This window comes from Sinorhizobium sp. CB7, assembly GCF_041357635.1.
Classification (GTDB): domain Bacteria; phylum Pseudomonadota; class Alphaproteobacteria; order Rhizobiales; family Rhizobiaceae; genus Rhizobium.
Genome location: NZ_JAULLL010000002.1, coordinates 57,192 through 171,348, shown reverse-complemented (window position 1 = coordinate 171,348; position 114,157 = coordinate 57,192). Strand labels below are relative to the sequence as shown.

The following is a 114,157-nucleotide window of genomic DNA, read 5'->3' as shown; positions in this document are numbered from 1 at the left end:
CTTTTTGAGACCACCTCATCCGAGGCGGCAACACCAGAGGAAGACCATGAGCCATAGCATTCTCGTTACCGGCGCCGCCGGCCAGCTCGGACAAAGGGTGATCCATCACCTGCTGGAGACCTACAAGGTTTCGCCATCCGATATCGTCGCGGCAACCCGCAATCCGGACAAGCTCACTGATATCGCGGCAAGAGGCGTCCGGGTCCGCAAGGCAGACTTCGATGATGCCGCCGGCCTTGAGACCGCCTTTGCCGGGATCGACCGCTTGCTGATTATCAGCACCGATACGCTCGATAGACCCGGTGCCCGCATCGCTCAGCACAAGACGGCCGTTGCCGCCGCCGCAAAAGCCGGCGTCAAGCACCTGTTTTATACGTCGATGCCAGCTCCGGACAATTCGCTCGTAAGCTTTGCGCCCGATCATCTCGGAACGGAACAGGCGATCAAGGCAAGCGGGCTGCCCTACACCATTTTCCGCAATGCTTGGTACATGGACAATTTCCTGCACTCCATGCCGCACAACCTTCAGGTCGGCAGCTGGTATACCGCGACCGGCGAAGGCCGCGTGGCCAATATTTCGCGCGATGACTGCGCTATCGCCATTGCCGCCGCACTTGCTTCGAATGCGGCGGAAAACGCTGTCTACACGCTGACCGGTTCGCAATCACTGACCAATGACGAGATTGCAGCCACCGTTTCAGAAGCCTCCGGCAAGCCGCTGAAGGCTGTCCATGTCAATGACGAACAGCTCGCTGCAGGCCTGACCGGGGCGGGCCTGCCGTCATTTGTGGTCGATATGCTGGTTTCGGCCGACGCCAATACACGCGCCGGCAACTTCGATATCATCACGGTGGACTTCAAGAAGCTGACCGGCAAGGAGCCGCAATTGCTGAAGGATTTCTTCGTGCAGCATAAGGCCGAACTGACGGCCTGATCTTCAAGGCAAAATTGCCTGCGAGAGGCCAGCGTCGCGGGCCTTTCGAAATCAGACCTTTTCGCCACATGCACGGCGGAAGCGGCGGACAGTCTCTGCCATACCGTATTCCAACGCATCCGCCGTCAGCCCATGACCGATCGATACTTCCGCAAGCTGCGGAATGCGTTTTATCAGCGGTGGCAGGTTGGCGACGGTGAGATCGTGTCCGGCATTGACGGCAAGACCGACAGCAATCGCCGCATCCGCGGTCCTGCCGAGCGCCTCAAGGATCGGCGCCGCCCGTTCGGGCGCATCGAAACAGCCACCATAGGGACCGGTGTAGAGCTCGATCCGGTCCGCGCCCGTCGCCTTGGCGGCCGCCGCCGCATCGACATCGCCGTCCCCGTCTGCAAACAGCGACACACGGCATCCCATCTTCTTCAGCTTCGCGACGATATCCGCCAGGAAGGCCTGATGCTTGCGGAAATCCCAGCCGTGATCGGACGTCGCCTGCGACGGGTCATCCGGGACAAGCGTCACCTGCTCCGGCTCGGCGCCCGCGCACAGATCGAGAAATTCCTCCGTAGGGTAGCCTTCGATATTGAATTCCGCCTGCGGGAATTCATCATCGATAAGGTTCCGGATCGTCGGAAGATCGGAAAAACGGATATGCCGCTGATCGGGACGCGGATGGACCGTCAGGCCGCTTGCACCAGCCTGTAGCGCGATACGTCCGATCCCTTCCACGCTCGGCCATGGCAGGTCACGCCGGTTGCGCAGCATAGCGACCGCATTGAGGTTCACGGAGAGTTTGGTTGGCATGATGGAGATCCAATTGGCGACCGAGGCATGTTTGCTTTTATGCCAAACCCACCGCCTGTCGCCAACGAGATTCCTGCATGGATCGATGCAAAAGTTTGATGGAAATACGACCTTCCCTGTATCCCGACGATCGGATGATAAGGATCGCTCGCCTTCGCCCCGCATTTGCTATCCCATTTGAAAACGATTACTTTTAGCACTTACAATTATAAGAATTCGGCTTAGCTTGTCGGGAGTTCAGTAACGCCGCCACACCGCTGCTTCCCGAAAAAGAAAAGGCCAACAGTAACCCCAGCGCGCCGAAAGAGAAGCAGCGCGTAAAACCAGATGAGGTGATCAGACAGCATTCTACGATCCAAGGAGGAGTTCATGCCTGACGGTTCCAAACGCCAGTTTGATGCCGCCAGCCTCGCGTCAGAGGCCCGATCGAAATATCGTTTCCTGCCCGCAGCCGCATTGCCGCCAGACTTGCCGGACGATCCTGTGCCGATCGCCGATATGGCAAATGCGTTCGGCGTCACCCACCGGACACTGCATTTTTATGAGGAGAAAGGCCTGATCTCGGCCGGCCGTATTGGCCTCATGCGGGTCTACAGCCAGGAGGATGTGTTACGCATGGCCGTGATCAACGTCTGCCGCGAGACAGGCATGCCGATCGCAGTCATTCAGGAATTGATGCAGGATCTGCGCGAGGCGGAATCTCAGGAGGATGCGGAAGCGACTTTCCGAGAAGCGCTGACCGTTCGTAAGCGTGAACTGACGGCCGAAATGTCGACGCTGCATCGACAGCTTCAGCAGGTGGGGGACCTGCTTGACGATGAGGCGGGAAGCGACATTCCCCCGCTCAATGACAATGAGGACAGGTCGAGCCTGACCGAACAGGAAAAGCACTGCCTCAAACTGATGGCCGAAGGCTACTCCACGCAGAGGATCGCTCGCGCACTTGAACTGACGCATGAAGAAACGGTCGCGCTCGAGGCCGAGATCATCCGGAAGTTCCGCGCAAACAACCGCTTTCAGGCTGTCGCCAAGGCCGTTTTGCTCGGCATCGTGAAAACGTGAATTCTAGCCGGAATGATGCGGCCGCCACCGCATTTTTCCGACTGCCTAGCGAACGATCGTCAGTGTTTCCGCCGCCCGCGTAATCGCGGTATAAAGCCACCGCTCGCGCGTATCCCGGAATGCCCAGCTCTCATCGAACAGCACGACATTGTTCCATTGCGAACCTTGCGCCTTGTGCACCGTCAGAGCATAGCCGTAATCGAACTCGTCATAGCGCTTACGCGTCGACCAGGGGATTTCCCCTTCCACATCCTCGAAAGCTTGCTTCAGGAGCTTGATCTTCGCCGCACCCCGGTCCATGTCGTCGTCTTCCGGCCGGACCAGGAGATTGATGCCGGGTTTGGTCGTCTCCTTCGACGAAGTCATCACCTGCCACAGCGAACCGTTGAGCAATCCCTTCGCCGGATCGTTGCGCAGACATACCAGCTTGTCGCCTGTCTGCGGATATTCGGCGGAAAATCCTTTAAGCTCACGCAGGCGCTGATTGTAGCGCCGCCGCGTCCGGTTCGTTCCCACCAGCACCTGATCGGCATCGAGCACCAGAGGCTGCGTAACCTCGTTCTTTGAGATTACCTGCGCAGTTCCGTAGTCGCCATGCATGATCTCCTTGCCCTCGCGCACGTGCATTGCCAGCTGGATGATCGGATTGTCCCGCGCCTGCCGGTGAATGTCCGTCAATAGATAGTCCGGCTCCTGATTGGTGAAGTATCCGCCCCCGCTCACCGGCGGCAACTGTCCCGGATCGCCAAGGACGAGGATCGGCGTGCCGAAGCTCATCAGGTCCTTGCCCAGCGCTTCGTCCACCATCGAGCATTCATCGACGATAATGAGTGCCGCCTTCGCGACCGGGCTCTGTCGATTGATCGAGAACATCGGCGCGATTGAGGTCTTGCCGGTTTCCTCATCCTCGACCGCCTCTTCACCGCGTGGCCGGTAGATCAGGGAATGGATGGTCTTGGCGTTGCTCGCGCCGCGCGAGCGCAGCACTTGAGCGGCCTTCCCCGTGAAGGCCGCAAACAACACGTCCCCGTCCACATGCTCGGCAAAATGGCGCGCAAGCGTCGTCTTTCCCGTTCCGGCGTAGCCGAAAAGGCGAAAGATTGGCGACGTCCCAGCCTTCAGCCAATCCGACACGGCCTTGAGAGCTTCGTCTTGTTGGGGCGCAAATTGCATGGTGGGACTTGGCAGGATTCGCAGGCGATAGGCAACCCTGAAAAAATACAGCAAAAGCCGGGAATAAAACATGGCCTTTGCGCATCTCATGGCCGGCACGCAAGACTGCATGCCGCAACACGTGAGGAGAGAATAATGAAAGCCGCGAAATTTCTGCCGATCCTGATCGGCGCAACCCTTGCAGCGACATTCGCCTTCGCCGCCGAACCGATAAAGACGGTCGATTCTTCGAAAGGAAAAGTTTTGGCCGGCGCCAACGGCATGACGCTCTATACTTTCAAGAAGGACACGAAGGGCGTCTCCAATTGCTATGACAACTGCGCAAAGAACTGGCCGCCGCTCGCGGCGGATGGAAATGCCAAGGCGGAGGGCGCATACTCGATCGTAGACCGTAAGGACGGTACCAAGCAGTGGGCCAAGGACGGCATGCCGCTCTATTTCTGGGTAAAGGACACGAAAATGGGTGATGTGACCGGCGACGGCGTAGGTGGCAACTGGGATGTCGCACGGCCCTAACGGCAACGACCAGGGCGCGGGAGGAGCTCTTCCTGCGCCCGACAGTTTCGAGGGACAGGTGCTGGCGCTCCTGCCTTCTCTGCGGCGTTATTCGCGCAGCCTCACGCGCTCCGATGTCGATGGTGAAGACCTGCTCCAGGATTGTGTGGAGATCGTGCTGTCGCGACGCGCGCAATGGCGCGGACTTAACCTGCGCGGCTGGATCCTGACGATCATGACGAATCTTTATCGCAGCGGTCGGCGCCAGCGCGGGCGCCAGACTTCACTCGATCTCGGCGAAGTAGCGGATATGCCGGCCGCCGATGCAAATGGCGATCCACTCGCGCGCGCGAAGCTCGAAGGTGCGCTGAACAGCCTCTCGGAGGAAAGCCGCGCCGTGCTGATGCTGGTGGTGGTCGAAGGCTATAGCTATCAGGAAGTGGCCACCATGCTCGACATCCCGATCGGCACAGTCATGTCACGACTGTCACGTGCCCGCCAACGACTGAGCGAGCGCATGAATGCCGACAATATCATTACGCTTCGGAGACCGAAATGAGCGATCCCATTCCCACCGTGAGCGAAGCGGATCTGCACGCCTATGCCGACGGATTGCTGTCGGAACCGGATCGCGCGCGCGTCGAGGCCTGGCTTCGGGACAATCCGGACGATGCTGCCAGGATCGCCGAATGGCAGACACAGAACGAAAGCATCAGGACGTTGTTTGCCGGCTATGAGACGAGCAAGGCATCCGACATCCTGCTTTTCGACGACGGGAAGGGACGAGAAGCGATCTGGAAATCCCGGCTGGCGACAGCGGCCGCAGCCGTTATCCTCTTCGCATTGGGCGTCGTCAGCGGCCACTACGGTCCCGCACTTTTCGAGAAGCCCGAATTGCAGCTCGCTTCGTCGGAAACGCTACCCAAGGAAGCACAATCCGCCTTTCTCGTTTATGCGAGCGAAGTACGTCACCCCGTCGAGGTCTTCGCCAATGAAGAAGCCCACCTTGCAGCCTGGCTTGGCAAGCGTCTCGCAATCCCGAACCTCAAGGTGCCTGATTTAAGATCGCTTGACTTTCGGCTTGTCGGCGGTCGGCTGCTGCCGGTGGATGGCAAGCCGGGCGCGATGTTCATGTATGAAAATCAGGCGGGCGAGCGGCTGACCGTCATGGTCGGCCGTAACAAGGAAAACAGAACGACAAGCTTCCGTTTCGCTTCAACCAATGAGGTCGAAACCTTTTACTGGATCGACGGAGAAATCGGCTACGCCGTCACCGGTGAAATCTCTCGTGACATGCTGCGACGGGTGGCAGAGGAATGTTACAGGCAATTCCCTTCATGATGCCTAGCGCTCAGGATCGTTTTCCAGCACGATCTGCATACCGTGCGGCGTTGCCTCCGCCGCACGCTTCCAGCATTCCTGCAGATGCAGGATCTCCTCCGTCTCGGCTATGCCGTTGTTGACAAGAAGTTCCGAAAGGGCTGCGACCCAGCAATCGAAATAGTCGCTGCCATCCTGCGCGCGGTCAGCTTTGTGAAGCTCAGCCGAAAGGCTTGCCGTCCATTCGCCCCAGGTAAAGACACCGTTCTGATGCAGGTGCACCGTCATGGCAAAGGCTTCCGCAGCCCAAGGCTCGGGAAACACCGGTTCACCTTCCGCCGATCTCGGCAGTTCCGGGGATTTGAGAAGTGGCGATGGTCTGTCAGACGGCTGCAAGATAGCTCTCCCACGCATCTATCGACACCGTCAATGATGGGTCAGCTCCCTCTCCCCAGATTTCCGCGGCATCGAAGACAACCGTATAGAGCCATTGCGGGTTTTCACCCTTTCCATGGGCATTGTCATCTGGAAAAACATAGGAGCCTTGCACCGCCTCGATGATACCGGTCTTCGCGCGTGCATAGCGGGGCAACCGGGTGTGGGTTGTCGGATTGAAATTCCGGGTCCGCACCCTGTCGCCCGGGGAAAAACGCGCCGGGGTGTCGACCGGCCGGTCGCAGGGCCCACCCTTGGCCAACACGCCGGGCACCATACCTGCCTTCAGCACGCGCTTCGGCACCCTGCCTTCTGTCTGCTTGTGCCCGGCATCGATCTCTTCGCCGGTCGCGAATCCGTGCCGCTGAAGGAGCACTTCGAGCGCTCTTGTCCAGATCTCGTAGTAGCTGGCGGAGAGATAGTCGGCCGGCGGAATATTTTCGCGGGTATAGCGGCTTTCATCGAGGGTCCAGGCGCCGAAGGCCCCACAGGAAAGCGTAAGCCCAAGTGCCCGCTTCTCCCATTCGGCATAGAAATAGGGTTCATCCTTCTCCGGCGCGACTGGCCCGAAACCCATCTGTCCGCCGAGATCGTGCGGTCCATTCATGCATGCTCTCCCGGCGTCTTTGCGACCGCAGTGCCGATCATGGCGTCCCTGCTGACGAGATCCGCAAGCTGATCCTCGCTCATTCCCTCGGTGCCCTCCGGCCGCTCAGGAATCACCAGGTAGCGCAATTCCGCGGTCGAATCCCAGACGCGGATTTTCTTGTCCTCCGGAAGGGTCAACCCAAATTCCGCAAGCACGCTGCGCGGATCGAGCACGGCACGCGAGCGGTAGGCTGGCGCCTTGTACCAGACCGGCGGCAAACCGAGCACTGCCCACGGATAGCAGGAGCAGAGCGTGCAGACGATCAGGTTATGCGTGTCCGGCGTATTGAACACCGCGCGCATGTGCTCGCCCTGACGGCCGGCATAGCCAAGGCTCGCGATCGCCGCCGTCGCATCCCTTTTCAACCATTCGGCGAAAACCGGATCGCTCCAGGCCTTCGCGACGACATGGGCGCCATTGCGGGGGCCGACCTTCGTTTCATAGGTCTCGACGATGACGTCGATCGCGCCGGGGTCAATCAATCCCTTTTCCGTGAGAAGCGTCTCGAGCGCCCTCACCCGCGCCTGCATGTCCGTGTACCGATTGTCGTGTTCATGATGGTGGGTGTGGTCGTCATGGTGATCGTTCAAGGTGGTATCTCCGTCCACGAACAGGCCGATAATACTAGGCTTTCGCAGTCTGACAGCCAAGAGTGAACTTCATTAACTCTGAGCCAGAAGATGCTCTGTCCCCTAAGGAGAACAAGCCGCGACGCCCCTCCAAACGGCAAAGCAACAGCTATTCTTGTCGCCAGCCTATCTCAGCATTGGCCAGAGGCTTAGGACCAAAAGAACAGCCATCGTGATGTTGAACCACTTGAGCCGCGCTGGATCGGACAGCCACTCCCGCAGCGCCGAACCGAACCCTGCCCAGGTGGAAACGCTGGGCAAGTTGACGACAGCGAAAGCGAAACCGACCAGAAGCACGCTGAGCAGATAAAGTTCGGGATTGGTGTAGGTCGCCATGGCCGTCACCGCCATGACCCAGGCCTTCGGATTGACCCACTGGAAGGCTGCCGCGCCGAGGAAGGACATCGGTTTCGTCCCGCTTTGCCCTTCGCCAATCGAGCGCGAGCTTGCGATCTTCCAGGCAATCCAGACGAGATAGGCTCCGCCTGCGAATTTGAGCGCCGTGTAGGCAGCCGGCACCATATGCAGCAATGCGCCCAGTCCGAGGCCGACCGCGAGAAGCAATGAAAGAAAACCCGCGGCGATGCCGAACATATGCGGAATCGTTCGGCGGAAGCCAAAATTAACGCCGGAAGCAAAGAGCATCATATTGTTCGGCCCCGGCGTGATCGAGGTGGTGAACGCAAACAGAACAAGAGCCAGAAATGTATCCAGCGGCATGAGACCTCCTGAGGCACATTCGTCCGCATGGGCATACGATGACGGCGCCTGAAACTTGTATGTCAACCTAGGGGCCACAGCTTCAGGACGCTACAAATTCATTGTCATGGTGACAGGTTTGCCCGAAACTCGGCCCGTGACTCAATCCTTGGACAGACAGGCAGATTCGCGATGCAGGACGATCCGATCCCCGATATTGCATTCCCTTCCGGCATCACCGTACCTGCCCTCGGCCAGGGGACCTGGAACATGGGTGAGAGCGCGTCGCGCTCGAAGAACGAGATCGAAAGCATTAGAGCCGGTATCGATCTCGGCATGACGCTGATTGATACGGCCGAAATGTATGCGGAAGGCGGCTCGGAGATGATCGTCGGGAAGGCAATCGAGGGCCGGCGTGAAGAGGTCTTTCTTGTCAGCAAGGTATATCCCGGAAATGCAAGTCGCAGCGGTGCAATCGCGGCATGCGAGCGCAGTCTCAAGCGAATGAAGACCGATAGAATCGACCTTTATCTGCTGCATTGGCGCGGCGGCCATCCGCTTGCCGAAACTGTCGAGGCCTTTGAGATCCTAAAGACATCCGGCAAGATCGGCGCCTGGGGTGTTTCGAATTTCGATGTCGACGATATGGAGGAACTGTTGCGGGTACCAAATGGTGGGAATGTCGCCGCCAATCAGGTGCTCTATAATCTTTCGCGCCGCGGCATCGAATTCGATCTCCTGCCCTGGTGCCAGGAACGCAATATTCCGATCATGGCCTATTCGCCGATCGAGCAGGGTCGGCTCGTGCATCATCCGGAACTCATTCGCATCGCCAAGGCCTATCAGGCGACACCGGCGCAAATCGCCCTCGCCTTCCTGCTCGAACGCGACGGCGTCATCGCCATTCCGAAGACCGCCACCGTCGCGCGCGCCGCCGAAAACCGCGATTGCGTATCGCTCGATATTACCGAGGAAGATTGGATCGCCCTGGATGAGGCCTTTCCGCCGCCGGCACGAAAAAAGCCGTTGGAGATGCTCTGATCCCAACGGCCCCGGCTCTCGCTCTCTGAGATAGTTTTACATGCCCTGCGGGCCGCGGTTCATGGCGGCAATGCCCGTCCGGCAGACCTCGATCAGACCGAGCGGCTTCATGATCGCCACGAACTGGTCGATCTTCGAGGATTTGCCCGTGATCTCGAAAATGAAGTGCTCGACCGTCGCATCCACGACTTTGGCGTGGAAGGCGTCGGCCAGGCGCAGCGTTTCGGCACGTGTCTCACCGCTGCCCACTACCTTGACCAGCGCCACTTCCCGCTCGATCGGCCGCTCCTGGCCGAGTTCGCGTGCCCTTACTGTCAGGTCCACGACACGGTGGACCGGAATGATGCGCTCGAGCTGCGCCTTGATCTGCTCCAACACCTGCGGCGTGCCGCCTGTCACGATCGTGATCCGCGACAGATGCGCCTGATGCTCGGTTTCGGAGACCGTGAGGCTCTCGATATTGTAGCCCCGGCCGGAGAAAAGGCCGATGACGCGTGCAAGCACGCCCGGTTCGTTGTCGACGAGCACCGAAAGCGTATGGCTTTCGGTAACCGCTGTTTCCGGTGAAATGAAATAGGCGGAGCCCGTCGGCTGAAGATGTGCGTTCATTGTTTCTGTCCCCTTCCGAAAATCAAACGAGCTGACGCCCCTTGGCATCAATGGCATTGGCGACAGCTTCGTCTGTCGCCTCGTCCGGCAGCAGCATCTCGTTATGAGCCTTGCCCGACGGAATCATCGGGAAGCAATTGGCGAGATTTGCGACACGGCAGTCGAAGATTACCGGCTTCTTGACGTCGATCATCTCCTGGATTGCGCCGTCCAGATCATCCGGCTTCTCGCAACGCAGGCCAACGGCGCCATAGGCTTCCGCCAGTTTGACGAAATCGGGCATTGCTTCCGTATAGGAATGCGACAGGCGATTGCCGTGCAGGAGCTGCTGCCACTGGCGGACCATGCCCATGTACTGATTGTTCATGATGAAGATCTTGATCGGCGCCTCGTGCTGGATGGCCGCCGACATTTCCTGAATGCACATCTGGATCGAGGCATCGCCCGCGATATCGATGACCAGGCTTTCCGGATGAGCGATCTGCACGCCGAGAGCGGCCGGCAGACCGTAACCCATGGTGCCGAGACCACCGGATGTCATCCAGCGGTTCGGTTCCTCGAAGCCGAGGAACTGCGCCGCCCACATCTGGTGCTGGCCGACTTCCGTCGTAAAGTAGGTATCGCGATGCTTAGTGAGCTCGTAGAGCCGCTCCAGCGCATATTGCGGCATGATCACATCGCTTCTCTTCGTATAGGCGAAGGAATTGCGCGCTCGCCAGCGTTCGATCTCCGCCCACCAGCCCTCGAGCCGCTTCTTTTCCGGCTTCTTCGGCAGCGCCCGCCAGAGCCGGATCATATCCTCCAGCACATTGCCGACATCGCCATGGATTCCGATATCGACACGAACGTTCTTGTTGATCGACGAGGGATCGATATCGATGTGGATCTTCTTCGAATTCGGTGAGAAGGCGCTGATACGGCCGGTGATGCGGTCGTCGAAACGCGCGCCGATGCAGACCATGACGTCGCAGTCATGCATCGCCATGTTCGCTTCGTAGGAGCCATGCATGCCAAGCATCTTCAGCCAGTTCTTACCGGAAGCGGGATAGGCGCCGAGGCCCATCAGCGTCGACGTGATCGGGAAATCCGTCAGCTCGACGAGTTCGCGCAACATCCTGGAGGCTTCGGGACCGGAGTTGATGACGCCGCCGCCGCTATAGATGACTGGACGTTGCGCACTGGCCATCAACTCGACCGCTTGCTTGATTCGGTTGAGATCGCCCTGAACCTTCGGCTGATAGCTCTTCTGAACAATGTGATCGGCCGGCGGCGTATAGGTGCCGGTGGCAAACTGGACATCCTTCGGAATATCGACGACGACGGGACCCGGACGGCCGGTCTGTGCGATGCGGAAAGCCTCGTGAATGACCGCAGCGAGCTCGTTGACGTTCTTGACCAGCCAGTTGTGCTTGGTACATGGGCGCGTAATTCCGACCGTATCGCATTCCTGGAAGGCATCCGAGCCGATGAGCGTGGTCGGCACTTGGCCGGTAAGGCAAACGATCGGAACGGAATCCATCAGCGCATCCTGAAGCGGCGTGACCGCATTGGTGGCTCCCGGGCCGGAGGTCACCAGCATCACACCCACCTTGCCGGTCGAGCGCGCATAACCCTCGGCCGCGTGACCGGCGCCTTGCTCATGGCGCACGAGAACGTGCTTGATCTCGTCCTGCTGGAAGATCTCGTCATAGATCGGCAGCACCGCGCCGCCTGGATAGCCGAAAATATGCTCGACGCCGTTATCCTTCAGTGCCTGCAGCACGATTTCCGCGCCCGTCATCTGATTGCCGCTGGTCTCGTTGTCTGTGCCCGTCATGCCTTTGTTCCGTTGCCTTGCTGGATGTTCAGGATGCTTGACGCCCGATTTCGGGCATAAAAAAAGGCTCCGTTGGGAGCCTGTCGTCTGGCGCATGGGTGGCTGTCGCCGGATGGTTACACCATCCTGCCCATGCGCCTTCCCACCACGATAAGAGCCATCGAGTTTTTCATGGGCGAGATTGATAGACAGAAAATTTCGGAGCGTCAACGCTTCCCGCAATAAAAAAACGCGGACGGTAAAAGCGCAAGGGCAATGCGCAACTTTTGACAAGTTCTTAAAACGGAATGGCATTGGAAGGATTTATTAAAGGATTGTTCATATGGTGGGCAACAAAAGCAGGGGGTTGCCCGATTGCTGAACAATGATTTGCAGGCATCCGGCAAAGCCGGCGAGCATGACCGCCGGGACAGCCAAAAGCCGGGAAACCGTTTCCTCGGCCGTGTTGTCGCGTGCAGCGGATCGCGCGCCACGATTGCCGCGGTCGCGGAAGAAGGCGGCACCGATCTGACCGAGCTATGGTCCGTTGGCCGCCTCATCTCCATCAGCGTCGGGAAGAACCGCGTCGTCGCATTGGTCTATTCGATGAATACCGGCGGCCATTCCTGGGGCGAAGGCCAGGACAACACCTTCAAGATCGAGACGGAACTGCTCGGCGAAGTGCGCGTCGATCCGGACGGACGCGAGGAGTTTTCCACCGGCATCTCGCGATATCCGTATCTGGGCGCGATCGCGCATCGCATCCGAGCAGCGGACCTGATGCGGATCTATGATGCCGGCAAAGGCACGACCGCTGTCATCGGAAAATTGACGCAGGATGAAAGCATCGACGCCGCCATCCACATCCCCTCCATGCTGTCGAAGCATTTTGCGGTCGTGGGGTCCACGGGTGTTGGTAAATCGACCGCCGTTTCGCTTCTCCTGCACAAGGCGATCGAAGCCGATCCAAAGCTGCGCGTCCTGATCCTCGATCCGCACAACGAATTTGCGGCCGCCTTTCCAAAACACGCCGTCGTTATAGACACGGACACACTCGATCTGCCCTTCTGGCTCATGCGGCTCGAGGAATTTGCGGAAGTGGTTTTTCGCGGACGTCCGCCGGTGCCGGAAGAGCTCGATATGCTGCGCGATCTGCTGCCGGACGCCAAGCGAGCCTTTCGCGGCAGTGACTCGTCCCTCGTCCGCCGTCAGGCGGAAAAAAGCTCGATCACGGCCGACACGCCGGTGCCCTATCGCATAGCGGACCTGCTGGCGCTTATCGACGAGCGCATCGGGCGCCTCGAGGGCCGTAACGAAAAGCCGTTTCTGCGCTCGCTGAAGATGCGCATCATCGCCGCCATCAACGATCCGCGTTACCATTTCATGTTCTCCAACAACACGATCAGCGATACGATCATGGAGACCATCGCGCAGATCTTCCGCATTCCCGGCGACGATCAGCCGATTTGCACCTTCCAGCTCGCCGGCATCCCTTCCGAAGTCGTCAATTCCGTTGCATCGGTGCTCTGCCGCATGGCTTTCGAAATTGCGCTCTGGAGCAACGGCGCGATCCACATGCTGGTCGTCTGCGAGGAAGCCCACCGCTACATCCCCTCCGATCCTTCACTTGGCTTCCTCCCGACGCGCCAGGCCATTGCCCGCATCGCCAAGGAGGGCCGCAAATATGGCGTCTCGCTCGGCATCATCACACAACGGCCGGGCGAGCTCGACCAGACCATCCTGTCGCAGTGCTCGACCCTTTTTGCCATGCGGCTCGCAAACGATCGGGACCAGGAAATCATTCGCTCGGCCATCCCCAATTCGTCGATCTCGACGACCAGCTTCATCTCATCGATCGGCAATGGCGAAGCAATCGCCTTTGGAGAGGCGATCTCGGTGCCAATGCGCATGCGTTTCCTGCGTGTGGAGGATCGCCTGCTGCCGCGAGCAAGCGGTGCAACCGTGAAGATCACCGAGGAGGATCCAGACAGCGTCGATCTGCGTACAATTGTCAGCCGAATGCGGGCCATCGGCGGTCCAGACATTTCCGCTTTTCAGCAATCCTATAACGCAGCACTCTCCGCTGCTAGTTTTCAGCCGGAGGACCAGTCCGAAGACGCCCGAGACGTGGGATTTGCCGATGTGGTTCCACGTCCCGAACCGGCGACAGCCAGTGCGCCTTCGATGGAACGCTATCGTCCCGATATGCTGCCGCGTGGAACGAACTCTGCCGATACGGCCAAAACGTCGATCGACAGCCGGCTTGCGGAACTCCGCCGCGAGATGCGGCAGGAGGAATGGCCGCCACAGCGTCCCGCCGCGTCGACCGAAAGCGGCAATGGATCTCTGTTCCGCCGTCCTGGCGGTCCCTCATTGCGTGACAGCATTCTGAAGAAACCGCTGAGCAGTCTCTACGAAAAGGAATGAATCTTTGCTGCGATTGCTAGTGCACGTCGCGCAAAAGTGTGCAGCGGTTTTGGACAACGACATGCATGAAAACAATAGTCTAAAGCCTGTCGCGTGAATCTCTTTTCATGCGAGGGGCTTTAACTCGACAAACGGCGCTCCCAGCTTTCGTCCATCTGGTTGCGGAACCAGGTCATCTGCCGCTTTGCATATTGCCGGGTCGCTGCCGCACCGGCTTCGAGCACATCCTCGCGCGTCATTTCTCCACGCAGCATGGCGGCAATCTGTGAGACGCCGATCGCCTTCATCAACGGCATCTCCGGCGGCAGTTTGAGCGCGAGCAAAGCTTTGACCTCGTCTTCGGCTCCTTCCGCCAGCATCTTCTCGAAACGGCTGTTGATCCGTTGATGCAGGATGGCCCTATCGGGCAGCACGACGGTTTTCTTTGCTCGCGCGGGATCGATGATGACCGGCCCAGACCCATCCTGAAAGTGGCCGATCGAACGCCCGGTCGCTTCGAACACCTCAAGTGCCCGCACGATCCGCTGTCCATCCTGCGGATTGAGGCTTTCCGCAATCGCGGAATCGACTTCCTGCAGTTGCGCGTGCAGTGCTTCCGGACCCACCTGCTGCAGTTGGAGACGCAGCTTGCGGCGAACTTCTTCCGGTATGGGCGGCATCTCAGACAGACCGCCGGTCAGCGCCTTGAAATAAAGCCCTGTTCCGCCGACGAAGACCGGCACTTTTCCCTGGGCTCGCAGCCGCGGCAAAAGCGTTGCGACGTCCCGCAGCCACGCACCCGTGGAATAGGCCTGCCCTGCCGGAACGTAACCATAGAGATAATGGGGAAGGCCCTGCATATCCTCATCGGAAGGCCGGGCCGTCAGCACGCGCAGCGTGTCATAGACCTGCATGCTATCCGCATTGATGACGACACCACCAAACTCTCGCGCCATTTCGACCGCCAGGGCGGACTTGCCGCTGGCGGTAGGCCCGGTTATCAGGATTGCATTCATGTCGTTCACAGGGTTTTCCATCATGGCTTTCGTTGCCACGCTTATTGCCAATCCGTCAAATCCCGTTCTCATCCCCGAGATAGCCGAGCGCGCGGCTGAGGCAGTGAAGGCATCGGGCCTTTACTGGCTGGCTGATGGCATCGCCTGCGATATTGCCCTCCGTGACGATGCCGATCCGAGGGCGGCGGAGGCCAATATGCTCGCTGTGATCGGCAGCAGCGCAATTGACCTCGTCATCCAGGAAGCGGAGAGCCGTCGCAAGAAACTGCTTCTTGCCGACATGGATTCGACCATGATCGGTCAGGAATGCATCGATGAACTGGCTGCCGAAGTGGGCTTGAAGGAGAAAGTGGCAGCCATAACCGCGCGCGCGATGAACGGTGAGGTCGCCTTCGAACCGGCGCTCAGGGAACGGGTCGCCCTGCTGAAAGGGCTGCCGCTTTCGGTCGTGGACGAAGTGATTGCGAAACGCATTACCTTGACCCCTGGCGGACCGGAACTGATCGCGACCATGAATGCCAAAGGCTATTACACCGCCCTCGTCTCCGGCGGCTTCACCGTCTTTACAAGCCGCGTCGCGGCGGTTCTTGGTTTTCACGAAAACCGTGCCAATATTCTCATTGAGGAGAGTGGTCTGCTGACGGGCCATGTTGCCGAACCAATCCTCGGCAAGCAGGCCAAGGTCGATGCTCTCAACGATATTTGCAAGAGGCTTGGCATCTCCACGGAAGAGGCGATCGCCGTCGGCGATGGCGCCAATGACCTCGGCATGCTGCATCTGGCGGGGTCCGGTGTTGCCCTTCACGCCAAGCCAAGTGTTGCGGCTGAGGCGAAAATGCGCATCGACCATGGCGATCTGACCGCGCTTCTCTATATCCAGGGCTACCGCAAGACCGATTTCGTCACAATGAGCAATTCATGATCATTCTCGAAAGCGAGCGCCTCATCATCGGTAACTGGAACGACAGGGATCGCGACCTCTTCTTCGAGATCAATTCCGATGACCGCGTCATGGAGTTCTACCCGATGCGGCGCAACCGGGAGGAAGCAGATCTCCTTTTCGACCGAGTCCGAAGCATGATCGCCGAAACCAACCTCGGACTCTATGCACTTGAACTCAAGGACAGCGGCGAGACGATCGGCTACGGAAGCTTAGCGCCGGCAAATCTCGAACCATATTTGCCTGAAGGCACGGTGGAGGTCGGCTGGCGGCTTGCTACGCGCTTCTGGGGACGAGGCCTGGTCACCGAAGCCGGTAGGGCGTTACTGCGTCACGGGTTCACTATGCTGAATCTCGATGAAATCGTGTCGTTCGCTGTCTACAACAATCACCGCTCGATCGCGGTGATGGAACGCATAGGCCTTCTACGAGACGAAGCCGGAGATTTCGATCATCCTCGCGTACCGGATACGCACCCGCATCTGAAGCGGCACGTGCTCTACCGGCTTACCCGCGCCAGTTGGCTGCGGCAAACGCCAGAGCCCGTTTAGCCACCTACTCCATCGGAACTGCGATGAAGCGCAGGTCGCCATTCGCCGATGCGATCATCATCTGCGCGTTACGGCGTCCCTCCTGCTTTAGGGACTTGACCTTGGCCGAGACGGCACTTGGGCTCTGCATGAATTCCTGCGCAACTTCAACGATGACGTCACCGGCCTTGAGCCCCTTTTCCGCCGCCGCGGATCCCGGCGTCACCTCGGCGACAAGAACGCCGTCGACGCTGTCGGCAATGCCGAAGACTTTCCGGGTTTCCGCACTCAGCATCTCGAGCGTCAGCCCGAGGACGTTGCTGTTCTTCGTGGCGTCGGGTCCAGGAGCCTGCTGCTGATCCTGCGAACTTTGACCCTGTTGGCCCTGACCCTGCTGGCTATGATCGTCCGGGGCCTGCTGGCCTTGATCGCCAGTATCCGGTTGATCCATATCGTTGTTTTCGCCTTCGTCTGGAACGATGACATCACCGCCATCATCGGGCGACGATTCGTCCTGCGATCCCTCAGCGGCCTGATCATTATCCTCGAGGCGGCCAAGTGTAGCCTTGACCGTGATCTCCTTGCCGTCGCGGAGCAGGACGACATCCACTTCCTTCCCGACCGGACTCTCGGCGACCACACGCGGCAGATCGCGCATTTCGTTCACTGCCTTGCCGTCGAACTTGAGAATGACATCGCCGGGCTTGATCGAGCCGTTATCCACCGGTCCGCCCTTGATGACGCCGGCAACGAGCGCACCTCTTGCCGTATCGAGACCCAGGCTGTCTGCGACGTCGTCGGTAACCGGCTGAATGCGCACGCCGAGCCAGCCGCGCCGCGTCTCGCCAAACTCCATAAGTTGCTTGACGACGTTTTCAGCAAGCTCGGCAGGGACGGAAAAACCGATGCCGATGGAACCGCCGGAGGGTGAGATAATTGCAGTATTGATGCCGATCACCTCTCCCTTCATGTTGAAGAGAGGACCGCCGGAATTGCCCTTGTTGATCGCAGCATCCGTCTGGATGAAATTGTCGTAGGGGCCGGCATTGATGTTGCGTCCGCGCGCCGAAATGATGCCGACGGTCACCGTGCCGCCGAGACCGAAGGGATTGCCGACGGCCATCACCCAGTCGCCGATGCGCATGACGCTCGAATCACCGAACTTGACCGCTTTCAACGGCTGCTTCGGCTCGACCTTCAGCACAGAAAGGTCGGTCTTCGTATCTGTGCCGACAAGCTTGGCTTTCAACCTCATCCCATTCGGGAAGATCGCTTCGATATCGTCGGCGCCTTCAATGACGTGGTTGTTGGTGACGATATAGCCCGAGGAGTCGATGACGAAACCCGAACCGAGGGAATTGACGTTATGATTGCTGCGCCCTTCCCGCTGGCCCTTGAAGAAGTCGTCGAAGAACTCCTGGAATGGTGATCCTTCCGGAATACGCGGCGCTGGCCCGTTGCCCTCGTCATCCTTCACCTTTTGCGAGGTCGAGATATTGACCACCGCATCGAGCAGGCCCGCCGCCAGATCTGCAACGGAAGCGGGACCGTTCGGGATGCCTGGAGCGGGTATAGCCGGTGTCGGCGCAGACAAGGCAGGAGCCTGTGGCGTCGGGGGCACGGGCAATGCCTGTGACGGTGTGGCCGGCGCAGGCGCGGCGGGTGCCGCAGCGGAATCTGTCGGAGCGGGCGCGGACTGCTCTGAAGCGGCCGGTGCAGCCGGCTCAGGCGGAGCCGGCGCCGTCAAGGCGGGTTCCTGAGGTGTCGGGGGTGCGCTCAATGCCTGTGACGGCGTGGTTGTCGCAGGCGCGGCAGGTGCCGCAGTAGAATCTGTCGGAGCGGGCGCGGACTGCTCTGAAGCGGCCGGTGCAGTCGGCTCAGGCAGTGCTGGTGCCGGCGCCGTCAAGGCGGGCTCCTGAGGTATCGGAGACGCGGACAATGCCTGCGATGGCGCAGCTGGCGCGGGCGCAGCCGGTGCCGCAGTGGAATCTGTCGGAGCGGGCGCGGACTGCTCCGAAGCGGCCGGTGCAGCCGGCTCAGGCAGTGCTGGTGCCGACATATCCTGCGCCCGCACGGTCTCGTTCAGCGTGGTGCATGTGAGAAATGCCACGCTGGCCAGCAAGGCAAGTGACCGTCTAAAAGGCGGGCGATTGGTGGGGGCCATCAGCATCCTCGTATTTTATGAGATTTGCACAGTCTGCACCAGCATAAGGCGGAATGATGGACGGTGAAATCACCTTTTCGCGAATTCCCGATTGATCGACGTGACATCCACACCAATCCCGTCACGCCTCGCATCGGCATAACGTAGACAATGGCCGCAGGCTGAAGCGTCATTCCGCCAAGTGGCGACCGGGAACGGTTATCAGTCCCCGGTGCCGTTGCTTGTCGGTCCGCGATCAGTTCGCCGGAGCGGCAGGGGCAGGACCTGCCGGACCCGCAGGTGCGCCCGTGGCTCCGGGCGCACCCGCAGTCGGATTGGCGTCGTTTCGGGTGTCGAAGTAGCGGAAGAATTCCGAATTCGGCGACATCACCAGCGTCGTGTCGGGCGAATTCAGTGCTGTCGTATAGGCACTCATCGACCGATAGAACGCGAAGAATCCCGGATCGCGTTGGAATGCATCGGCGAAGATGCGGTTGCGCTCAGCATCACCCTGACCACGCAGGATCTCTGCGTCACGCTGGGCGCCCGCAACGAGCTCGACCACCTGACGGTCGGCGATTGCCCGACGGCGCTGGCCCTCTTCCGTACCCTGAGCCCGCAGGAGTTCGGCTTCGGCCAAACGTTCGGCGCGCATGCGGTTAAAGGTCCGCTCGGAGACATCCTGCGTCAGATCGGTGCGACTGATGCGGACATCATCAAGCGTGATGCCGAGCGTCTCGGCGTCGCCCTTCAGATCGTCCCGTACTTCCATCATCATGGAGGCACGCTCCTGCGAAAGTGCCGCCTCGATGCTGCGCACGCCATAGACCCTGCGCAAAGAGGAATCGAGACGTGTGCGAAGCCGTGCTTCGGCAGCCTCTCGGTCCCCGGAAACCGTTTCCCTGAACCGGCGTGCGTCACTGATGTGATAGATGATGAAGGCGTTGACTTCATAGAACGCGCCGCCGGAGACCTGCACGCGGATATTGTCGAGGTCGAAACGCAGTGCCTGCTTTTCGACATACTGCACCCGGTCCGCATCCATGAACGCGAACGGCAGCTTGAAATAGATGCCCGGGGAGGTTCTGACCGCCTGTATCTGACCGAAACGAACCACGATCGCCTGCTCACGTGCATTGACGACATATATGGACGAATAGGCGACGATCAGGATGACCGCCAGAGCAACAAGGAAAACGGGAAGCCTATTGGATATCATGATCAACCTCCCTGCTGCTGCGTCTGCTGGGCCGGCTTGCCGATCTCGTTGAGCGGCAGATAGGGAACGACGCCCTGCTTTTCGTCTATGATGACCTTCTTTGAGCCCTTCAACACCTGCTCCATGGTTTCGAGGAACATGCGTTTGCGGGTCACGTCGGGCGCCTTCGTGTATTCGTCATAGATTGAGACGAAGCGCTGGGCTTCACCGTCCGCTTCCTTGACTACGCGATCCTTGTAGGCCGCCGCCGCTTCACGAATCTGGGCCGCGTCGCCGCGCGCCTGACCAAGCTTCTGATTGGCATATTGATTGGCCTCTTCCACGAGCCGCTGCTTGTCCTGATCCGCGCGCTGGACCTCTTCGAACGCGTCGGCCACCTCACGCGGCGGAGCCACGTCTTCGATCGTCACACGGTTGATCGTAATCCCGGCGCCGTAACGGTCCATGGTGTCTTGAATAATGTTGCGCACCTCGGTCTCGATGGGACCACGGTTGTCGCGAAACGCATCCTGGGCCGGTCGCCGGCCGACGATCTCGCGCATGGCACTTTCAGAAACCTGCTGCAGGGTCTCTGCGGGATTCTCGAGCCGGAACAGGTAGGACTTCGGATCAGTGACCATATAGAGCACCGCGAACTGAACGTTCACAATGTTCTGGTCGCCGGATAGCATCAGACCGCTAGCCGCGTTGCTGGCATTGCGTCCGCCGATACTCTGCTGCTGCTCCGTGACCTTGACGATCTCAACGGTGTCCATCGGCCAGAGATGAAAATGCAGACCGGGCATGGAGACCTCGTCTCTGGGGCTCCCGAAGCGCAGTTCCACACCGCGCTCGTCCGGCTGCACGGTATAGATGCACTGGATGAGCCAGAAGACCAGAATGACCGCCGCAACAATCAGGAAGACGCCGCCGTTGAAGCCCCCCGGCACGACGTTCTTCAATTGATCCTGACCGCGGCGGATGATCTCTTCCAGATCGGGTGGCCCGCCCTTGCCCCGCGGCCGGTTGGGTCCCTGTCCCCAAGGTCCCTGATTATTACCGCCGCCGCCCCAGGGGCCGCCGCCATTTTGATTACTCCAAGGCATCAAAACCTCTTATCGTTGACTTTCGCAATCACTGGAGCGGCGCGTGGGGGCTACGAGCCGATGTGATCGTCCCTCCTTATAGGTATCGGCGCACCCGCTTTCAACGCAGCGTGAGAAACTTCGCGTGATTTACTGGAAAATAGTTGATTTTTAGGCGTTCACGCGACGGTAAGTAACGAAGCGGGTGGCATAGTTATCCTTCTCCCCCGCCGCCACTTGAAGCTCTTCTGTCGGCAGCCAGATCATTGGATCGATGTACGGGAAGGTGGTATCGCCGTCGATATCCGCCTCGATATGCGTCACATGGAGCTGATCGGCGAAGTCCATCGCCTGACGGAAGATCTCGCCGCCGCCGATGATGCAGATTTCGTCCGCACCGGTCTCCTTCGCAAGGCCACTCGCAATATCCACTGCGCCAGAAAGCGAGTGAGTTACCCGGACGCCTTCCGGCACAAAGCTCGCGTCCCGGGTGATCACGATGTTCGGCCTGCCCGGCAGAGCCTTGCCGATGGATTCAAACGTCTTGCGTCCCATGACGACGGGCTTGCCCAGCGTCAGCGCCTTGAAACGCTTGAGATCGGAGGAGAGCCGCCAGGGCAAGCCGCCGTCTCGGCCAATGATGCCGTTGTGCGACATGGCGACGACAATGGTCTTCGTGATGCTGGCCATCCCTGCTCCGCCGTTACACCGCGATCGGTGCTTTGATAGTGGCATCCGGATCGTAACCCTGCAAATCAAAGTCCTCATATCTGAAGGAGAAGATGTCCTTCACATCGGGATTGATCCTCATTCGCGGCAAGGGCTTCGGAGTGCGCGTGAGTTGCAGCTTCGCCTGTTCGAAATGGTTGTGGTAAATATGCGCATCGCCGAGCGTATGCACGAAATCGCCGGCCCTAAGACCGGTTACCTGTGCCACCATCATCGTCAGCAAGGCATAGGAAGCAATGTTGAAGGGCACACCCAGGAAGATATCCGCAGATCGCTGATAGAGCTGGCACGACAGCCTGTCATGGGCAACGTAGAACTGGAAAAGGCAGTGGCATGGCGGCAGTGCCATGTCGTCTACCTCGGCCGGGTTCCATGCGCTGACAATATGACGCCGCGAATTCGGGCTCTTTCGGATTCCCTCGACCAGTTTGGCGATCTGGTCGATGTGACGCCCGTCGGGACCTGGCCAGGAGCGCCACTGCGCGCCGTAGACCGGACCGAGATCACCGTTTTCATCGGCCCATTCGTCCCATATGGAAACCCCGTTTTCCCTTAGATAGGCAATATTGGTATCGCCCTTCAGGAACCAGAGGAGTTCATGAATGATGGACCTGAGATGCAGCTTCTTTGTGGTCAGAACGGGAAAGCCATCATCCAGATCGAAGCGCATTTGATAACCGAAAACCGAGCGCGTCCCGGTGCCCGTGCGGTCACCACGGTCGCTCCCGTTTTCCATCACATGGTTCAAAAGGTCCAGATATTGCTTCATCGCATCCACCGCTGATTCTGATCCATCAGATATTTAAGGCCGGAAAAACTTAAAACCAACCGAACGAACGGGTAATCCCGGGCTTTCTGGGGAGCGTTGCCGAATTCTGTCGCAATTGACCCGTCCGGCCAGCGCTTTTATGACGAATGCCCTTTTCATTACAATTGGAAAACACTATATCAGCACTGCCGGTCCTCGGAGCGGCTATGGCAATAAACGGGCGATGAAATAAACCTATTGGACCCGGGGGCGGTACCCGGCGCCTCCACCAAAAACCGATCTGTCTGATCGGCTTTTGATGGGGGCGAAACAGGATCGACAAGGGTGTAAAGATCGACTTTTTGCTCGGCATTGTACCACCGTTATCGGGCTAAAATTGTAGTTGCAAACGACAACTATGCGGAAGCTCGTCTCGCTGCCTAATGGCGGTGTGATGCTTCAATCAAAGTCCTGACGGTTCGCACCGGCAGGCGGGGTTCGAAGGCACCTGGCAACAGAAGCCTTCACCTTCTCCCTCTTTCATAAATCATGTATGATCGCCTATCGTGACTCGTGCGACAGGGGTTTCCCTGAGCCGGACTGCATGGCATATAACCTTGTAAATACAAGGCCAACGAAAGACAGGAAAGCATGGCGCAAGACCATATCCGCTACGATATTTTGGCACAGGACGCGCTACGCGGGGTTATCCGTAAGGTTTTGACCGAGGTTGCTACCACCGGCCGCCTGCCCGGTGATCACCATTTCTTCATCACCTTCCTGACGGGCGCACCCGGCGTGCGAATATCGCAGCACCTGAAATCGAAATATCCGGAGCAGATGACCATCGTCATCCAGCATCAGTTCTGGGACCTGAAAATCACCGAGACCCATTTCGAGATCGGCCTCTCCTTCTCGGATGTTCCTGAAAAGCTGGTTATTCCCTTCAACGCCATTCGTGGATTCTACGATCCGTCCGTAAATTTCGAACTTGAATTCGACGTGCCGCTCGCCAGCGACGAAGAAATTCCCGCCGCGGAGATTACCGCCTATCCGGTCGCCGTGTCCGACGAACCCGCAGAAGACAAGAAGACCGACGGCGATGACAAGAAGGCTGGTTCGGTCGTTTCTCTGGACGCTTTCCGCAAGAAGCAGTGACATGAAGGAAGCATCGCTTCCTTCTTAATTCGTGGGAGGAATCATGACCGCCGACATCGTCAATCTGCGCGAATTCCGCAAGAAACAGGCGCGTGCCGAGAAGGAAAAACTGGCGGAACAAAATCGCATCAGCTTTGGCCGCACCAAGGTTGAAAAGAAGCTGACCAGGACGTTGAACGAGAAGGCGAAGAAAGCGCTCGACCAGGGTCGGATCGGCGAAGACAAGAAGGACAATGAGTGACGGCATTGCCGCCTCACCTGAGATCCATCCAAGCCGTTTGCGATGATCCGTAAACATTCCGCCACATTACATGGACATCGCACCAGCTTTTCGCTGGAAGACGCGTTCTGGGACGAGTTGAAAGCAATTGCCGAGGCGCGGCGCATTTCGCTCGCCGCGCTGATTTCTGAAATTGACGACGGGCGTGGGCCGGGAAGCAATCTTTCTTCGGCGCTAAGGCTGCACGTGCTGGCATGGATCAAGGATCAGCGTCAGCCGTCCTGAGCGCTCGCCCTATCCGGACACCTACAGCGCCGTGCGTCTTTTCAGACGCACAAAGGACGCTGTAGTACTTTGAATTGCTGCATGTTCTTATCCTTAAATCGGTTCCGACCTAAGGAAACATGCAGTAGCCCTTCTACTGTATCCCCCTCGGTAGGAGATCGAAATTCAACCCACCGCCGGAGGGCGGCGGCAGATCGCCACGTATGACTTCATCACGGCGTCCGGCAGGCGGATTGTTGCCAATATCGCGCTGCTGCTCCTGGCGACGTGCCTCCGCCTCGGCCTGAGCTTTTGCTCTTGCCTCCGCCTCAGCTTGGGCTTTTGCCCTTGCCTCCGCTTCGGCCTTTCTCTGTTCCGCGGCTTGGATGGCGAGCGCCCTCAGACGCAATTCCTCGGCCTCACGCTGACGCTCGATCTCTGCTGCACTCAGACGCGCGGCCTGACGTTGGGCGTCATTGAACTTGTAGAGTGCCACCTCCCGGCGAAGACGCTGCTTCTCCAGAACACTCGACTGAAGTCGCTCGACGCGACGCCGTTCCCGCTCAAATGCCCGCAATGACAGGAAGCTGGTGATATCAGCTACGTCCATGGTCCTGCCCGGCGTCTTGAGCGGCCCTTTGAAATCCAGGCGCAAAGCCGGTTCGGCACCTGCAAGCGCTTCCTTGCCTGGTATCAGGCTCACTCCAAGCGATCCTTGCAGCCGCTGGTTCGGCAGATCTATCACCGCATTGCCGGAAAGACTCGCGAGATCATTACCGGTGCTGATGTTCTGCATCCGCAGCTCGCCGTCGGCGATGTTGAACGGGATTGTAAGCGGGCCTAACGCCGCCTCGCCGTTGTTGAGGAGCGTCTCTATGATCGGCCGCACTTTCTGTGCGGTAATCTCCCCCTCCATCTGGTCCGTTGCCGCCAGCAGCGGCATCAGCACAGCCAGATTGAGCCCGCGAACATTCGTCTGCCCGAACTGCAATTCACCGGAGCCGTTCAGCACTCCAGCAATCTCGCTCATGGTCTTGCCGCTCGCTTCCGCAGACAGCGAGAGCCCGAAACGCCCGCCGGCAATTGGCGCGCCGTCACGCTGCCAGGAAATCGCCGCAATATCAGCATCGGTCAATGCAAGCTTTGTCTGGAAAAATCCTGTTCCATCCGCGTTACTCAGCAGGAGGTTGCCGCTGAGCTTGCCGCCGTCCCAGCCGCCGCTCATGTCGTTGAGCTGCAGTTCCTCACCCCTGTAGACGACATTGGCCGCGAAATCCGAAACCGGACCGGAGATTACCGGCCAGAATTCCTTCGCCGAAAGCTTGAGGTTGACATCTATGTCCTTGAAGACCGGCAGACCTAGCGCCGCGGTGGTGAAATGACCCGTCCCCGCATCGGTTATCGGTCCATAAATCGCCTCGCCGACCCAACCGAGATCCGCCTTTCCGAGCGTCAGTTCGCCGGCAGCCTTAATATTGGGCGCCAGACGATCAACGGTGAGTTCTCCGGAGAACGGATCGTCGGCGGCCTGCCCCTTGATGTCGCTAAGAACGATCTTGCCGGCATCCACGGCCGCATTGGCCTGCAGTTTCACCGGCAGCCCCGTCCCCTCCTGCGGCAATCCAATCCCGTTCATGACAAGATAAGGGTTGAGATCGGCGCTCTCCAGCGAAAGAGCGATCTGCCCGTTCATGAAGGCATCGGGTCTTACATCCACCTTGCCGTTCGCGGTAAATGAAGTGCGATCGGTTGCAAAAGTCAGCGCGGCATCGGCCGGATCCGATCCGTCCGCCTGGACCTTCAGCGTCAGACGGCCATTGGCATCGGCCGACACGGGCAGAGGATCGAGACCTGCCTGGCCGAACAGAATTGATGTGACGGAATTTTCGAGTGTCGCCTCGAGGCTGACAGTCCCCTTGTCCATGAGACCAAAGAGATCCGACATCCGGTAGTCGAGGTTGACGCGACTGCCATTGGAAACGCCTGCGAGTGTAACGCTCAGCCCATTACCCTGATCGCCCCCGATCGTCAGAGCGCCGCGCAGCGCCGTGTTGCCGTACCAGGCCGCATTACGCACCAGCCTGTCTATGACAGGATGATGGGGCAGATGCTCGCGAAGCATGGTGAAGAACGATCCCGGGTCTGCCGATTTGAATGTGATTTCGCCCGAGCCCCGGTAATCGAGCAATGAACCTTCCGTCCGCCCTGTCGCCGTCAACTCAGCGCCAGCGAGGTTGCGGATGGATAGCCGGTCGATCGACAATCCTCCGTCCGTGATCGAGAAAGCGGTTTCGACATTTTCGGCCTCGACGCCGAAGGCCGTGAACTTACCCGCCCTGAATTGCGCGGCGATCTTATGGTCGAGAATATTGTCGCCCGCTTCCTGGCCGGTAACAAGCCCCGCCAGTGCCCGCAGCGCATCGAGCTCCAGCTCGTCTCCGCTGAGATCGACCGACAAGGTTGGCGTCTGGTTCGAGACCGACTGCCGCTCGAGCCGGCCTTTCAAGGTCGCTGCGCCGACGGCAACCTCCAGGTTTTCGAACCGCTGCAGATCATGCGTCAGGTTCACACTCGCAGAGAAGCCGGCAGCGTTCAGTTTGCGGATCGCGGGATCGACGGAACCGGCAAGCCAGGAGGCCAAGCCGGATGGCTGGTTGGACGCCACCACGATATTGCCGGCAAACGAGGGATCACCCTTGAGGTTCAGTTTGCCGGTGGCCTCGACCTGGGTTCGTCCCGGTAATGTGCCGACCGCATTGTCGATGGCCCATCCTGTCCCTGCAGGTTGCAGATCGAGCCGGACGTCACGGATTGTGGTATCGCCGGCAACGATAGCAGGCAGCTTAAGGCTCGCCCTGCCCGGCACCTGCGGGATTGGAATGGTGGCCGCGATCGAGATCAGAGAATTCAGCCGCTGGCGTGCCGAGACAGCCGGGTCACGCGTCGTCTTGCCGTTTGCCCCCTGATTGCCAATTCGATTGACATCGATCTGCTGTCCCTCGGCGGTCAAAAGGAATTCCTGCTGACTGCCGGTATCGAGTGTCGCTTCACCGGTGACCACGTAGGGGTCCTCCGCCGCGCCGACCTCGAGCCTATACTCGGGAACGCGTATCCGGTCGTTGGTAAGCTCGAACCGACCCTTCACACGGGGCTCGGCTGCCTTCTGCTCCGAGGATTTGTCTTGCCCGTCCTTATTGACCATGTTCGCCGTGAACAGGCCCTGATAGTTCGGTCTGCTGTCGACCAGCTTCAGTTCGCCATCGAGATCGATATTGAGCGGATGGCTGTCGGGAACGAGCCGGGTGCGAACGCGCAAGACGCCCTTCTCGTCGGGCTGGCCGCTGGAAATGGTGAAATTGCCATGCTCTCCGTCAAGGGCCGCATCCCCGTCGATCCGCCAGGGACCTGCCAGCGATTTTGCCGACATCTCGGCATTCAGCCCCGTCACACGGCGGCTACGTCCTGATTGCTCATCGATGAACTGCACCTCACCGCCGCTGACATGCACATTTTCCAGCACCACGGTCTTGGCGGGGATCTCCGCGCGGCTACCGCGGGTCCAGTCGAGCGTACCGTCCTTCAGCAGCCTCAGGCGCACCTTCGGGTTGACGATCCGCATGTCGAAGATAAGGGCCTCGCCACTCAGGAAAGGCGCCAGCTCGGCATCCATCGAGAATTGCTCGATCTTGACCAGCGGCGTTCCATCCGGCTCCTGGCCGACACGCACGTCATGGAGTGTGACCGACGGAAAGGGAAGCAATCGGGCATCCACTGTGCCGTGCACCATCACCTTTTTGCCGATGATGCGGCTCGCCTGATCCTCGAAATTCTTGCGGAAGTCAGTCCAGTCGATGAAAAGCGGGGCAAGCAGCGCCACAAAGAGCACCACAACCAGCAGTCCGCCCAGAAAGACCAGAAATCGTCCTAACAACCCGTGTATTCTCCTTTCGCCGTCCCGTGACGACACTACCTCTATTCGTGTGCGTAGCAAGCCAAGATCATGGCAATATTCATTTTTCAGCTCATCCGGAAGATCTTGCCTGGATTGAATATTCCGTCTGGATCGAGTGCCTTCTTCACCTGGCGCATCAGATCGACGGCGTCGCCGAGCTCTTGCTCCAGAAACGATATCTTGCCTTGACCGATGCCATGCTCACCCGTGCAGGTTCCTTCCATCGCCAGCGCCCTCGCATTCAGGCGGCTGACGAACGCTTCGGCCGTCGCAACACCCTCCGGCGTCTTGTCGTCGAACAGCAGTAACACATGGAAATTGCCGTCGCCGGCATGGCCCACGATAGGCGCCAGCAGCCCATGCGTCTCGATATCGGCCTGTGTTTCGGCCACGCACTCGGCAAGCTGCGATATCGGCACACAGACATCCGTCGAAAGCGCTGCAAGATCCGGAGCCAGCGCTCGCGACGCCCAATAGGCGTCGTGGCGTGCCTTCCAGAGTCTGCTGCGCTCCTCAGCATTGGTGGTCCAGAGAAAATTCCCGCCACCGCATTCGGCCGCTATATCGGCGAACTGTGCCGATTGAAGGGCAACCGTTTCGTCCGTTCCATGAAATTCCAGAAAAAGTGTCGGCTGCACGTCATAGGTCAGCCCGGAATATTCGTTGCAGGCCCGCATCTGCACGGCGTCCAGCAGTTCGATGCGCGCCACGGGGACACCCATCTGGATCGTCAGGATGACTGCGTCACACGCCGCCTTGACACTCGGAAAGGCGCAGACACCGCCGGCGATCTTCTGGGGAATGCCCTGAAGCCTGAGCGTAACCGAAGTCAGGACGCCCAATGTTCCTTCCGCCCCTACGAAAAGCCGCGTGAGATCATATCCCGCCGATGATTTACGCGCACGACGCCCAGTTCGGATCTCCTCACCATTCGCCGTCACCGCCGTCACGGCCAGCACGTTATCCTTCATTGTGCCGTAGCGGACCGCATTGGTGCCGGAGGCCCGCGTCGAAGCCATTCCGCCGATGGAAGCGTTGGCGCCGGGGTCAATCGGAAAGAACAGGCCGGTGTCGCGCAAATAGGTATTCAATTGTTCACGCGTAACGCCCGGCTCGACGATACAGTCGAGATCCTCGACATTGACTTCGAGAATCCGGTTCATCCGACTGAAATCAATTGAAATTCCGCCGCTTGGAGCGTTGGTGTGGCCTTCGAGCGACGAGCCGGTCCCGAAGGGAATAACCGGAACCTTGTGCTCTGCACAGAGCTTGACGACCGCCTTCACATCCTCGCCGCTCTCGGCGAAGATCACGCCATCAGGCAGTTGTGCGGGAATATAGGTTGTCGTGTGCGCATGCTGGGCGCGAAAGGATTCACCCGTCTGAAACCTTTCGCCGAACGTCTGCTTGAGGACGCCAAGCACCGCCGCGACGCCAGCTTCGTTGCGCTTGCCGACCTTCGCATCCGATAAGGGCATGCCACTGATCTCCCATCATTTTATTCCAGCGGCGCACCGCCCCGCCCCGGTTCTATGGGGCAAGGGGGCTGCGCTGTCCAGTGGGAGAATTTCGGTTGCCCGAACTCCTGGGGACGCGATGGCGTCGAAGGTGCACCCTTCAGATCAATGGCGGATTAAGCCGGGCAAATCCCTCTTGTCGGCGGTAGGGGAAATAGGGATATGGCGCCGTTACCGCGCTGGCCGCATCAAGTCGCGCCACCTGCTCCGCTGTCAGGGACCATCCGAGCGCACCAAGATTCTGGCGCAGTTGCTCTTCACTGCGCGCGCCGATGATGACGCTCGCAACCGTCGGACGACCGGCTAGCCAGTTGAGCGCAATCTGCGGCACACTTCTGCCGGTTTCCTTCGCGATCACATCGATTACGTCGATGATGTCGAACAGCTTTTCATCATCGACCGGAGGACCGAACGACGCCGTCTGCTGTAGCCGGCTTTCCTCCGGCAAGGGTTGACCGCGGCGGATCTTGCCTGTCAGTCTGCCCCATCCCAGCGGGCTCCAGACGAGCGCTCCCACCCCTTGATCGGCGGCAAGCGGCATCAACTCCCACTCGTAATCGCGGCCTACCAATGAATAATAGACTTGATGCGCTATGTAGCGGGCGTAGCCATATTTCTCGGCGATTGCGAGCGATTTCATCAACTGCCAGCCCGAGAAATTCGAGACACCGGCATAGCGGATCTTGCCCGCGGAAATAAGGGCGTCGAGTGTCGAGAGCACCTCCTCGACCGGCGTCGCTGCGTCGAAGGCATGCAATTGCAGAAGATCGATATAATCCGTACCGAGGCGCCGCAAGGCATCCTCTGTTGCCTTTATCAATCGGGAACGCGAGGTGCCGGCGTCGTTCGGGCCATCGCCCATCGGCAGCGCAGTCTTGGTTGAGATCATCACCTCAGCGCGGCGTCCCTTGATGGCCTGGCCCAGCACCTCCTCCGAAGCGCCGAATGAATAGACATCGGCGGTATCGAACAGATTGACGCCCGCTTCCAGGCAAATGTCCACCAGTCGCCGCGCTTCTGTGGCCTCGGTATTGCCCCATGCGCCAAACAGCGGTCCGCTACCGCCGAATGTGCCCGCACCGAAGCTTAGAACCGGCACCTTGAGGCCGGACGCGCCAAGATTTCTGTAGTCCATTCATCCATCTCCTTCTGTCGTCCATCTTCAATAGACGCAGCAGAGATCGTGATATAGATTACCGAAAGAAAAAGATTTGTGAGTTGAATTCATCATGAGCCGACAGGAAATCAACCGTTCGGGTGAAATGGAAGTGTTTGTCAGGGTCGTGGAACTCGAAGGTTTCTCGACCGCGGCTGCCGCATGCCGGATGACGCCATCGGCTGTCAGCAAGCTTATTGCCAGGTTGGAAGCCCGCCTGGGTGCAAGGCTGGTGAATCGCTCGACGCGCAAGCTGCAGCTGACACCGGAAGGCTGCTCCTTCTATGAACGTAGCCTTCGCATTCTCGCCGATATTGCGGAAGCCGAGCGTCATGCCTCGGCCGGAGAACAGCCCGCCGGGCGCATCCGTATCAATACCAGCGCCTCCTTCGGCTACCACATGCTGGCCCCGCTCGTGCCGCGATTTCTATCCGATTATCCGGCTGTGACACTCGATATCGCCCATACCGACAGAGTTATCGATCTTCTGGGCGAGCGTGCCGATGTCGCTATCCGCGCCGGTCCCATGAAGAGTTCAAGCCTGATGGCGCGCAAGCTGGGCGCGACACGGATGACGATCGTCGCCTCGCCTGCATATCTGAAACAATTCGGGATGCCCGAGTCCCCTGCCGATCTGGACCGTCACCGGCGCATCGCTTTTTCCTATGCGCGAGCGGTCGAAACCTGGCCGTTTCTGGAGGCTCCGGGCAGAGCCGCAGTTGAAGCGCCAATTGCTGTCGAGGTTTCAGACGGCGAGGCGATGCGCCATATGGCGCTTACCGGCGCCGGTCTTGCGCGCCTTGCAGCGTTCACCGTACGCGGCGATCTCGAGTCCGGCCGTCTCCTGCCGGTCATGGAGAATTTTAATCCGGGCGACCTCGAAGAGTTTCACGCAGTCTATCTCGGCCAGGGCGGTCCGCTGCCGGCACGGATCCGGGCACTCCTCGATTTCCTGGCGGAGAATGTCCGCTTTTCCTCCCGCATGGTTCCTTAAAACCATGCGGCAATTCAAAACGTTATGGCCACCGTTGTGCGTCTTAGACGCAGATTTGACGTTGACCGCCGGTGATGGACATCTATATTCGTTTCATGAGCGTACCCTCACTTCTCTAATTCCGCTCGACTAGTCCATCCAGTTTCCTTGTTTGCTGCCGATGCTCGTTTTCAGTAGTTCCATGATCGTTGCCGTCCATGAAAGGAAGGCATTGGCGGAAAGACGAGACAGGCCAAATGCTCAAAAAGCCAAATGCTCAAAAAGAATGACAGCCCCCGTTTCACCTTTGCCTTCGGTGCGGGTCTGTTGCAGTGGGGAATTCTGCTTGGCCTGTCCCTCCTGCTGGTTGTTCTCCTGGAACTGACCGGCCTTCCTGCGTCGCTGCTGATCGGCCCGATGGTCGCGGCCATCATCCTCTCGCTCGCGACAGGAAAGGGAGCGATTAAGGTGCCTCAGCGTCCGCTCCTCTTTTCCCAGTGCCTTGTCGGTTTCATGATGGCACGCAGTATCACGCCGGACATCATCGACACCATGAGTTCGGAGGCTCCCCTCTTCCTGACGATGATCATGGCAGTTATCGCAGCGAGCGGCCTTCTCGGCTGGCTGCTCACACGCTGGCAGGTCCTGCCCGGTACGACGGCCGTATGGGGCTCCTCTCCCGGTGCCGCTTCGGCAATGGTCATCATGTCGGAGGCCTACGGCGCGGACTCGCGCCTCGTTGCTTTCATGCAATATCTGCGCGTCGTCTTTGTCGCCGTCGCGGCTTCCGCTGTTTCAAGGCTGTGGATGGCGGCCGATGGCGGTGAACCGCCGCCACTTATCCTTTTTCCTCCAGTGCATTGGGATTCCCTCGCGGCGACCGTCGGCCTTACCGCCCTTTGCGCCTATATTGCGACGCGGTTTCGCATAGCGGGTGGCACGATCATCCTGCCGCTCATCGTCGGTTCGTTGCTGCAGGGATTTGGCATCCTCACCATCGAACTGCCCATGTGGCTGCTCGCCGCCAGTTATGCCTTTGTCGGCTGGAGTATCGGACTCAGGTTCACCCGCGACATCATCATGCACGCCACCCGCGCCCTTCCCCGCGTCACGGGCTCGATCCTGACGCTGATGGCGCTGTGCGGTTGCATGGCTTTCGCGCTTCACATATTTGCAGGCGTTGACCCGCTGACGGCCTATCTCGCCACCAGTCCGGGCGGCGCAGATTCGGTGGCGATCATCGCCGCGTCGAGCGACGTCGATCTTCCCTTCGTTATGGCAATGCAGACCGCGCGCTTCTTCCTCATCATCTTGATCGGCCCCTCGCTCGCGCGCTTCATTGCGCGCCGAAGCAGACCGGCGGACCATTCAACTACCGCCTGACCGGATTGTTCTGCGGCATCGTAAACGTCGCCCATTGGCCTGGTGTCATGCCGTAAGCCTTCTTGAAATGGCGGCTGAAATGGCTCTGATCGGCGAATCCGGCTGCCGCAGCAGCTCCTGCCAAGTCCTCTCCCGCATCTATCATCGTCCGCGCTTTTTGTAGGCGGCGCATCAGCAGATAGCGGTGCGGGCTGGTCGCAAATGCGACGCGAAAATGACGAGAAAGAGCGAAGCGATCAAGGCCGGTGACCGCCTCCAATTCCGTCGAACTTACGCCACGCACGGCATTCGCCTCCAGATATTCCCGTGCGGCATTCACCTGACGCCACGCAACGTTGCCAAGGGGCTTTATCGGCAACCTCGCATGCCGGGCAAGACCGCGCGCGACATTTGCGACGAAGTCGTCGACAAAAAGATCATCTAGTTTTCGATCGAGTTGGCCAAGTGCGCCGAGCAGCAATGACGCCAACCTCGCGTCCTTCACCACCGGGTCGCTCACGAAAGGCAGTCCTGCCGCACTTCCCCTCAGACATTGCAGCAGGAGTGATGGCTCGAGATAAAGCATGCGATAGCGCAGCCCGTCGTCGGTAGCCGCGCCGCCGTCATGAATTTCGTCCGGATGCAGTATGATGACCCGTCCCGGCAAGCTGAAGCGGCGCTCGCCACGATATGCGAAGGTCTGGACGCCTCTCAACGTCACCCCAAGCGCGTAGGTGTCGTGACGATGCGGTTCGAACGCATTGCCGGAAAACTGCGCCTGAATGCGCTCGATGCCGGGATAGGTTGGCGCGGTCGTGATCCGGTTTACATCCGGTGCCTCGCACAAACGTTCAAGACCTTCGAAGACCGGCGCGCCAAGATCGTTCTGCAAAACCACCTCGGAAATCCCATGTGAAAGAAACTGCAATGTTTGATACCAAAATTGCGATCGTGCTGCGAAGCAATCTTGCGCCCTGGCAGAAGCTGAATGTGACCGCATTTTTGATGAGCGGGATCGCCGCGCAATCGCCCGACATCATCGGTGAGCCCTATCGTGACCGCGCCGGCAACCTCTACAATGCTCTGTCCAGGCAGCCGATCATCGTACTTTCGGCCGACGACGCCGCGATTTCTGCAATCCATCGCCGCGCACTGGAACGGGGCGTCGCAACCTCGCTCTTCATAGAGGAGATGTTCGCGACGGGACACGATGCTGCAAATCGCGCCGTCTTCGCCGAATTTGCGCCCGAGGACGCGAAGGTCGTCGGCATCGCATTGCATGCGGACAAGAAGATCGTCGACAAGATCACCAAGGGCGCCAACATGAATCATTAATGCGCCGTGAAAGGACATTGATGTCCCAAATAAAAGCGGCCGGGCGTTACCCGGCCGCTGTGAAAACGAATCGCCTTGGCAACTAGCTCTGGGTGATTGGGGCGATCTGGATTTCGACGCGGCGGTTCTGCGCTCGCCCCGCCTCCGTAGCGTTCGAGGCAACAGGCTGTGACGGGCCGAAGCCTTGGGCTGAAATGCGACGCTGATCGATACCCTGACCGCCGAGATAGTTCGCCACCGAATAGGCGCGACGCTGTGAGAGATCCTGGTTATGAGCGAGGCTTCCGGTCGAATCGGTATGGCCGTTGATGTCGATTAGCGTGCGGTTGAACTTACGCAACACGATAGCGACCGAATTCAGCGTCGGATAGAATCCGGACTTCACCGCATCCTGATCGACGTCGAAGGTAATGTTCGACGGCATGTTGAGAATGATACGATCGCCTTGGCGTGTGACCGAGATGCCGGTTCCTTCGAGCTGAGCGCGAAGTTCGGCCTCCTGCTGGTCCATATAGTTGCCGATCGCCCCGCCTGCGAGAGCGCCGATGCCGGCGCCGATCAACGCGGCGTTGCGCCGTGAATCGGCAGAATGGCCAACTGCAAGTCCTCCGAGCGCACCGACAGCCGCGCCGAGCATAGCGCCACCGGCCGTATTCGACATTTTCTGCTCACCTGTATAGGGGTCGGTCGTCGTGCATGCACTGAGATACGTGGCGGCGAGCGCCAGGAGGGCAAATTTCTTTATCATGAATCGCGGGATCTCCGTTCAAAGCTGATGCGAGCAGATATTAAGGATTACGGCAACAAGATGGACATGCAATCCGCAAGATACGGGAATCCAAAGCGAAATCGATGAGGCGCGACCTTCGTGCAACGCCGCTCTGCAAGAAGCAAACGACTTCGACGAAGAACCAAGGCAGGCGGAGGAAAAGAATCCGGCGGTACTCCGCCGGATCCGCGACCGTAAATGCGGTCTATCGGGTCAGCCGCTTGTAGGTGACACGCTTGGGATTGACGGAATCGGCGCCGAGACGACGAATCTTGTCCTGCTCGTAATCCTCGAAATTCCCCTCGAACCATTCGACATGGCTGTCGCCTTCAAAGGCGAGGATATGCGTCGCGAGCCGATCGAGGAACATGCGATCGTGGCTGATGATGACCGCACAACCGGCGAAGTTTTCGAGCGCATCTTCCAGCGCAGACAGCGTCTCGGTGTCGAGGTCGTTGGTCGGTTCGTCGAGCAGGATCACGTTGCCGCCGGCCTTCAGCATCTTGGCAAGATGCACGCGGTTGCGCTGACCACCGGAGAGCGTGCCGACCTTCTGCTGCTGATCGCCGCCCTTGAAGTTAAAAGCGCCGCAATAGGCGCGGGAATTGACCTCATGCTTGCCAAGCTTGATGATATCGTTGCCGCCGGAGATCTCCTCCCACACGGTCTTGTCGCCGGCGAGCGCGTCGCGGCTCTGATCGACATAGCCGAGGTCGACCGTTTCGCCCACGCGGATATCGCCGCTGTCCGGCTTTTCCTGCCCCGTGATCATGCGGAACAGCGTCGTCTTGCCGGCGCCGTTCGGCCCGATGACACCGACGATGCCACCCGGGGGCAGCTTGAAGGACAGGTTTTCGATCAGTACCCGATCGCCGTAGGACTTTGTCAGGTTCTCGGCCTCGATTACCACCTGGCCGAGACGCTCGCCGACCGGGATGACGATCTGTGCATCGCCGGGGCGACGGTCGGCGGCTGCCTTGACCAGTTCGTCATAGGCGCGGATACGCGCCTTTGATTTCGCCTGCCGAGCCTTCGGGCTGGAGGCGATCCATTCCTGTTCACGCGAGAGCGCCTTCTGACGGGATGCCTCCTCGCGGCCTTCCTGCTGCATGCGCTTGGCCTTGGCCTGAAGATAGGCCGAGTAGTTGCCCTCGTAAGGGATACCACGGCCACGGTCGAGCTCGAGGATCCAGCCGGTAACATTGTCGAGGAAGTAGCGGTCGTGGGTAATCATCAGGACCGCACCCGGATATTCGCGCAGATGCTTTTCGAGCCAGGCAATGGTCTCGGCGTCCAGATGGTTGGTCGGTTCGTCGAGCAGAAGCAGGTCGGGCTGCGACAGCAGCAGCTGGCAGAGCGCGACACGACGCTTCTCACCACCCGAAAGGCTCGTAACCTCCGAGTCGCCCGGCGGGCAGCGCAACGCATCCATCGCCATCTCCACCTGGCTTTCCAGGTCCCAGAGATTCTGGCTGTCGATGATGTCCTGGAGCTTCGCGCCCTCTTCCGCCGTCTCGTCGGAATAGTTCATCATCAGCTCGTTGTAACGGTCGAGGATCGCCTTCTTGGATGCGACGCCTTCCATGACATTCTCGAGCACGGATTTGGATAGATCGAGTTGCGGTTCCTGCGCCAGATAACCAAGCGTCGCACCCTCGGCGAGCCATGCTTCGCCCGTATATTCCTTGTCCAGACCGGCCATGATGCGCAGTACCGTCGACTTACCGGCACCGTTCGGACCGAGAATGCCGATCTTGGCGTTGGGATAAAACGAAAGGTGGATATTCTCCAAAACCTTCTTGTTGCCATAGGCCTTGTTAAGACCGGCCATATGATAAATGAACTGACGTGCCATGGATGAACTGCTCCGCAAGGGAATTTTGATTTTGCCGCTATGTAGGCGAATTAGCACGAAGGAGCAACGCACGAAGCCCAAAAACCAGAGCTTTTGTCGCACTACATCTCAGATCCGGCAGAAGCAATCGATGACGCTACTGAAGCTTTAGATGATCGATGCTGAAAAGCTGGAAGTCTGTTTTCGCAGGCGGCTCAATGCGCTGCAAGCCCGGCCAGGACTTGCCGGCGGCAAGGGCAGCATAAAGCGGCGCGTCCTTCGGATCAGCCTTTAAGGGAAATCTGCAAACGGCCACATAATCGAACGGGGCGAGTGCGCTGCGCCGAACCTCAGCGTCACTAGAGCGGAAAGCCTCAAACATCCGTCTCATACCGGGCGAAGAGCGATGAAATGGAACCGCGCCAACGGAAAAACCTGGAGGAGCGGCGAACAGAACAGGCAATGAAAGGCCTTGAGGGACGGCGATCCGGCCGGGCGGGACCTTCAAAAAGACGGAAAAATCCTGTCCCTTGCATTCACTGAACGCCATGTAGTCGACCGCATCGAAGTTCCAATTCCTGGGAGGGATCACAAAATACAACACGCCAAAACCCACACCCCCCGCGGCGGCACAACTGGCAGCAAGGCGGCGCGCTCTCGGAAATCGATGCCGATCTATCAACCAAGCAATCGTAGGGGGCAGAAAGAGCGATAAGAAAGCCGCGGGAAAGCGGATATAACGGGTAAGCAGTAGAGTTACGAGTATTGAACTTAGAGCTACGCCATAGATGATAGCTAAACCGGGCTCCCGCGCCTGAACTTTTGCCAGGGCGATTGGAAATGCCAAAATTGTCGCAGCGGTCAACAACGCAAGAAGTACCAAAACGTCATATTGACCGTTCCCGTAGAAATACAAGAAACTGTGTTCCTGCCAGATGCGATCAAACCAGAGCTCCCGCGATAGCGGATCAATAATGCTGTAGGGACCTGCCAAACAGGACGGAAAGAGCATCCCTGCAGTGACGAGCAGTGCAACTGACAGAAAGGTCAGGACAATCGCCCTCCGCAACAGCGTCGCCCATTGAATGGCCGCGCAGAGCCCCAGAATGAGAGAAAATCCGCACATTAGCGCGATATAGGGAGCGGAAAACGCATCGCATTGCGTCGAGACGATACCACCCGGACCGATGAAAGCCAGCGCCGAAAAGGCCGTGACAGCGACCATTGACACTGAAGCCGCAATAAGTAGCTCCCGAACGCCGCGCGCTCCCTGGATATAGCAAAGCACAAGCCCACCGTAGGCGACCACAACGAAGGGAAGGCATTCGAGACCAATGACAACGGAAAGCGCACTACCCGCTCCGATCATCATGCCTCCCCTGCGGTCCCAGCGAGCCAAACCGTCGATGACCATCAGCATCGTGATGATCTGAGCATTATGGTGGTCGATACGTCCGGGCGCAAACTCCAGCACGGCCATGGTCATAGCGAAGGTCATGATAGCAAGCGAAATCTGGTAAGACAGCTTCCGCAGCTCGAAGCCTACCATCAGCCTCTGTACGATCGACGCCGCGAGAAGGCTGAAAATCGCCAACATCAACGGCGGCCAAATATGAAAAGCGAGTCCTACGGCTCGCTGTGGGCTTACGAAAGGCATGAGCATTTTGGCGACCGCCACATATGGCAGGTCAACCAGCCGCGACCAGGGCGAGGTATAGACGTCTGGCATCGAGACAAACGGCAAGCGCAGATCGTACCAGTTGCCGTACGCAGACATCAAATAGCGGATCTGCAATTCCCGCATCTGGTCATCGACATCAGCCATAAACGGCCGCCCATCGGCGAGATCAATTAGAACCAATATCAATCCGACGCCGTAGATCATTAGAAAGCTGCGTATCGGAGAAACATCTGCAACAGCTGAAGTATCAGCCTCGGCCGGCAATATATTAGACATCGGCGATCACGCGATCTAAGTTTCCAAAGGCCCAAAACAGCGGCCGGCAAATCTCGGCGGCCAATAGCGCGCCATCCACATCCATCAGATAGGCTCTTCCATCAACCCAGTCCAAACCCACCAGCAGTAAAGCCGTCAGGATGACCAATGGCAGAAGACGCCACGGGAAGGCACTTTCGGCGACGGCCCCAAAATCACGCGCCGGCATTGAGACCGTATCGCACACTACAAAAGATCCCGATTGAACCGGCTGTTGAACTACAACCGATCCTAATCGGGATCTGCTAAGAATTTACTGATGCATCATCTGTCGATTTCAGGAGCCGACCGCGTCGACGACACCCTCGTTGCAGCCAGCCGTCGTACTTCCGGCGTTCTGGATCAACTTTCCAAGTTGTGGTGTTCCACCTTCCTTCGAAACGGCATCCTCTGAGAGGCCGATCGTCAGCTCCGAAATCATGCGCAGATTGCCCACGCGCCGGCAGCTCATTTTGACGCGGTCCCCGGCTCCAGCGCCAAAGCTCTTGTCGAAAGCCTGTTTGATTTCCTCGACCTTCAGCGATTTGCCGATATTGGCGGCGAAAAGATCGCGCACCGCCGAGGCATTCAGTTCACCCATAAGTCGCAACGAAAGATTGAAATATTCATCTGCCGCCAGTCCCATGCAAGTGCCGTGTTTTATCCATTCGTGGCGTTCAAGGCCCGATTGCGTGCCCGGCATCGCTTTCGCAAGGGCCGTCTGTGTATCCGCGGACAGCTTTACCTCGGGCAGTTTGTTCCAGTCGCCGTCCTTGTCGGCAGCACGCTGGTCGGCCGTAACGTTGCAATAATTCCGCCGCATCGGCCAGAGGCCGTGCAGCGAGAAATTCGTCGCATCGTGACGATCCTTCGTCTGGCTGCCGCATTCCGGCTTGCGCTGGTTCGTTGCGCAAAACGCCGGTTGCCAGCTTGCAGCAAGAATGAATCGGGTTTTACCAGTTTCGTTTTTCTCCTGTGCCTGGAGGCCCTGCGTGCTAAATACGATTGCGGCGATTACTACCGCGAAACTAAAGGTGCTCTTTCTCATGCCGCTCCCCAATAAGAACAATGCGAGAACAAATAAGCATCAATGAGAAAACATTGCAACCATGAATCGTAATTCCAGCAAATATTTCATCTGGCAGAATCGGACCTGTTCTTTACTGCATCGCCTCGCTTCGGCTGCACTGCCATGGGCAAGGGGCGAGCGTGTTTAGACAGACGCGATGGCTAGAAAGCAAGACCGGCGCAACGCTTGCCTACCATCACATGGAGGCGAGCACGCCGGCCCATGGAATTCTCCTTGTCTGCCACGGTCTTGCCGAACACGCACGGCGCTATGAACGCTTCGCAGCCGCGATGGCCGTGCGCGGCTATCATGTCTATGTCCATGACCATCGTGGTCATGGCGAGACTATCGCGCCGGATGCCCCCATCGGGCAGTTCGCGCGTCACAATGGCGTCGACCTAGTGATCAGGGACACGATTGCCGTGCGCAACCTTGCGGCATCTTTGCATCCGGGCCTGCCGATCATCATCTTCGGCCACTCCATGGGCGGGCTGATCAGCCTGAATACCGCAGTCACCGCGCCGGAGAGATTCGACGCAGCCGCAGTCTGGAACGCAAATTTCAATCCGGGAATTGCGGGACGCGCAGCGCAGGCAATTCTTCTCGCCGAGAGGATGTTAAAAGGATCCGACGTTCCGAGCGGTTTTCTGCCCAGGCTTACCTTTGGAGCCTGGGGACAATCCATCACTGATCGTCGTACGGAATTCGACTGGCTGTCGCGCGATACGGCGGAGGTCGACAAATACATTGGCGATCCGCTCTGCGGCTTTGATTGTTCCGTCTCGCTCTGGCTTGACGTTTTTGCGCTCACGTTCCGCGCCCCTCAAAGGACGCATCTCGCAAGTCTCCCGAGACACATGCCGTTCCACATCGTCGGTGGCGGACAGGATCCGGGAACCGACAACGGGAAAGCAGTCCTCTGGCTGTCAAATCATTTGAAAAAACTCGGCTTCTCCCATATCACCACGAAAATATATCAGGACATGCGGCACGAGACTTTAAACGAAATCAGCGCCGAGACCGCCATTTCGCAGTTTGCGGACTGGTGCGATCGAATAAGCTCAAGGTCCTGAGCGAAAGGGATCTTTTGAATGCGCGGCGCTGCCGGTAAGCTGAATCTCGCCTCCCCCTCCTCCGAGATCACCACTGGCTTGCTCCTGATGTTCCTGTCGGTGCTCGCTTCGCCGCTTATCGACATCTTCTCCAAACTTGCAACGGCGACGGTGCCGCCCGCCGAAGTCACGGCGGCTCGTTTCATTGTCCAGTCTCTGTTCATGCTGCCGATGCTCTTGCACCGTCGCATCTGGAGCGAGTTCTCCTGGCGCCAGAGCGGTTTTCATGCAATCCGTGGCGGCGTGCTGACACTTTCGATGATCTGCTTTGTGACCACATTGAAGGTCATGGAGGTGGCCGATGCCATCGCCATCTTCTTCGTCGAGCCGATCATCCTGACGATCCTCGGCAGCATCTTCCTCAAAGAGATAATCGGCTGGAGACGCTATACGGCCTGTGCGGTCGGCTTCTTCGGTGCGATGCTCATCATTCAGCCAAGTTTCCAAGAAGTGGGCTTCATAGCGCTCCTGCCGGTCGTCACCGCTTTCTGTATCGCCATCTACGCCCTGATGACGCGCGCGCTGGCGCACGGCGAAGATCCCTGGTCCATGCAGTTCCAGACAGGTGTTTGGGGCATCGTCATTTGTGGCCTGCTGTTGACTTTCGGAGAGGGCACAGGTTCCGAGACCTTCGGTCCGGTCGTTCCGGATACCGCCGCCCTTTTCCATCTCTTCGGCACCGGTCTAACGGCTGCGGTCGCCGGTATCCTTGGCGTCTATGCCTATCGTGCCGCGCCCGCTTCCACACTCGCGCCACTGCAATATTTCGAGATCGTTTCTGCCACCATCTTTGCATGGCTGGTCTTCGGGGATTTCCCCGATCTCCTGAAATGGATCGGCATCCTCATTATCATTGCATCCGGTCTCTACATTCTCTGGCGCGAGCGCCGCTTTGCATCGCGTCCCGTATCCGATACATCTGAACAGGCGCGGGCGCCCTGAAATCCGTCCGCGGGGAGATCATGACGGAAATAACGAAAAAGAAACCGCCGCTTGCCGGTATTCGGGTCATCGAACTCGCTCGGGTTCTGGCGGGTCCTTGGGCAGGCCAGATGCTCGCTGATCTTGGCGCCGACGTTATCAAGATCGAGAACCCGGAAGGCGGCGACGATACACGCCACTGGGGGCCTCCCTTTGTCGAGGGCAGCGATGGCGAAGCTCTTTCCGCCGCCTACTATCATTCCACCAATCGCGGCAAGCGATCGGTCGTAGCGGACCTCAAGACCGAGGAAGGCCAGGCGTTTGTTCGCCGGCTCGTCCAGACGGCCGACGTTCTCATCGAGAACTTCAAGGTCGGGGGATTGGTAAAATACGGGCTGGATTATGAAAGCCTGCGAAAGACCAACCCCAAGCTCGTCTATTGCTCCATCACCGGTTTCGGCCAAACCGGCCCCTACGCCAATCTCGCCGGCTACGACTACATCGTGCAAGGCATGTCGGGCTTCATGTCGATTACCGGGGATCCGGAGGGCCAGCCGATGAAGGCCGGCGTCGCCATCGCCGATATCTTCACGGGCATCTACGCGGTCTCAGCGATCGAAGCCGCGCTGATTCACGCTCTGAAGACCGGCGAGGGCCAATTTATCGACATGGCCCTGCTTGACGTGCAGTCTGCGGTGCTGGCCAACCAGAATATGAATTACCTGATCTCCGGCCGCGCCCCGCAGCGTCTCGGCAATGCCCATCCCAATATCTCGCCCTACGAGGTCGTGCCTACCGCCGATGGTTATCTCATCCTTGCGATCGGCAATGACGGTCAGTTCCGCAGGTTGTGCGCGATCCTTGGCATCGAATCGGTCGCCGGCGAAGATCGCTATGCGACCAACAAGGCGCGCGTTGCCCATCGCGACGATGTCCGCCGTCTTGTCTCCGCGGCAACGGCAAAATGGCCAAAAGCTGAGCTGTTGAAGGCTTGTGAGCAGAATGCAGTGCCGGCGGGCGCCATCAACACGATCGAAGAAATGTTCGCCGATCCGCAGATTCAGACGCGCGGACTACGCATCGATTTGACGGATAATGCGGGAACGGTAATCCCAGGTGTTCGGACTCCGATCCTGCTCTCGGAAACGCCGCTGGACTACCGGCAGCCCAGCCCCCGCTTGGGCGAGCATCAGCAGGAGGTTCTCGCCGAGCTCGAGGAATTGGAGAGGAAAACGAAGTCATGAAGAAAAGTGGCGGCCAGCTCATCGTTGAGGCCCTTGAAGCAAACGGCGTAAAGCGCATTTCCTGCGTGCCCGGCGAAAGCTTCCTCGCGGTGCTCGATGCACTGCACGACAGCGACATCGACGTTATCGTCTGCCGGCAGGAAGGCGGCGCCGCCATGATGGCTGACGCATGGGGCCGGCTGACCGGTGAACCCGGCATCTGCATGGTCACACGCGGACCGGGTGCCACCAACGCCTCCGCAGGTCTGCACATCTCCAGACAGGACTCGATCCCGATGATTCTCTTCATCGGCCAGGTACAGCGTGACGCGCGCGAACGGGAGGCCTTCCAGGAGGTCGAATTCCGCCGTGCCTTCACCGAATTCGCCAAATGGGTCGGTGAGATCGACGATGCCGCGCGCATTCCGGAATTCGTCACCCGCGCCTTCTCGATTGCGACCTCCGGCCGCCCAGGGCCTGTCGTTCTCACCCTGCCGGAGGATATGCTGCGCGACGAGGTTGAAGCGCCGCGTGCCAAGCACTACACGAAGGTCGAAGCGCATCCGGGCCGCAGCCAGATTGATGATTTCTACCTGCGCCTTATCGCTGCAGAACGCCCGATGGTGATCCTCGGCGGCACGCGCTGGAGCGAGGATGCCGTCGCGGATTTTGCCGCCTTTGCCGAGCGCTTCAAGTTGCCTGTGGGCTGCTCGTTCCGTCGCCAGATGCTCTTCGATCATCTCAATCCCTGCTATGCCGGCGATGTCGGCATCGGCATCAATCCGGCGCTCGCACGACAAATCAAGGAAAGCGATCTACTCATCCTGCTTGGTGGCCGCCTTTCGGAAATGCCTTCCTCCGGCTACACGCTGGTCGATATCCCCTACCCGTCGCAGGCGTTTGTCCATATTCACCCGGATCCATCGGAACTAGGCCGCGTCTACAGACCCGATCTCGCAATCTGCGCCAGCCCCGACGACTTCGTTGCCGCCCTTAGAGACCTTGAAGCGCCATCCGAACCGCGCTGGGCGGATCGCACCGGAAGCATGCATGAGGCCTATCTCACCTGGTCGAAGCCGCCGCAGACAGGCCCCGGTGCCGTGCAGATGGGGCCGATCATGGAGTGGCTGGAGGCCAACACCGCGCCGGATGCGATCTTCACCAATGGTGCAGGGAATTACGCCACTTGGCTGCATCGCTTTCACCGCTTCAGGAAATTCAACACGCAAGCGGCGCCGGCTTCCGGATCCATGGGCTATGGTCTGCCGGCCGCTGTTGCAGCGAAACGGCTGTTTCCGGAACGCGAGGTCATCTGCTTTGCCGGCGACGGCTGCTTCCTCATGCATGGTCAGGAATTTGCGACCGCCGTCCGCTACAATCTGCCGATCATTGCGGTCGTGGTGAACAACGGCATCTACGGCACGATCCGAATGCACCAGGAGCGCGAGTATCCCGGACGGGTGAGTGCCACAGATCTTACCAATCCGGATTTTGCCGCACTTGCCCGCGCCTTTGGCGGTCATGGCGAAACGGTCGAGACGACGCAGGAATTCGCACTCGCCTTTGCGCGTGCGCGCGAAAGCCGCAAGCCCGCCATCATCGAGATAAAGCTTGATCCGGAGGCCATTACGCCGTCACGCACGCTTTCCGAAATCGCCCAAACAAAAAGCCGGTGAGCGAACCCATCGGCTTCGTCAGGCGAAGGTGCGCTGAACTTAGTCTAGCGCAGCCGTAATGATGAACTCGACCTTGTATTTCGGTGCTGCGAGCTTGGCTTCGCTGGTGGCGCGGGCCGGCGTATTGGCCGGATCGACCCAGGCTTCCCAGGCAGCGTTCATCTCGGCGAAATAGGCGATGTCCGAGAGGTAGATCAGCGTCTGCAGGATTTTCGACTTGTTCGTGCCAGCGGCGGCGAGAAGACGGTCGACCTCGCCCAGCGCCGACTTGCACTGTTCGGTGACGCTCTCACCTTCGCCTACTTGGCCGGCGAGATAGACCGTGTTGCCGTGGATAACGGCGCCACTCATGCGCGGGCCGACGTCGATACGCTTGATGCTCATATTTCTCTCCTGAATCGGTAGGTTGGATAGTAAAAACAAAAGCGCCGCTGGAGACAGCGCTCCCGAGATGCTGCGCGCCAAGAACGTCCTATTTGCTTTGAGCGATGCATGGCGTTCCGAAAATCGATCACGATTTTCAGAAGCTGGGCGCCGGGATATGGAATTCAGGTGCGGATGTGATGGGTCTTCTGATAGATCGCCGTCGAGCGCGCCCCGGAACGGCAATAGCCGAGCATCGGACGCGGGAATTCGTCGAGCGCATCGACCATCCCCCGAACGGCTTCCTCCGTCACGCCCATCGGGCCGACCGGTACATGCGTGATCTCCAGCCCGAGCTCTTTGGCCCGCGCTTCGATATCGGCAAAGAGCGGCTGATCGGGGCTCTCGTGATCCGGACGGTGGCAGACGATCGACTTGAAGCCCATGGCCTTGATCTCGTCGAGATCTTCGACGGTGATCTGACCTGAAACAGCGTATTCGTCATCGATCTGGCGAATGTCCATGGCTTGTCCTCTTCAAACTGCTGGCTGCTGGTCTACGCCGCAGGCGTGCCAGCGTCAACCTTGCGCTTCGGCGACGAAGGCGAAGCTCAGCGCATAGCTGCGGCTCTCGCCCGGCTGCAGGATATTGAACTCCCCCGCCCGTTCGAGTTCGCCGCGCGATACCCATCGATGCGACACCGGCTCCAGGCCCAATACATTGGCCGGCGCGCCCTGATTACGCCAGACCTGCAGGAAAGGAAGCGTGGCGGCACGGAACCGCACCCGCAATGTTCTGCCGCCGATTGCTGCAATCGGCCCCAGCCGGATTTCCGCCCATCCATCGCTCGCTGCAGGCGCCGGCACGCAAAAGATGCCGCCGGGCTCTTCTCCGAACATCCAGGGGAAGCCGCCATTTTCAAGCATATGGCCAGCCAGCCGTACACCGCGGTCGAGCCACTTGCCACCGATATTCATATGATACATTTGAAAGACGGGCATCGCCGCGTCACTCACGTTGACGACTCTGTCCTCGAGCCGGATTTCACCGGTCGCGCCGTCTATCAGCCAATGGCGTTCCAGTTTTACCGGCTGCCCGTCGACCGTTACAAGAGAAACATCGGCCCGGCACTCCGCATTGCCATCCTCAAATCGCGCCCAGAGAACATCCGCCGGATGGGAGGAAAACGACCCGTGCAAGGGATAGACGGCCTCCCTGCCGGGTATCGGCTCCCTGTGACGGATATGGTCAGGACCACAGGTAAACAGAAATCCTTCCAGGGAGTGGTCAATACGCGGGTCGCCGTCATCCGGAATGGCGCGCTTTGGAGAAAGATCGACCCCCTCGACCACACATGCCCCGATGTCCATTACCGAAGCCGGATCCAGCATCAGCCGGGGACCCTTCGCAGCAGCAAATTCCATCATAAAAATTCATCCTCCCCGGTGCCCGTCCTGCCAGAGTCCGCCTCAAAACGACCGGCCATATGGATTAGGGTCGCTTGGAATATCAGTCAATTGCCAAGCAGACATGCCGGAAGGCTGTCGACATCTTGAAAGGAAACCAGACTGCCGATAAGGCGTTAATGCAGAAAGTAAATCACAGAAATTTTTACAATTTATTCAGTACGAATTCATAAATTCCACAATAGCGTCAAAATTCCTAGGTGTGTGAGCCAGGTTTCTGATTGAGGACGTCAAACGGTGAATCGCTACTTCAAATTCAGCCTTTTCCTAGTCGCCCTCATGACGGCCCTCCCCTTTGCTATGCCCGACGCTCAGGCCCAGGAAGGATACGGCTGGGGCGGCCGCGATGTCGTTTTCGTCACCCCTGATGGCCGGATACTCGACTACCTGCCACGTAACATCATGTATGCGCGCGATCAGCGCGGCAAAAGGGTACTGATCGACCGTTACGGGAACGTCGTGGCAACTGAAATGCGTTCGGATCGCTATTTTCCGCGACGTCCTTCCCGCCGGGCCAATGACGGCTATTACGCCGACGGCGGCTATGCCGACCAGCGCTATCCCGACGACGGATATGGCGACGACCGCTATGCCGAACGCGGCCCTGTAACCGGCTCCATCCAGGAATATGGATCGGTCGAGCGCGAACCGCTCGACGATCAGCCGATGCCGGATGGGTACGGTCGCTCCTATCCACAGGGCGAAAACGACTATGCCTCGATCGAACAGGTGCCCCCCGCGACCGAGAGGAGCGCGCCTGAAGAGCCGGTCATTACACTCAATAACAAATCTAAGCCCGAGATCGTCGCTCTTCAGGTGTTTCTCGACCGCCAGGGTGTTTCGCCGGGCGTGATCGACGGCCATATGGGCTCCAACGTCTCGAAGGCGATCTATGCCTATCAGCAGATGACGGGCGAGAAACTCGATCCGAACAACACCGACAGCATTCTGGAACAGTTGCGGATGTCCGGCGGCCTGCCGGTCATCAACTACACGATTACGCCCGCCGATGCGGCAGGCCCTTACGTCGCTGAAATCCCCGAGGATTATTCCCAGAAAGCGCAGCTTTCCTCGCTTGGCTACACGTCGACAACCGAAATGCTCGCCGAGCGTTTCCACATGGACGAAAATTTCCTCAAGGAAATGAACCCTGGAGCTGATTTTACGGTACCGGGCACAGTCATCAAGGTCGTCAATCCGGGCTCTCCCAAGTCCGGCAGTGTCGCCCGTATCATCGCCGACAAGGGTCGCAAGCAGGTCTTCGCTTATGACGCCACCGGTGCCCTCATTGCCGCCTATCCAGCCTCGATCGGCTCAACCGACACCCCCTCGCCCTCCGGCATAGTTACGGTCGAGCGTGTCGCTTTCAATCCGGGCTACACCTACAATCCGAAGATCAATTTCCAGCAGGGCAGCAACGACAAGATCCTGAACATTCCGCCAGGCCCTAACGGGCCGGTCGGCACGGTCTGGATGGCCCTTTCAAAGCCGACATACGGGATCCACGGCACGCCGGATCCCACAAGGATTGGCCGCACCCAGAGCCACGGTTGCATAAGACTGACCAACTGGGACGCGACCGAGCTGGCCAAAATGGTCACGCCCGGCGTCACGGTCGAATTCGTCGACTGACCCACACCACAGAAATGAATGAAGCCGCCGGAACGATCCGGCGGCTCTATCATTTTCGTATTCACTCGGTTCTTCAGGCAGCGCTTCTGATGGCTTCGCGCGCACGAATTGCCACAGGCAAACGCGCCGGCAGCTTCTCCATCATCTCTTCTGCGAAGAGGCGGGCATTCTCCTGGGCCTTGTCGAGATTACTGACGCGGTTCGGATCCATCGTGTAGAGCGTGCCGCCACAGTCGAAGATATCGCGGAAAGCCGAGCGCTCGATGATCGGCGTATCGAGGACCGGGACCTGCCGCTCGTGAAGCAGCGCCTTGACCGTCTGAAGAGCACGGGTCGTCACTAGTGAATTGACACGCGTCAATACCACGGAATGGGCGATGCGGATCTTGGCCTTGTCTTCGAGATATTGCAGCAGTTCCAGCACCTGTGCGCCACCGCGCGCGTCCATCGCGCAGCCCTGGATCGGTATCAGCACGTGATTGGAAAGACCGATCGCCGTTGCCAGCAAGGGCGTGCGTGCGCCTGGCAGATCGATGATGAAATAATCCGTGCCGTCCCTGCATTCTGAGAGATGCTGCGGCAATGACGCTGACGTCACGAAATCGATGACCGAAACATTCGGCACATGCCCGGATATTTCGTACCACCGTGTAATCCAGTGCTGAGGATCGGCGTCAAGGACGGTGACACGATAGCCCTTGCGGGCGAGTTCAGTCGCAAGAAGGAGAACGGCTGTCGTCTTGCCGGCGCCGCCCTTCGTGTTTGCAAATGTGATGACTGGCATTTTCAATCCTCGCCGGGAAGTATCGCGAGCCGGTATCGCTCAAAAAACGCACTGTCGAGAACATCGTGCGATTAACCCATCCTTTCCAATCATGGTTAATAAATCCTAAACGCGCCTCGCTAAATTGCAGTACGGATTTCTCATGCTGACAGCGCCGTGCGTCCCTTCAGCCACTCGACGATGGCTGTAGCATATTGAATTGCCACATGTTTTTGTTCCCAAAAAATCGATTCCGGTTTTGAGGAAGCAGCCCCCGCAGAATGTTAATGCCCGAGCACGGATGGTGGACCCTCTGAACAAAAAGGCCCGGAAAGCGCAAGGCCTTCCGGGCGAGTCGAAGGTCCGCCTCTATTGATCAGAAGCACGCCTCGAAAAGCGCCTTCGTGTTTTCTAACGTCATGGTCACCGGATTGCCGCCGGCACTCGGATCCTCGATCGCCATGGCCGATAGCTCATCGATCCGGTCCGGCGTGATTCCCATAGCGGTCAGATTATCCGGAACGCCGAGTTCCGAGCGAAGCTTCAGGACGTAGTCGTAGAAACCGTCGAAACCGCCGGAAATACCGAGATAGGCGGCTGCTCGCATGATCTTTTCTTCGATGGCCTTGCGGTTGAAGCGCAGAACAGCCGGCATGACGACGGCATTGGTCATGCCGTGATGCGTGTTGTAGATGGCCCCGATCGGATGCGATAGCGCGTGGATGGCGCCGAGCCCCTTCTGGAAGGCGACAGCCCCCATCGCGGCGGCGCTCATCATGTTGGTACGCGCTTCGAGATCAGTCCCTTCCCTGTAGGCGCGCGGCAGGAACTCCTTGACGAGCCGCATGCCTTCGAGCGCGATGCCGGCCGACATCGGATGGTAGAAGGGCGAGCAATAGGCTTCGAGGCAGTGCGCAAAGGCGTCCATGCCCGTGCCGGCGGTGATGATCTTGGGCATTCCGACGGTCAGTTCCGGGTCGCAGATAACGACGCCCGGCAAGAACTTCGGATGGAAGATGATCTTCTTCACATGCGTGGCGGAATTGGTGATGACGCTTGCTCGCCCCACCTCCGAGCCGGTTCCGGCGGTCGTCGGCACAGCGACGATCGGCGCTATGTTCTCAAGACTTGCACGTGTCCACCAGTCGCCGACATCCTCGAAATCCCAGACCGGGCGGGTCTGGCCCACCATGAAGGCGACGCATTTGCCGAGATCCAGACCGGAGCCGCCGCCGAAAGCGACGACACCATCATGACCGCCATCCTTAAAAGCCTTGACGCCGGCATCCAGATTCCTGTCGTTGGGGTTCGGATCGACCTCCGAGAAAATGGCGCGACCGAGGCCCGCATCTTCCAGAATATCGAGCGCGGCCCCGGTGATGGCCATGGAGGCAAGCCCCCTGTCGGTCACCAGCAACGGCTTCCTGATGCCGAGCGACTTGCATGCCTCCGCGAGTTCCTTGATGCGGCCGCGGCCGAGCTTGACGGCGGTCGGGTAGCTCCAATTGGCTGTGATGTTCATGCGGTGACTTTCTTGAGATGGTAGGATTTCGGACGTGTCAGATTATGAAAGCCGAGGACGGAAAGCGAGCCGCCGCGACCGGTCTCCTTGACGCCGGTCCAGCAGAGCGCCGGATCGAGATAATCGGCGCGGTTCATAAAGACGGTACCCGTCTCGATCTCGCGTCCAAGCCGCCCAGCTCGTTCTGCAACCTTCGTCCAGAGCGAGACTGTCAACCCATATTGGCTGTCATTCATCAGCGCCAACGCTTCCTCGTCGCTCTTGACCTTCATGATGCCGACCGCTGGCCCAAAGGTCTCTTCGCGCATGAAGGTCATGGAATGGTCGACATCCACAAGGATCTGCGGCGCGAGATAGGCTCCGCCATCGTCTTGGGGAAAGAGCTTTGGATCCACCAGGGCCTTCGCGCCCTTGGCCACCGCATCGGCAAGCTGTTCACGCACGACTTTGGCGAAACGTTTGTTTGCCATCGGCCCTAGCGAGGTCTCCTGATCGAGCGGATTGCCGAGCTTGTAGTTCGAAACCCAGGCGACGGATTTCTCGACGAACGAATCATAAAGCGACTCATGCACATAGATGCGCTCGATGCCGCAGCAGCATTGACCGGAATTATAGGTCGCACCATCCATCAGCGTATCGACGGCGGCATCAAGATCGGCATCCTCCATGACATATCCAGGATCCTTGCCGCCGAGTTCGAGACCGAGACCGGTGAAGGTGCCAGCCGCAGCACGTTCGATCGAACGGCCGCCTTCGACGGAACCCGTGAAATTGATGAAGTTGAAGCTGCCGGCGGCGATCAATGCCGAGGTTGTATCATGGTCAAGAAAGACATTCTGGAAGACGTCTTCCGGAACACCCGCCTCGACGAAAGCCTGTACCATCCGCTCGCCCACGAGAAGCGTCTGGCTGGCATGCTTTAGAACGACGGTATTGCCCGCCATCAAGGCCGGTGCGACCGTGTTGATCGCAGTCATGTAAGGATAGTTCCAGGGCGCGATGACGAAGACGACACCATGGGGCTCACGCTCGATGCGGCGCTCGAAACGATCGCTCTCCTCGACAACCATGGGCGCCAGCGCATCGGCGGCGATTGAGGCGACGTAGTTGGAACGCTCGTTGAAGCCGCGATATTCGCCGCCATATTTGACCGGCCGCCCCATCTGCCAGGCGAGCTCCGGCACGACGACGTCCGACATCTCGTTCAGTCGCGCGACCCCTTTCAGGACGAGTTGCACGCGATCTTCCAGCGGCCGGCGCGCCCAGACCCTCTGCGCCTTGCGCGCCCGCGCGACGGCTTCTTTGGCGGCTTCCAGCGAAAACGCAGCGCGCTCCGCGTAGACTTCCCCGTTCACGGGAGAAATACATGTGATCATCGTCACGATCGAATTCCTGTCTCTATCTTTTCGAGCAAATGCTCTTGCTGATTACGCTGCACCCACTCTAGCTTCTTCCTCATATGCAGGAAAGAAACAGCGAAGGAGACAGACAGATTTTCCTATGCGAGGCCCCTGGGCACGGGCCGGGACTGCGAAAGGCAATCACGCCCGCTCGAATCCTCGAGCCACCTCCCAGTCGGTGACGCGCCGGTCATATTCCTCCTGCTCCCATTCGGCGGCGCGCGTATAGTGATCGATGACGTCGTCGCCGAAGGCGGCGCGCAGCATCTCCGATCCGGTCATGGCGCTGGCGGCATGGCGCAACGTGCGCGGAATTTCGCGAATCTCACGCGCGCCATAGGCGTCCCCGACGAAGGGCGCTTCCAGTTCAAGCTTGTTCTCGATGCCGTCGATGCCCGCAGCAAGCAATGCCGCGAAGGCCAGATAGGGATTGAGATCGGAACCGCCGACGCGGCATTCGATGCGAATTGCCTTGCTTTCGTCACCGCAGAGCCGATAGCCGGCCGTTCGGTTGTCCTTGCTCCAGATCGCCTTGGTCGGCGCGAATGTGCCTGCCATGAAGCGCTTGTAGGAATTGATATAGGGCGCCAGGAAATAGGTGATCTCGCTCGCATGCGTCAGCAGGCCGGCGACATAGTGCTTCATTGTCGTGGACATGCCGTATTTTGCACCTTCCTCAAAGAAGAGCGGTGTCTTGCCATCGGCGCTCCAGAGCGATTGATGGATATGCGCCGAGCTGCCGGCCGAGGTATAGCTCCACTTGGCTAGGAACGTAACGGCCTTTCCCTTCGACCAGGCAATCTCCTTGCAGCCATTCTTGATGATTGCATGACGGTCGGCCATCGTCAGCGCATCAGCGTAGCGGACATTGATCTCTTCCTGCCCCGCAGATGCTTCACCCTTGGAATTCTCGACGGGAATGCCCGCACCCTGAAGCCCCGTGCGTATCGCCCGCATCACATCCTCTTCCTTGGTCGTCTGGAAGATGTGATAGTCCTCGTTATAGGGGCTGGCGAGCTTGAGGTTGCGATAGCCGGAGCCGTGCGCCTCTTCATAGCTTTGATTGAACAGGAAGAATTCGAGCTCGGAGGCCATGTAGGCTTTCATGCCCATTGCCTCCAATCGCTTGATCTGTTTCTTCAGCACAGCCCTCGGCGAATGCGCTACTTCCTCATGGCCATGATGATCGAGCACGTCGCAGAGCACGAGAGCCGTGCCTTCGATCCAGGGAATACGCCGTAGCGTCGCAAGGTCCGGCCGCATCGTATAGTCGCCATAGCCCTTTTCCCAGCTCGTCGACTTGTAGCCGGAGACGGTCTCCATCTCCATGTCGGTCGCCTGGAGATAGTTGCAGCTATGGGTCTCCTTCCAGGCGTGTTCAACGAAGTATTCGGCCTGGAAGCGTTTGCCCATCAGCCGGCCCTGCATGTCCACCTGGCATGCAACAACCGTGTCGATGCGCCCCTCGGCAACATCCTTCTTGAGTTCGTCAAATGAATAGCTGGTGCTCATGGTTGATCCGCCTGAATTTCGAAAGGATGACCGGCAATACGCTGCGATGGATCGGAAGATCATTTGCCGCACGCCGGGGCGAATGAGGCCGCCATTGCGCGGCCCCATAATCTTTCCACACGTGGTTATGCTTTGCCGGGTATGACATTATCGACATCGGTCTCGCCGACCGCCGCTTCCGCTGCGGCGATCTCCGCCCGGCGCTTTGCTATTTCATCACCGATCGGCGGTCCCTTGAAACGACGGCTTTCAAAGCCGAACCAGACGATGCCGGTCAGGATAAGGAAGCCCACGGTGATGTAGAGCGCCCAATCGTTCGGCGGCTGAATGCCGAGGATAAAGATCAGGATCATCGCGACGATCGACAGAACGGCGAACAGCTTGAACACGCCCTCGCCGAGGTTCCACGGTCCCATCTTGTCCCACTTCGGCGTTCCCCAGGCGAAGAGGCCGAGGGTGATCGGAATGGCGAAGGAGAAGAAGAGGAAGATGACGGTGCAGGACACAACGATCGTGTAGACCGGCGTGTCTCCGATCGAAACCAGCGACGAACCCCAGACAAAGAGGACCGACAGGATCGAACCGGTCCAGATCGCTGCCACCGGCGTACGATGGATCGGGCTGACCCGAGACAGTGCCTTGGAGGCAGGAAGTCCACCATCTCGCGAGAAAGCGAAGATCATGCGCGAAACCGAGGTAACGGTTGCAAGTCCGCACAGCCATTGGCTGATGAAGATAGCGAGATAGAGCAGATCCTTGACGACCGGATTGACCTGTGAATCCATCGCCCAGAAGAAGACGTTCCAACCCTGCTTGGCTGCTTCCTCCATGTTGGGGATCATCAGCACGAAGGCGCACAGCATGATGTAGCCGAAAAGCGCCGACCAAAGCACCGATGAAACCATGCCGCGCGGCACCGAATGAGCCGCCTTTACTGTTTCCTCGGATGTGTGGGCGGATGCGTCATAGCCGGTGATGGTGTAGATCGGCAGCAGCAAGCCGAGCAGAAAGACCCAAAGCCCGGAGTTCGCCGGCCAGACGTTGCCGCCCGCCTCGCCCGAAAAATTGGCAAAAGTGAAGAGACGGGCGAAATCATAGGACGGGGCTGCAATCAGGCAGACGGCCGCAAGAGCGATCGACGTTGCGAAAATGAGATAGCCCGAGAAGTCGGTCAGCTTCGCGGTCAAGCCGATCCCCATATGGTTTACCAGCGCCTGCAGGCCGGTGATGACAGCCAGGAACACAATACGCGTTGTCGTGGTGTCGACGAGCCCCAGATATCTGGTGCCGAAGGAGCCCATGAAGAAGTAATAGGTTCCAACGTTGATGGCTCCGAGAACGGTGACGAGGCCAAGAAGATTGAACCAGGCCGTGAGCCAGCCGGTAAAGCGGTTACCGAGGATAGAACCCCAGTGATAGAGACCACCGGCTGTCGGATAGGCGGAGCCGATCTGCGCCATGGCGACTGCAAAGACGAGCGAAATGAAGCAACCGAGCGGCCAGCCGATGCCGATTGCCGCCCCGCCGGCGCCGGACGTCGCCTGTGCCAGCGAGTTGATGCCGCCTGAAAGAATGCAAATGATTGAGAACGACACCGCGAAGTTCGAAAACTGGCTCATGCGCCGTTCGAGTTCCTGGGCATAGCCCATCGAATGCAGGACCTGCATATCCTGCTTTTTGTCCGATTCGGTATAGTCAGACATGACTTCCCCCTAAATCTGATCGCCAGCGGAATTGCCGACGATCCTGTGCCAATTCGGCCGTCGGCTTTGCCGTCGGCCCGATCGCAGTTGAACTGCTCCCTGGGGTCTTTTTTAAATTGTCAGGCTTCCAGGCTTTTCTGGATGAGCCCTGTCAGATAGTCGGCCATGACCCCTTGGCCGACCTCGTCTGCGATGAGGTCGTTGCGGACCTCGATCATTACGTTGCGCAGGCCGTTCGCGAGCCCGTGCAGCTTCAGCGTATGGGTGACGCCGTCCTTCGGACCGTAAGGCGCGTTGCGCTCGGTTCTGTAGAGCGGTGCATCTGCCGCCGCTTCCAGCATCCGGTCCGCGAACCGTGCATCCTCGTCGTGAAGGATGCCCAGTTCGACAGCTCGCGGTTCACCGTTGTAGACCGGCGTGAAACTATGGATGGTGACGATAATGCTGTCCTGCCCCCGTGCCCTGCGATCCCTGAGCAGGGCGCGGATGCTGTCGTGAAAAGGGATATAGAGCGCATGCGTCCGCGCCTGGCGCTCCTCGGCGCTGAGGCCCAGGTTTCCCGGAATGGCGTAAACCTCGCTGACCTCCGGCATGGCACCCGGAGACTCCGGCGGCCTGTTGCAATCGTAGATCAGGCGCGAAAAGCGCTGATAGGCAAGCGTCGCATCAAGCGCAGACGACATGCCTCTGGCGACCGCGAGCGCGCCGGGATCCCAGGCTATATGGCTGCGGAGGGCCTCCTCGGAAAGGCCGAGATCGCCGAACCGCTCAGGCAATGCGCGGGAAGCATGCTCGCAGATGATAAAGACGGAGCTTTTGCCGTCAGGCCTTTCAACCTCGACACATTTGCCATCCGCTTCCGTCAAGATCGTGAACTGAGCCAGCACCGGAGGCGCCCCCACCTGCACCCTTAATAAATTCTTTATAAGAAAAGAATTCTTCAGCTTGCCGGCTCTGTCAAGCAAATACTGAAAATTTCTTTTCAGAGTCACAATTGACACCCGCAGGGTCAAGGTTGTTAAATCTGAGCGAAGACTGGCGAAGACCAGTCCGGGGAGCAAAGAGCACGTGACCATTGTGTCGAGGACAGTTTCGGACGTCATCCGATCGCAGTTCGGCACACTGACGCGTGCGGAGAAGCAGCTTGCGGAAAGCCTGCTGGACAACTATCCAGTTTCCGGCCTTGGAAGCATTACGGCGATTGCAGAAAATGCTGGCGTCTCGACACCGACCGTCGCCCGCATGATGCAGAAGCTTGGTTTCAAAGGATATCCAGACTTTCAGGCTCGCCTGCATCAGGAGGTCGAGGCAACGATCTCCAATCCGATCACCAAGCACGATCGCTGGGCATCCAATGCGCCCGGCACACATATCCTGAACCGGTTCGCCGACGCCATCATGGGGAACCTGCGCCAGACGTTGTCTGATCTGGATAGCGGTACCTTCGACAGCGTCGCAGCCCTGCTTTCAGAGCGCAAACGCGGCCTCTATTTCGTCGGCGGGCGCATCACCGGCGCTTTGGCCGAATATTTCTTCACCCACATGCAGGTTATCCGCCCGGCCACCACCCTGCTCTCCTCCAATTCGAGCTCATGGCCGCAATACGTTCTGAACATGAACGCCGGTGATCTGCTGATCATCTTCGATATCAGGCGCTATGAACAGGAAATGGTCAACCTGGCGGCCGCGGCCCGCAAACGCGAAGCCGAGATCATCGTCTTCACGGACCAATGGGCCTCGCCTGTCGTGAAATACGCGCGTCATGCCTTTCGCGTACAGATCGAAGCGCCCTCCGCCTGGGATTCATCGGTCGTGACCCTGTTCATCGTCGAAGCACTGATAGAGGCGGTTCAGAATTCGACATGGGACGAGACCAAGGAGCGTATGAAGACGCTGGAAGGTCTGTTTGAGCAGAGCAAGCTTTTCAGCAGGCCCGGCTAAAGAAGAACCGATGCCATTTGCCAGAGAATATTAGCAATGGCGTTTGTCCTAATCTGAACAGTGCGTCGCAAATGAAACATTTCGTGCGAAGCCCTGCAGCATATGGAGAATTATCGTCACGGAACCGTCACACAAGCTTCACGTAACGTCAGTAACAGCATCGCCTAGACACTGAAAACCCAAAGGAGAACAACAGTGATCTCTAACGTTTCTCGACTGCTTTCGCTTTCTACTGCGATGATCGTGGCATCGACCGCGATCGCCGCCGCTGAGCCGAGCCAGGAGCTGATCGACGCCGCCAAGAAGGAAGGTACGCTGACCACGATCGCTCTTCCGCACAACTGGTGTGGCTATGGCGACATGATCGCTGCTTTCAAGGCCAAGTACGGCATCGAGGTCAACGAACTGAATCCTGATGCCGGTTCGGGCGACGAAGTCGAAGCGATCAAGGCCAACAAGGGCAACACCGGCCCGCAGGCACCGGACGTTATCGACGTTGGTCTCGCCTTCGGCCCGTCGGCCAAGGCTGAAAACCTGTTGATGCCCTACAAGGTTTCCACCTGGGACTCCATTCCGGATAGCGCCAAGGATGCCGATGGCTACTGGTACGGCGACTACTACGGCGTTCTCTCCTTTGTTGTGAACACAGACATCGTCAAGGAGGTTCCGAAGGATTGGGCTGACCTCAAGAAGTCCGATTACGCCAACGCTGTTTCGCTCGCCGGCGACCCTCGCGTTTCCAACCAGGCCTATCAGGCTGTTTACGCGGCAGGTCTCGGCGCGGGCGAAAAGGATGCTGCCAAGGCCGCCGACGCCGGTCTCAAGTTCTTCGGCGAACTCAACAAAGCCGGTAATCTCGTTCCGGTTATCGGCAAGTCCGCTTCGCTCGCTCAAGGCTCCACGCCGATCGTCATTGCATGGGATTACAATGGCCTCGCATGGCGCGACAGCCTGAAGGGCAACCCGCCGGTGGAAGTCGTCGTCCCGTCGACGGGCGTCGTCGCCGGCGTTTACGTCCAGGCGATCTCCGCCTTTGCTCCGCATCCGAATGCCGCGAAGCTCTGGATGGAATATCTCTATTCCGACGAAGGTCAGCTCGCTTGGCTGAAGGGCTACTGCCACCCGATCCGTTTCAACGACCTCGCCAAGAACGGCAAGGTTCCGAAGGAGCTTCTCGACAAGCTGCCGCCGGCTGAAAACTATGCCAAGGCTGTCTTCCCGAGCGTCGAAGAGCAGAAGGCCGGTGCCGGCGTCATCTCCAAGCAGTGGGACAGCGTCGTAGGCGCCAACGTTCAGTAATTGGCCGATCCAGCCCCCCCGTCATACCGGCGGGGAGGCTTCTCTCACTCCAACGCCCCCTGGATGAGTTCGATGAGCACTGTTTCAACGCCCGCGGTGAGCGCGGCCCCAATGATCACCAGAGACAAGGTGATCGACTGGCTGGGCATTGCACCTTTCATAATTTTTGCACTGCTGTTTCTGATTATTCCCACCTTGTATCTTGTAGCAGGCGCGTTTCTGACACCGGATGGTGCTTTTACGCTGAAGAATATCGCCGATCTTTTCACTCCCTCCATTCTGAGCGCTTATTGGATCAGTATCCGTGTTTCCGTCGCATCCGCGCTGGGTGGCGCGTTGATCGGTTTCTTCCTTGCCTGGGCTGTCGTGCTTGGCGGTCTGCCGAGTTGGATAAGGTCAAGCCTTCTGACTTTTTCCGGCGTCGCCTCCAACTTCGCGGGCGTGCCCCTCGCCTTCGCCTTTCTCGCAACTCTCGGCCGCACCGGCCTTGTCACCGTCTTTCTGCGCGACTGGTTCGGTTTCAATCTCTACGGGACCGGATTCAATCTCCTGAGCTTCTTCGGCCTTACCATTACTTACATGTATTTCCAGATTCCGCTGATGGTGCTGATCCTGACTCCGGCTCTCGACGGCATGAAGAGGGAATGGCGTGAAGCTGCGGAAATGCTTGGTGCATCCAATCGCCAATATTGGTCCATGGTCGCCCTGCCAATCCTTTGGCCGAGCCTGCTCGGTACGACGCTGCTTCTGTTTGCAAACGCCTTCGGCGCCATCGCGACGGCCTATGCATTGACCGGCAGCTCGCTGAACATCGTACCGATCCTGCTCTATGCACAGATCCGCGGCGACGTGCTGCACAATCCCAATCTCGGCTATGCGATCGCGCTTGGCATGATCGTCATCACCGGCGTTTCAAATGTTCTTTACCTCATGCTGCGCATGCGCGCTGAACGGTGGCAGAAATGAAAGCTCAACGTCTCGGTGCCTGGATCGCCATTATTCTGGGCGCATCCTATTTCATCATTCCGTTGATCGGCACGATCGAATTCTCGCTGCGCATGCGTCGGGGTACTTACAGCTTCGATGCCTATCAGTCGGTCTTTTCGGAAATCCAGTTCCGAGAAACCTTCGGCTATTCGATGCTGATGGCGCTGCTGACCATCGTCTTTGGCATGCTCCTGGTCGTACCCACGGCTTACTGGGTACGGCTGCGCCTGCCGCAGATGCGCCAGATCGTCGAGTTCATCACGCTTCTGCCGCTCGTCATTCCCGCGATCGTGATCGTGTTCGGCTATCTCCGCCTTTACAACTCTTCATCGATCCTGCCGCTGACTGCCAATTCGCTGGGTACCAATATCCTCCTCGTCTTCTCCTATATCACCCTTTCACTCCCCTATATGTACCGCGCCGTTGATACCGCCATGCGGGCGATCGACGTCCGTACATTGACGGAGGCTGCCGAAAGTCTGGGAGCGAACTGGACAACGATCATGTTCAAGTGCATTTTTCCGAATGTCATGAGTGGCGTTCTTTCCGGCGCCTTCATCACGCTCGCGATCGTCATGGGAGAATTCACCATGGCCGCACTGCTCAACCGTCCGGCCTTTGGTCCCTATCTGCAGCTCGTCGGCGCCAACAAGGCTTATGAGCCTTCGGCGCTTGCAGTCATCGCCTTCGCGATCACCTGGCTCAGCATGGGCCTTCTGCAACTCGTCTCGCGATTCCATAAAGCCGCACCGGCAAAAGCTTAAGGTATTGGCTCATGTCCTTTCTAACGCTGACCAACATCCAGAAATCCTTCGGCCCCGTTCAGGTGGTGAAGAACTTCAACATGACTATCGAGAAGGGAGAATTCATCTCCTTCCTCGGCCCGTCGGGCTGCGGCAAGACCACGGTCCTGCGCATGATTGCCGGCTTCGAAACACCGACCGGTGGCACTTTGACCATCAACGGCAAGGATCAGCGAGCGCTGAAGCCGAACCAGCGTAACATCGGCATGGTGTTCCAGGCCTATGCGTTGTTCCCGAACATGACCGTCCATGACAACGTCGCCTTCGGCCTCAAGATCGCCGGCCTCACCAAGCCGGAGATCGATGCCAGGGTCAAGGAAATGCTCAGCCTCATCAAGCTTGACCATCTTGCCGATCGTTATCCGTTCCAGATGTCCGGCGGCCAACAGCAGCGCGTGGCGCTTGCCCGCGCGCTCGCCGTAAAACCTCAGGTGCTGCTGCTCGACGAGCCGCTGTCGGCTCTCGACGCCAAGATCCGCGTGTCCTTGCGCGAGGAGATCCGCGCCATCCAGCAGCAACTCGGCATCACCACGGTCTTCGTCACGCACGATCAGGAGGAGGCGCTCTCGATCTCTGACCGCATCGTCGTGATGAATGCCGGCAAGGCCGATCAGATCGGTACCCCCTACGAGATCTACAACAACCCGGCGACACGCTTCGTCGCCTCCTTCGTCGGTACCCTGAACATGATCGAGGCCAAGGTCGTTGATCCCGCCGCCAACCGCATCGCCATCGGCGATCAGGGCGTGACGCTGAAGCAGTCGGTCAACGCCTTCAAGGCCGGAGACACCGTCTCGCTGGCGCTGCGTCCGGAGGCTGGATCACTGGCTGAGAGCGCCCGCGGCGATACGGCACTGACCGGCGACGTCGTCTCCGCCCACTTCCTGGGCTCGGTCATCCGTACGCGCATGAATGTCGGCGGCAACGTCATATCCTTCGACATGTTCAACAATCCGGGCCTCATGCCGCCTGCGACAGGCGAGAAGGTAACGCTGCGCTTCTCCTCGTCTGATCTCCTTGTCATCGCTGACTAAAGATATCTCTCCAAGGCGCCGCGATATCGTGGCGCCTTTCTCTTTTTTTGCCATCATCCTTCCGCGTCGCGATCAACGACCGAGCTATCCGCCGCGGCAAAAAGCACTTGAATTGCGCAACCCGATATCGCAAGGACGAAGCGATCTATCGTTCAGCGAGCTTGGTGCCATGTCCCCCACAGCGCCCGTTGCCCCTCGGCGCCTGACCTCTCGGGATTTTCGAACTCTCGGCCTTTCCGCCCTCGGCGGGGCGCTCGAATTTTACGATTTCATCATCTTCGTTTTCTTTGCGACCGTCATTGGCAAGCTCTTCTTCCCGCCGGAGATGCCTGATTGGTTGGTGCTGCTTCAGACCTTCGGCATCTTCGCCACCGGCTATGTCGTCCGCCCGCTCGGCGGCATTGTTCTCGCCCATTTCGGCGATCTCTTCGGTCGCAAGCGCGTCTTCGCTTTTTCGATCCTGCTAATGGCGCTCGCAACGCTTGGCATGGCGCTGATGCCGACCTACGCGTCCATAGGCTTTGCTGCCCCTATCCTGCTTGTCCTCATGCGCATCCTGCAAGGCGCGGCGATCGGCGGCGAAGTGCCGGGCGCCTGGACCTTCGTTGCGGAGCATGTGCCGTTTCGTCACGTCGGCTTCGCCTGCGGTTTCCTCTGTTCCGGTCTGACGCTTGGTATCCTGCTCGGCTCCTTCATCGCCGCCCTCGTCAATTTCCTCTTCTCCCCAAATGATATTGCCGCCTACGCCTGGCGCATTCCTTTCTTCATCGGGAGTATTTTTGGTCTTATCGCTGTTTTTCTCCGGCGGTGGCTGCAGGAGACGCCAATCTTTTCGGAGATGAAGCAGACCCATTCATTGGTCCCGGAGCTGCCGCTGAAGGTGGTGCTGCGGGATCACTGGCGCGGCGTCGTCATTTCGATGCTTTTGACCTGGATCCTTTCCGCCGGCGTCGTTGTCACCACATTGATGACCGCAACATTCCTGCAGACGCTTTATGGTTACACGGCACAAGAGTCCCTCGCTGCCACAAGCTTCGGCACGCTTTTTCTGATCGTCGGCACAGCTGGCGCAGGCGTCATCGTCGACCGGATCGGGTCAGGAAGGTTTTTCTCTTCCGCCAGCCTCTTTTTCGCTATTGCGACATGGGCGTTCTACAGCTACGCCGCTGCGTCGATAACCGCCCTCTTCGTGCTCTACGCCATTATGGGGCTCGCTGTTGGCATGGTTGGCGCGGCTCCCTATGTCATGGTCCGCGCATTTCCGGCGCGTGTCCGCTTTACGGGGCTCTCCTTCTCCTACAACGTCTCTTACGCCATTTTTGGCGGGCTGACGCCGCTTGCAGTCACATCACTGCTGCCCTTCAATCCAATGGCCCACGCTTACTACCTGCTCTTCATTGCGGCTCTGACCCTCGTGCTCGGCCTCTATCTTCTGGTCCGTGGTGACGCCGTCGAGGCTGACGTCGGTGTCGAAGAACTGACGGCCCGACTTGCCGGGGAATCCTGACGTCGCATCCTCTCGTACAAAGTGGGTAATCGTAGCTCTGTTCACGTCTCAGAAAGCCAATGCTATCAGAAGTGAGAGGAAGGCAACCACGGCGAAGATCGCCCGAATGGCATGTGAATATTCCCAGCGATCGCGGTAGCGGCGCCAAAGCTTGTCGTCACCTTCTGTCGTCTCGGCAGCCGGATCAACCGAGCCAGCGGAGAAGAAACGCTGTCCGAGACCCTCCAGTCTTTGATCCCTGAGCCAGAAGCTGTTCACCGGATGGGTCAGCAGCCAGTAGCAGCCATGCATGGCTATCAGCGCGATCAGAGCCAGCATTATCCACCGAAAGGACGGGTCCCCACGAGGGGTAGCGATGATGAGTGCCAGTGTCGCCACGATCGCCAGTATCTCGCCGAAACCAGCGATCGTAAAACCCGGATAGTAGATCGACTGTGTCGTCACGTAAGCCTCGCGTTCGAGGCGCATTTTCCCCGGCAGTTCCAGCACGTGGGCGAGCGACGTCACCAGCGCGACGGTTGTCAGGCAGACCGACACCAACTGAAGTATCGTCAGCATCTGAACTCACCTTGTTAATTTACAGTGTATATTTAAAAATGGCTCACGGATTTGCTGGGTCAAGGGCCTATTATGACGAGAACCGGGACATTAAAGGAGAGCCGGCAACGGGGACGGCCGAAAGCCGGTGAGATCGGCCTCGACCGAAAGCAGGTCTTTGCCGAAGCTCTCCTCATGCTGGAAAAAGACGGCCTTGGTTCGATGACCATGCGAAGGCTTGCTGATCGCCTCAACGTGAGCCCGATGGCTCTCTACAATCACGTCTCGAGCAAGGAGGATCTATTGCAAGGCGTGACAGAGATCTTGCTTGATCATGCGGAGTTCTCCGGGGCGGGATCGGACTGGCGCGACCGCATCATGATTTGCTTCCGGGAATTGCGACTGCTATGCCGCACCCATCCCGAAGCGGTTCGGCTGCTCGAAACGCTGGAAAAGCCTCCATCCAAGGTTTTCCGCCCGATCGAAATCACTCTCAGTGCCATGGAGGAAATCGGCATACGCGGAGAAAATGCCCTGCGTGCTTTTTACCTCCTGATGAATTTTACGCTTGGCCAAGCCTCCTACGAAGCGCGCGGGCCATCGAAGGGCCTGGATCCGCGAAGTCGAGAAGAGTTTTCCGGAACTGGCTCGATCGAGTCCCAATGGAATTTCGACCATGCGTTCGAATTCGGGCTCAAGACAATCCTCTCGGGCCTTGAAGCGAACGCAGCGTTGTGACTGACGCGCCTACCTGCGGGCAACTATCCACTGTGCGCTCAGGCGGGCCTGCTCTTCCCGCAATTTCTCTCGTATGCAGCCACACGATCGAAGCCGACGGCGTCGAGAAATTGACGATGCGGTTTGCCATTGGCTCGCGTCCATTCGTTGCCGAGATAAGGGACTTGAGAAAAGGCAGCACCCTCAAACTCTCACGCACATCCGCTTCGGACAACCCTGCGTCCCGCAATAGATGGCTGTCCTTACGCTGAACGATCTCCGTCAACGCACGCCGCTCCTGGAGCCATTGGCGGTAGCAGCGCCATCTCGCCTGAAGGCTTGAAGTCAGCCGCAACCTCTCGCTTCCGACAGACATCATCACCTCTTCTCCCTTCTCTAACAGCAGACATGCTGATGCGCCATTTGACATGGCACAAACGAATAGTGACAATGCCTGCCATTGGAAAACCTCATGGCGGATTGTATGCAGGCACCTCTTGAAAGCGATCTGTTGCGTGTATTTCTGATTGTCGCCGAGGCGGGAAATGTAACGCACGCGGCAAACGACATCGGACGCACGCAATCCGCCGTGAGCCTGCAGCTCAAGAAGCTTGAAGAGAGTATCGGCAAGCCGCTCTTCGAGCGCGGGCCGCGCGGTGTCGCTCTGACGGAAGTTGGTCGGCAACTCCTCCCCTATGCGCGTCGTATCGTCGGGTTGATGGACGAGACGACTGCCGCCATGCGGCGCAGACCGCTGGACGGGCCGGTGCGGATAGGCATTCCCGAGGAATACCTCCACACCGTGCTGCCGCGTGCCCTGGCGGCCTTCGCTGAAAGCCATCCATCCGTCGACGTCACTGTAATGTGCGGATATACGGCGCAACAAATGGCGGCGCTCGAAAATGACGCGCTCGACCTCGCCGTTGTGTTTGACTGGAGCACCCAGGTTCACGGCGAAGTGCTCTTCATCGATCCGACCGTTTGGGTGACCTCGACCGTTCATCGATTGCACGAACGCAATCCGATGCCGATCGCGGTCTATGGCAGATCAACCTGGTGCACGGATTTTGCCATCCGTTCACTAGAACAGCATGGCCTGCCCTATCGCATCGCCTACAGCTGCGACACCAGCGGCGGCCTCAAGATCGCCGTGACCGCCGGTCTCGGCATCGCGCCGCTGTCACGCAGCAACATCCCGCCCGATTGCCGGGAACTCACGATGGACGACGGATTCCCGCCCGTCGATTCATCGCGGGTGGTTCTCAGGCGAAACGCCTATCATTCGAGCCCCGCGGTCGAGAGTATGGCGGAGGTCATCCGCTCCGCCTTCAGGCCGGTTTCCCACACCAATCTGCGGGCGTCCTGACTGATCTTTCAGGCCCTGATCGCCCGATCGTTTGCATCGAACCGATGCATGTGATCCTGATCGGGCGTCGCATGAACGATCTCGTCCGGCGCATATTTATGTTCGCCGAAAAGCCGCGCCGTCAGCAGGCCGGTCTGTTCGGTCTCGAGGTAGATGATCGTGTCGGCGCCCAGATGCTCAACATGGATGACTTTGGCTTGCCATGTGCCCTGCTCGCGCGACAGCGTGATATGTTCAGGGCGAATGCCGATCGTCTTGGCACCCTTGTTTCCCAGCCTCTCTGCCGGAATGAAATTCATCTGCGGCGAACCGATGAAACCGGCAACAAAGATGTTGGCCGGGCGGTTGTAAAGCTCCATCGGCGAGCCGACCTGCTCGATCGCGCCAGCGTTCAGCACCACGATCTTGTCGGCGAGCGTCATCGCCTCGACCTGGTCGTGGGTCACGTAGATCATCGTTGCTTTCAGGCGACGGTGGAGCTGCGCGATTTCGAGACGGGTCTGCACGCGCAATGCAGCGTCGAGATTCGACAGAGGTTCGTCGAACAGGAAGAGTTCCGGCTCGCGGACGATCGCACGACCGATCGCCACGCGCTGGCGCTGACCACCCGAAAGCTCAGCCGGCCGCCGCGCTAGGTAGGGGTCGAGCGACAGCATGCCGGAAGCCTTGGCGACGCGCGTATCGATCTCGTCCTTCGCCTTGCCCGCCTGCTTGAGACCGAGGCCCATATTGTCCTTCACGGTCAGATGCGGATAGAGGGCATAGGATTGGAAAACCATGGCGATGCCGCGCTTGGCGGGCGGGGTCACCGTCACGTTCCTGCCGTTGATGACGACGGCGCCGGATGTGACGTCCTCCAGCCCAGCTATGCTGCGAAGGAGGGTCGACTTGCCGCAGCCGGAAGGGCCAACGAAAATGACGAATTCGCCATCCTTCACTTCCAGATCGATGCCCTTGAGCACTTCGTGCGTACCGTAGGCCTTGCGGATGGATTTGAGTTGAAGCGATCCCACTATCTATTCCTTACAGTTTGACAGGCTTGCCGGTGCGCACGCTTTCATCGGCGGCAAGGCAGATGCGCAGTGACTGCACGGCGTCGCTCATATGGCGGTCGAGATCGAGATCTTCGCGAATAACCTTGAGCATGAAGGCCTGCTCCAGTTCGCACAGCTCCTGATGGCCGGGTTCACCGTCCATCCGCATATCCTGGTCAGGCCGGATGAACCTTCCGTCCGGGCCGGTCTCGGCGGTGTGAAGCCGGATGACGGATGTCTTGGTATGCGTGTCGATGTCGTCCGATTTCGCATGGGGGTCCATGACGATCGAGACCGCACCGTTCGGTGACATCACGTCCTTCACGAAGAACGCTGTCTCCGAGATCATCGGTCCCCAGCCCGCCTCGTACCAGCCGACGGAACCATCCTCGAATATCACCTGAAGATGCCCGTAATTGTACATGTCTGGCGCGACCTCGTTCGACATGCGCAGGCCCATGCCACGCACTTCGACCGGCTTGGCATCAGTGATCTGGCACATGACGTCGACATAGTGGACGCCGCAGTCGACGATAGGCGACGTCGTCTGCATCAGCGACTTGTGCGTCTCCCAGGTCGGGCCACTTGACTGCTGGTTCAGGTTCATGCGGAAGACATAGGGTCCCCCGAGTTTGCGGGCTTCTGCGATCAGCCGCATCCATGATGGGTGATGACGCAGAATATAGCCGATCACGAGCTTGCGTCCGCTCGCCTTGGCAGCTGCCACGACGCGCTCCGCATCGGCAACTGTCGTCGCCAGCGGTTTCTCGAGGAAGACATCGCAACCCGCCTCGAAAGCTGCAACGGCATAATCCGCATGACTATCGGAATAAGTGTTGATCGAGCAGAGATCAGGCTTCAGTGCGGCGAGCGCCGCCTTGAAATCGGGGTGGATGTCATAGCTCCTCAGTTCCTCAGGCAAGGCAGGCCGGGAGCGGTTGACGAGACCGACGATCTCAAAGCCGGGATTTCTGTGATAGGCGAACGCATGGCTCCTGCCCATATTGCCGAGACCGGCCACAAGCACGCGGATTGGCTTATCGGTTGAACTCACTTGACCGCTCCTGAGGTAATGCCGCGGATGAGCTGCCGCGAGAAGATGACATAGAGGATCAGAACCGGCAGGATGGCGAACGACAGCGCCGCAAGCACCGCGTTCCAATTGGTCACGAACTGGCCGATGAAGATCTGCGAACCGAGCGTCACGGTCTTTGTAACCTCGCTCGGCGCCAGGATCAGCGGGAACCAGAGATCATTCCAGATCGGGATCATGGTGAAGACGGCGACCGTCGCCATGGCGGGCCGCACCAGCGGCAGCACGAGGCGAAAGAAGATGGCATACTCCGAAAGGCCGTCGATGCGTCCGGCGTTCTTCAAGTCGTCGGAAACGGTTCGCATGAATTCCGACAGGATGAAGATGGCAAGCGGAATGCCCTGTGCGGTATAGACGAGGATGAGCGCCGTCAGCGTATTGACCAAGTTGGCGGCCACCATGCCCTGCAGGATCGCGACCGTGCCGAGCCGGATCGGGATCATGATTCCGATCGCGAGATAAAGGCCCATCAGCGTATTGCCGCGGAAACGATATTCCGAAAGCGCGAAGGCGGCCATGGCGCCAAACAGCAGCACCAGGACGATCGAAGCGACCGTCACGATGAAGCTGTTCTGGAAATAGGTCGCAAAATCGCCCTGCCCCAGAACGGTCTGATAGCCGATCAGGCTGAAGGAAGATGGTGTCGGCACCGTAAGCGGGGTGCGGAAGATCGAGTTGCGATCCTTGAACGAGTTGATGATCGTCAGGAACACCGGGAAAATGGCGACCAGCGTGTAGGCGATCAACGCCAGATGCACGAGGCCGGTACGGATCGGGGAAGTGCGCGCCTTGGACATGATCCGCCTCGCCTCAGAACTGGTAGCGGCGGATCCGCCGCTGGATGACGAACAGGTAGAGCGAGACGCCGGCAAGGATGATCAGGAACATGACCGTTGCGATCGTCGCGCCCATGGACCGGTCTCCGAGCTGAAGCTGGAAGCCGAAGAAGGTACGGTAAAGGAGCGTGCCGAGAATATCTGTGGAACCATCTGGCCCCGCAAGCGCACCCTGCACCGTATAGATCAGGTCGAAAGCGTTGAAATTGCCGACGAAGGTCAGGATCGAGATGATGCCGATCGCCGGCAGCACCAGCGGCAGCTTGATTTTCCAGAACTGGCTCCAGCCGGTGACGCCGTCGCATTCGGCAGCTTCAATCACCTCTTCCGGAATGTTCAGGAGCGCCGCATAAATCAGCATCATTGGAATGCCGATATATTGCCAGACGGAAATCAGCGAGACGGCGATCAGCGCGCTGCCGGGTTTCCCGAGCCAAGGTGTAAAGAACGACTTGAGCCCGACGAGATCCATCATCCAGGGAGCGACTCCCCAGATCGGCGACAGGATCAGCTTCCAGATGAAGCCGACGATGACGAAGGAAAGCAGGGTCGGCAGGAAGATCGCCGTACGATAGAAGGCGACGAAGCGCAGCTTCGGGATCGAAAGCAGCGCCGCCAGCGCAATACCGATCGGATTCTGCACGCACATGTGAATGACGAAGAAAATCAGGTTGTTGCGGAAGGCGTTCCAGAAATCATGCGCCCAGCGCGCATCGCCGAACAGCACCTTGAAATTCGCAAGCCCCACGAAGACGGATTGCCCTTCGACCGTATTATAGAGCGACAACCGGAGCGTTTCGATCAAGGGCAGGATCATGACCGCCGAATAGACGAGGAAGGCAGGCAGCAGAAAGACGAAGATATGCCAGCGTATCGAACGCTTGATCGGAACCACGTCGATTGCGGCATTGTCGGCTTGGTTCATGGCTCTTGCCCGTTCTTATTGGCTGCGGAGCAGCGCGGAATGATAGAGTGGAAAAGCCCCTCACCCTAACCCTCTCCCCGCCTGCGGGGAGAGGGGACGACGGAGGGTGCGGCTTGTCCCTTCTCCCCGTTGAGACGGGGAGAAGGTGCCCGACAGGGCGGATGAGGGGCCGAGCACAGGCCCAGCCCCACGCGAGCCTACCCTCTTACTTCGCCGGCTTGTACCAGCCGTCGAGGCCGTCCTGCAGCTTCTTGGCGGCTGCCTCCGGCGTATCCGTGCCGTTGATGACGTTTGCGGATTCGACCCAGGTCTCGTTTTCCAGGTTCGGCGTGCCGCGCGACAGGATTTGATAGGTCGAGCGGATCGTCGACTTGCACTTGTCACGCCAGGAGACGAATTCCTGAGCAAGCGGATCAGTCATCTTCACCGGCGTGGAGTTCAGGCTGAAGAAGCCCGGAAGCGCGTTTGCATAGATATCCGCGAATTCCGGAGAGGCGACCCAGCTCAGGAACTTCTTGGCTTCCTCGCTATGCGTGCTCTTGGTGTTCAGCCCGACACCGATATCGTTGTGGTCGGAGATGTAGCAGGTGTCGCCGGCCTTCTTCACCGGCGGCGGGAAGGCGCCCATCTTGAACTGTGCCTGGCTGTTGAAGAGCGGAATCTCCCACGAACCGGCCGGATAGATGGCGGCGCGGCCAAGAGTGAAGAGGTTCTGGCTGTCGGAATAGGTCTGCGCCTCGAAGCCGTCACCAAGATAGTCCTTCCACTTGGCGAGAACCTTGTAAGGTTCGACCCAGGCATCATCCGTCAGCTTCTGCGTGCCCTTTATCAGGGCCAGACGACCCTCCTCACCCTTCCAATAGTTCGGGCCGATATTCTGATAGCCCATGGTCGCGGCTTCCCAGAGATCCTTGGTGCCCATGGCCATCGGAATATAGGTTCCGTCGGCCTTGATCTTGTCGAGGGCCGCAAAGAACTCGTCCTCCGTCTGCGGAACCTTGATGCCAAGCTTGTCGAAGGCATCCTTGTTGTAGATGAAGCCGTGAATGACCGAAGCCATCGGTACGCAGAAGGTCGACTTGCCGTCATCGGTGGTCCAGGCGGACCTGGCGACAGCGGAGAAATTCTCCATGCCCGGCAACGTCGTCAGGTCGGCAAGCTGCTTCTTGTTGAAGAGCTCGCGCGAGGCGTCGAACGGACGGCATGTGATGATGTCTCCCGCGGAGCTGGCGTCGAGCTTGGCATTCAGAGCAGCGTTATATTCCGTCGGCGCGGTCGGCGAGAAGACGATCTTGATGCCCGGGTTCTTGGCTTCGAAAGCCGGGATGATCTTCTCCTGCCAGATCTGCAGATCGTCGTTACGCCAGCTTTCGACCGTGAGCGTTACATCCGCTGCATGGCCGAGCCCCGCCGATGCAAGCAGGCTGGAGGCAAGCAGCAAGCCTTTCAGAGCACTCTTTTTCATTTCCCTCTCCTGTTTTAGGCGCTGGTGAAGCGCTGTTATGGTCTGAAACAAGCAATTGGCGTGCCTGAGGAAACACCCAACAGCCACTTGGAGGGCCGCCAGGACTGCCGGCCCAGAAAGCTTGACGGATATCCGGTGCAGAACGTCCGCCCCGAATGATCACAACTTTTAAAGAGGAACGGGCGTGGCCAGCGCCATAGGCATGGATGCCCTGCATATGCTCATCTGCAATGGCGAAAGCCACCATACGTCCGGCAATTCTTCCGTTGCCGCTTTTGCTGGAGCTGCCTGCTGTTCCCTTTTCAGGAATTAAGGCCAAAAAAATACCAATTGTCCAGTCGAAATTAATCTTCGAGCGCAAAAAATTTTCCGTGCAAAAAATCATCAAACAATTTCAATGATATAAAAATATGACAAATTGAATATTTTGCCTCTTGGTAAATGGTATTTTTTTGGTATTGTACTGAAAAACATAACAATGAAACTGCCTGGAGGGGTCCGATGACGGAATTTGCGATCGGCATTGACGGCGGCGGCACGAGCTGCCGCGCGGCTGTCGCCGACAGGACCGGCAAGATTATCGGCCGCGGCAAAGCCGGTGCGGCGAATATTCTTTCCGATCTCGATACATCGTTGACCAACATAGCAGCCTCCGCACGCAAGGCTTTCCGTGACGCGGGGCTTGACCCGGCCGGCGTTGAGAGCGCGTCCGCCGCGGTTGGGGTAGCTGGCGCCAATGTCGGCGACTACGGAAGCCGTATCCAGCAGGCCCTTCCCTTCGCCCACAGCCGGATCCTGACGGATGCGCTGATTTCTCTCCAGGGTGCAGTCGGCGACGCGGACGGCGTTGTCGGCGCTTTCGGCACCGGCTCGGTCTATAGCGCGCGCCGTGGCGGCGTCGTGACGGAGATCGGCGGCTGGGGATTTGTCGTCGGCGATCAGGCGAGCGGCGCCCGGCTCGGTCGCGACCTCTTGGAACGAGCGCTGCTTGCCCATGACGGCGTTCGTCCCGCCTCGCCCCTCACCGATAAGATCATGCTCGAATTCGGCAATGATCCGGAGCGCGTCGTCGAATTCGCGCATAAATCGAAACCGAAGGACTTTGCCCGTTTTGCACCGGAAGTGGTGGCGCATGCCGATCTCCGCGATCCAATCGCCGTGGCCATCATGCGTACCGCCGTTCGCGCCATCGAGGAAAATCTGGACAGGCTTCTCTGGCCGGAATGCCCGACCATCTGCCTGCTCGGAGGCCTTGCTGCAGCCTACCGCCCGTGGCTGAACCCCACCTACAGAGGCATGCTTGCGGAACCTAAGGGCGATGCCCTGGAGGGTGCGGTGGCCTTTGCTCTCCATATGGCGAGAGATGGCGAAAGGCCCGACGCATGACCGAGGATCTGACCGTCATATTCTCACCCGAGCGGATGTCGGCCGGTGGCACCGGTCCCCTCTACGTCAAGCTGCGCCGGACACTGGAAGAGGCAATGAAGGCGGGGACGCTTCGCCAGGGAGATGCGTTGCCGCCCGAGCGCGACATCGCCGAATATGCCGCCGTCAGCCGGGTCACGGTGCGCAGGGCGATCGACGAACTGGTGGCCGATGGTCTTCTGGTGCGCCGCCACGGCTCTGGGACTTTCGTCGCGCGGCCGGTTTCGAAGGTGGAGCAGCGCCTGTCGCAACTCACCTCCTTCACCGAAGACATGGCCCGACGCGGCATGAAAGCTCGTTCGGAATGGCTACATAAAGGCGTGCATACGCCCTCGCCCGATGAGATGATGATCCTGGGCCTTGCGGCCGGAACCAAGGTTTCGCGCCTCAGTCGCCTCCGCATCGCCGACGATCAGCCGCTCGCGATAGAACATGCCAGTGTCTCCGGCGAGTTCCTGCCCGATCCGTCGGCCGTTACGACTTCTCTCTATGCGGAGCTTGAAAGGCGTCAGGTCCGACCGGTCCGTGCCGTACAAAGGATTTCAGCGACCAATATGAAGGAAGCCGATGCCGGTCTGCTCGGAGTGCCGGTCGGCGCGGCGGGACTTTCGATTGAGCGCATCTCGTATCTCGGCTCCGGGCGGGCGGTCGAATTCACCCGTTCGCTCTATCGCGGCGACGCCTATGATTTCGTTGCCGAACTGACAATCGCAGCGTCCTAAGTGCTGTCTACTCGGGGAACCTGCCACCCAATGAATGAGTTTCCATTCAGTCCCGTCAGGAAACGTTATGACGGTAGCTATTGGAGATTCCTTTGCCCTGGATCGCCTATATCGTTCATTTCATCGCAGCCGCTTTCCTTACAAACGGCATCCCGCATTTCGTCAACGGCGTGAGCGGTCGCTCATTTCCGACACCGTTCGTCCGCCTCCATGGCGAAGGGCGCAGCTCTCCTGTCGTCAATGTTGTCTGGGGCTGGGCGAATATCCTGATCGCCTTTCTGCTTTTCGCAAATATCGGCCCCTTTTACATCGGGACTCCCGGCGACACGATTTTCGTGGCTGCCGGTGTCCTGGTCACAGGTGTCTTGCTGGCGCGATTCTTCGAGCGCGAGAAAGGCTAACCGACTAGAGCGAGATGCCGTGTGCGATTTTTCGGGCGACATCCCGATCTGACTTAATTTAGAGCCGGAGGATCGCCGCCTCCGCTCCGGCAAGGCTGGACGCCTCAGCCGTTGCGGCCGGCGGGCAATTCACCAACGAGAGACTACCTGAACCAATCTGCGAATAAAAGGCTCCAAGGCCTTACGGCTGATGCATTTTCAAGCAGCGTCTTCGATCTTGTCATCCTCTCGCTGTGGCACATAATTGAGGACCGGCCCGAGCCAACGTTCAACCTCGGCGATCGGCATGTTCTTGCGAACGGCATAATCCTGCACCTGATCCCGCTCCACCTTCGCCACTCCGAAATAATAGGAATCGGAGTGGCCGATATAGAGACCGGAAACGGATGAGCCGGGCCACATAGCATAGCTCTCCGTCAGCTTTACACCGGTCGCCGCTTCCGCGTCGAGCAGGCGGAACAACGTCTTCTTCTCGGTATGGTCAGGCTGCGCAGGATAGCCGGGCGCCGGACGAATGCCCGCATATTCCTCTGTCAAGATCTGGTCGTAGCTGAGATTCTCATCCGGCGCATAGCCCCAAAATTCGCGACGAACCCGCTCGTGAATGCGCTCGGCAAAAGCTTCGGCAAAACGGTCGGCCAGTGCCTTCACCAGGATCGAGGAATAATCATCATTGGCGCGTTCGAAACGTTCGGCAATCGCGATCTCCTCGATACCGGCCGTGACGACGAATCCGCCGACATAGTCCTGGGCACCGCTTGCTACTGGCGCCACGAAGTCCGACAGCGCCACATTCGGACGGCCGTCGCGCTTGGATAGCTGCTGCCGCAAGGTATAGAAAGTCGCAAGCTCGTCCTTGCGCGCTTCATCCTTGAACAGCCGGATATCGTCGCCGACGCTGCCCGCCGGCCAGAAGCCGATGACGGCGCGCGGGCGGAACCATTTCTCGGTGATGATCTTGTCGAGCATGGCCTGCGCATCCGCGTAAAGTTGGCGTGCAGCCTCCCCCTGTGCCTCGTCCTCGAGGATCGCTGGATAACGACCTTTGAGTTCCCAGGTCTGGAAGAAAGGCGTCCAGTCAATGTATCGCGCCAATTCGGCCAGATCGTAATCCTCGAAGACCTTGGTGCCGAGGAATTGCGGCTCTACCGGCCGGTAATTCGCCCAGTCGATCTTCTGTGCATTTTCACGAGCGCGTGCGATCGGCAGACGGACTTTCTCCGCCTCATTGCGGGCATGTGCCGCAGCCACCTTGGCATATTCGGTGCGCACGGTTTCGACGTAGGACTGCCGCGTGTCGGGCGACAGCAGCGATGAAACGACGCCGACGGCGCGCGACGCATCGGTTACATAAACGGCCTGACCCTTGCTGTAGCCCGGATGGATCTTCACCGCCGTATGCACCCGGCTGGTGGTCGCACCGCCGATCAGGAGTGGAATGTCGAAACCCTGCCGCTCCATTTCCGAGGCGACATGCACCATCTCATCGAGCGAAGGCGTGATGAGGCCCGAGAGCCCGATGATATCGGCCTTCTCGTTGACGGCTGTCTCCAGGATCTTCGTCGCCGGCACCATGACGCCGAGATCGATGATCTCGTAATTGTTGCAGGCGAGTACGACGCCGACAATGTTTTTGCCGATATCATGCACGTCGCCCTTGACCGTCGCCATCACCACCTTACCGGCGGATTTGCGATCTGCGGTTCCATTGGCGAGCTTTTCCGCCTCCATGTAAGGCAGCAGCACTGCAACCGCTTGCTTCATGACGCGGGCCGACTTCACCACCTGCGGCAGGAACATCTTTCCCGAGCCGAAGAGATCGCCGACGACATTCATGCCGGCCATCAGTGGGCCTTCGATGACATGCAGAGGCCGCTCGGCCTTCTGCCGCGCCTCCTCGGTATCTGCCTCGATATATTCGGTGATGCCGTTGACGAGCGCATGCTCCAGCCGCTTCTCGACCGTCCATTCACGCCAGGAAAGATCCTGCGCCTTGCTTTCCCTCGCGCCCGCACCGCGGAAGCGCTCGGCAACCTCCAGCAAGCGTTCGGTCGCATCGGGGCGACGATTGAGCACCACGTCCTCGCAGGCTTCGCGGAGCTCTGGATCGATATTGTCGTAGACGGCCAGCTGGCCGGCATTGACGATGCCCATGTCCATGCCGGCTTGAATGGCGTGGTAAAGGAAGACGGCGTGCATTGCTTCGCGAACCGGTTCATTGCCGCGGAAGGAAAACGAGAGATTCGAGACCCCGCCCGAGATGTGGACGAGCGGCATGGTCTGCCGGATCGTGCGCGTGGCCTCGATGAAGTCGACACCGTAATTGTTGTGGTCCTCGATGCCGGTCGCGACCGCGAAAATGTTCGGATCGAAGATGATGTCTTCCGGCGCCAGACCTGCCTCTTCCGTCAGAAGCTTGTAGGCGCGTGTGCAGATCTCGACCTTGCGCTGATAGCTGTCGGCCTGCCCCTTTTCGTCGAAAGCCATGACAACGACAGCCGCGCCGTAATTGCGCAACAGCCTCGCCTGTTTCAGGAAAGTCTCCTCGCCTTCTTTCAGCGAGATCGAGTTGACGATCGGCTTGCCCTGCACGCATTTGAGGCCGGCTTCGATGATCGAAAATTTCGACGAGTCGATCATGACAGGCACGCGGGCGATATCCGGCTCGGCGGCGATCAGGTTGAGGAATTCCACCATCGCCTTTTCGGAATCGATCAGCCCCTCGTCCATGTTGATGTCGATGACCTGTGCACCGTTCTCGACCTGGTCGCGCGCCACGTCGAGAGCCGTGGTGTAGTCGGCATTGGTGATCAGCTTGCGGAACTTCGCCGAGCCGGTGACATTGGTGCGCTCGCCGACGTTCACGAACGGGATATCCTTCGTCAGCTCGAAAGGCTCGAGCCCGGACAGCGACATGAATGGACGATGCTCTGGGATCTCGCGGGGTTTATAATTGGCGACGACTTCGGCGATCGCCGCGATATGTTCCGGCGTCGAGCCGCAGCAGCCGCCGACGATGTTGACGAGGCCGTCGCGAGCAAAGCCCTCGACCTGCTTTGCCATCAGCTCCGGCGTTTCATCATACTGTCCGAATTCATTCGGCAGACCGGCGTTCGGATAGGCGCAGATGAAGGTGTCTGCGGCACCGGAAAGCTCCTGCAGATGCGGCCGCATTGCATTGGCGCCAAGCGCGCAGTTGAGGCCGACCGTGAATGGCCTGGCGTGACGCACGGAATTCCAGAATGCGGTCGGCGTCTGGCCGGACAGCGTGCGGCCGGAAAGGTCGGTGATCGTACCTGATATCATCACCGGCAGGCGGATGCCCTTCGCCTCGAAACGCTCCTCGCAGGCGAAGATCGCTGCTTTTGCGTTCAGCGTGTCGAAAATCGTCTCGATGAGGATGATATCGGCGCCGCCGTCGATCAAACCGTCGATCTGCTCGCCATAGGCGAGGCGCAGATCGTCGAATGTCACCGCGCGGTAACCGGGATTATTGACATCCGGCGAAATCGAAGCGGTGCGGTTGGTCGGACCGATGGCGCCGGCCACGAAACGGCGCTTGCCATCTTCGCGCTGGGCGCGGATCGCCGCACGGCGAGCGACCTCGGCGCCTTCCTTGTTGAGATCGTAGACCGCACCTTCCATCTGGTAATCGGCCTGAGCAATGCGGGTGGACGAAAAGGTGTTCGTTTCCAGGATATCGGCGCCTGCCATGGCGTAGCGATAGTGGATCTCCTCGATCGCATTGGGCTGCGTCAGGATCAACAGGTCGTTGTTGCCCTTCTGATGACAGGCGCATCCGATGAATCGTGCGCCTCTAAAATGATCTTCATCGAAGCCGAGCCCCTGAATCTGCGTGCCCATCGCGCCATCGAGAATGAGAATGCGTTCACTTGCAGCTTTGCGCAGGGCGGCGAAAATCTCGCTGCCGTCACGGTTGGCTGCCTCGCGACCGAAAAGATCAAGCATGAACGGACTCCTTTGGCCAGATTGCGACACTCTCAATCACATAAAGATATGTTTATGTCAACATATCTCTCCGCCTGACTGCAATGCGTGCAGGTTATCAGGCGTTTCGCCGGTGACAGAAAAGCATGTGCGCTATATAGCCCTTGAACTGGATTTTGCACGGAATCGGAGGAGTTTTTATGAGCGCACCGGATGAAACGGCGAAACTTGGCAACTGGAGCAAGCGCGGCTATCACCGCAACTGGCTTCTGAACCAGGCCAATGGCCTTTTGGATTTCTTCCAATATCGTGCCGTCAATCCGAAGGGCGGTTTCCACGATATGGATGATACCGGCAAACCGCTCGATTCCGTCAATCCGGTGCGCGGCATCCATTCGACCGCCCGCATGATTCATTGCTTCTCGATTGGTGCCCTGCTTGGTCGCCCCGGTTCAGAAGACATCGTCGACCACGGGATGAATTATCTCTGGAACCATCACCGCGACCAGAAATATGGCGGGTATGTCTGGTCGCTCAACAATGATGGCCCGGTAGACGCCAGCAAACAGGGCTACGGCCATGCTTTCGTGCTGCTTGCCGCCTCTTCCGCCCGAACGATCGGCCATCCGCTTGCCGATGACATGCTCGCCGACGTCACGGAGATCCTCAATACGAAATTCTGGGAAAAGCGGCACGGCGCCATTGCCGAAGAATTCAATCAGGATTGGTCGCCGATTGATGGCGGCACCTATCGCGGCCAGAACTCCAATATGCACCTGACCGAAGCGCTAATGGCGGCCTTCGAGACGACCGGAGACAGGGCCTATCTCGACAAAGCGGAAAGCATCGCGGACCTGGTCATCCGCCGTTCCGCCGGCTCCGTCGGCTGGCGAGTCGCAGAGCATTTCGATGCCGAATGGACGCTCGACAAGAATTACCGTGGCAATGAGATGTTCCGTCCTTCCGGCACCACGCCGGGCCATTGGCTGGAATGGGCGCGCCTTGTCCTGCAGCTCTGGTCGCGCGGCGGCAAACGCCACGCCTGGATGCCGACCGCTGCAAGTGACCTCTTTTCCCAGTCGATGTCACTAGGCTGGGACAACGATAAGGGCGGATTCTTCTATACGCTTGATTGGGACGATGTGCCTGCCAAACGCAACAAGCTCTGGTGGCCGGCCTGCGAAGGCGCCGGTGCTGCCCATTACCTCAATGAGCATCTGCCGAGCAGCTTCCACGAGGAAAGCTATCGCAAGATATGGGGCGTGATCGCCCGCTTCTTCATCGATCATGCGAACGGCGGCTGGCATGAGGAACTGACGGAAGACCTTGCACCGGCCCATTCCATCTTCCCCGGCAAGGGCGATATCTACCATGCGCTGCAGGCCTGCCTCATCCCCCTCTTCCCGGCAACCGGCAGCCTGACCAAGGTAATTGCCGAGGCGGGCGGCAAGATCTGAGGCAGGCAATGACTTGGAGCGCCGCGCCTTCGCCCTCGCCTGTGCTTGTCACAGCAGGTAGAGGAGACGCGTCGCGCCAGACATCCGCAGGAATAGGATCTAGTAGCCAGGCATCGGCAGGGGCGCGTCGGGATTCGCCTGGAACAGTTCGATGTCGCGGCCGACACGATCGAGTTCGAATTCGACCTCGTGCTGTTCGCGGCGGATGCGCCGCATCTCCCTCTCCTGCTCGTCAATCCGGTCGCGCATGTCGCGCTTGTCGTCGGCTTTTGCCTCTTTCAGCCTGTCGGAAAGCTGATCAACGTCGGCTTCCTTGAAGGCATAATCCGACTGCAGCGAACTGAGCCGGGCTTGCAGCGAATGCTGCTTGTTGCCGAGATTGTAGCCGCGCAGGAAACCTGCCGCCGTTTGCGGCGGGCAGACGTTGCTGTAGCCATCACCCGCCTGTCCGTGCGACAGTCCGCTGAGCGGCGTGCAATAGCGCACCAGTCCTGCTTGGTATCCCTGGTACCAGACCGTCTGATCCGGGACGATCTTCACGCGCTCGCAGGACTTTGCGTGCGAGGCGAACCGCTGCTGCGGATCGTAGCCGGCAGCACCGTCTGTTTCCCCGATGACGCGCCAATCGGCAGCCACGCATTCCTCCTTTGAAAGCGTGTTGCACGAGGCAAGAAGCAGCGTCGAACCGACGATGGCGGCAAGCGCGAACAAAAGGCGGGTCATGGATTTCCGATGAGCGAAAGGCGATAACTTCTCTTACTCGAACAGAAGCATCGCGTCACCTGTCCGGCGGCCCGATTTTGCGTTTTCCATGGCTTTTCTTTGTCTAAATTATGGCACGCCCGTCACACGATGGCCGGGCCCACGACGGACGGAAGAAGCAGATCGTCCGGCACCTTGCCGAGCAACAATGCCAGGGCCTCTACGACGAGATTGTGATCGTCCCTTTGCGGCAGGCCGGACACTGTGACTGCGCCGATACAGCCGGTGCCCTTGACAGTGATCGGAAAACTCCCGCCGCTCGCCGCATAATCTGCGCTCGCAAGACCGTTGTCTTCGATGGACTTGCCTTTCTTCTGCAATGCAAGGGTCGAGGCATAGCTGCTCGTCAGGTAACGCAGAACCATGTTGCGCTTGCGACGTACCCAATGGGAATTGTCGGGTGTCGACCCTGGCATTGCCACGTAAAAAACCGGCATCGAATGCAGGGTGATATCGATAGCAATCCCAAGCCTCCGCTCGGCCGCCAGCTCCTGCAGGAGCTCCCCGAGCCGCCACGCGGTCGCAAGATCGAAGCTATCGAAACGCAGCTCCTCCTCCTGTTTGGCAATACGGCAAAGATCATCCTCGATCACCATGGCCCTCCCTCCTGCTACTCTCAGTGGCGGCGAAGATCCTCGTCCTGTACCGTAAAGTAAAGGAGAATTTTCGCTGCAAGCGGAATGCGTTCAAATTACTCTTCAGGCTGCCGTGAAGCCAGAATCTTGTCGATGCGCATACCGTCCATGTCCACGATTTCGAAGCGCCAGCCGCCGAACTCGAAGGTCTCTCCGGCCTCCGGAATGTGCTGAAGCTGGTGGAGGGCGAAGCCGGCAAAGGTGTGAAAGCCGGCGTCCTCCGGGCGGTCGCGCATGCCGATCCTCTCGAAGGCTTCGAATGCAGGCATCATACCTTCGACAAGAAGCGATCCATCCGCTCTGACGACGATATCGGGCTCCTTTCCGGTCGACCCCGGCAGGTCACCTGCGATCGCCTCCAGAAGGTCTGTCTGGGTCACAATGCCTTCGAGGCTTCCATATTCATCGATGACGATCGCCAGATGCACGGGGGTCGCCTTGAAGCGATCGAGAACGCGAAACACGGAGGTGTTCTCGTGGACAACGAGTGGCTGCTTGACGACTGCCATCGGATTCGGCTGCCCGCCATCGAGGATCTGATCGAGAAGATCTCTCTTGAGCAGCATGCCGATCGGCTCGTCAATCGAGCCGCGCCCGACGATGAGCTGTTCATGCCGGCATTCGCGGATCGTCTTCAGCATATCCGCGATGCTGTCGTCGGCGTCGATCCAGTCGACCTCGAGGCGCGGCGTCATGATATCCGAGATCGGCCTGTCCCCGATGTTGAAGACCCGCTCGACGAGTTGTTGCTGTGCCTGATCGAGCAGCCCCGCCTCCTGGCTTTCGGCAACCAGCAGCTTGAGTTCGGCCGGCGAATGCAATGAGGCTTCGCCCGTCCCCGCATGAAGGCCGACGGCGCGCAGCACCAGATTTCCAAGCCCGTTCAGGATTAGGATCGCAGGCTTCAGAAGAAAAAGGAAAACAGCCAGCGGCCGCACGACGCCAAGTGCGGTGCCTTCGCTGCGTTGCAGGGCAAGGCTCTTGGGAGCCAGTTCTCCGAGCACGATGTGGAGCGCGGTTATGATGATGAAGGCGACGACGACAGCGATCGCATGCGAACCGGCCGACGCCCAGCCGGCCGGCAATATGGTCAGCAGCGGCTCAATGAGATGGGCAAGCGCCGGCTCGCCGACCCAGCCGAGCCCGAGAGACGATATGGTAATCCCGAGCTGAGTGGCTGCGAGATTGGCATCAAGATTGTCGACTGCCCGCTGGAGAGCTGTCGCGTTCATGCGCCTAGCCGAAACGAGTTCAGCGACACGGCTGCGCCGCACAGACACCAGCGAGAACTCGGCCGCCACGAAGAAACCGTTTGCAGCGACAAGGAAGAAAACGGCAAGAATCCCGATATAATCGAGAATGCTGCCATCGGAATCGGACATTCTGGGTTGCCTCTTGCAGTTGCTATGTAAGTAAGCCTAGCATGAATTTGCCGACTGGCGGACGTCTCGGAATGAAAAGCTGCGCGAATTCAGAAAGGCGTCTTCCGGCGCTGAGTCCTCGCCTGACAGAAGCCGGCACAGTCCGACAGGCCCGCCGTTCAATTCGGATATCTGAGATAACGCCATGGCTCTGAAACTCTTCCTCGTGACCTGCCCCAACGTGGCGAGGGCGGCAATCGTGGGCAATGACATCAGCGATGAAGATTGCCACCTATAACGTCAACGGTATCAACGGCCGCCTGGCGGTCCTCCTGCGCTGGCTCCAGGAAGCTGAACCGGACGTGGTATGCCTTCAAGAACTGAAAGCGTCGGACGACCGATTTCCGCGTAGGGAGCTCGAACGCGCAGGCTATGGCGCCATCTGGCACGGTCAGCAGACATGGAATGGCGTCGCGATCCTTACCCGGGGCAAACAGCCTGTCCAAACCCGCCGAGGCTTGCCAGGTGACCCTGACGACACCCAGTCTCGCTATATAGAGGCAGCGATCGATGGCATGATCGTCGGGTGCCTCTATGTTCCGAACGGCAATCCTGCCCCAGGCCCCAAATTCGACTATAAGCTTCGTTGGTTCGAGCGGTTGAGGCGTTATGCGGCGGAGCTCATGGAGCTAGGCATCCCCGCAGCGTTGGTGGGCGACTACAACGTTATGCCGACAGATCTCGATGTCTATGCGCCGGACCGCTGGCGAGATGATGCACTATTCCGGCCCGAGGTTCGCAAAGCCTATACCGAGTTGCTTGCCCAGGGCTGGACGGATGCCCTGCGCGAATGCCATCCGGGCGAACGTGTCTACACCTTCTGGAAATATCTTCGAAACGCCTTCGCACGGGATGCCGGCCTGCGCATCGACCATTTCCTTCTCAGCCCTTCCCTGGCGGACCGCCTGGAAGAAGCCGAGGTGGACAGGCATGTTCGAAGTTGGGAACATGCGAGCGACCACGCGCCGGCATGGATCCAGCTCGTGTCCGATACATGAACCATCAGTCAGGTCTGCGCTGGGCCAGAATGGCAATCAATGACGCGATGGGCAGGCCACGTATGGTCCGCGCGAGAACGAACGTCGCGCCGAAAGCCGCCGCCAACTTGATCCAGGGATATTCGCCGAGTTGAGCGTGCGCGCTGGCGTTGAGAGATGTTCGCTCAGCCTGCACGACCCTGCGCATTTGACGTCGTAGCTCGGCGACGTGCTCGCGCAGGGCGAATATCTCATCGCGAAGATCTTCTAGATCAGCTTCCGCTTTGGCGCGGGCCATCTCGAGCGCTGTGGGAGGCAGCTCGTCTTCGACCATGGAATCGGCTTCCGCGACGGAATAACCGCTTGCTCCCACGCCAGACGTTCCCGTGGGCTGCACTTTCTCGACCATCCCATTCCTCCTTGCAGCTTTCCCTGCCGGTCACACTCTCCCGATCACAGCCTTACCTTGGCGCTGTCGCCCATGTCAGGCTTTGTGTTGGAGACCGCCGCTGCGGCCATCTTTATGTAGCTGAAGACCGTGCCAGGACTATCCCAATATTCCGCGGAGGAAGGAGCCACCCTCAGGATGCGAATAGATGGATCGTCAGGACTGTGCCACCACGCCTTGGCCGGCGTCGCCCAAAGTTCGTCTATGCGCTCACGATCGTTCGAAACGGATGCGGTACCTGACAGGGATACATATTTTTGCCCTCTCGGATCCGAGAAAGCGAGGCAGACATTCGGCGATTGCTGGATCTCGTCATCCTTATGGCTGTGGACATCCGTGAGAAAATAGATCGCGTTTTCCAAACGCTCGGCGTAGGCCGACATCGGCCGAGCCCTGATCTCCTCACCGTTCTTCGTTACGAGCATGCAGAAGCCGATTTTCTCGATGAGGTCCCACACCCGCTCAATATCGTCATTTTCGGACATGTGCGTCTCCTGACTGTCATCAGGAAACACCTGGCAGCACGGGAGGTTCCCGCATTAGCGCAGATAAGTGCCGGCGAATCTCAGGACTAAGTGCTCCGAAGTGCCCCTATGCTCTAAGCTCAAACAGTTCCGTCTGCCCCGTTCGTCCCTTGACACTGACGATCCCGATAGGAACGAACTCAAACACGTCGCCGACCACATCTCGGACTGCGCCACTGACGAGGATCGAAGTCCCATACTGTCTATTGAGGCCCTCCAGACGCGAGGCGATGTTAACAGTGTCCCCAATGGCGGTATATTGCCGGCGTGTCTCCGCACCGACGCTGCCCACCACAGCAGGTCCCGTGTGCAGGCCGAAGCGAGTGAAGAGCTCGGGCCGACCGTCCGCTGAGTTGGCGGTATTCATGGCGTCTATTGCGGCCTTCATGGCGAGCGCGCAGCGGCAAGCATTCTCGACATGCCGGTCATCACGAACCGGAGCGTTCCACATGGCAAGAACGGAATCCCCGATGTACTGCACGATGGTGCCGCCGTGGCGCTCTATGATATCGTTAAGGGTTTGAAAATAGCTCGAGAGCAAGGCTACCACTTCCTCCGGCGAATGCCGTTCGGAAATAGTAGTGAAATCCCTTATGTCGGTGAAAAGCACAGTAATGTCCTGCCTGGCCGCCGCGGCAGACTGACCGGCGATGACGATCCTGCGGACGAGTTCCCGCGGGACATAGAGTGAAAAATTCCTGATGGCGTTGCGCGCGGAGCTCAGCGCCTTTGCCAGCGAGTTGACCTCGGAAATCCAGGAATGCGAGACGCGGCTTTCACCGAATTCGAGCTTGCCCATGTGTCTCGCCTCGTCGGCGAGCGCATACAGCGACCTGCTGATCAACCGGGAGATGATGATTGCTGCCAGCACGCCTGCGGCCAGGAAAGCCGCCGCGATGGCAAGATTGCGCTGCAGCGTGCGCGCGACGGGAGCCACAAGTTCATCGAGCGGGGCAGCGATGACGACTGTATATCCGCCAAGCAGTCCGGCGACCTCCTCCCGAAAGATCTGTGCCAGGTATTCACTCCCATTTACCGGGAAATGGACGATCTCGCCCGTCGGTGGACCGCCGGCAGGTGCGAACAGATTTGCGATTGCCGGAAGTGCAGGATCCGCTTGCGCCAAGGCTACAGGCGACGGCTCCCGCCCACGGCGGAGCTGGCCCCTGATTTCATTCATGACATTCTTGTCGGAGTGGACGATCAGACGGCCCCTCTGGTCAAAGACATAGCCACGCGCATGCTGCGAGAGCGTGCTGACATCGACGATTTCCCCCAAGGTAATCAGCAGCACGTCCGCTCCGATCACCACGCGATTGCCCTCGCCTGCGGGTGTCGCCAGTGTCATCGTCAGCGAATTGGTCGACGCAGAGACATAGGGGCCGACTGACACCGTCTTGCCTTCGCCAACAGCAGCAAGGTACCAGGGCCGAATACGAGGGTCGAAGATGTCATCACGATCGGCACGTCGATTAAGCGGACGCGCACTCTTGTCGTAGAACGTCCAGGTCGTATCGGACCCGCCGGCAAGCTTTCTGACGACGCGGAAGGCAAATGCAGTATCCGCGGGAGCGTTGAGGTTGTCACGCCATTGGGGATTTGCTGCGACGTCGACAGCCTGCACGAAATCACCGCCGGGATAACCCGCATATATGCCGTCGATACGAAAAGACGACTGCAGGACCTTCAGGAGAAAGTCCTGCTTTGCGTTGAGATCATTAGGCGGCGCAGTCAGCATCTCCGGTACAACCGCCCCGGTGACGATCGCAGCGTATCCACTGTTGAAGACGTTGCGGTAATCCTCGATCGTGCGAAGCCCGAGTTGGCGCATCTGGGCTTCGCCGGTCGATAAAGCCGTGAACTTGCCCTGCGCGTATGTCATCCATACGAGCGGAAGGGCAATACAGGCCAACAGCCCCAGAATAATGACGCTCAGATGCAACCGCAGTGGCGCAGCCCAGGTGGAGAGGATGTCCTTTTTCTTCCTCCAGCCGGTCAGCATCGCACGGCGTTCCAGCCTGTCAGCGCAGCTTCTCCGGAGATAAGGCGCGAGCCGATCATGGCAGTGCGCGCCGTCCGCCCAAAAAGAACCTCGCCGGACCCGTCGCTGCGATCGGCCACGCCCGTAATGTGAAGCCTGGCATTTGATACCATGGATCCCCTGTCCTGCATCATCTGACCGAGCAGCCAAATTGCTCCGAATTGAACGATCCGGCGCAGCACAATTATGTATTAGAAATTTCTGAATTACTATTAAACTGTGGAACCGGCTAGATCGCACTCGCTGAAGCCGGCACCCCCTCTCACGGGGATGCATGGCCCTTTACATGCTCCAAAGACGGTCCCATTGTCGATCGAAACAGCGATGCTGACCGCGTTAAACTTGGATCATATGCCAGCCTGTCGAGAACGCCAGCATCAACGCCTTTCGGACCACGCGTCATTGCGTTCCATCAACGCGTGGATCGGATATGTGCGGTAGATTGAACACTGAGAATCCGGGAGCTGCGCATGGCACTAACGCTGAGAAACATGTCGCGGACAGAAGGCCTTTCTGTCCTGGAGCAATCGTGGTTCGGATATTTTGCCTCCTGAGGTAGAACTAAGGAGATAGACATGCTGACAACGGATCGAGGATGCCAAAGAGGGGGAGAACGCTTCGCTATTCCGACGCTTGGCGAAGTTGAGGGACGACTGATTGCCTCCGAGGTCGTGGCGAGTTGCTGCCTGCATCAGTTCCTCGCTGATCCAAAGGCCTTGGCTGATATCAGACGGCGGATCAGGCGAACCTTGCATGTCCATTGCAAGAGAACGAAACTCTGCACTGAGGACACTGACGCGGCCGTGGAGTATGCGCTTCAATTGCTGGATGCAGCGATCGCAAGAGTGGGCAAGCGTCGCGTGATTCGGACCACCAAGCTATAGCATGTAGATAGCGCATAGACTTCCGTCGTCGCTTCGGTCAGCCAACGGCTAGACGTCTCAGATCGAAGGCAGATGCGTCACGACTTCCCGCCGGCGCCTGTCATCGAGAGGCTCGATATTCACGTTCCAAAACGCCTCGGCTTCAGGAGTGTCCCGTTCCCATTGCCGCGTTGTTACGTGATTATCGTCGACCTTTGCACGCCTGTGTCCGCCGAGCCGCATGTATTCCGTTGCCAGATCTAGTGGGGATATCTGTTCCATGGCGACCATCCTTTCTGAAGATAGCAGGGAAACAGAAAAGGATATGCGATTGTTCCGGCTGGCTGAGTCTCCCCTGCTTCCATCTGAAGCTTGACCCCTATCGCTCCTCGCACGCGCCGTCCGTGCTTCTTCGAGCCGCTGACTTGAGAGCGGTCAACTCCGAACTGAAGTATAGACCTTGCATCCGGTGTCATCCAGTGATCTCGGTCGAAGCATCGGGTCGGACATCTCATTTTATGCCACGAAGGCCGCAATCTTCACCTTGGCACGTTCCACCCCTGACCACGGCCGCCAAAATCCCCGCCTGCGAATTCGGAACAGTTATTGCATGGTTACGGACATACTTATCTTCTGGAGGGATTGCGTAATGAAATGGCACACCTCTCATCAGTTTCCTGCCGTAAGGCTCGCCGTGCGTGGCAGAGAAAAGTACAAAGTTATCAGAACCGTAAGAGACGCAGCTGAAACGCTTATCAACTATTGGCCGAGCGATGATGGTGAAGAATACGTTATCGCGGTGAGGCTTTGTCTTCGCGCGTTGCACGATGAAGTTCCCCCGGAAGTCGTCCGGGAGGCGCTAATCCGAGCGGCTGATGAGGAGCGGATTTCGCATATATCGGTTGTTGCCTGAAGTTTGGCGACGGATTCAAGGGTTTTGAGCAATCGTGCTGCTTGTTTCCCTTCGGGTTGTCGACAAGAGCAAGAGGAGAGCGACGACTTCGAAGATTGCGCCTAGCCATCCGAGATCCGCCACGGACGCGTGAAGCATCACCAATGAACCGACGGACGCGCCTATCGAAAAGCCGAGATACATGAATGAATGATTGAGGGACAGAGCGATGGGCGCGTGGGCATGGCCTGCCAAGCCAACAAGGCGCGAGAGCTGCGCCGGGTAGAAACCCCAGCCTGCGATGCCCCATAGAAAAACTGATATTCCAACGGGCACGATCGCCTCACGCTGGGTCAGGAATAGCGCGCTGCCGGAAAATATCAGCAGTGTCAGCAGGAGCAGGCTGAGCAGCGGAACCATCACTGCGCGATGTCCAAAGCGGTCACTGAGATGCCCGCCGAGAATGACGCCCGCCGCCGCCGAGATGCCCCAAAGGAACACCGCGGCGCTTATCTCCCCACCCGATGCGCCGATCGTCTGATTGAGATAAGGGGCAAAGTAAGTCCAGAGGACATAGGCACCTGCCGCCCACGTCAGCGTAATGACAAGCACGATCAGTATGTTTGGTTGGCCGGCCACCTGCAGACGATCCCTGAGGCTCGCGACCTTCATGTGGTCACCGGCTTTGCTGTGGATGCCAACAAGCAGACCAACGATGGCGAGAAGCGATATCAGACCGACCCCAAGAAACGTCATCCGCCAGCCAAATGTCAGGCCGACCAAAGACCCGAGAGGAAGCCCGAAGGCGACAGCGATTGTGAGACCGGTATTGACGATCGAAATTGCACGCCCGCGTTTCGCGGGTGGTACGATGCTCCCAGCAAGAGCATTGGCATTCGGTGTATAGAGTCCGGCCGATAACGCCAGAAGGATACGCGCCATGAGGAGTTGCCAATAATTGGATGACGCCCACGCAAATCCGTTCGCCAGAGCAAACGCTGCTAGAGCGATGATGAGGAGCTTCCTGCGGTTGAGATTGCCCAGCAGTGTCGTCAGTATCGGTGAACTCAGGGCCAATGTCAGGGTGAACACTGTCACCAGCACCCCAACATCCACGAGGGGTACGGATAGATCGGCGGACATCCGCGGCAAAAGGGGGACGATCATGAAGCTCTCGGTACCAATGCCGAACATTCCCACGGCCAACCAGTAGACTGGCTTCATCGAGTTATTTGCGTTGACGACGTTCTCTGCCATTTTCTTCTCGCGATTTGTTGGGGCGCGCGTGAGAACTTTGGGGTGGCAAAGCTGTGTAGTGATTTCAAACCGAAGCAATGATGTTTCGGCTGTAGCAAAGGAACCGTTGTGATGGCTTGTGATGGCTCCGGTTGGGGGTTAGCGCTCCCTGCTGAGCTCAGGGGCCGACAGAAGCTGCAAGCAAACCGTCTACCTGAGGTTACAAAACCGCAAGTTTGATCGCTGCTTTCCTCATGGCCCCCGAAACCTGTCCCGGATGAAGGCTGTAGCACTGCGGCGCGACATGGCGTCGCCTCCGAGCGCATGATTTTTTCGCGCAATCGTTGTGAATAGAAGCTGAATGCGAAGTTCTGCCGCCGTTCAGGTTGATCAGACCAATGTCATGTAATCCCACTGTGGGAGCAAAATTTCACTCAAAGGGCGGAGTTGTTCATCGTGAGCCGGATTATTTTCAAAACCAGCATAGCGGCACTTATTGTCGTTTGCAGCCTTCCTGCGATTACTGTTGCAGACGAGATTCTTAAAGATAGGTACGGAGCTCAGATCGGCAGAATCTCAACTAGCTCCTCCGGAGTTCAGACCATCAAAGACAGATACGGCAGTAGTCGAGGGACGTATGATCCCAAATCAAATACGACAAAGGATCGCTACGGATCTACAGTAGGCAGCGGCAATCTCTTGCCAACGCTACTTGATATTGCCTCACCTGGTAGCGATCGCTGTTAAGCACGTCATTTATCTCTAAGCTACGGCGCCAGATGGCGGATTGCGGGGCTTCGAAGGCAGGCGTCCCGGTTCCGGTTCTGCAATGTGATCTCGTGCTACATCGCTGTTTCGTCACGCTACCATCAATAGCCTTCCTTCGGGTGGCAACTCTGTCAGTTGGAAGACATTGGTGGGCCCGGAGGGACTCGAACCCCCAACCAAGCGGTTATGAGCCGCCGGCTCTAACCATTGAGCTACAGGCCCCGGCGGGCACGGGGCCACGCACGTCGCGCTGGCGCAATGGTCCGCCGGCACGCGTTTCGCTCTAACGCAATTTGCCGTAGGCTACAAGACACTGCCGTAATAGCTTCACAATCCATCGACAAAAGCATTGCGGAAACATCAACCAAGGAATGAACCAATGCCCATGACAAAACCTAAGGATTTTGCCCTGGCGGCACTTTTCGGCGCCGCGATTGCGGCTGCTGCGCCCGCCATCTCGCTTGCCCAGGAGGCAAAGCCCCGCGAAGCCATCATTACGGTGACCGGCGAAGGCGAATCGGTCATGGCGCCCGACATGGCAGTTATCACCCTTGCTGTTGTCAAACAGGCCAAGACCGCCGGCGAAGCACTCACCGAGAACAACAAGGCGATGGGCGAGGTGCTCGCGGCGCTGAAGGCGGGCGGCATTGCCGAACGCGATCTGCAGACCTCCGGCTTCTCGATCCAGCCGCAATACAGCTATCCTCAGCCGAAGGAGGGCGAACCGCAGCAGCCGCAGCTCATCGGCTATCTGGCGACGAATTCTCTGACTGTCCGGGTGCGCGACCTGACGAAGCTCGGCGCGATCATTGACCAGTCGGTCAGCCTTGGCGTCAATCAGGGTGGCGACATCCAGTTCACCAACGACAAGCCGGAAGGCGCTATCGACGAAGCGCGCAAAATCGCCGTCACCAATGCAATCGCTAAGGCGAAGACGCTCACGGAAGCGGCGGGCGTCAAGCTTGGCCGGATCGTCGAAATCAACGAAAACACGGTCCGTCCGGTGCCGCAGCCGGTCTATCGGGCCGCAATGATGAAAGAAGCATCGGATGCTTCCGTCCCGGTTGCAGGCGGCGAAAATTCCTACAACGTCACCATCAACGTGACCTTCGCTCTCGAGCAATAAAGAAAATCCCCGGCCAGCCCGGGCTGGCCGGGGAATTCAAAACGCTGCCCTGCCTCGCCCGCAGGTCCATGAGAGGCGAGCGAAATCGGGACGATCGTCAACTAACGACGCATGACCGGGCAGCCGCGGACGTTGCCGAAGAAAATACGGTCGGGACCACGACGCCCAAAACCCTCTACCGTGATCACGCGCGGCGAAATATCGACCACACGGGTGCGACGCAGACCATAATCACGGGCAATATCCTCGGCCAGCCGCGGATCGCAGCCACGCGGAGGCCGCCCATAGGCTGGTGGCGGTGGCGGACGGTAATAGCCCGGAGGAGGAGGCGGTGGCGGACGGTGACGCGGGCTGTCGACATAGATATCCACACCGACTTGGGCGGAGGCAGGCACGATGGTCCCTGCGAGTGTGCCCATCGCAAGCAGCGTGGCGAAGCCCGCCCTTGCCAGAAAGCTCATCATATTCTTCTCCGTGAAGCGAGAGTTGAAGCACATATTCGGCAATTGATAACAAAGAACAGGTGATTCCGACGTCATCGGAATCACCTGTCTTCAGAATCACCTGTTTAGTTCAGTGAGAAAAGTGGCACAATTGGAGCAGACAACGCTGCAATTGGAATCGCCACCTTAACGGCGGATGATCGGGCAACCGCGGACATTGGCGAAAACAATACGGTCACGGCCGTAGTGGCGGCTATGGCCGGCAACGACGACACGGCGCGGCGAAATGCCGGTGACACGGACGTCACGCAGGCCGTGCATGCGGGCCTTCTGAACGGCCTGGATCGGCGAGCAGGTCCGGTGCGGGCGATAATGCCGGTCGCCGCCATACTGAGCCTCGACGAAGGCGCCGTGCGGGCCTGCTGCGGCGGCGGTCGATACGGTGGCCGGGATGGCGCAAAAGGCAATGAGCGCTGCGATGCCGGCTTTTGCAAAGATGCTGGTCATGAAATGTCTCCGTCCTTTCGAGTTTACGGGCTGCATCCCGCAATGGGATGATGCGACCATAAATCCATCAACCTGAATGCGGTTCGAACTGCACATTCAGTTTCCATTCACAACGGTTAATGGAGAAAATCAGGCGCCCAGATGCAGCACAATCTCGCGCCTGTGCGGCCGGTCGCGATGTTCGAAGAGATAGAGCCCCTGCCACGTGCCGAGCAGCAGGCGGCCGCGCGAGACCGGAATGCTGAGGGAAACCTGTGTCAATGCCGCTTTGATATGAGCCGGCATGTCGTCAGGTCCCTCGGTCGTATGCACGATCCAGCGCATCGACGGGTCGGATGACGGCGGCACGAGCCGGCGGAAGAAAGCGGCAAGATCTGTCTTCACGTCGGGATCGGCATTCTCCTGGATTAGCAGAGAGCAGGAGGTATGGCGCACGAAAATGGTCAGCAGCCCCTCCTCTGCGCCCGACCTGCGGACGAAATCCGCCGCCTGATCGGTGAATTCGTAAAGTCCCTGACCATGGGTGGAAAGGGTGAGAACTGTCTGCGGCATCGATGGGATCGCTTTCTTGCTATCTTCGTTTGACGGATCGGCCGGCCTGCCGGCATCGACCATTCATTGCAACAGGATCGACTGCGCCTCGATCTTCACTGTACTCCATGGGAATCAGCCCGAACAATCAAAGTTCAGAGTGCCGCCGTGCAAATCGTCTCATGCCAGGCTGCGGAAATGGATCCGAGGCATCGGCAGCCGGAAAACGCGCATAGGTCGTAGCAGAACGCAAAAACCGGATCTCTCGCGCCGGGCCGAAAACAAGTAAAAATCGCGCGACTTATGTTATCATCTTGCGGAATCGTCGCTGCTTTTTTACAGAAAATACTTCAGGGAGGCCCTTGGGACATAAAAAAGGTCTTGAGTGCTTTCGTCGGTCAAAATACCGATATCCAATCTTACGGGGCGCCTTTCGGCAGCAGGCGTATCAGAAGTCGTGGGATCAACGAGAGGGGCTCTGCCGAGCCATCCAAGGAGAAAGAAAAATGAATCTGAAGACACTGACGGGTGCGACCCTCGTCGCTTCGCTGGCCTTTGCGCAAGGGGCGCATGCGGATATCGTCATCGGCCTGATCGCGCCGCTGACCGGGCCTGTCGCCGCCTATGGGGACCAGGTGAAGAATGGTGCGCAGACGGCTGTCGACGAAATCAACAAGGCGGGCGGCATTCTCGGCCAGAAGGTCGTCCTGAAGCTCGCAGACGACGCCGGCGAGCCGAAACAGGGCGTTTCCGCCGCGAACCAGATCGTCGGCGAAGGCATCCGCTTCGTGGTTGGACCGGTGACATCAGGCGTTGCCATTCCGGTCTCTGACGTGCTGGCTGAAAACGGTGTGCTGATGGTAACGCCAACAGCCACTGCCCCAGACCTGACGAAGCGCGGCCTGTCGAACGTGCTGCGCACCTGCGGCCGTGACGACCAGCAGGCCCAGGTTTCCGCAGAGTATGTGCTGAAGCAGTTCAAGGATAAGCGCGTGGCGATCGTCAACGACAAGGGCGCTTACGGCAAAGGCCTGGCGGACGCCTTTAAGGCAGGGATCAATGCCGGCGGCATGAAGGAAGTCCTCGATGACGCCATCACCCCCGGCGACAAGGATTTCAGTGCGCTTACCACGCGCCTGAAGGCAGAGAATGTGGATGTCGTCTATTTCGGCGGCTATCATCCGGAGGGGGGTTTGCTGGCACGCCAGCTCCATGATCTCTCCGTCAAGGCCACCATCATCGGCGGTGACGGTCTCTCCAACACGGAATTCTGGACGATCGGCACCGACGCGGCTGCCGGAACGCTCTTCACCAACGCTTCCGACGCGACGAAGAGCCCGGATTCCCAGCCCGCCGCAAAGGCGCTGCAGGAGCGCAAGATTCCGGCGGAAGCCTTTACGCTGAATGCCTATGCTGCAGTCGAAGTCCTGAAGGCAGGTATCGAGAAAGCCGGAAGCGCCGAAGACGCGGAAGCCGTTACCAAGGCCCTGAAGGACGGTCAGCCGATCCAGACCGCCATTGGCAAACTCACCTATGGGGAAACCGGCGACCTCACCTCCAAGAGCTTCTCACTCTTCAAGTGGGAAAACGGCAAGATCGTATCGGCCGAATAATAGTTACTGCTCTACTTGTATCAGCCGGGCCGCCTCGCGGCCCGGCTTTTTTATTGCTGTAAAACTTCCGAACCCTACACGAAATTGTCACGGATCGTTGCTATAGGGATGTCATCCGAATGAATTTCTGGTTCATCCGAATGACAACGCAGAACTCACTCCCTAGCAGATCGCGATCCGGGCAATGGCAGCTCGTCGAAGAGCGCATCAGCCGTGATATCGCTTCAGGCGCGCTTTCGCCCGGCGATAGATTGCCGACCGAAACTGAGATCATGGGACAATTCAACGTCGGCCGCCACAGCGTCCGGCGTGCGATCGCGGAACTGGCGTCAGCCGGTAAGGTGCGGGTCGAACAGGGCCGCGGCACTTTCGTCGAGGAACAGTCCATCATCACCTACAATATTGCCCGCCGGACCCGTTTCCGAAAGAACCTGCTCGAACAGGGGCGCCTTCCTTCCGGACAGCCGATAACGGAAGAGGAAATCGAGGCTCCACCCGCGATCGCCGCCGCGCTCAAGCTTGCCGAAGGTGCGCGCGTCTACATGATCGTCCGGCGCAGTTTCGCCGATGACGTTCCCATCAGCTTCAGCCATTCCTACCACCCGGTCGAGCGCTTTCCAAACATGCATCTGCGCCGCCGGGCGGGCGAGTCCGTCACAGAGATCTACGCGGCCTTCGGCATCCCCGACTACCTGCGCCAGTCCACCACGATCCTGACCCGTCGCGCGATCGGCGAAGAAGCGCAGCTTCTTGCCCAACTGCCGCAGCAGCCGGTGCTCGTGGTGCAGAAGACAGACGTCGATATGGACGGTCGACCGATCGCCTATTCCGAAACGGTCTGGGCGGGCGAACGTGTGCAATTCACCATCGAAAACGAGCCGGAAAATCGAAACGAGACCCCGCCGGCGAAAGGATGACATCATGAATGAAAGAACGCAGGCTGCGGCGGCCGTTGCCAGCTTCAGCCACGCGGACGCGCTCGACATTCTCGCGCGCGCCGATGCCGAAAGGATCAAGGCATTCGCCGAGAAATTGCTCGATGAACTAGGACCGGTGCAGGTTCTCGCCAGTCGAACCGGTCTTGCGATGCTGCCTTATGTGGACACCGTTCAGGCCACCGCCTTCCATCTCGGCGAAGTGCTGATGGCGGAAGCCCACATCCGTCTTCCCCAACACGCGGTGGAAGGCTATGGCGCCGTGATCGGCCGGGATCTTGAACAGGCCATGGCGATGGCCATCACCGATGCCAGCCTCGCCGCCAAAGTCGCGACCGTCGAAATCGAATCGTTCCTGGCAGATGAGTATCGCCACCAAAACCAGGCGGACGATGGCCGGCTGCGCAAGGTCGAAGCGACCCGCGTGCGCATGGAGACCTTCTGATGATGCAGACCATGCTCGTTCCAACAGCGGAAGACCTACGCACCAACGCGACCTTCGATGCCCTGATGTGGGCGCTCGCCCGCCCTGGCCTCATCCAACCCCTGCCCGTTCCAGGTGTTCTTCCGCTGGCCGAAAGCCTGCTTGACCGGGAGTGCAGCTTCTTCTGCTCCGACGTAAAACTGGCAGCGCAAATCATCAGGACCGGCGCCGATGCCGTCTCGCTCGCGGAGGCTGAATATGTCTTCACGTCTCTGGAAGATCCGCGCCAGATTTCGGCGCTCTCAAGTCTTCTCTCGGGCAATCTGCTCTATCCCGATGCTTCGGCGACCATCTTCGCTCCGGCGGTGATTGGTTCCGGGACGCCGTTGCGGCTTTCAGGCCCGGGGATCAACGGATCCGTCGATATCGCGGTCGACGGTGTCGATCGGACCTTCTGGACCCTGCGTAACGAGGCGATCCGTTATCCGCTCGGCTGGGATATCTATCTTGCTGATGGCGACCGCCTGATCGGCATTCCCCGTTCAATCAAAATAGAGGTGCTGTAATGGGCTATGTTGCGACGCGTGGCGGCGAACACGCCATCGAACAGTCCGAACGTCTCTACCGCGAAGATCTCGGCCGGATCGACAAGGCGCGTGTTGATGCGATCGGCGAAAGCCTACCCTATCTCGTCGATCGCGTGATGGGCGAAGCCTCCCTCTACGAGCCAGAGCTTGCCGCTCTTGCACTCGCCCAATCCGGCGGCGACCTTTACGAAGCGGTATTGCTGCTGCGAGCCTATCGCACGACCCAGCCGCGCCTGACGATTGCCGAGCCGGTCCGCCAGGAAGATCTCTTCACGGTGCGGCGCATCTCCGCCGCCTTCAAGGACATTCCCGGCGGACAGATCCTCGGGCCGACACTCGACTATTCGCACCGGCTTTTGAACGTGGATGTTCTGAACGGGAGGGATTTCACGCCCGAGCCCGTCGAGGCGGCAGCCGACCCAGCTCCGTCGACACAACCGTCGCTGACCGAGTGGCAGAAAGCGCAGGGTTTGGTCGCCAAGAGCGAGCCTCAGGACATTCCGCTGGATGAGATTCCCGATGTCACCCGCGAACCGCTGCTTTTCCCGGCAAGCCGCGCCCACAAGCTCCAGACCCTTGCCCGCGGCGATACCGGCGGATTGCTCGCGCTTGGCTATTCCACCATGCGCGGCTATGGCAACGCCCATCCGACCGTGAACGAACTGCGCCTGGCGGAAGCTGAAGTTCGGATTCGCCATCCGCGCGGTACGATCTTCAGCGCCGGCCGCGTCCGCGTCAGCCAGACGGAAGTGATCTCCAAGGGGGCCAGCAAAAAGGAAGGTATGTCGCTCGGCTTCTCCGCCACTTTCGGCTGGAACGAAGTCAAGGTGATCTCTGCCGCAACCCTCGACCTTGCCTCTAACCAGCCCAATCCGCATCCGGCCTCCAACGAAGAGTTCGTGCTCTACCACACCGAACCGGTCGAAGGCTCGGGCTTCTGCATTCACTTCAAGTTGCCGCACTACGTCACCTTCCAGTCCAGCCTCGACGCGCTGAGACGGATAAAGGCGGACAAAGCCGCCGGCAATACCGCTCCCATCAAGCAAGCCGAACTCGAAGAGGTCACCCCGTGAAACTCGATCAACTGACGAAACCTTGGGCGGCCTTCAGCTATGGCTTTCTCGACGAATCCGCCAAGCGCGAAATGCGCCGCCGCATCCTGAAGGCCATTGCCATTCCCGGCTATCAGGTGCCCTATGCCAGCCGCGAGGTGCCGATCGCCCGCGGCTGGGGAACCGGCGGCCTTCAAGTGACACTCACGCTCCTGAAGCCAACTTCTGTCGTCAAGGTCATTGACCAGGGCGCCGACGACTCCGTCAATGCCAGCAGCATCCGCAAATTCTTGCAGCGCGTCAGCTCCGCCAGGGAAACGCTGGATACGATGGAAGCCAGCATCATTCAGTCACGCCATCGCATTCCTGAGGAGAAGCTGCGCGAGGACCAGATCCTCGTGCTGCAGGTACCCAATCCGGAGCCGTTGCGCTCGGTGCAGCCGGACATGTCGCAGGCACGCGTCATGCATGGCGACGCCGACTATGGCCAGCTCTGGCTGACACTCTATGAACAGCTCGTCCGCTCCGGCCGCATCATGCAGGGATCGAGCTATCCAAGCATGGTCAATGGCCGCCATGTCATGACCCCCTCCCCGGTCCCGCGCTGGGATGTGCCGAAGCTCAATCAGGCCGCACATCTGACGATCCTTTCGGCCGGCCGCGAAAAGCGCATCTATGCCGTTCCACCCTATACGCGGGTCGAACCGCTGGTCTTCGACGACGTGCCCTACCGCGTCGAGGATCATGCCGACAAGACCTGCTATCGCAGCGGCGTCCGGGGCTATTTCATGAACGAACTGCCGCAGGATGACGGTTCATCCACATTCGAGCTCTCCGACAGTCATTTCGGCGTCAAGCATATCCGCAAGGATGAAGGCGAGGCTGTCACGATCGGCAACACCTACTATCGCGACGGAAGGATGGAACAATGATCTCGACAGCCGCAACCACATCCTTCGCGCCCGGCCGCCAGCCGCCGCGGCTAATGCTGACACAGCCCATCCTCACAATGAAGGGCGTAGAAAAAAAATTCGGCGACGTGCAGGCCTTACGCGGCGTCGATGCCGTTGCCTATCCAGGCGAAGTGCTCGGCATCGTCGGTGAATCCGGCTCGGGCAAATCGACACTGCTGCGCATGATGAACCTTGAGGACACACCCGATCGCGGCAGCTACCACCTGGCGCTTCCCGGTCGAGAGGAAACCGATCTCTTCACGCTCGACCGCTTCGACCGCCGCATGTTGCGCGCACGCCATATCGGCATCGTCTACCAGAACCCGCACCTCGGGCTTCTGATGAACCATACGAGCAGCGGCAACGTCGCCGAAAGGCTCCTTGTCGCCGGTGAGCGGAATTTTGCCGAGCTCCGGCGCCGAGCAAAGGAGTCGCTCGATGCGTCCGAATTCCCCATCACCCGCATGGATGCCCGTCCGTCCGAACTTTCGGGCGGCATGCAGCAGCGCGTGCAGCTTGCCAAGGCCATCGCGCTCGAACCGGCACTCCTGCTGCTCGACGAGCCGACGACCGGCCTCGACGTCAGCGTGCAGGCCCTCGTGCTCGACACGCTGAAGCGGCTGCAGCGCGACCGGCGGATAACGATGGTCATCGTCTCGCATGACCTCGGCGTCATTCGCACCATGGCGGACCGCGTCATGGTGATGCGTGGCGGAGACGTCGTTGAAGAGGGCCTCGCCGATCAGATCTTCCAGGATCCGCAACATGAATACACGCAACAGCTCGTTCACGCGAAACTCTGAGGGAAGATCGTCATCATGAACATGCATACACCTTCGATGCTTGCCGCTCCGGTCGTCCTTTCCGTCGAGGGCCTCGCCAAACAATTCGAGATGCACCACCTGAAGCGAACGCTCTTTGCCTTCGAGAATATCGGCTTCGAACTTCGCGAAGGGGAATTCATCCTGTTGAAGGGCGAAAACGGCGCCGGCAAATCGACATTGCTGCGCACGCTCTATCGCTCCTACCTCCCGCGGGCCGGCCACGCCTTCTATCACACCAGGGAAGGCGTCATCGATCTGGCGGTCGCCGCCGATGTCGACATCGCATTGTTGCGCCGTCGCGAAATCGGCTTCGTAACGCAATTCCTGCAGGCCCGCCCGCGCGTGGCGGCGGAGGAACTGGTCGCCGAGCCACTGCGTCTCGCCGCCACGCCCTATGCCGAGGCGATCGAGGAGGCCAGACGCTGGCTTGCCGCTTTCGGGGTGAAGCGCGAGCTGTGGGCCGCCTATCCCTCGACCTTTTCCGGCGGCGAGCAGCAGAAGGTCAATCTGGCCCGCGCCCTCATTCTGCCGCAGCGGCTCCTCTTCCTCGACGAGCCGACTGCCTCGCTCGATCGTAACGCCCGGAGCGCGCTTGTCGCCAGGCTTGCCGAGCTGAAGGCAACCGGGGTAGCAATGATCGGCGTATTCCACCATCCGGACGACGTCGCCGACCTTATCGACCGTGAAATTAGCCTTGAAGTCAAAAGAATTGCCGATGGAGCTGATGATGTGGCTGAGTGATTTCGAAATTGTATTGCGCGACCGGGTCCTGCCGCGCGGCGCCCTCCGGATCGAAGATGGATTGATTGCCGAAATACGGGAAGAACCGGTAGAGGATGCGGACATTTCCGGTGGCGGCAGGCTGCTCCTGCCCGGCTTCATCGACATGCATGGCGACATGGTCGAACGCGAGGTCGAGCCGCGCCCGAACGTTCGCTTTCCGCTGGAGCTCGGCATTTTCGAGCTCGACAAGAAACTCGCGAGCAGCGGCATCACGACGGCTTATGCGGCCCTCTCCTTCCATGCGACCAGCAGTTACGGTCATCTTCGTTCCGAGGAGCACTCCCGTGCAATCATCGAGACGATCACCAGCCTCAGAAAAAATGAGCTGCTTGTCGATCATCGGATCCACGCCCGCTTCGAGATCACTTTCACCAAGGCCCGCACGGTCATCGAGGACCTGCTCCGCAACGGCGCGCTCGATCTTATATCCTTGATGGATCACACGCCCGGACAGGGACAGTATCGCGACGTCGAAAGGCATATCGCGACCTTGGCCCGTAACCACAAGATGACACTGGAACAGGCGGCCGAGCGCGTTCGCGAACGCATGGAAAACCGTGCACAGAGCAGCGATGCGGTCGACAATCTCCAGGGGATCGCTTCGGCCGCTCGCGAACATGGCGTTACGATCGCCTCTCACGACGGCGACACCGTCGAGAAGATAGCCTTGGTGGAGGGCCTCGGCGCGCGCATCAGTGAATTTCCCGTCACCATGGCGGCCGCAGCCGAGGCGCGTCGGCTGGGGCTTGCGACGGCAATGGGCGCGCCAAACGCCCTTCGCGGGCTTTCCTATTCCGGTAATCTCTCCGCCCGCGAAGCCTACGAGAATGGCGTCCTCGATATGCTAGCGAGCGATTACCATCCCTCTGCAATGCTTCCGGCGGTGCTGGCGCTCGCGGAAGTCGGTCAGGGAGGGTTGCCGGGTGCAGTGGCGCTGGTGAGCGCCAATCCTGCCGCTGCCCTGGGACTGAACGACCGCGGCGCGATCGAAACCGGGCTGAGGGCGGATCTTGTGATCGCCGAAAAGGGTAGCATCCCGCGGCTCCGGGCGACCTTCAGCCGTGGGCTGCAGGTTTACTCCGACGGGGCACTTGGCCGACTTCGGCAAGCCGCCTGACTAATAGAGCGCCGCGCGTCCGATAGGACGCGCAAAGGACGCTCTACCACTTTGAATCAGCGCATAAGCCTTTCCGAAAATCGTTTCCGATTTTCGGGTTATGCGCGAATGCCGCCCATCCAAAAGAGCGAACCATCCGCTGAATGATCAAGACCGGCTTCAGGCCGGTCTTTTTTTGAATGAATTCAGAACACAAGCGAAATACATCCGAAAATATCGAATGTTTTACTTCATAAAATTCCCATAAGATACTGCAATCATTGATGTATTTATAATAAAAATGTCACACATCGATGCTAGTGATGCATTGTAAAGGCTGATGCCTGTTTATCGCTAAACTTCATCAATGTTGTCGTCAGCAAGCAGAGGTTTTCCGGTGCTTGAACTCTATTCTCTCAAGAAAACATTCGGCCAGACACACGCCGTAGATGGGGTGGATCTGTCGATCGAAGCGGGACAGATGGTGGGAATTATCGGACGGAGCGGCGCAGGCAAATCCACATTGCTGCGCCTGATCAACCGCCTGATCGATCCGACTTCGGGAACGATCACGTTCAACGGCCAGGACATCACAAAGCTTCGAGGCCGCGAGTTGCGTCTCTGGCGTGCTTCATGTGCCATGGTGTTCCAGCAGTTCAATCTTGTCGAGCGCATGGACGTGCTGACCAATGTTTTGATCGGCCGCATCGCCCAGCATGGGTTTCTATCATCCATGGCACGTCGCTTCAGCGATGAGGAAAAGGCCATGGCGATCCGGGCGCTTGATCGCCTCGATCTCGTGCCACAGGCACTGCAGCGCGCCGGCACGCTTTCGGGCGGTCAGCAGCAACGCGTCGCAATCGCCAAGGCGCTCGTGCAAAACCCCAAGATCATGCTCGCCGACGAGCCGATCGCCTCGCTCGACCCGGCAAATGCAACGCGCGTGATGGAGGCGCTGCGCTCGATCAATCGCGAGGACGGAATTACGATCCTCGTCAATCTTCACACACTCGACACGGCGCGTGCCTATTGCGACCGCATCATTGCCATGCGCAACGGGCAGGTCCGTTTCGACGATACACCGGAAGAACTGACCCAGGAGCGCATTCGCGAGATCTACGGCGCCGAAGGGCTCGACGCGGAGATCGATGAGGCAGTCACCTCGACTTCATTTGGGATCGCCAGATCAACGAAGCCAAGGCTCTACGAAGCCGTTTGAATTTTTTCGCCCGCGGCGCCGCCATGCCGCGGACTTTTTTTTATAAAACAGGAGAGTTGAATGAAGAACGTCCTCACGCTTGTGGCCGTATCGGCGACGCTTGCCCTTTCGGGACAAGCCTACGCAGATGGCTGGAAAGATCAGTACAAGACCGTCCGCTTCGGAATCCTGTCGGGCGAAAACGAGAAGGATCGCATCGCCCGCTGGACGCCTTTCCAGCAATATCTGGAAAAGCAGCTCGGCGTGAAGGTCGAGATCTTCACTGCCGGCAACTATGACGGCGTCATCCAGGCACTTGCCTCAGACCAGATCGAGTTTGCCTTCCTCGGTTCCTCGGCCTATGCCGCGCCCTATACCGAGACCAACGGCGGCGTCGAGCCTCTCCTTGCCAGCCAGAGCATCAACGGCGCGACCGGCTACTATTCGGTCATCACCGTCCGTTGCGATTCCGGCTATAAGTCGATCGACGACCTGAAAGGCAAGGTTCTCGCCTTCGCCGATCCGGATTCGACCTCCGGCTACGCGGTGCCTTACTACAACCTGGTCAAGCAGGGCTACGATCCCAAGACCTTCTTCTCCGCCATTCCCTTCTCCGGCTCGCACGAAACCGGCGTCATGGGCGTCGCCAACAAGCAGTACGATGCTTCTGCGACCAATATTGACAACGAAACCGACGGCGTTCCGCAGCGCATGGAATCCAAGGGCATGATCCCCAAGGGCGAAATCTGCCGGATCTGGCAGTCACCGGAGATCACCAATGGTCCGTTCACGGCGCGCAAGAATCTGCCGGCCGATCTGATCCAGGACATGAAGGCGACCGTCAAGGCGACGCCGGAAAAGGCGCCCGAGGTCTACAAGGAAATGACTGGCGGAGACGTCTCGACGGATAAGGGCTATGTCGATGTCGATCACCAGCGCTACCAGTGGATCGTCGACATGCGCGAATGGCTGAAGAAGCAGCGCCGCAACGGCTGATCCCCTGAGAGCGGTTCTGCGCTTCCATGAACTGCTGAAGCGCCCTCCGGGTACCTTTACCCCACGCGGGCAGAGGGTTCGGGTGAGGATTGCCGCGAACACCCCCTTCTCCCCAGCGGGGGAGAAGTGCCGAGCAGCGCGAGGCGATGAGGGGGGCGAGGAGCGAATGCGACGAGCGTCCGCAGCGCAAGCGAAGGACAGTCTGTGCCGTGCGGCGCCCCCTCATCCGACCCTTCGGGCCACCTTCTCCCCGCTGGGGAGAAGGGGGAGACCGCGGTTTGCTCGCCCGTTCCCTCTCTCCCTGCTTGCGGGGGCAAACTCCGCGAATCCGAAGGCCGGGTTCGATCTAAGGATAAAAACACGCCACGATCCGGATACAACATGACAATCGTTTCCTCATCCATCGCCGTCCGGCAGTTCGAGGCCGAATACCGGCGCACGCGAAGCAAGGCGCGAAAAGCGCAGCTCGTCTCGGTCACGCTGTTTGCCCTGGCCGTCTTCGTCACGGCCTGGACAAGTGGCTTCTTCGACACGACCGAGGTCAGTCTGCCCACCGGCGAACGCATCACCACGTGGAAACTCGTGGCCTCCCTGCCCCGGCTCGGCGAATACCTCTACAAGACCCTGCCGCATCTACGGCTCGAGACACTCGGCCCGGATATCGCCGAATGGTTCTGGCGATGGCCCGTCTGGCTCGAACTCCTTGGTGAGACGATCATGATCGCTTACGTAGCGACATTGTTCGCCGTGATAGGGGCCTTCATCCTGAGTTTCCCGGCCTCGCGTAATCTGAGCCCGAACCGGTGGCTGCTGCTTCTCAGCCGGCGCTATCTGGAAATCATCCGCACCGTCCCCGATATCGTCTGGGCGCTGATCTTCGTGTTCTGCTTCGGAGTCGGGCCACTTGCCGGCGTGCTCGCGATCTGCACGCATGCCACAGGCTCCCTCGGCAAGCTCTATTCGGAAGTAAATGAGAATATCGACATGCGGCCGCTGGAAGGTGTCAAAGCCTCCGGAGGTACCTGGTTCCAGCAGATGCGCTATGGCGTTGTGCCTCAGGTGATACCGAACATCATCAGCTACACGCTTCTCCGTTTCGAGATCAACGTTCGCTCGTCCTCAATCATCGGATATGTCGGCGCCGGCGGCCTCGGCCAGGAGATCCGAACCGCCATGTCGCTGCAAGAATACACCGACCTGTCGGCACTGTTCGTGATTATCCTCATGACGGTGGTCGTCATCGATTTCATCAGCGAGAAGCTGCGTCACCACATAATTGACATCGAGAACCGGAGGAACTGATCCGTGAAAGATGCATCCTCTCTTGCGGAACTCCGCCTGCGCGTCCCCGGACCGTTCTCGATCCCGGCGCGCAAACGAATGATACGCTATGTCGTCTTCATCGCCCTCATCGTCCCGTTGCTTGGGGCCCTCTACCTTTTCAATTTTTCTCCCATTCGCATTCTGAATGGCACAACGCGGCTCGGGCTCATCTTCTCCTTCATGTTCCCGCCCTATATCTGGACGACCTGGCGGGAGTGGAGCGACGTTCTCCTTGGTCTCGGCGAGACGATCGCGATGGCCTTCCTTGGAACCTTGCTCGGCGCCATAGTCGCCTTCCCGCTGGCCTTTCTGGGCGCCAAGAACATCATACCCTTCAACTGGCTCCGCCTCTCGACGCGCCGCGGCTTCGATGCGCTGCGCGCTGTTGAACAGATCGTTCTGGCGCTGGTCTTCATCCGCGCCTTCGGCCTTGGCCCCCTTCCCGGCGTTTTTGCCATTGCTGTTTCCGAAATAGGTACCTTCGCGAAACTTTTCTCCGAAGCGATTGAGAATACTTCGCGCAAACCCGTCGACGGAGTATTGGCTTCGGGCGGCGGCCCGCTGCAGACCATTCGTCTCGCGATCATGCCCCAGGCGATGCCGGTTATTCTGTCGATCATGCTCTATGAATTCGAATCGAACACGCGCTCCGGGACGATCCTCGGCATTGTCGGAGCCGGCGGCATCGGCTTCCTTTTGGCCGATCGCATCGCCGCCTATCGCTGGCCGGAAGCCTGGACGATCATCTTCCTCATCGTCATCGTGGTTTATTGCATCGACCTTTCTTCCGCCTGGCTGCGCGGCAAGATCATCGGCAAAACCGACGCTGCGAGGTAGCATTGGGGACAATCAGGCAGCTGCCCACTGAGCATGACTTCTATTGCTGTGCTAGTCTGGTTCGGACTCCTCACGGATCCTTCCGGCAACCAGCAAAGGTGAAGCCATGTCTCAGGCTGCGGTTTTCAAACATCTCGGGCGCCGCGTTCGGCTCGGCCTTGTAGGCGGCGCACAGGGCTCATTGATCGGCCCCGTCCATCGCACGGCAGCACGGCTCGACGATTGCTTCGAACTGTGTGCCGGCGTGTTTTCCTCCGACGCCGACCGCTCGCTGAGGGCTGCAAGCAACTTCGGCATCTCCCGCGGTTATCCTGATGTCGGCACGATGATAGCGCAGGAGGCGTCACGCCCCGATGGTATCGACGCCGTCGCAATCATGACGCCGAACGATAGCCATTTCGATTATGCCATGGCAGCACTCGACGCCGGCCTCGATGTCATCTGCGATAAGCCGCTGACGAATGATTACGAGAGCGCGCTGGCACTCGCCCGCAAGGAAAGAGAAAGCCGTCGCATCCTCTCGCTGACCCATAACTACTCCGGCTATCCGATGGTGCGCGAGGCCCGCTCCGCGATCGCCGCGGGCGAGATCGGCCCGCTGCGGCTCGTGAATGTTCGCTACGTGCAAGGTTCGCTCAGCAAGCACATCGAAGCCGAGCCCGAGAAGATGTCCGCCCGCGTCAAATGGCGTCTCGATGCGGCAAAAGGCGGCAAGAGCCATGTCCTCGGCGATATCGGCACCCATGCCCATCAACTGATGAGCTTCGTCTGCGGCCGCCGCATCGTCGCGGTGCTCGCCGATGTCGGCCCCTCTTTGCCGGGACGTACCGCCCACGATACCGCGCAGGTGATCCTGAAGCTCGATGACGGCACGCGGGGGCAAATGCTGGTGAGCAAGGTCGCAACCGGCGCGCAGAACGACATCAGCATCGAAGCCTATGGCGAGGACGGCGGCATCTCCTGGAGCCAGGCGAAGGCGAACGACCTGCGCGTCATGCGGCTGAACAAAGCCGACGAAATACGCACCCGTGGTCTTCCGAACCTGCATCCGCTTGCCCAGCGCGGCACGCGCCTCCCGGTCGGCCATCCAGAAGCTTTCTTGGGGGCCTTTGCAAATCTCTATATGGATTTCGCCGAACTGGTCGCTGCCCGCATTGCCGGCGCGGAGGCCGATCCGCTGGCTCGTCTGACGCCCGACGCCTGGACAGGCGTCGATGGTCTCGCCTTCATCGACGCCTGTCTGGAGTCGACGGAGACAGCGACATGGGCGCAAGTGAAGCCGGCGAACTGATCTTTCCGGAGACAAGCCGCTGATTAAGAGTCAGCTGCCCTCACGCAACCGGACGGAGAAAATCAGGTCTCAGCCGCGATAGCGTGGGCCGTGGTGATCGCAGCGCGGGCGCCGGCGCGCAATTGGCCGGTCTCGCCACCGGCGATGACGAGGTCGAAACCAAGCCGCAGCAACTGTCCTGCTCTTTGACCATCGCTGCCGAAAGCGCCGGCAAATTTACCGTGGGCGCGGCAGCGGCCGATCGCATGGGACATGACCCTGTCGATCTCAGGCGTGTCCGGTGCCACATGCGCACCGTTGGAGAGCGCAATCGAAAGATCGGCGGGACCGATGAAAATACCGTCGATGCCGTCTACCACAAGGATCGCATCGATGGCATCGAGCGCCGCACGCGTTTCGATCATGGCGATTGCGACTGTCAGATCGTTGGCACTCTCAAGATAAGCATCGGCCGAAAGGCCCGTATGGTTGAGCGCCAGGGAGGGTCCCCAGCTTCGTTCGCCGAGCGGCGGATATTTTGTCGCCCTGACAAGCCCTCTCGCGTCTTCTGCTGAATTGACCATGGGCGCGATAATGCCGGAAGCGCCGGCATCCAGCAGACGTGAGGCGGACGCGAAATCGCCGACAGGAATGCGCGCCAGCGCCGGCTTTCCGGCAAGACGCACCTGACCGACGGCATTCGATGCCGACCCCATGTCCCACATGCCGTGCTGCATGTCGAGCACGACCGCGTCGAAGGCCTCCTGCGCCAGATGGTTTGCCAGCAACGGATCGGGAATGCCGATCCAGGCCGAGATCACACCGGCAGTCTCGCGCCGCTTCAACCTGCTGGAAAATTCATCGATTGCCGACGCATCTGCCATGTCGTTTCTCCTCACTTCGAAAGTCCACCGATCGCAAGATATTTGATCTCGAGGAATTCATCGATACCGTATTTGCCACCCTCACGGCCGATCCCCGATTGTTTCATACCCCCAAAGGGCGCGACTGCTGTCGAGATCAGCCCCTCGTTGACGCCGATGATGCCAAACTCCAGCGCCTCGCCAACCCGGAAGATGCGGCCGACATCACGTGCATAGAAGTAGGCCGCCAGCCCAAATGGCGTATCATTCGCCATTTCAATGGCTTCCTCCTCGGTCTTAAAGCGGAATAGCGGCGCGACTGGACCGAAAGTCTCCTCACTGAAAATGTCGGCCTCAGGGGAAACATCGGAAAGAATGGTCGCTAAAAAGAAATTGCCGCCGCGGTCATCACGCCTGCCGCCGAGCAGGATCTTTGCGCCGCGCCCGACCGCGTCACCGACATGGGACTCGACCTTCTTCACTGCGGCCTCGTCGATCAGCGGTCCGAGCGAAACGCCTTCCTCCATGCCGTTGCCGAGCTTCATCTCGGCCACGGCCGCCGAAAGCTTCGCGGCAAAGGCATCATGGACGCCATCCTGCACCAGGATGCGATTGGCGCAGACACAGGTCTGCCCGGTATTGCGGAATTTTGAGCCGATGGCTCCCTTGACCGCCTCATCAAGATCGGCGTCGTCGAAGACGATGAAAGGCGCATTGCCGCCGAGTTCCATGCTGGTCTTCTTGATGGTCGGCGCGCATTCCGCGAGCAATTTGGCACCGACTGCCGTGCTGCCCGTGAAGGTGAGCTTGCGCACCAGCGGACTGCCCGTGATCGCCGGTCCCGTCTCGGAAGACGGCCCGGTGATGATGTTGCAGACACCTGCCGGGAACCCAGCCTCCTCAGCAAGCACGGCCAAAGCTAGCGCCGAATAAGGTGTCTGGCTCGCCGGCCGGATAACACCGGTGCAACCCGCGGCCCATCCCGGGCCCGCCTTGCGCGTGATCATTGCCGAGGGAAAGTTCCATGGCGTAATCGCCGCAAAAACCCCGACGGGCTGTTTCTGAACGATCAGACGGCGACCGGGTACGGGTGTTGGGACTATATCGCCGTAGATGCGCCTTGCCTCCTCGGCGAACCATTCGATGAAGCTCGCGGAATAGGCAATTTCGCCGCGACTTTCGCTGAGCGGCTTGCCCTGCTCGATCGTCATGATCGCCGCCAGGTCCTCGGTATTTTCGATCATCAGCGCCGCGAGCTTCTTCAAATGGCTTGACCGCTGTTCCGCCGTCAGCGCCGCCCAGGCTTTCTGCGCCCGAAAGGCTGCCTCGATTGCCCGTGTCGTCTCAGCCGCCCCCATTGCCGGCACGCGTCCGATCACCTCGCCGGTTGCGGGATTGCGGACATCATAGGTGCGGCCGCTGTCGGCCCCCACCCATTTGCCATTAATGTGGTTCGCCTCGCGGAAAAGCTCCGAGCGTCGAAGTTTGTAGCCGGAAAGAAGCTGTGTCATGGCGGTCCTGCCTTCTGTCGAAATGGAAGCCGGCCGGATTCAGGCGGCCGGGATGCCCGCATCCTGCGGTCCGAAATTCGAGCCGCGCAGCGCCTCGCAGACGGCGCGGGTGACCTCGGCGGTCGTCGCCTTGCCACCAAGGTCCGGAGTTAGAATGCCTTCGGCGCAGACCTGTTCCACCGCCGTCAACAATATACGCGCTGCATCGGCCTCGCCCAGATGATCGAGCATCATCGATGCGGTCCAGAAGCTCGCCACCGGATTGGCAATACCCTTGCCGGTGATGTCGAAGGCAGAGCCATGGATCGGCTCGAACATCGACGGAAAACGCCGCTCCGGATCGATGTTGCCGGTCGGCGCTATGCCGAGGGAGCCCGCGAGTGCCGCCGCGAGATCGGAAAGAATATCGGCATGGAGATTTGTCGCAACCACCGTGTCGATGCTCTTCGGGCGGCTCACCATGCGAAAAGTCATCGCGTCCACGAGTTCCTTGTCCCACGTCACATCAGGGAACTCCCTCGAGACCTCCGCAGCGATCTCATCCCAGAGGACGAGGCCGTGGCGCTGCGCGTTGGATTTCGTCACCACCGTCAGCAGCTTCCGCGGCCGTTTCTGCGCCTCCCGGAAGGCGAAGCGCATGATGCGCTCGACGCCGCGGCGCGTGAAAATCGAGGTTTCGGTCGCCACTTCCTCAGGCAGGCCGATATGGGCGCGGCCGCCATGCCCGGAATATTCGCCCTCGGAGTTCTCGCGTACGATGAGCCAGTCGAGATCGCCTCGCTCGACATCGCGAAGCGGGCTTTTGACACCCGGGAAGATCCGGGTCGGTCGGACATTTGCATATTGGTCCAGGCGCTGGCAGATCGGTAGGCGCAAGCCCCAGAGCGTGATGTGATCCGGCACATCCGGCGCGCCGACCGCGCCGAAATAGATGGCATCCGCCTCCTTCAGGCGCGCGAGCGCGTCTGTCGGCATGAAAGCACCCGTCTTCCTGTAGCGGTCGCTGCCCCAGTCGTAGTGGTCGACATCGAGAGCGAAGGTGCCGCTGCGATCGGAAAGAACACCCAGCACTTCGAGACCGGCAGCAATCACCTCCGGGCCGATACCGTCGCCTGGCACTGAAGCAATCCGATATCTGCGCCGCGGAGCAGCGGTAGCTTGGATGGAAATAGCCTTGTCGTTCACGGAACCCCCTTCATCTCCTGCCTGATCAAATAGCACCGAGGCTGACGAGGACCCTTGCACAGGGGTTACAGCCGTTCGATCGCTCTGATAATCTCATTGCTTGCGCGAGCCCGGTGGCTTTCGGCAGCCTCACGCGCGCCGACCGCATCACCCGCGCGGATTGCCGCAGTCAACCGCCTGTGCTCTTCCGTCGAGGCATGCGGGAGTGGCCGGAAGCGAAGCGTAACAGCACGGGCGCGCTGGGCTTGATCAACCATCGTCGCGGCCACGCGCGCCAGACGGGCATTTCCACATTCATTGACAAGCAGCCGGTGAAACTGATCATCCGCCTGCGCCCAACGGAGCAGATCCTCGGCCCTCAGCGCCCGCTCCATCTCGTCAGTCGCATCCTCCATCTTCCGCACCGTCTCCCCGGAGCGCAACAGCTTCTGCGCGAGAAGAATCGCCGCCATGCCTTCCATCGCAACAAGCAGCTGATAAACCTCGGCCATGTCGGCGGCAGAAATCGGCAGAACCCGAACCCCACGCCGCGGAAGCACTTGCACCAGACCCTCATGTTGAAGACGGATCACCGCCTCGTGGACCGGTGTGCGGCTCATATTGAGCTGATCGGCGATGCGATGCTCCACCGCCTGATATCCGGCAGGCAGCGTGCCGTCCAGGATGCTCGCCTTGAGTGCCCGATAGGCATCCTCGACAAGTGAATCCTTGCGGACTGCATGCGTATCGAGCTCATGCGGATAGACACGCGCGACTAAATTCTTCTGCGAAGAAGGGAAGATAGGATCCATGGTCAATGCGCCACCACCAGCCCACCGAACAATTAATGCAATCTTGCATACCAGATAAAATTTTATCGGACAACCGAATCCCTGGCGCGCCGGATAAAAAAATTCAAGGCCATGTCGGAACGGTATGCTTTTGCTCGTCCTTCGATGGCTCGCCAACGGAGGATAGAACATGCAGAAGATTAAGCCGTGCCTTTGGTTTGACAATCAGCTCGAAGACGCCGTCAATTTCTACAGGTCCATCTTCAAGAACTCGAAGATCTCTGAGACGATGCGGCATCCGGATGGGAAACTGTTCACTGCAAGCTTTGAACTGGAAGGCCAGAAATTCATGGGGCTCAATGGCGGCCCGCATTTCACCTTCAACGAAGCCGTGTCCTTCTTCGTCAGTTGCGCGGATCAGGCCGAAGTCGACTACTATTGGGATCGCCTCCTTGACGGCGGCAAGGCGCAAAAATGCGGCTGGCTCAAGGACCGCTTCGGCCTGTCCTGGCAGATTGTCCCTGATGCGCTGATGCGCTATATGACCGATCCTGACCGGGAAAAGGCCAACCGGGTGCAGCAGGCGATGATGCAGATGGTCAAGTTCGATATCGCCGCGCTTGACAGAGCCTACGCCGGATAATGTTTGGCTCTCAACGTGGAGCGGAATGCCGAAAAAAGCCTGCGCGGTATTCGGGCGACATCCCGCTCTCGATTTCAGGTCGATTCGACCTCAAGTCATCCGGCTCTAAGGCGAGCGCCAATGCGCTCGCTCTGCCATCCGGCTCATCAATTCTGATAATTTTCTCGATCGGCGATTGTCTCGGGAAAGATTCTTCTGTTACGTGCAAGGGATGAACGCCGCCCCGCCGGCAGTCGAAACCTGCATCAGGCCCTCCCCGTGTCCCAAACCATTTCCTCCGTCTCCGGTCCAACCATCCAAAGCCGTCTCGCCCTCCTGGCATTGCTGCTCGGCGGCGTCGCAATCGGTGGGTCGCCGATTTTCGTCAGATTGTCGGAAGTCGGCCCCCTGGCGACGGCCTTCTGGCGCGTAACTCTCGCATTGATCCCTCTTTTCATCGTCTCGGTCGCGCAGCGGCGGCAGTCTGTGGCTCGACCGACGCGTCTTGCCGACTACGCCATGCTTGTTCTGCCCGGAGTCTTTCTTGCCGTCGACCTTGCGACCTGGCATCTCGCAATCGGCCTCACGTCCGTGGCGAATGCAACCCTGCTCGCCAATCTCGCGCCGGTATTCGTGACATTGATCGGCTGGCTGCTGTTCCGTTCCGCGGTGACAAAGATATTCCTGTCTGGACTCATGATTGCGATCGCGGGCGTGGTGATCCTGAAGGGTGGTCCCTTGGCGCTTGGAAACGGCGACATGCGTGGAGACGGCCTCGCAGTGCTCGCAGCCGCATGCTACGCCGGATACATCCTTGCGATCGGGCGCCTGCGCAGCCGCTTCGACACGCTTCGGATCATGCTGTGGAGCTCAGCGGCCGCGGCTGTCTGCATCTTCCCGATCGTGATTGCTTTCGAAGGGAATCTGTTTCCGGCCACGCTCCACGGTTGGGCCGTCCTCTTCGGCCTCGCATTCATCAGCCATGCGGGCGGACAGGTGGCGATCACCTATGCGCTGGCCTATCTGCCGGCCGCTTTCTCCTCCCTGACGCTGCTCCTGCAACCGGTCGTCGCGGCAGTTCTGGCCTGGCTTCTGCTCGGCGAGACAATCGGGACCATGCAGGCAATCGGCGGCATCATCGTTTTAACTGGAATATTGATCGCGCGGCGCGGCTAAACTAACGATAGCGCCGGGAGTCCTCATCACGCTTTCCGGCCTCGGACATCAGCCAATTTCTAAAGAGTGCGGCCGCGCGGTTCTGCAAAGCACCTCGCGGAAAGATCAAATTGTAGCTCACCGTCGCAGGCTGAACTTCCACGAAGCAACGAACCAGCCTGCGCGCAGCAAGATCCGATGCCACGAGAGAGCTCCGCACTAACGCGAAGCCCTGGCCCGAGCGGCAGGCATCCAGCATTTCCTCGAGGGAAGAGTAGACAAGACTGTTCTCGACCGCCTGGGTTATATCAAAATCCTTCACGTGTGGGTCACCCGGTATTGTAATCTGCTCGTACCATCGCTGCCAGTCCAGCACGGTGTGACGCATTCCGGCATAGCGCAGAAGCGGCGCCGCCTTTATCGCACCCCTGCTTGGCAACCGCTCCACGATTTCAGGCGCGCAGACGACGAACTCTTCCTCCACCAGCAACTTCTCGGAAATGAGACCCGCTCCGCCCTCCCCGAGCCAGATCGCCAGATCGACGCCTCCCGCCGCGAAATCCGGCCGCCGATAACCCACCACCATCTTCACTTCCACATCGGGATTACGCCGGCAGAAATCCTGTAGCCTCGGAGCGAGCCATTGGCTGGAGAATTCAGGCATCGCCGAGAGTGTCAAGGCACGGTTCGAGAGGCTCGCTCGCGCCTGATACAGTGATGCCTCGAGCTGCGATACCGCTTGTGAGATGGCCGGATGCAGTCGGGCGCCGAGCACTGTCAACTGCGCGCCGGTTCGGCCGCGCTCGAAAAGCTTGCCTCCTATCCAGCCCTCAAGTTGCGAGATCTGATGGCTGATGGCCGTTTGCGTGAGGCCAACGCGCTCGGCCGCGCGACCGAACCCACCCGTTTCAACGATGGCACAAAACGCCTGCAGCGTGGGAAGCGGCGGGAGCGGTCTCTTTCCCATGAAAATCCTTCATGATAATGAGGCAGATGCTTCATTATACATCATCCGCTTGGTCCTGTATCTCCTCATAAAGGGTGATATGATGGACACACCGGATGAATAGGCCGCATGAAAATATTGAAAACTACTCCCTTGTCCGGCTATCGAATTTCATTTTGCGGACATGGAGAAAAGCAAAGCCGGAGAAAAGGCAAAGCGCCGCGGAGCTGAGTGCCCATCTCAAACGTGACATCGGCATCGAGACCGTAGAGAGCAGGCCGAGGAAGTAGACGCCTTCACTTGCTGACAAGCAAAGCCTAGCCTACAGGGCAATCCCGCCAATCCACGGTCTCTTTGTAGGTTGTTTGGCGCCGCCGTCGCCCACCTTCCCTCATTTTTGTGCCCGTCACAGGAACCCAGGCGCCGTGCGTCGGCACGGCGAAAGGACTCCTGTCAGCTGACCTCTTCGAGAGGTTTCGTTTGGCCTCGGTATCCACCCCACTCCGCCATCCTCGGGGCCCGACCCGAGGATCCAAGCACAAGCGGCCGAAGACATGGATCCTCGCTCAAGGGCGAGGATGACGGAGTGTGCGGGATAGCGTGGGCAAAGTCCGCCCCTCTCGATCTAAGGACAGGGCTATCTCAACGACGAGCTTCCTCCATCTATCTGCCCGGCATCGCGAAAAGCGAGTCTTCCGCGCCGTGGACACAGCGCTGCTGGATTCCTGTGACAGGCACAAGAATGAGGAGAGAGAGGCGTATCCCAGTGGTGACCGCGGAGAGACGTTGGTTGCCGCGCTTCGTGCAGCGGTTAGCACTCGCACCTACCGTGTCATCCCGGTCTTAGTCCTGACGTAAGCGGTGTTTAGACCGCACCTTTCGGATCAGTGCGTGATTGATTAAAGTTGCGCCGCGATGATTGGGCGAGCGTTTCGATGAACAAGAGCGGCGAAATTTCCGACATGGGAGGAAATTATTTGAACGAGACTCAACAACTGTGGGAATGGCGCGAGAAGATCGCAAATCTCTACTACGAGGTACGTTCTAGCCCGGACGTGGTTGCTGCCTGGGGGCTTTGGTGCGACACCCGTTCGACCCTGTTTCGCGACCATCCTCAGTCGCCAATTGAATCGGCGGACCGCAAGACGTTCGAAGGGCCGACGACATTTTCTTATGATCCCTCGTTGCGCTTGACGGTACAGCTTGTCCCGGTAACGCCGGAACGG

Annotated in this window: 109 protein-coding genes, 1 tRNA gene and 1 other RNA gene (1 of these 111 running past the window's edge); 54 read left to right on the top strand and 57 right to left on the bottom strand. The window is 59.1% G+C overall.

Annotated elements, in window-relative coordinates:
* Positions 1 to 46: 46 nt before the first annotated feature.
* Complete coding sequence (locus tag AAE029_RS04970; protein ID WP_371071697.1) at positions 47 to 934, top strand: SDR family oxidoreductase; 888 nt, start codon at positions 47 to 49, stop codon at positions 932 to 934.
* Between the two features lie 51 nt (positions 935 to 985).
* Here AAE029_RS04970 and AAE029_RS04965 read toward each other — a convergent pair whose 3' ends face one another.
* Positions 986 to 1,738 carry a pyridoxine 5'-phosphate synthase gene (locus AAE029_RS04965; RefSeq protein ID WP_371071696.1) on the bottom strand — a complete coding sequence of 251 codons (753 nt, stop codon included), beginning with the start codon at positions 1,736 to 1,738 and terminating at the stop codon, positions 986 to 988.
* 369 nt (positions 1,739 to 2,107) lie between these two features.
* On the opposite strand from AAE029_RS04965, the gene AAE029_RS04960 reads away from it, so the two are divergent.
* Positions 2,108 to 2,800 (top strand): MerR family transcriptional regulator, encoded by a 693-nt coding sequence (locus tag AAE029_RS04960; protein WP_371071695.1) that lies wholly within the window; start codon positions 2,108 to 2,110, stop codon positions 2,798 to 2,800.
* 45 nt (positions 2,801 to 2,845) lie between these two features.
* Here the strand turns inward: AAE029_RS04960 and AAE029_RS04955 are convergent, their stop codons facing one another.
* On the bottom strand, positions 2,846 to 3,973 hold the full coding sequence (locus tag AAE029_RS04955; RefSeq protein ID WP_371071694.1) for an ATP-dependent RecD-like DNA helicase: 1,128 nt from the start codon (positions 3,971 to 3,973) through the stop codon (positions 2,846 to 2,848).
* 135 nt (positions 3,974 to 4,108) lie between these two features.
* On the opposite strand from AAE029_RS04955, the gene AAE029_RS04950 reads away from it, so the two are divergent.
* The 3 genes from AAE029_RS04950 to AAE029_RS04940 are packed head-to-tail and all read left to right on the top strand — an operon-like array spanning position 4,109 to position 5,809.
* Complete coding sequence (locus tag AAE029_RS04950; protein WP_371071693.1) at positions 4,109 to 4,489, top strand: hypothetical protein; 381 nt, start codon at positions 4,109 to 4,111, stop codon at positions 4,487 to 4,489.
* Entirely contained in the window at positions 4,473 to 5,027 is a 555-nt protein-coding gene (locus AAE029_RS04945; RefSeq protein ID WP_371071692.1) for an RNA polymerase sigma factor, read from the top strand. The genes AAE029_RS04950 and AAE029_RS04945 overlap by 17 nt, the downstream gene beginning before the upstream one ends.
* Positions 5,024 to 5,809, top strand: coding sequence for an anti-sigma factor (locus AAE029_RS04940; protein WP_371071691.1), 786 nt, complete (start codon positions 5,024 to 5,026; stop codon positions 5,807 to 5,809). Before AAE029_RS04945 ends, AAE029_RS04940 begins: the two co-directional genes overlap by 4 nt.
* A 3-nt stretch (positions 5,810 to 5,812) precedes the next feature.
* Here the strand turns inward: AAE029_RS04940 and AAE029_RS04935 are convergent, their stop codons facing one another.
* The 4 genes from AAE029_RS04935 to AAE029_RS04920 form a co-directional block, all read right to left on the bottom strand.
* The gene (locus tag AAE029_RS04935; RefSeq protein ID WP_371071690.1) at positions 5,813 to 6,202 is read right to left on the bottom strand and encodes a nitrile hydratase accessory protein; all 390 of its coding nucleotides are present in this window, start codon (positions 6,200 to 6,202) and stop codon (positions 5,813 to 5,815) included.
* Positions 6,171 to 6,830: a nitrile hydratase subunit beta gene (gene nthB / locus AAE029_RS04930; protein ID WP_371071689.1), complete on the bottom strand. Its 660-nt coding sequence runs from the start codon at positions 6,828 to 6,830 to the stop codon at positions 6,171 to 6,173. Before nthB ends, AAE029_RS04935 begins: the two co-directional genes overlap by 32 nt.
* Positions 6,827 to 7,402 carry a nitrile hydratase subunit alpha gene (nthA, locus tag AAE029_RS04925; RefSeq protein WP_371072097.1) on the bottom strand — a complete coding sequence of 192 codons (576 nt, stop codon included), beginning with the start codon at positions 7,400 to 7,402 and terminating at the stop codon, positions 6,827 to 6,829. Before nthA ends, nthB begins: the two co-directional genes overlap by 4 nt.
* 225 nt (positions 7,403 to 7,627) lie before the next feature.
* Entirely contained in the window at positions 7,628 to 8,221 is a 594-nt protein-coding gene (locus tag AAE029_RS04920; RefSeq protein ID WP_371071688.1) for a LysE family translocator, read from the bottom strand.
* Between the two features lie 171 nt (positions 8,222 to 8,392).
* Here AAE029_RS04920 and AAE029_RS04915 point away from each other — a divergent pair, with 171 nt between their 5' ends.
* Positions 8,393 to 9,241: an aldo/keto reductase gene (locus tag AAE029_RS04915; RefSeq protein ID WP_371071687.1), complete on the top strand. Its 849-nt coding sequence runs from the start codon at positions 8,393 to 8,395 to the stop codon at positions 9,239 to 9,241.
* Positions 9,242 to 9,277: 36 nt separating this feature from the next.
* Here the strand turns inward: AAE029_RS04915 and ilvN are convergent, their stop codons facing one another.
* Together ilvN and AAE029_RS04905 are read right to left on the bottom strand one after the other, a co-directional pair.
* The gene (gene ilvN, locus AAE029_RS04910; RefSeq protein ID WP_371071686.1) at positions 9,278 to 9,850 is read right to left on the bottom strand and encodes an acetolactate synthase small subunit; all 573 of its coding nucleotides are present in this window, start codon (positions 9,848 to 9,850) and stop codon (positions 9,278 to 9,280) included.
* Between the two features lie 22 nt (positions 9,851 to 9,872).
* Complete coding sequence (locus AAE029_RS04905) at positions 9,873 to 11,666, bottom strand: acetolactate synthase 3 large subunit (protein WP_371071685.1); 1,794 nt, start codon at positions 11,664 to 11,666, stop codon at positions 9,873 to 9,875.
* A 354-nt stretch (positions 11,667 to 12,020) separates the two neighbouring features.
* Between AAE029_RS04905 and AAE029_RS04900 the strand changes: the two genes are divergently transcribed.
* Entirely contained in the window at positions 12,021 to 14,072 is a 2,052-nt protein-coding gene (locus AAE029_RS04900) for an ATP-binding protein (RefSeq protein WP_371071684.1), read from the top strand.
* A gap of 119 nt (positions 14,073 to 14,191) precedes the next feature.
* On the opposite strand, the gene miaA is transcribed toward AAE029_RS04900, so the two are convergent.
* Entirely contained in the window at positions 14,192 to 15,091 is a 900-nt protein-coding gene (miaA, locus tag AAE029_RS04895; protein WP_371071683.1) for a tRNA (adenosine(37)-N6)-dimethylallyltransferase MiaA, read from the bottom strand.
* Here miaA and serB point away from each other — a divergent pair.
* Entirely contained in the window at positions 15,090 to 15,989 is a 900-nt protein-coding gene (serB, locus tag AAE029_RS04890; RefSeq protein ID WP_371072096.1) for a phosphoserine phosphatase SerB, read from the top strand. The genes miaA and serB overlap by 2 nt on opposite strands.
* Entirely contained in the window at positions 15,986 to 16,558 is a 573-nt protein-coding gene (locus AAE029_RS04885; RefSeq protein ID WP_371071682.1) for a GNAT family N-acetyltransferase, read from the top strand. Before serB ends, AAE029_RS04885 begins: the two co-directional genes overlap by 4 nt.
* Positions 16,559 to 16,562: 4 nt before the next feature.
* On the opposite strand, the gene AAE029_RS04880 is transcribed toward AAE029_RS04885, so the two are convergent.
* From AAE029_RS04880 to AAE029_RS04860, 5 genes are all read right to left on the bottom strand, one after another.
* On the bottom strand, positions 16,563 to 18,284 hold the full coding sequence (locus tag AAE029_RS04880) for a Do family serine endopeptidase (RefSeq protein WP_371071681.1): 1,722 nt from the start codon (positions 18,282 to 18,284) through the stop codon (positions 16,563 to 16,565).
* Positions 18,285 to 18,936: 652 nt separating this feature from the next.
* Complete coding sequence (hflC, locus tag AAE029_RS04875) at positions 18,937 to 19,899, bottom strand: protease modulator HflC (protein WP_371071680.1); 963 nt, start codon at positions 19,897 to 19,899, stop codon at positions 18,937 to 18,939.
* Positions 19,900 to 19,901: 2 nt separating this feature from the next.
* Positions 19,902 to 20,984: an FtsH protease activity modulator HflK gene (hflK, locus tag AAE029_RS04870; RefSeq protein WP_371071679.1), complete on the bottom strand. Its 1,083-nt coding sequence runs from the start codon at positions 20,982 to 20,984 to the stop codon at positions 19,902 to 19,904.
* A gap of 150 nt (positions 20,985 to 21,134) precedes the next feature.
* Positions 21,135 to 21,653, bottom strand: a complete 519-nt coding sequence (locus AAE029_RS04865; protein ID WP_371071678.1) for a dihydrofolate reductase — start codon at positions 21,651 to 21,653, stop codon at positions 21,135 to 21,137.
* Positions 21,654 to 21,666: 13 nt separating this feature from the next.
* Complete coding sequence (locus tag AAE029_RS04860) at positions 21,667 to 22,461, bottom strand: thymidylate synthase (protein WP_371071677.1); 795 nt, start codon at positions 22,459 to 22,461, stop codon at positions 21,667 to 21,669.
* A gap of 148 nt (positions 22,462 to 22,609) precedes the next feature.
* Between AAE029_RS04860 and ssrA the strand changes: the two genes are divergently transcribed.
* The 4 genes from ssrA (at position 22,610) to AAE029_RS04840 (ending at position 24,103) form a co-directional block, all read left to right on the top strand.
* Positions 22,610 to 22,969: a transfer-messenger RNA gene (gene ssrA, locus AAE029_RS04855) on the top strand.
* A 122-nt stretch (positions 22,970 to 23,091) separates the two neighbouring features.
* The gene (locus AAE029_RS04850) at positions 23,092 to 23,598 is read left to right on the top strand and encodes an SspB family protein (RefSeq protein WP_371071676.1); all 507 of its coding nucleotides are present in this window, start codon (positions 23,092 to 23,094) and stop codon (positions 23,596 to 23,598) included.
* A gap of 43 nt (positions 23,599 to 23,641) precedes the next feature.
* Positions 23,642 to 23,839, top strand: coding sequence for a DUF4169 family protein (locus AAE029_RS04845; RefSeq protein ID WP_371071675.1), 198 nt, complete (start codon positions 23,642 to 23,644; stop codon positions 23,837 to 23,839).
* Positions 23,840 to 23,881: 42 nt separating this feature from the next.
* The gene (locus tag AAE029_RS04840) at positions 23,882 to 24,103 is read left to right on the top strand and encodes a ribbon-helix-helix domain-containing protein (protein ID WP_371071674.1); all 222 of its coding nucleotides are present in this window, start codon (positions 23,882 to 23,884) and stop codon (positions 24,101 to 24,103) included.
* A 133-nt stretch (positions 24,104 to 24,236) separates the two neighbouring features.
* On the opposite strand, the gene AAE029_RS04835 is transcribed toward AAE029_RS04840, so the two are convergent.
* The 3 genes from AAE029_RS04835 to AAE029_RS04825 all read right to left on the bottom strand — a co-directional run bounded on the left by AAE029_RS04835 (position 24,237) and on the right by AAE029_RS04825 (position 30,686).
* On the bottom strand, positions 24,237 to 28,013 hold the full coding sequence (locus AAE029_RS04835) for an AsmA family protein (protein ID WP_371071673.1): 3,777 nt from the start codon (positions 28,011 to 28,013) through the stop codon (positions 24,237 to 24,239).
* Positions 28,014 to 28,099: 86 nt separating this feature from the next.
* Positions 28,100 to 29,512 (bottom strand): FAD-binding oxidoreductase, encoded by a 1,413-nt coding sequence (locus AAE029_RS04830; RefSeq protein WP_371071672.1) that lies wholly within the window; start codon positions 29,510 to 29,512, stop codon positions 28,100 to 28,102.
* Positions 29,513 to 29,651: 139 nt separating this feature from the next.
* Positions 29,652 to 30,686, bottom strand: coding sequence for an aldo/keto reductase (locus tag AAE029_RS04825; protein WP_371071671.1), 1,035 nt, complete (start codon positions 30,684 to 30,686; stop codon positions 29,652 to 29,654).
* A 94-nt stretch (positions 30,687 to 30,780) separates the two neighbouring features.
* On the opposite strand from AAE029_RS04825, the gene AAE029_RS04820 reads away from it, so the two are divergent.
* Both AAE029_RS04820 and AAE029_RS04815 read left to right on the top strand, forming a co-directional pair.
* Positions 30,781 to 31,701 carry a LysR family transcriptional regulator gene (locus tag AAE029_RS04820; RefSeq protein ID WP_371071670.1) on the top strand — a complete coding sequence of 307 codons (921 nt, stop codon included), beginning with the start codon at positions 30,781 to 30,783 and terminating at the stop codon, positions 31,699 to 31,701.
* A 252-nt stretch (positions 31,702 to 31,953) separates the two neighbouring features.
* On the top strand, positions 31,954 to 33,063 hold the full coding sequence (locus AAE029_RS04815; protein ID WP_371071669.1) for an AbrB family transcriptional regulator: 1,110 nt from the start codon (positions 31,954 to 31,956) through the stop codon (positions 33,061 to 33,063).
* Here AAE029_RS04815 and AAE029_RS04810 read toward each other — a convergent pair.
* Entirely contained in the window at positions 33,053 to 33,934 is an 882-nt protein-coding gene (locus AAE029_RS04810) for an AraC family transcriptional regulator (RefSeq protein ID WP_371072095.1), read from the bottom strand. The genes AAE029_RS04815 and AAE029_RS04810 overlap by 11 nt on opposite strands.
* A 35-nt stretch (positions 33,935 to 33,969) precedes the next feature.
* On the opposite strand from AAE029_RS04810, the gene AAE029_RS04805 reads away from it, so the two are divergent.
* Entirely contained in the window at positions 33,970 to 34,377 is a 408-nt protein-coding gene (locus AAE029_RS04805; RefSeq protein ID WP_371071668.1) for a DUF2000 family protein, read from the top strand.
* An 82-nt stretch (positions 34,378 to 34,459) separates the two neighbouring features.
* Here the strand turns inward: AAE029_RS04805 and AAE029_RS04800 are convergent, their stop codons facing one another.
* The 5 genes from AAE029_RS04800 to AAE029_RS04780 form a co-directional block, all read right to left on the bottom strand.
* Positions 34,460 to 35,125, bottom strand: a complete 666-nt coding sequence (locus AAE029_RS04800; RefSeq protein WP_371071667.1) for an OmpA family protein — start codon at positions 35,123 to 35,125, stop codon at positions 34,460 to 34,462.
* A 226-nt stretch (positions 35,126 to 35,351) separates the two neighbouring features.
* Positions 35,352 to 37,001, bottom strand: coding sequence for an energy-dependent translational throttle protein EttA (gene ettA / locus AAE029_RS04795; RefSeq protein WP_371071666.1), 1,650 nt, complete (start codon positions 36,999 to 37,001; stop codon positions 35,352 to 35,354).
* A 136-nt stretch (positions 37,002 to 37,137) separates the two neighbouring features.
* On the bottom strand, positions 37,138 to 38,865 hold the full coding sequence (locus AAE029_RS04790) for a hypothetical protein (RefSeq protein WP_371071665.1): 1,728 nt from the start codon (positions 38,863 to 38,865) through the stop codon (positions 37,138 to 37,140).
* A 64-nt stretch (positions 38,866 to 38,929) separates the two neighbouring features.
* Positions 38,930 to 39,145, bottom strand: a complete 216-nt coding sequence (locus AAE029_RS04785) for a hypothetical protein (protein WP_371071664.1) — start codon at positions 39,143 to 39,145, stop codon at positions 38,930 to 38,932.
* A 108-nt stretch (positions 39,146 to 39,253) separates the two neighbouring features.
* Positions 39,254 to 40,003 (bottom strand): ribonuclease, encoded by a 750-nt coding sequence (locus AAE029_RS04780; protein WP_371071663.1) that lies wholly within the window; start codon positions 40,001 to 40,003, stop codon positions 39,254 to 39,256.
* Positions 40,004 to 40,224: 221 nt separating this feature from the next.
* On the opposite strand from AAE029_RS04780, the gene AAE029_RS04775 reads away from it, so the two are divergent.
* From AAE029_RS04775 to AAE029_RS04760, 4 genes are read left to right on the top strand one after another with little or no spacing between them, the layout of a single operon-like run.
* Positions 40,225 to 41,097 (top strand): alpha/beta fold hydrolase, encoded by an 873-nt coding sequence (locus AAE029_RS04775; protein WP_371072094.1) that lies wholly within the window; start codon positions 40,225 to 40,227, stop codon positions 41,095 to 41,097.
* Between the two features lie 18 nt (positions 41,098 to 41,115).
* Positions 41,116 to 42,078, top strand: a complete 963-nt coding sequence (locus AAE029_RS04770) for a DMT family transporter (RefSeq protein WP_371071662.1) — start codon at positions 41,116 to 41,118, stop codon at positions 42,076 to 42,078.
* Positions 42,079 to 42,098: 20 nt separating this feature from the next.
* Positions 42,099 to 43,301, top strand: a complete 1,203-nt coding sequence (locus tag AAE029_RS04765; RefSeq protein ID WP_371071661.1) for a CaiB/BaiF CoA transferase family protein — start codon at positions 42,099 to 42,101, stop codon at positions 43,299 to 43,301.
* A complete protein-coding gene (locus tag AAE029_RS04760; protein ID WP_371071660.1) occupies positions 43,298 to 44,956 on the top strand; it encodes a thiamine pyrophosphate-binding protein in 1,659 nt (552 codons plus the stop codon). Before AAE029_RS04765 ends, AAE029_RS04760 begins: the two co-directional genes overlap by 4 nt.
* Before the next feature lie 39 nt (positions 44,957 to 44,995).
* Here the strand turns inward: AAE029_RS04760 and AAE029_RS04755 are convergent, their stop codons facing one another.
* The 3 genes from AAE029_RS04755 to AAE029_RS04745 form a co-directional block, all read right to left on the bottom strand.
* Entirely contained in the window at positions 44,996 to 45,340 is a 345-nt protein-coding gene (locus AAE029_RS04755) for a RidA family protein (RefSeq protein WP_371071659.1), read from the bottom strand.
* A 164-nt stretch (positions 45,341 to 45,504) separates the two neighbouring features.
* Positions 45,505 to 45,843 carry a TIGR01244 family sulfur transferase gene (locus AAE029_RS04750; protein WP_371071658.1) on the bottom strand — a complete coding sequence of 113 codons (339 nt, stop codon included), beginning with the start codon at positions 45,841 to 45,843 and terminating at the stop codon, positions 45,505 to 45,507.
* 54 nt (positions 45,844 to 45,897) lie between these two features.
* Complete coding sequence (locus AAE029_RS04745) at positions 45,898 to 46,746, bottom strand: aldose 1-epimerase family protein (protein ID WP_371071657.1); 849 nt, start codon at positions 46,744 to 46,746, stop codon at positions 45,898 to 45,900.
* A gap of 276 nt (positions 46,747 to 47,022) precedes the next feature.
* Here AAE029_RS04745 and AAE029_RS04740 point away from each other — a divergent pair, with 276 nt between their 5' ends.
* Positions 47,023 to 48,417 carry a L,D-transpeptidase family protein gene (locus tag AAE029_RS04740; RefSeq protein WP_371071656.1) on the top strand — a complete coding sequence of 465 codons (1,395 nt, stop codon included), beginning with the start codon at positions 47,023 to 47,025 and terminating at the stop codon, positions 48,415 to 48,417.
* A 73-nt stretch (positions 48,418 to 48,490) separates the two neighbouring features.
* Here the strand turns inward: AAE029_RS04740 and AAE029_RS04735 are convergent, their stop codons facing one another.
* The 6 genes from AAE029_RS04735 to AAE029_RS04710 form a co-directional block, all read right to left on the bottom strand.
* On the bottom strand, positions 48,491 to 49,201 hold the full coding sequence (locus tag AAE029_RS04735; RefSeq protein WP_371071655.1) for an AAA family ATPase: 711 nt from the start codon (positions 49,199 to 49,201) through the stop codon (positions 48,491 to 48,493).
* A gap of 355 nt (positions 49,202 to 49,556) precedes the next feature.
* Positions 49,557 to 50,702, bottom strand: coding sequence for an iron-containing alcohol dehydrogenase (locus AAE029_RS04730; protein ID WP_371071654.1), 1,146 nt, complete (start codon positions 50,700 to 50,702; stop codon positions 49,557 to 49,559).
* On the bottom strand, positions 50,699 to 52,084 hold the full coding sequence (locus tag AAE029_RS04725) for an aldehyde dehydrogenase family protein (RefSeq protein WP_371071653.1): 1,386 nt from the start codon (positions 52,082 to 52,084) through the stop codon (positions 50,699 to 50,701). Before AAE029_RS04725 ends, AAE029_RS04730 begins: the two co-directional genes overlap by 4 nt.
* A 159-nt stretch (positions 52,085 to 52,243) precedes the next feature.
* Positions 52,244 to 53,614, bottom strand: coding sequence for a glutamine synthetase family protein (locus tag AAE029_RS04720; protein ID WP_371071652.1), 1,371 nt, complete (start codon positions 53,612 to 53,614; stop codon positions 52,244 to 52,246).
* Positions 53,615 to 53,739: 125 nt separating this feature from the next.
* Positions 53,740 to 55,317, bottom strand: coding sequence for an amino acid permease (locus tag AAE029_RS04715; protein WP_371071651.1), 1,578 nt, complete (start codon positions 55,315 to 55,317; stop codon positions 53,740 to 53,742).
* A gap of 119 nt (positions 55,318 to 55,436) precedes the next feature.
* Positions 55,437 to 56,204 carry an N-formylglutamate amidohydrolase gene (locus AAE029_RS04710; protein WP_371071650.1) on the bottom strand — a complete coding sequence of 256 codons (768 nt, stop codon included), beginning with the start codon at positions 56,202 to 56,204 and terminating at the stop codon, positions 55,437 to 55,439.
* Positions 56,205 to 56,385: 181 nt separating this feature from the next.
* Here AAE029_RS04710 and AAE029_RS04705 point away from each other — a divergent pair, with 181 nt between their 5' ends.
* The 6 genes from AAE029_RS04705 to AAE029_RS04680 all read left to right on the top strand — a co-directional run bounded on the left by AAE029_RS04705 (position 56,386) and on the right by AAE029_RS04680 (position 62,888).
* Positions 56,386 to 57,258: a MurR/RpiR family transcriptional regulator gene (locus AAE029_RS04705; RefSeq protein ID WP_371071649.1), complete on the top strand. Its 873-nt coding sequence runs from the start codon at positions 56,386 to 56,388 to the stop codon at positions 57,256 to 57,258.
* A 195-nt stretch (positions 57,259 to 57,453) separates the two neighbouring features.
* Positions 57,454 to 58,557, top strand: a complete 1,104-nt coding sequence (locus AAE029_RS04700; protein WP_371071648.1) for an ABC transporter substrate-binding protein — start codon at positions 57,454 to 57,456, stop codon at positions 58,555 to 58,557.
* 72 nt (positions 58,558 to 58,629) lie between these two features.
* Positions 58,630 to 59,523 (top strand): ABC transporter permease, encoded by an 894-nt coding sequence (locus AAE029_RS04695; RefSeq protein WP_371071647.1) that lies wholly within the window; start codon positions 58,630 to 58,632, stop codon positions 59,521 to 59,523.
* Positions 59,520 to 60,308 (top strand): ABC transporter permease, encoded by a 789-nt coding sequence (locus AAE029_RS04690; RefSeq protein ID WP_371071646.1) that lies wholly within the window; start codon positions 59,520 to 59,522, stop codon positions 60,306 to 60,308. Before AAE029_RS04695 ends, AAE029_RS04690 begins: the two co-directional genes overlap by 4 nt.
* Positions 60,309 to 60,319: 11 nt before the next feature.
* Positions 60,320 to 61,381: an ABC transporter ATP-binding protein gene (locus AAE029_RS04685; protein ID WP_371071645.1), complete on the top strand. Its 1,062-nt coding sequence runs from the start codon at positions 60,320 to 60,322 to the stop codon at positions 61,379 to 61,381.
* Between the two features lie 169 nt (positions 61,382 to 61,550).
* Positions 61,551 to 62,888 (top strand): MFS transporter, encoded by a 1,338-nt coding sequence (locus AAE029_RS04680; RefSeq protein ID WP_371071644.1) that lies wholly within the window; start codon positions 61,551 to 61,553, stop codon positions 62,886 to 62,888.
* Positions 62,889 to 62,936: 48 nt separating this feature from the next.
* On the opposite strand, the gene AAE029_RS04675 is transcribed toward AAE029_RS04680, so the two are convergent.
* Positions 62,937 to 63,446 carry an anthrone oxygenase family protein gene (locus AAE029_RS04675; protein ID WP_371071643.1) on the bottom strand — a complete coding sequence of 170 codons (510 nt, stop codon included), beginning with the start codon at positions 63,444 to 63,446 and terminating at the stop codon, positions 62,937 to 62,939.
* Positions 63,447 to 63,518: 72 nt separating this feature from the next.
* Between AAE029_RS04675 and AAE029_RS04670 the strand changes: the two genes are divergently transcribed.
* Both AAE029_RS04670 and AAE029_RS04665 read left to right on the top strand, forming a co-directional pair.
* Positions 63,519 to 64,163, top strand: a complete 645-nt coding sequence (locus AAE029_RS04670) for a TetR/AcrR family transcriptional regulator C-terminal domain-containing protein (protein WP_371071642.1) — start codon at positions 63,519 to 63,521, stop codon at positions 64,161 to 64,163.
* Positions 64,164 to 64,626: 463 nt separating this feature from the next.
* Positions 64,627 to 65,508 (top strand): LysR family transcriptional regulator, encoded by an 882-nt coding sequence (locus AAE029_RS04665; RefSeq protein WP_371072093.1) that lies wholly within the window; start codon positions 64,627 to 64,629, stop codon positions 65,506 to 65,508.
* Between the two features lie 8 nt (positions 65,509 to 65,516).
* Here the strand turns inward: AAE029_RS04665 and AAE029_RS04660 are convergent, their stop codons facing one another.
* The 5 genes from AAE029_RS04660 to AAE029_RS04640 form a co-directional block, all read right to left on the bottom strand.
* Complete coding sequence (locus AAE029_RS04660) at positions 65,517 to 66,521, bottom strand: ABC transporter ATP-binding protein (protein ID WP_371071641.1); 1,005 nt, start codon at positions 66,519 to 66,521, stop codon at positions 65,517 to 65,519.
* 10 nt (positions 66,522 to 66,531) lie between these two features.
* On the bottom strand, positions 66,532 to 67,596 hold the full coding sequence (locus tag AAE029_RS04655) for a Gfo/Idh/MocA family protein (protein WP_371071640.1): 1,065 nt from the start codon (positions 67,594 to 67,596) through the stop codon (positions 66,532 to 66,534).
* Positions 67,593 to 68,432, bottom strand: a complete 840-nt coding sequence (locus tag AAE029_RS04650; RefSeq protein ID WP_371071639.1) for a carbohydrate ABC transporter permease — start codon at positions 68,430 to 68,432, stop codon at positions 67,593 to 67,595. The genes AAE029_RS04655 and AAE029_RS04650 overlap by 4 nt, the downstream gene beginning before the upstream one ends.
* A 13-nt stretch (positions 68,433 to 68,445) precedes the next feature.
* Complete coding sequence (locus AAE029_RS04645; RefSeq protein ID WP_371071638.1) at positions 68,446 to 69,396, bottom strand: carbohydrate ABC transporter permease; 951 nt, start codon at positions 69,394 to 69,396, stop codon at positions 68,446 to 68,448.
* Between the two features lie 205 nt (positions 69,397 to 69,601).
* A complete protein-coding gene (locus AAE029_RS04640) occupies positions 69,602 to 70,861 on the bottom strand; it encodes an ABC transporter substrate-binding protein (protein ID WP_371071637.1) in 1,260 nt (419 codons plus the stop codon).
* A gap of 230 nt (positions 70,862 to 71,091) precedes the next feature.
* Between AAE029_RS04640 and AAE029_RS04635 the strand changes: the two genes are divergently transcribed.
* From AAE029_RS04635 to AAE029_RS04620, 4 genes are all read left to right on the top strand, one after another.
* Entirely contained in the window at positions 71,092 to 71,262 is a 171-nt protein-coding gene (locus AAE029_RS04635) for a hypothetical protein (RefSeq protein WP_371071636.1), read from the top strand.
* A 100-nt stretch (positions 71,263 to 71,362) separates the two neighbouring features.
* Positions 71,363 to 72,247 carry a BadF/BadG/BcrA/BcrD ATPase family protein gene (locus AAE029_RS04630; protein ID WP_371071635.1) on the top strand — a complete coding sequence of 295 codons (885 nt, stop codon included), beginning with the start codon at positions 71,363 to 71,365 and terminating at the stop codon, positions 72,245 to 72,247.
* A complete protein-coding gene (locus AAE029_RS04625) occupies positions 72,244 to 73,008 on the top strand; it encodes a GntR family transcriptional regulator (protein ID WP_371071634.1) in 765 nt (254 codons plus the stop codon). The genes AAE029_RS04630 and AAE029_RS04625 overlap by 4 nt, the downstream gene beginning before the upstream one ends.
* 92 nt (positions 73,009 to 73,100) lie before the next feature.
* Positions 73,101 to 73,409: a hypothetical protein gene (locus AAE029_RS04620; RefSeq protein ID WP_371071633.1), complete on the top strand. Its 309-nt coding sequence runs from the start codon at positions 73,101 to 73,103 to the stop codon at positions 73,407 to 73,409.
* A gap of 198 nt (positions 73,410 to 73,607) precedes the next feature.
* Here the strand turns inward: AAE029_RS04620 and metH are convergent, their stop codons facing one another.
* Entirely contained in the window at positions 73,608 to 77,378 is a 3,771-nt protein-coding gene (metH, locus tag AAE029_RS04615) for a methionine synthase (protein ID WP_371071632.1), read from the bottom strand.
* 179 nt (positions 77,379 to 77,557) lie between these two features.
* Here metH and AAE029_RS04610 point away from each other — a divergent pair, with 179 nt between their 5' ends.
* Complete coding sequence (locus tag AAE029_RS04610) at positions 77,558 to 78,814, top strand: AGE family epimerase/isomerase (protein ID WP_371071631.1); 1,257 nt, start codon at positions 77,558 to 77,560, stop codon at positions 78,812 to 78,814.
* A 99-nt stretch (positions 78,815 to 78,913) separates the two neighbouring features.
* Here the strand turns inward: AAE029_RS04610 and AAE029_RS04605 are convergent, their stop codons facing one another.
* From AAE029_RS04605 to AAE029_RS04595, 3 genes are all read right to left on the bottom strand, one after another.
* Positions 78,914 to 79,537: a DUF2799 domain-containing protein gene (locus AAE029_RS04605; RefSeq protein ID WP_371071630.1), complete on the bottom strand. Its 624-nt coding sequence runs from the start codon at positions 79,535 to 79,537 to the stop codon at positions 78,914 to 78,916.
* A 122-nt stretch (positions 79,538 to 79,659) separates the two neighbouring features.
* Complete coding sequence (locus AAE029_RS04600) at positions 79,660 to 80,172, bottom strand: heme-degrading domain-containing protein (RefSeq protein WP_371071629.1); 513 nt, start codon at positions 80,170 to 80,172, stop codon at positions 79,660 to 79,662.
* 95 nt (positions 80,173 to 80,267) lie between these two features.
* Positions 80,268 to 81,593: a hemolysin family protein gene (locus AAE029_RS04595; RefSeq protein ID WP_371071628.1), complete on the bottom strand. Its 1,326-nt coding sequence runs from the start codon at positions 81,591 to 81,593 to the stop codon at positions 80,268 to 80,270.
* A gap of 257 nt (positions 81,594 to 81,850) precedes the next feature.
* Here AAE029_RS04595 and xth point away from each other — a divergent pair, with 257 nt between their 5' ends.
* The gene (gene xth, locus AAE029_RS04590) at positions 81,851 to 82,630 is read left to right on the top strand and encodes an exodeoxyribonuclease III (protein ID WP_371071627.1); all 780 of its coding nucleotides are present in this window, start codon (positions 81,851 to 81,853) and stop codon (positions 82,628 to 82,630) included.
* Between the two features lie 4 nt (positions 82,631 to 82,634).
* Here the strand turns inward: xth and AAE029_RS04585 are convergent, their stop codons facing one another.
* The 5 genes from AAE029_RS04585 to AAE029_RS04565 all read right to left on the bottom strand — a co-directional run bounded on the left by AAE029_RS04585 (position 82,635) and on the right by AAE029_RS04565 (position 86,767).
* On the bottom strand, positions 82,635 to 83,018 hold the full coding sequence (locus AAE029_RS04585) for a hypothetical protein (RefSeq protein ID WP_371071626.1): 384 nt from the start codon (positions 83,016 to 83,018) through the stop codon (positions 82,635 to 82,637).
* Positions 83,019 to 83,062: 44 nt separating this feature from the next.
* On the bottom strand, positions 83,063 to 83,542 hold the full coding sequence (locus AAE029_RS04580) for a pyridoxamine 5'-phosphate oxidase family protein (RefSeq protein WP_371071625.1): 480 nt from the start codon (positions 83,540 to 83,542) through the stop codon (positions 83,063 to 83,065).
* A gap of 106 nt (positions 83,543 to 83,648) precedes the next feature.
* Positions 83,649 to 85,583, bottom strand: a complete 1,935-nt coding sequence (locus AAE029_RS04575) for an adenylate/guanylate cyclase domain-containing protein (RefSeq protein ID WP_371071624.1) — start codon at positions 85,581 to 85,583, stop codon at positions 83,649 to 83,651.
* Positions 85,577 to 85,735 (bottom strand): hypothetical protein, encoded by a 159-nt coding sequence (locus AAE029_RS04570; RefSeq protein WP_371071623.1) that lies wholly within the window; start codon positions 85,733 to 85,735, stop codon positions 85,577 to 85,579. Before AAE029_RS04570 ends, AAE029_RS04575 begins: the two co-directional genes overlap by 7 nt.
* An 828-nt stretch (positions 85,736 to 86,563) precedes the next feature.
* Positions 86,564 to 86,767: a hypothetical protein gene (locus AAE029_RS04565; protein WP_371071622.1), complete on the bottom strand. Its 204-nt coding sequence runs from the start codon at positions 86,765 to 86,767 to the stop codon at positions 86,564 to 86,566.
* Positions 86,768 to 87,134: 367 nt separating this feature from the next.
* Between AAE029_RS04565 and AAE029_RS04560 the strand changes: the two genes are divergently transcribed.
* A complete protein-coding gene (locus AAE029_RS04560) occupies positions 87,135 to 87,398 on the top strand; it encodes a DUF982 domain-containing protein (protein ID WP_371071621.1) in 264 nt (87 codons plus the stop codon).
* Positions 87,399 to 87,413: 15 nt separating this feature from the next.
* Here AAE029_RS04560 and AAE029_RS04555 read toward each other — a convergent pair whose 3' ends face one another.
* Both AAE029_RS04555 and AAE029_RS04550 read right to left on the bottom strand, forming a co-directional pair.
* Positions 87,414 to 88,634, bottom strand: a complete 1,221-nt coding sequence (locus AAE029_RS04555) for an MFS transporter (RefSeq protein WP_371071620.1) — start codon at positions 88,632 to 88,634, stop codon at positions 87,414 to 87,416.
* Positions 88,635 to 89,527: 893 nt separating this feature from the next.
* Positions 89,528 to 89,603, bottom strand: a tRNA-Ile gene (locus AAE029_RS04550).
* 157 nt (positions 89,604 to 89,760) lie between these two features.
* On the opposite strand from AAE029_RS04550, the gene AAE029_RS04545 reads away from it, so the two are divergent.
* Entirely contained in the window at positions 89,761 to 90,507 is a 747-nt protein-coding gene (locus AAE029_RS04545) for an SIMPL domain-containing protein (RefSeq protein ID WP_371071619.1), read from the top strand.
* Positions 90,508 to 90,608: 101 nt separating this feature from the next.
* Here AAE029_RS04545 and AAE029_RS04540 read toward each other — a convergent pair whose 3' ends face one another.
* The 3 genes from AAE029_RS04540 to AAE029_RS04530 all read right to left on the bottom strand — a co-directional run bounded on the left by AAE029_RS04540 (position 90,609) and on the right by AAE029_RS04530 (position 92,009).
* On the bottom strand, positions 90,609 to 90,971 hold the full coding sequence (locus AAE029_RS04540; RefSeq protein WP_371071618.1) for a hypothetical protein: 363 nt from the start codon (positions 90,969 to 90,971) through the stop codon (positions 90,609 to 90,611).
* A gap of 165 nt (positions 90,972 to 91,136) precedes the next feature.
* Entirely contained in the window at positions 91,137 to 91,457 is a 321-nt protein-coding gene (locus AAE029_RS04535; RefSeq protein ID WP_371071617.1) for a hypothetical protein, read from the bottom strand.
* 129 nt (positions 91,458 to 91,586) lie between these two features.
* Positions 91,587 to 92,009: a secondary thiamine-phosphate synthase enzyme YjbQ gene (locus AAE029_RS04530; RefSeq protein WP_371071616.1), complete on the bottom strand. Its 423-nt coding sequence runs from the start codon at positions 92,007 to 92,009 to the stop codon at positions 91,587 to 91,589.
* 485 nt (positions 92,010 to 92,494) lie between these two features.
* On the opposite strand from AAE029_RS04530, the gene AAE029_RS04525 reads away from it, so the two are divergent.
* From AAE029_RS04525 to AAE029_RS04460, 14 genes are all read left to right on the top strand, one after another.
* A complete protein-coding gene (locus AAE029_RS04525; protein WP_371071615.1) occupies positions 92,495 to 93,601 on the top strand; it encodes a branched-chain amino acid ABC transporter substrate-binding protein in 1,107 nt (368 codons plus the stop codon).
* A gap of 119 nt (positions 93,602 to 93,720) precedes the next feature.
* A complete protein-coding gene (gene phnF / locus AAE029_RS04520) occupies positions 93,721 to 94,518 on the top strand; it encodes a phosphonate metabolism transcriptional regulator PhnF (RefSeq protein ID WP_371071614.1) in 798 nt (265 codons plus the stop codon).
* Between the two features lie 4 nt (positions 94,519 to 94,522).
* Positions 94,523 to 94,981 (top strand): phosphonate C-P lyase system protein PhnG, encoded by a 459-nt coding sequence (locus AAE029_RS04515; RefSeq protein ID WP_371071613.1) that lies wholly within the window; start codon positions 94,523 to 94,525, stop codon positions 94,979 to 94,981.
* On the top strand, positions 94,981 to 95,526 hold the full coding sequence (gene phnH / locus AAE029_RS04510) for a phosphonate C-P lyase system protein PhnH (protein WP_371071612.1): 546 nt from the start codon (positions 94,981 to 94,983) through the stop codon (positions 95,524 to 95,526). The genes AAE029_RS04515 and phnH overlap by 1 nt, the downstream gene beginning before the upstream one ends.
* On the top strand, positions 95,526 to 96,620 hold the full coding sequence (locus AAE029_RS04505; RefSeq protein WP_371071611.1) for a carbon-phosphorus lyase complex subunit PhnI: 1,095 nt from the start codon (positions 95,526 to 95,528) through the stop codon (positions 96,618 to 96,620). The genes phnH and AAE029_RS04505 overlap by 1 nt, the downstream gene beginning before the upstream one ends.
* Positions 96,617 to 97,531, top strand: coding sequence for an alpha-D-ribose 1-methylphosphonate 5-phosphate C-P-lyase PhnJ (locus AAE029_RS04500; protein ID WP_371071610.1), 915 nt, complete (start codon positions 96,617 to 96,619; stop codon positions 97,529 to 97,531). The genes AAE029_RS04505 and AAE029_RS04500 overlap by 4 nt, the downstream gene beginning before the upstream one ends.
* The gene (locus AAE029_RS04495; protein WP_371071609.1) at positions 97,528 to 98,355 is read left to right on the top strand and encodes an ATP-binding cassette domain-containing protein; all 828 of its coding nucleotides are present in this window, start codon (positions 97,528 to 97,530) and stop codon (positions 98,353 to 98,355) included. Before AAE029_RS04500 ends, AAE029_RS04495 begins: the two co-directional genes overlap by 4 nt.
* Positions 98,356 to 98,370: 15 nt before the next feature.
* The gene (locus tag AAE029_RS04490; protein WP_371071608.1) at positions 98,371 to 99,117 is read left to right on the top strand and encodes a phosphonate C-P lyase system protein PhnL; all 747 of its coding nucleotides are present in this window, start codon (positions 98,371 to 98,373) and stop codon (positions 99,115 to 99,117) included.
* On the top strand, positions 99,104 to 100,276 hold the full coding sequence (locus AAE029_RS04485) for an alpha-D-ribose 1-methylphosphonate 5-triphosphate diphosphatase (RefSeq protein WP_371072092.1): 1,173 nt from the start codon (positions 99,104 to 99,106) through the stop codon (positions 100,274 to 100,276). The genes AAE029_RS04490 and AAE029_RS04485 overlap by 14 nt, the downstream gene beginning before the upstream one ends.
* A 376-nt stretch (positions 100,277 to 100,652) precedes the next feature.
* A complete protein-coding gene (gene phnC / locus AAE029_RS04480) occupies positions 100,653 to 101,474 on the top strand; it encodes a phosphonate ABC transporter ATP-binding protein (protein WP_371071607.1) in 822 nt (273 codons plus the stop codon).
* Between the two features lie 60 nt (positions 101,475 to 101,534).
* Positions 101,535 to 102,449 carry a phosphonate ABC transporter substrate-binding protein gene (gene phnD, locus AAE029_RS04475; RefSeq protein WP_371071606.1) on the top strand — a complete coding sequence of 305 codons (915 nt, stop codon included), beginning with the start codon at positions 101,535 to 101,537 and terminating at the stop codon, positions 102,447 to 102,449.
* A 381-nt stretch (positions 102,450 to 102,830) separates the two neighbouring features.
* Positions 102,831 to 103,751, top strand: a complete 921-nt coding sequence (gene phnE, locus AAE029_RS04470; protein WP_371071605.1) for a phosphonate ABC transporter, permease protein PhnE — start codon at positions 102,831 to 102,833, stop codon at positions 103,749 to 103,751.
* 3 nt (positions 103,752 to 103,754) lie between these two features.
* The gene (gene phnE, locus AAE029_RS04465) at positions 103,755 to 104,609 is read left to right on the top strand and encodes a phosphonate ABC transporter, permease protein PhnE (RefSeq protein ID WP_371071604.1); all 855 of its coding nucleotides are present in this window, start codon (positions 103,755 to 103,757) and stop codon (positions 104,607 to 104,609) included.
* Positions 104,610 to 104,715: 106 nt separating this feature from the next.
* On the top strand, positions 104,716 to 105,900 hold the full coding sequence (locus tag AAE029_RS04460) for a Gfo/Idh/MocA family protein (protein WP_371071603.1): 1,185 nt from the start codon (positions 104,716 to 104,718) through the stop codon (positions 105,898 to 105,900).
* Positions 105,901 to 105,962: 62 nt separating this feature from the next.
* Here the strand turns inward: AAE029_RS04460 and AAE029_RS04455 are convergent, their stop codons facing one another.
* The 4 genes from AAE029_RS04455 to AAE029_RS04440 all read right to left on the bottom strand — a co-directional run bounded on the left by AAE029_RS04455 (position 105,963) and on the right by AAE029_RS04440 (position 110,229).
* Positions 105,963 to 106,763: an HpcH/HpaI aldolase/citrate lyase family protein gene (locus AAE029_RS04455; protein WP_371071602.1), complete on the bottom strand. Its 801-nt coding sequence runs from the start codon at positions 106,761 to 106,763 to the stop codon at positions 105,963 to 105,965.
* Positions 106,764 to 106,774: 11 nt separating this feature from the next.
* Positions 106,775 to 108,253, bottom strand: coding sequence for an NAD-dependent succinate-semialdehyde dehydrogenase (locus AAE029_RS04450; protein WP_371071601.1), 1,479 nt, complete (start codon positions 108,251 to 108,253; stop codon positions 106,775 to 106,777).
* 39 nt (positions 108,254 to 108,292) lie between these two features.
* Positions 108,293 to 109,417: a tartrate dehydrogenase gene (locus tag AAE029_RS04445; protein ID WP_371072091.1), complete on the bottom strand. Its 1,125-nt coding sequence runs from the start codon at positions 109,415 to 109,417 to the stop codon at positions 108,293 to 108,295.
* Positions 109,418 to 109,503: 86 nt separating this feature from the next.
* Entirely contained in the window at positions 109,504 to 110,229 is a 726-nt protein-coding gene (locus AAE029_RS04440; RefSeq protein ID WP_371071600.1) for a GntR family transcriptional regulator, read from the bottom strand.
* 169 nt (positions 110,230 to 110,398) lie between these two features.
* Between AAE029_RS04440 and AAE029_RS04435 the strand changes: the two genes are divergently transcribed.
* Both AAE029_RS04435 and AAE029_RS04430 read left to right on the top strand, forming a co-directional pair.
* Positions 110,399 to 110,851, top strand: coding sequence for a VOC family protein (locus AAE029_RS04435; RefSeq protein ID WP_371071599.1), 453 nt, complete (start codon positions 110,399 to 110,401; stop codon positions 110,849 to 110,851).
* A gap of 258 nt (positions 110,852 to 111,109) precedes the next feature.
* The gene (locus AAE029_RS04430; protein ID WP_371071598.1) at positions 111,110 to 112,006 is read left to right on the top strand and encodes a DMT family transporter; all 897 of its coding nucleotides are present in this window, start codon (positions 111,110 to 111,112) and stop codon (positions 112,004 to 112,006) included.
* Between the two features lies 1 nt (position 112,007).
* Here AAE029_RS04430 and AAE029_RS04425 read toward each other — a convergent pair whose 3' ends face one another.
* Positions 112,008 to 112,952 (bottom strand): LysR substrate-binding domain-containing protein, encoded by a 945-nt coding sequence (locus AAE029_RS04425; protein WP_371071597.1) that lies wholly within the window; start codon positions 112,950 to 112,952, stop codon positions 112,008 to 112,010.
* 914 nt (positions 112,953 to 113,866) lie between these two features.
* On the opposite strand from AAE029_RS04425, the gene AAE029_RS04420 reads away from it, so the two are divergent.
* A protein-coding gene (locus AAE029_RS04420) for a DUF1684 domain-containing protein (protein WP_371071596.1) crosses the window boundary here: on the top strand, positions 113,867 to 114,157 show its beginning. 375 nt of this gene lie beyond the right edge of the window; the window shows 291 of its 666 coding nt (coding positions 1-291); its start codon is at positions 113,867 to 113,869; its stop codon lies beyond the right edge, outside the window.

Coding starts and splice junctions, on each gene's coding strand:
- AAE029_RS04970 (WP_371071697.1), top strand. CDS start 47: ATGAGCCATAGCATTCTCGTTACCGGCGCCGCCGGCCAGCTCGGACAA.
- AAE029_RS04965 (WP_371071696.1), bottom strand. CDS start 1,738: ATGCCAACCAAACTCTCCGTGAACCTCAATGCGGTCGCTATGCTGCGC.
- AAE029_RS04960 (WP_371071695.1), top strand. CDS start 2,108: ATGCCTGACGGTTCCAAACGCCAGTTTGATGCCGCCAGCCTCGCGTCA.
- AAE029_RS04955 (WP_371071694.1), bottom strand. CDS start 3,973: ATGCAATTTGCGCCCCAACAAGACGAAGCTCTCAAGGCCGTGTCGGAT.
- AAE029_RS04950 (WP_371071693.1), top strand. CDS start 4,109: ATGAAAGCCGCGAAATTTCTGCCGATCCTGATCGGCGCAACCCTTGCA.
- AAE029_RS04945 (WP_371071692.1), top strand. CDS start 4,473: ATGTCGCACGGCCCTAACGGCAACGACCAGGGCGCGGGAGGAGCTCTT.
- AAE029_RS04940 (WP_371071691.1), top strand. CDS start 5,024: ATGAGCGATCCCATTCCCACCGTGAGCGAAGCGGATCTGCACGCCTAT.
- AAE029_RS04935 (WP_371071690.1), bottom strand. CDS start 6,202: ATGCGTGGGAGAGCTATCTTGCAGCCGTCTGACAGACCATCGCCACTT.
- nthB (WP_371071689.1), bottom strand. CDS start 6,830: ATGAATGGACCGCACGATCTCGGCGGACAGATGGGTTTCGGGCCAGTC.
- nthA (WP_371072097.1), bottom strand. CDS start 7,402: ATGCAGGCGCGGGTGAGGGCGCTCGAGACGCTTCTCACGGAAAAGGGA.
- AAE029_RS04920 (WP_371071688.1), bottom strand. CDS start 8,221: ATGCCGCTGGATACATTTCTGGCTCTTGTTCTGTTTGCGTTCACCACC.
- AAE029_RS04915 (WP_371071687.1), top strand. CDS start 8,393: ATGCAGGACGATCCGATCCCCGATATTGCATTCCCTTCCGGCATCACC.
- ilvN (WP_371071686.1), bottom strand. CDS start 9,850: ATGAACGCACATCTTCAGCCGACGGGCTCCGCCTATTTCATTTCACCG.
- AAE029_RS04905 (WP_371071685.1), bottom strand. CDS start 11,666: ATGACGGGCACAGACAACGAGACCAGCGGCAATCAGATGACGGGCGCG.
- serB (WP_371072096.1), top strand. CDS start 15,090: ATGGCTTTCGTTGCCACGCTTATTGCCAATCCGTCAAATCCCGTTCTC.
- miaA (WP_371071683.1), bottom strand. CDS start 15,091: ATGATGGAAAACCCTGTGAACGACATGAATGCAATCCTGATAACCGGG.
- AAE029_RS04885 (WP_371071682.1), top strand. CDS start 15,986: ATGATCATTCTCGAAAGCGAGCGCCTCATCATCGGTAACTGGAACGAC.
- hflC (WP_371071680.1), bottom strand. CDS start 19,899: ATGATATCCAATAGGCTTCCCGTTTTCCTTGTTGCTCTGGCGGTCATC.
- hflK (WP_371071679.1), bottom strand. CDS start 20,984: ATGCCTTGGAGTAATCAAAATGGCGGCGGCCCCTGGGGCGGCGGCGGT.
- AAE029_RS04865 (WP_371071678.1), bottom strand. CDS start 21,653: ATGGCCAGCATCACGAAGACCATTGTCGTCGCCATGTCGCACAACGGC.
- AAE029_RS04860 (WP_371071677.1), bottom strand. CDS start 22,461: ATGAAGCAATATCTGGACCTTTTGAACCATGTGATGGAAAACGGGAGC.
- AAE029_RS04850 (WP_371071676.1), top strand. CDS start 23,092: ATGGCGCAAGACCATATCCGCTACGATATTTTGGCACAGGACGCGCTA.
- AAE029_RS04845 (WP_371071675.1), top strand. CDS start 23,642: ATGACCGCCGACATCGTCAATCTGCGCGAATTCCGCAAGAAACAGGCG.
- AAE029_RS04840 (WP_371071674.1), top strand. CDS start 23,882: ATGATCCGTAAACATTCCGCCACATTACATGGACATCGCACCAGCTTT.
- AAE029_RS04830 (WP_371071672.1), bottom strand. CDS start 29,512: ATGCCCTTATCGGATGCGAAGGTCGGCAAGCGCAACGAAGCTGGCGTC.
- AAE029_RS04825 (WP_371071671.1), bottom strand. CDS start 30,686: ATGGACTACAGAAATCTTGGCGCGTCCGGCCTCAAGGTGCCGGTTCTA.
- AAE029_RS04820 (WP_371071670.1), top strand. CDS start 30,781: ATGAGCCGACAGGAAATCAACCGTTCGGGTGAAATGGAAGTGTTTGTC.
- AAE029_RS04815 (WP_371071669.1), top strand. CDS start 31,954: ATGCTCAAAAAGAATGACAGCCCCCGTTTCACCTTTGCCTTCGGTGCG.
- AAE029_RS04805 (WP_371071668.1), top strand. CDS start 33,970: ATGTTTGATACCAAAATTGCGATCGTGCTGCGAAGCAATCTTGCGCCC.
- AAE029_RS04800 (WP_371071667.1), bottom strand. CDS start 35,125: ATGATAAAGAAATTTGCCCTCCTGGCGCTCGCCGCCACGTATCTCAGT.
- ettA (WP_371071666.1), bottom strand. CDS start 37,001: ATGGCACGTCAGTTCATTTATCATATGGCCGGTCTTAACAAGGCCTAT.
- AAE029_RS04790 (WP_371071665.1), bottom strand. CDS start 38,865: ATGATCTACGGCGTCGGATTGATATTGGTTCTAATTGATCTCGCCGAT.
- AAE029_RS04785 (WP_371071664.1), bottom strand. CDS start 39,145: ATGCCGGCGCGTGATTTTGGGGCCGTCGCCGAAAGTGCCTTCCCGTGG.
- AAE029_RS04780 (WP_371071663.1), bottom strand. CDS start 40,003: ATGAGAAAGAGCACCTTTAGTTTCGCGGTAGTAATCGCCGCAATCGTA.
- AAE029_RS04775 (WP_371072094.1), top strand. CDS start 40,225: ATGGAGGCGAGCACGCCGGCCCATGGAATTCTCCTTGTCTGCCACGGT.
- AAE029_RS04770 (WP_371071662.1), top strand. CDS start 41,116: ATGCGCGGCGCTGCCGGTAAGCTGAATCTCGCCTCCCCCTCCTCCGAG.
- AAE029_RS04765 (WP_371071661.1), top strand. CDS start 42,099: ATGACGGAAATAACGAAAAAGAAACCGCCGCTTGCCGGTATTCGGGTC.
- AAE029_RS04760 (WP_371071660.1), top strand. CDS start 43,298: ATGAAGAAAAGTGGCGGCCAGCTCATCGTTGAGGCCCTTGAAGCAAAC.
- AAE029_RS04755 (WP_371071659.1), bottom strand. CDS start 45,340: ATGAGCATCAAGCGTATCGACGTCGGCCCGCGCATGAGTGGCGCCGTT.
- AAE029_RS04750 (WP_371071658.1), bottom strand. CDS start 45,843: ATGGACATTCGCCAGATCGATGACGAATACGCTGTTTCAGGTCAGATC.
- AAE029_RS04745 (WP_371071657.1), bottom strand. CDS start 46,746: ATGATGGAATTTGCTGCTGCGAAGGGTCCCCGGCTGATGCTGGATCCG.
- AAE029_RS04735 (WP_371071655.1), bottom strand. CDS start 49,201: ATGCCAGTCATCACATTTGCAAACACGAAGGGCGGCGCCGGCAAGACG.
- AAE029_RS04730 (WP_371071654.1), bottom strand. CDS start 50,702: ATGAACATCACAGCCAATTGGAGCTACCCGACCGCCGTCAAGCTCGGC.
- AAE029_RS04720 (WP_371071652.1), bottom strand. CDS start 53,614: ATGAGCACCAGCTATTCATTTGACGAACTCAAGAAGGATGTTGCCGAG.
- AAE029_RS04715 (WP_371071651.1), bottom strand. CDS start 55,317: ATGTCTGACTATACCGAATCGGACAAAAAGCAGGATATGCAGGTCCTG.
- AAE029_RS04695 (WP_371071647.1), top strand. CDS start 58,630: ATGAGCACTGTTTCAACGCCCGCGGTGAGCGCGGCCCCAATGATCACC.
- AAE029_RS04690 (WP_371071646.1), top strand. CDS start 59,520: ATGAAAGCTCAACGTCTCGGTGCCTGGATCGCCATTATTCTGGGCGCA.
- AAE029_RS04685 (WP_371071645.1), top strand. CDS start 60,320: ATGTCCTTTCTAACGCTGACCAACATCCAGAAATCCTTCGGCCCCGTT.
- AAE029_RS04680 (WP_371071644.1), top strand. CDS start 61,551: ATGTCCCCCACAGCGCCCGTTGCCCCTCGGCGCCTGACCTCTCGGGAT.
- AAE029_RS04675 (WP_371071643.1), bottom strand. CDS start 63,446: ATGCTGACGATACTTCAGTTGGTGTCGGTCTGCCTGACAACCGTCGCG.
- AAE029_RS04670 (WP_371071642.1), top strand. CDS start 63,519: ATGACGAGAACCGGGACATTAAAGGAGAGCCGGCAACGGGGACGGCCG.
- AAE029_RS04665 (WP_371072093.1), top strand. CDS start 64,627: ATGCAGGCACCTCTTGAAAGCGATCTGTTGCGTGTATTTCTGATTGTC.
- AAE029_RS04650 (WP_371071639.1), bottom strand. CDS start 68,432: ATGTCCAAGGCGCGCACTTCCCCGATCCGTACCGGCCTCGTGCATCTG.
- AAE029_RS04645 (WP_371071638.1), bottom strand. CDS start 69,396: ATGAACCAAGCCGACAATGCCGCAATCGACGTGGTTCCGATCAAGCGT.
- AAE029_RS04640 (WP_371071637.1), bottom strand. CDS start 70,861: ATGAAAAAGAGTGCTCTGAAAGGCTTGCTGCTTGCCTCCAGCCTGCTT.
- AAE029_RS04635 (WP_371071636.1), top strand. CDS start 71,092: ATGGCGAAAGCCACCATACGTCCGGCAATTCTTCCGTTGCCGCTTTTG.
- AAE029_RS04630 (WP_371071635.1), top strand. CDS start 71,363: ATGACGGAATTTGCGATCGGCATTGACGGCGGCGGCACGAGCTGCCGC.
- AAE029_RS04625 (WP_371071634.1), top strand. CDS start 72,244: ATGACCGAGGATCTGACCGTCATATTCTCACCCGAGCGGATGTCGGCC.
- metH (WP_371071632.1), bottom strand. CDS start 77,378: ATGCTTGATCTTTTCGGTCGCGAGGCAGCCAACCGTGACGGCAGCGAG.
- AAE029_RS04610 (WP_371071631.1), top strand. CDS start 77,558: ATGAGCGCACCGGATGAAACGGCGAAACTTGGCAACTGGAGCAAGCGC.
- AAE029_RS04605 (WP_371071630.1), bottom strand. CDS start 79,537: ATGACCCGCCTTTTGTTCGCGCTTGCCGCCATCGTCGGTTCGACGCTG.
- AAE029_RS04600 (WP_371071629.1), bottom strand. CDS start 80,172: ATGGTGATCGAGGATGATCTTTGCCGTATTGCCAAACAGGAGGAGGAG.
- AAE029_RS04595 (WP_371071628.1), bottom strand. CDS start 81,593: ATGTCCGATTCCGATGGCAGCATTCTCGATTATATCGGGATTCTTGCC.
- xth (WP_371071627.1), top strand. CDS start 81,851: ATGAAGATTGCCACCTATAACGTCAACGGTATCAACGGCCGCCTGGCG.
- AAE029_RS04585 (WP_371071626.1), bottom strand. CDS start 83,018: ATGGTCGAGAAAGTGCAGCCCACGGGAACGTCTGGCGTGGGAGCAAGC.
- AAE029_RS04580 (WP_371071625.1), bottom strand. CDS start 83,542: ATGTCCGAAAATGACGATATTGAGCGGGTGTGGGACCTCATCGAGAAA.
- AAE029_RS04575 (WP_371071624.1), bottom strand. CDS start 85,583: ATGCTGACCGGCTGGAGGAAGAAAAAGGACATCCTCTCCACCTGGGCT.
- AAE029_RS04570 (WP_371071623.1), bottom strand. CDS start 85,735: ATGGTATCAAATGCCAGGCTTCACATTACGGGCGTGGCCGATCGCAGC.
- AAE029_RS04565 (WP_371071622.1), bottom strand. CDS start 86,767: ATGGAACAGATATCCCCACTAGATCTGGCAACGGAATACATGCGGCTC.
- AAE029_RS04560 (WP_371071621.1), top strand. CDS start 87,135: ATGAAATGGCACACCTCTCATCAGTTTCCTGCCGTAAGGCTCGCCGTG.
- AAE029_RS04555 (WP_371071620.1), bottom strand. CDS start 88,634: ATGGCAGAGAACGTCGTCAACGCAAATAACTCGATGAAGCCAGTCTAC.
- AAE029_RS04545 (WP_371071619.1), top strand. CDS start 89,761: ATGCCCATGACAAAACCTAAGGATTTTGCCCTGGCGGCACTTTTCGGC.
- AAE029_RS04540 (WP_371071618.1), bottom strand. CDS start 90,971: ATGATGAGCTTTCTGGCAAGGGCGGGCTTCGCCACGCTGCTTGCGATG.
- AAE029_RS04535 (WP_371071617.1), bottom strand. CDS start 91,457: ATGACCAGCATCTTTGCAAAAGCCGGCATCGCAGCGCTCATTGCCTTT.
- AAE029_RS04530 (WP_371071616.1), bottom strand. CDS start 92,009: ATGCCGCAGACAGTTCTCACCCTTTCCACCCATGGTCAGGGACTTTAC.
- AAE029_RS04525 (WP_371071615.1), top strand. CDS start 92,495: ATGAATCTGAAGACACTGACGGGTGCGACCCTCGTCGCTTCGCTGGCC.
- phnF (WP_371071614.1), top strand. CDS start 93,721: ATGAATTTCTGGTTCATCCGAATGACAACGCAGAACTCACTCCCTAGC.
- AAE029_RS04515 (WP_371071613.1), top strand. CDS start 94,523: ATGAATGAAAGAACGCAGGCTGCGGCGGCCGTTGCCAGCTTCAGCCAC.
- phnH (WP_371071612.1), top strand. CDS start 94,981: ATGATGCAGACCATGCTCGTTCCAACAGCGGAAGACCTACGCACCAAC.
- AAE029_RS04505 (WP_371071611.1), top strand. CDS start 95,526: ATGGGCTATGTTGCGACGCGTGGCGGCGAACACGCCATCGAACAGTCC.
- AAE029_RS04495 (WP_371071609.1), top strand. CDS start 97,528: ATGATCTCGACAGCCGCAACCACATCCTTCGCGCCCGGCCGCCAGCCG.
- AAE029_RS04490 (WP_371071608.1), top strand. CDS start 98,371: ATGAACATGCATACACCTTCGATGCTTGCCGCTCCGGTCGTCCTTTCC.
- AAE029_RS04485 (WP_371072092.1), top strand. CDS start 99,104: ATGTGGCTGAGTGATTTCGAAATTGTATTGCGCGACCGGGTCCTGCCG.
- phnD (WP_371071606.1), top strand. CDS start 101,535: ATGAAGAACGTCCTCACGCTTGTGGCCGTATCGGCGACGCTTGCCCTT.
- phnE (WP_371071605.1), top strand. CDS start 102,831: ATGACAATCGTTTCCTCATCCATCGCCGTCCGGCAGTTCGAGGCCGAA.
- AAE029_RS04460 (WP_371071603.1), top strand. CDS start 104,716: ATGTCTCAGGCTGCGGTTTTCAAACATCTCGGGCGCCGCGTTCGGCTC.
- AAE029_RS04455 (WP_371071602.1), bottom strand. CDS start 106,763: ATGGCAGATGCGTCGGCAATCGATGAATTTTCCAGCAGGTTGAAGCGG.
- AAE029_RS04450 (WP_371071601.1), bottom strand. CDS start 108,253: ATGACACAGCTTCTTTCCGGCTACAAACTTCGACGCTCGGAGCTTTTC.
- AAE029_RS04440 (WP_371071600.1), bottom strand. CDS start 110,229: ATGGATCCTATCTTCCCTTCTTCGCAGAAGAATTTAGTCGCGCGTGTC.
- AAE029_RS04435 (WP_371071599.1), top strand. CDS start 110,399: ATGCAGAAGATTAAGCCGTGCCTTTGGTTTGACAATCAGCTCGAAGAC.
- AAE029_RS04425 (WP_371071597.1), bottom strand. CDS start 112,952: ATGGGAAAGAGACCGCTCCCGCCGCTTCCCACGCTGCAGGCGTTTTGT.